Annotated in this window: 99 protein-coding genes, 2 tRNA genes, 1 other RNA gene and 1 pseudogene (2 of these 103 only partly in view); 54 read left to right on the top strand and 49 right to left on the bottom strand. The window is 38.3% G+C overall.

Annotation, left to right across the window (positions count from 1 at the left end; genetic code table 11):
* Positions 1-2: a 2-nt sliver of an ABC transporter permease gene (locus IPO46_01770; protein QQS64290.1), read on the top strand. Its footprint begins 1,111 nt before the window's first position; just 2 of its 1,113 coding nucleotides fall inside the window; the start codon falls outside the window, past its left edge; its stop codon straddles the left edge of the window (only 2 of its three bases are visible, at positions 1-2).
* 1 nt (position 3) lies between these two features.
* The gene (locus IPO46_01765) at positions 4-471 is read left to right on the top strand and encodes a hypothetical protein (GenBank protein ID QQS63364.1); all 468 of its coding nucleotides are present in this window, start codon (positions 4-6) and stop codon (positions 469-471) included.
* Here the strand turns inward: IPO46_01765 and IPO46_01760 are convergent.
* From IPO46_01760 to IPO46_01745, 4 genes are all read right to left on the bottom strand, one after another.
* Positions 455-1,645, bottom strand: a complete 1,191-nt coding sequence (locus IPO46_01760; GenBank protein ID QQS63363.1) for an anhydro-N-acetylmuramic acid kinase — start codon at positions 1,643-1,645, stop codon at positions 455-457. The genes IPO46_01765 and IPO46_01760 overlap by 17 nt on opposite strands.
* A complete protein-coding gene (gene queG, locus IPO46_01755) occupies positions 1,642-2,571 on the bottom strand; it encodes a tRNA epoxyqueuosine(34) reductase QueG (GenBank protein QQS63362.1) in 930 nt (309 codons plus the stop codon). The genes IPO46_01760 and queG overlap by 4 nt, the downstream gene beginning before the upstream one ends.
* Before the next feature lie 62 nt (positions 2,572-2,633).
* The gene (locus IPO46_01750; protein QQS63361.1) at positions 2,634-3,431 is read right to left on the bottom strand and encodes a hypothetical protein; all 798 of its coding nucleotides are present in this window, start codon (positions 3,429-3,431) and stop codon (positions 2,634-2,636) included.
* Positions 3,432-3,652: 221 nt separating this feature from the next.
* A complete protein-coding gene (locus tag IPO46_01745; protein QQS63360.1) occupies positions 3,653-4,696 on the bottom strand; it encodes a beta-lactamase family protein in 1,044 nt (347 codons plus the stop codon).
* 124 nt (positions 4,697-4,820) lie between these two features.
* Between IPO46_01745 and clpB the strand changes: the two genes are divergently transcribed.
* The 10 genes from clpB to IPO46_01695 all read left to right on the top strand — a co-directional run bounded on the left by clpB (position 4,821) and on the right by IPO46_01695 (position 14,815).
* Entirely contained in the window at positions 4,821-7,439 is a 2,619-nt protein-coding gene (gene clpB / locus IPO46_01740; protein ID QQS63359.1) for an ATP-dependent chaperone ClpB, read from the top strand.
* A 188-nt stretch (positions 7,440-7,627) separates the two neighbouring features.
* Positions 7,628-8,194 (top strand): thioredoxin domain-containing protein, encoded by a 567-nt coding sequence (locus IPO46_01735; GenBank protein ID QQS63358.1) that lies wholly within the window; start codon positions 7,628-7,630, stop codon positions 8,192-8,194.
* Between the two features lie 119 nt (positions 8,195-8,313).
* Positions 8,314-8,397 (top strand) — tRNA-Leu (locus IPO46_01730).
* 60 nt (positions 8,398-8,457) lie between these two features.
* On the top strand, positions 8,458-9,120 hold the full coding sequence (locus IPO46_01725) for a peptidase M10 (GenBank protein ID QQS63357.1): 663 nt from the start codon (positions 8,458-8,460) through the stop codon (positions 9,118-9,120).
* 62 nt (positions 9,121-9,182) lie between these two features.
* Positions 9,183-10,073: an ABC transporter ATP-binding protein gene (locus IPO46_01720; GenBank protein QQS63356.1), complete on the top strand. Its 891-nt coding sequence runs from the start codon at positions 9,183-9,185 to the stop codon at positions 10,071-10,073.
* Positions 10,074-10,077: 4 nt separating this feature from the next.
* A complete protein-coding gene (locus tag IPO46_01715; protein QQS63355.1) occupies positions 10,078-10,902 on the top strand; it encodes an ABC transporter permease in 825 nt (274 codons plus the stop codon).
* 84 nt (positions 10,903-10,986) lie between these two features.
* Complete coding sequence (locus IPO46_01710; protein ID QQS63354.1) at positions 10,987-12,507, top strand: hypothetical protein; 1,521 nt, start codon at positions 10,987-10,989, stop codon at positions 12,505-12,507.
* A gap of 94 nt (positions 12,508-12,601) precedes the next feature.
* On the top strand, positions 12,602-13,609 hold the full coding sequence (locus tag IPO46_01705; GenBank protein QQS63353.1) for a hypothetical protein: 1,008 nt from the start codon (positions 12,602-12,604) through the stop codon (positions 13,607-13,609).
* A gap of 12 nt (positions 13,610-13,621) precedes the next feature.
* Positions 13,622-14,287: a phosphoribosylformylglycinamidine synthase subunit PurQ gene (gene purQ, locus IPO46_01700; protein QQS63352.1), complete on the top strand. Its 666-nt coding sequence runs from the start codon at positions 13,622-13,624 to the stop codon at positions 14,285-14,287.
* 66 nt (positions 14,288-14,353) lie between these two features.
* Entirely contained in the window at positions 14,354-14,815 is a 462-nt protein-coding gene (locus IPO46_01695; protein ID QQS63351.1) for a hypothetical protein, read from the top strand.
* 47 nt (positions 14,816-14,862) lie between these two features.
* On the opposite strand, the gene IPO46_01690 is transcribed toward IPO46_01695, so the two are convergent.
* The 3 genes from IPO46_01690 to IPO46_01680 form a co-directional block, all read right to left on the bottom strand.
* Positions 14,863-15,672: a thymidylate synthase gene (locus IPO46_01690; GenBank protein QQS63350.1), complete on the bottom strand. Its 810-nt coding sequence runs from the start codon at positions 15,670-15,672 to the stop codon at positions 14,863-14,865.
* A gap of 147 nt (positions 15,673-15,819) precedes the next feature.
* Positions 15,820-16,692 carry a succinate--CoA ligase subunit alpha gene (sucD, locus tag IPO46_01685; protein ID QQS63349.1) on the bottom strand — a complete coding sequence of 291 codons (873 nt, stop codon included), beginning with the start codon at positions 16,690-16,692 and terminating at the stop codon, positions 15,820-15,822.
* A gap of 68 nt (positions 16,693-16,760) precedes the next feature.
* On the bottom strand, positions 16,761-17,954 hold the full coding sequence (locus tag IPO46_01680) for a pyridoxal phosphate-dependent aminotransferase (protein QQS63348.1): 1,194 nt from the start codon (positions 17,952-17,954) through the stop codon (positions 16,761-16,763).
* Positions 17,955-18,184: 230 nt separating this feature from the next.
* On the opposite strand from IPO46_01680, the gene IPO46_01675 reads away from it, so the two are divergent.
* The 3 genes from IPO46_01675 to IPO46_01665 all read left to right on the top strand — a co-directional run bounded on the left by IPO46_01675 (position 18,185) and on the right by IPO46_01665 (position 27,339).
* On the top strand, positions 18,185-19,996 hold the full coding sequence (locus IPO46_01675; protein QQS63347.1) for a DUF4139 domain-containing protein: 1,812 nt from the start codon (positions 18,185-18,187) through the stop codon (positions 19,994-19,996).
* Positions 19,997-20,126: 130 nt separating this feature from the next.
* Positions 20,127-20,786, top strand: a complete 660-nt coding sequence (locus IPO46_01670) for an HAD family phosphatase (protein ID QQS63346.1) — start codon at positions 20,127-20,129, stop codon at positions 20,784-20,786.
* Positions 20,787-20,970: 184 nt separating this feature from the next.
* On the top strand, positions 20,971-27,339 hold the full coding sequence (locus tag IPO46_01665; GenBank protein ID QQS63345.1) for a hypothetical protein: 6,369 nt from the start codon (positions 20,971-20,973) through the stop codon (positions 27,337-27,339).
* 41 nt (positions 27,340-27,380) lie between these two features.
* On the opposite strand, the gene panB is transcribed toward IPO46_01665, so the two are convergent.
* The 6 genes from panB to IPO46_01635 all read right to left on the bottom strand — a co-directional run bounded on the left by panB (position 27,381) and on the right by IPO46_01635 (position 33,741).
* A complete protein-coding gene (gene panB / locus IPO46_01660) occupies positions 27,381-28,196 on the bottom strand; it encodes a 3-methyl-2-oxobutanoate hydroxymethyltransferase (GenBank protein QQS63344.1) in 816 nt (271 codons plus the stop codon).
* Positions 28,197-28,310: 114 nt separating this feature from the next.
* Positions 28,311-29,201, bottom strand: a complete 891-nt coding sequence (locus IPO46_01655) for an exopolyphosphatase (protein ID QQS64289.1) — start codon at positions 29,199-29,201, stop codon at positions 28,311-28,313.
* A 42-nt stretch (positions 29,202-29,243) separates the two neighbouring features.
* The gene (ppk1, locus tag IPO46_01650; protein QQS63343.1) at positions 29,244-31,331 is read right to left on the bottom strand and encodes a polyphosphate kinase 1; all 2,088 of its coding nucleotides are present in this window, start codon (positions 31,329-31,331) and stop codon (positions 29,244-29,246) included.
* A 67-nt stretch (positions 31,332-31,398) separates the two neighbouring features.
* A complete protein-coding gene (rfaE2, locus tag IPO46_01645) occupies positions 31,399-31,893 on the bottom strand; it encodes a D-glycero-beta-D-manno-heptose 1-phosphate adenylyltransferase (protein QQS63342.1) in 495 nt (164 codons plus the stop codon).
* Positions 31,847-32,887 carry a flippase-like domain-containing protein gene (locus IPO46_01640; protein ID QQS63341.1) on the bottom strand — a complete coding sequence of 347 codons (1,041 nt, stop codon included), beginning with the start codon at positions 32,885-32,887 and terminating at the stop codon, positions 31,847-31,849. Before IPO46_01640 ends, rfaE2 begins: the two co-directional genes overlap by 47 nt.
* An 11-nt stretch (positions 32,888-32,898) precedes the next feature.
* Positions 32,899-33,741: a pantoate--beta-alanine ligase gene (locus tag IPO46_01635; GenBank protein QQS63340.1), complete on the bottom strand. Its 843-nt coding sequence runs from the start codon at positions 33,739-33,741 to the stop codon at positions 32,899-32,901.
* Positions 33,742-33,852: 111 nt separating this feature from the next.
* Here IPO46_01635 and IPO46_01630 point away from each other — a divergent pair, with 111 nt between their 5' ends.
* From IPO46_01630 to IPO46_01610, 5 genes are all read left to right on the top strand, one after another.
* Entirely contained in the window at positions 33,853-34,665 is an 813-nt protein-coding gene (locus IPO46_01630) for a glycogen/starch synthase (protein QQS63339.1), read from the top strand.
* Between the two features lie 34 nt (positions 34,666-34,699).
* Positions 34,700-36,211, top strand: a complete 1,512-nt coding sequence (locus IPO46_01625) for a DUF4270 family protein (GenBank protein ID QQS63338.1) — start codon at positions 34,700-34,702, stop codon at positions 36,209-36,211.
* A 75-nt stretch (positions 36,212-36,286) separates the two neighbouring features.
* Positions 36,287-37,549, top strand: coding sequence for a methionine adenosyltransferase (locus IPO46_01620; protein QQS63337.1), 1,263 nt, complete (start codon positions 36,287-36,289; stop codon positions 37,547-37,549).
* 70 nt (positions 37,550-37,619) lie between these two features.
* On the top strand, positions 37,620-38,390 hold the full coding sequence (rlmB, locus tag IPO46_01615; GenBank protein QQS63336.1) for a 23S rRNA (guanosine(2251)-2'-O)-methyltransferase RlmB: 771 nt from the start codon (positions 37,620-37,622) through the stop codon (positions 38,388-38,390).
* Positions 38,391-38,452: 62 nt separating this feature from the next.
* Complete coding sequence (locus IPO46_01610; GenBank protein QQS63335.1) at positions 38,453-39,379, top strand: alpha/beta hydrolase; 927 nt, start codon at positions 38,453-38,455, stop codon at positions 39,377-39,379.
* Between the two features lie 8 nt (positions 39,380-39,387).
* Here the strand turns inward: IPO46_01610 and IPO46_01605 are convergent, their stop codons facing one another.
* On the bottom strand, positions 39,388-40,107 hold the full coding sequence (locus IPO46_01605; protein ID QQS63334.1) for a hypothetical protein: 720 nt from the start codon (positions 40,105-40,107) through the stop codon (positions 39,388-39,390).
* A gap of 131 nt (positions 40,108-40,238) precedes the next feature.
* Between IPO46_01605 and IPO46_01600 the strand changes: the two genes are divergently transcribed.
* Genes IPO46_01600 through IPO46_01590 form a run of 3 tightly spaced genes read left to right on the top strand, consistent with a single transcriptional unit; the run spans position 40,239 to position 42,793 of the window.
* Entirely contained in the window at positions 40,239-41,102 is an 864-nt protein-coding gene (locus tag IPO46_01600) for a hydroxymethylglutaryl-CoA lyase (GenBank protein QQS63333.1), read from the top strand.
* 11 nt (positions 41,103-41,113) lie between these two features.
* Positions 41,114-42,094, top strand: coding sequence for a GSCFA domain-containing protein (locus IPO46_01595; protein ID QQS63332.1), 981 nt, complete (start codon positions 41,114-41,116; stop codon positions 42,092-42,094).
* Between the two features lie 60 nt (positions 42,095-42,154).
* Positions 42,155-42,793, top strand: coding sequence for a hypothetical protein (locus IPO46_01590; protein QQS63331.1), 639 nt, complete (start codon positions 42,155-42,157; stop codon positions 42,791-42,793).
* Between the two features lie 75 nt (positions 42,794-42,868).
* Here IPO46_01590 and IPO46_01585 read toward each other — a convergent pair whose 3' ends face one another.
* A complete protein-coding gene (locus IPO46_01585; protein ID QQS63330.1) occupies positions 42,869-45,238 on the bottom strand; it encodes a M1 family metallopeptidase in 2,370 nt (789 codons plus the stop codon).
* 53 nt (positions 45,239-45,291) lie between these two features.
* Positions 45,292-45,879: a HupE/UreJ family protein gene (locus IPO46_01580; GenBank protein QQS63329.1), complete on the bottom strand. Its 588-nt coding sequence runs from the start codon at positions 45,877-45,879 to the stop codon at positions 45,292-45,294.
* Between the two features lie 79 nt (positions 45,880-45,958).
* Here IPO46_01580 and IPO46_01575 point away from each other — a divergent pair, with 79 nt between their 5' ends.
* Positions 45,959-46,465, top strand: a complete 507-nt coding sequence (locus IPO46_01575) for a hypothetical protein (GenBank protein QQS63328.1) — start codon at positions 45,959-45,961, stop codon at positions 46,463-46,465.
* 16 nt (positions 46,466-46,481) lie between these two features.
* Here the strand turns inward: IPO46_01575 and IPO46_01570 are convergent, their stop codons facing one another.
* Positions 46,482-47,783 (bottom strand): HlyC/CorC family transporter, encoded by a 1,302-nt coding sequence (locus tag IPO46_01570; GenBank protein QQS63327.1) that lies wholly within the window; start codon positions 47,781-47,783, stop codon positions 46,482-46,484.
* Between the two features lie 105 nt (positions 47,784-47,888).
* Entirely contained in the window at positions 47,889-48,467 is a 579-nt protein-coding gene (locus tag IPO46_01565) for a phosphatase PAP2 family protein (GenBank protein ID QQS63326.1), read from the bottom strand.
* An 83-nt stretch (positions 48,468-48,550) separates the two neighbouring features.
* Between IPO46_01565 and IPO46_01560 the strand changes: the two genes are divergently transcribed.
* The 3 genes from IPO46_01560 to IPO46_01550 all read left to right on the top strand — a co-directional run bounded on the left by IPO46_01560 (position 48,551) and on the right by IPO46_01550 (position 53,154).
* Positions 48,551-50,524, top strand: coding sequence for a sulfatase-like hydrolase/transferase (locus IPO46_01560; GenBank protein QQS63325.1), 1,974 nt, complete (start codon positions 48,551-48,553; stop codon positions 50,522-50,524).
* Positions 50,525-50,604: 80 nt separating this feature from the next.
* Positions 50,605-51,993: a phosphoglucosamine mutase gene (gene glmM, locus IPO46_01555; GenBank protein QQS63324.1), complete on the top strand. Its 1,389-nt coding sequence runs from the start codon at positions 50,605-50,607 to the stop codon at positions 51,991-51,993.
* A gap of 33 nt (positions 51,994-52,026) precedes the next feature.
* Positions 52,027-53,154, top strand: coding sequence for a cysteine desulfurase (locus IPO46_01550; protein QQS63323.1), 1,128 nt, complete (start codon positions 52,027-52,029; stop codon positions 53,152-53,154).
* A gap of 45 nt (positions 53,155-53,199) precedes the next feature.
* Here IPO46_01550 and IPO46_01545 read toward each other — a convergent pair whose 3' ends face one another.
* The 4 genes from IPO46_01545 to IPO46_01530 form a co-directional block, all read right to left on the bottom strand.
* Positions 53,200-54,222 (bottom strand): tryptophan 2,3-dioxygenase, encoded by a 1,023-nt coding sequence (locus tag IPO46_01545; GenBank protein ID QQS64288.1) that lies wholly within the window; start codon positions 54,220-54,222, stop codon positions 53,200-53,202.
* Positions 54,223-54,300: 78 nt separating this feature from the next.
* Positions 54,301-56,337, bottom strand: coding sequence for a gliding motility-associated C-terminal domain-containing protein (locus IPO46_01540; GenBank protein QQS63322.1), 2,037 nt, complete (start codon positions 56,335-56,337; stop codon positions 54,301-54,303).
* A gap of 90 nt (positions 56,338-56,427) precedes the next feature.
* Positions 56,428-59,025 (bottom strand): DNA mismatch repair protein MutS, encoded by a 2,598-nt coding sequence (mutS, locus tag IPO46_01535; GenBank protein ID QQS63321.1) that lies wholly within the window; start codon positions 59,023-59,025, stop codon positions 56,428-56,430.
* A 172-nt stretch (positions 59,026-59,197) separates the two neighbouring features.
* Positions 59,198-61,390, bottom strand: a complete 2,193-nt coding sequence (locus IPO46_01530; GenBank protein ID QQS63320.1) for a T9SS type A sorting domain-containing protein — start codon at positions 61,388-61,390, stop codon at positions 59,198-59,200.
* Positions 61,391-61,759: 369 nt separating this feature from the next.
* Between IPO46_01530 and IPO46_01525 the strand changes: the two genes are divergently transcribed.
* The 3 genes from IPO46_01525 (at position 61,760) to IPO46_01515 (ending at position 63,930) form a co-directional block, all read left to right on the top strand.
* Positions 61,760-62,017: a type B 50S ribosomal protein L31 gene (locus IPO46_01525; GenBank protein QQS63319.1), complete on the top strand. Its 258-nt coding sequence runs from the start codon at positions 61,760-61,762 to the stop codon at positions 62,015-62,017.
* Positions 62,018-62,140: 123 nt separating this feature from the next.
* Entirely contained in the window at positions 62,141-63,157 is a 1,017-nt protein-coding gene (locus IPO46_01520; GenBank protein ID QQS63318.1) for a glucose-1-phosphate thymidylyltransferase, read from the top strand.
* A gap of 8 nt (positions 63,158-63,165) precedes the next feature.
* Complete coding sequence (locus IPO46_01515) at positions 63,166-63,930, top strand: triose-phosphate isomerase (GenBank protein QQS63317.1); 765 nt, start codon at positions 63,166-63,168, stop codon at positions 63,928-63,930.
* On the opposite strand, the gene IPO46_01510 is transcribed toward IPO46_01515, so the two are convergent.
* From IPO46_01510 to IPO46_01500, 3 genes are all read right to left on the bottom strand, one after another.
* The gene (locus IPO46_01510; GenBank protein ID QQS63316.1) at positions 63,908-65,347 is read right to left on the bottom strand and encodes a polysaccharide biosynthesis C-terminal domain-containing protein; all 1,440 of its coding nucleotides are present in this window, start codon (positions 65,345-65,347) and stop codon (positions 63,908-63,910) included. The genes IPO46_01515 and IPO46_01510 overlap by 23 nt on opposite strands.
* The gene (locus IPO46_01505) at positions 65,316-65,798 is read right to left on the bottom strand and encodes an acyltransferase (protein ID QQS64287.1); all 483 of its coding nucleotides are present in this window, start codon (positions 65,796-65,798) and stop codon (positions 65,316-65,318) included. The genes IPO46_01510 and IPO46_01505 overlap by 32 nt, the downstream gene beginning before the upstream one ends.
* A gap of 161 nt (positions 65,799-65,959) precedes the next feature.
* The gene (locus IPO46_01500; protein ID QQS63315.1) at positions 65,960-67,372 is read right to left on the bottom strand and encodes a T9SS type A sorting domain-containing protein; all 1,413 of its coding nucleotides are present in this window, start codon (positions 67,370-67,372) and stop codon (positions 65,960-65,962) included.
* Between the two features lie 234 nt (positions 67,373-67,606).
* Here IPO46_01500 and IPO46_01495 point away from each other — a divergent pair, with 234 nt between their 5' ends.
* Both IPO46_01495 and IPO46_01490 read left to right on the top strand, forming a co-directional pair.
* Positions 67,607-68,767, top strand: a complete 1,161-nt coding sequence (locus tag IPO46_01495) for a hypothetical protein (protein ID QQS63314.1) — start codon at positions 67,607-67,609, stop codon at positions 68,765-68,767.
* 3 nt (positions 68,768-68,770) lie between these two features.
* Positions 68,771-69,784: a hypothetical protein gene (locus IPO46_01490; GenBank protein ID QQS63313.1), complete on the top strand. Its 1,014-nt coding sequence runs from the start codon at positions 68,771-68,773 to the stop codon at positions 69,782-69,784.
* 23 nt (positions 69,785-69,807) lie between these two features.
* Here the strand turns inward: IPO46_01490 and plsX are convergent, their stop codons facing one another.
* The 3 genes from plsX to IPO46_01475 form a co-directional block, all read right to left on the bottom strand.
* Entirely contained in the window at positions 69,808-70,764 is a 957-nt protein-coding gene (plsX, locus tag IPO46_01485) for a phosphate acyltransferase PlsX (GenBank protein ID QQS63312.1), read from the bottom strand.
* Positions 70,765-70,881: 117 nt separating this feature from the next.
* Positions 70,882-71,076, bottom strand: a complete 195-nt coding sequence (rpmF, locus tag IPO46_01480) for a 50S ribosomal protein L32 (protein ID QQS63311.1) — start codon at positions 71,074-71,076, stop codon at positions 70,882-70,884.
* A gap of 44 nt (positions 71,077-71,120) precedes the next feature.
* Positions 71,121-71,663, bottom strand: coding sequence for a DUF177 domain-containing protein (locus IPO46_01475; protein QQS63310.1), 543 nt, complete (start codon positions 71,661-71,663; stop codon positions 71,121-71,123).
* Positions 71,664-71,787: 124 nt separating this feature from the next.
* On the opposite strand from IPO46_01475, the gene IPO46_01470 reads away from it, so the two are divergent.
* Positions 71,788-72,864, top strand: a complete 1,077-nt coding sequence (locus tag IPO46_01470) for a DUF3810 domain-containing protein (GenBank protein QQS63309.1) — start codon at positions 71,788-71,790, stop codon at positions 72,862-72,864.
* 43 nt (positions 72,865-72,907) lie between these two features.
* On the opposite strand, the gene IPO46_01465 is transcribed toward IPO46_01470, so the two are convergent.
* Entirely contained in the window at positions 72,908-73,444 is a 537-nt protein-coding gene (locus tag IPO46_01465) for a dCTP deaminase (GenBank protein ID QQS63308.1), read from the bottom strand.
* A 63-nt stretch (positions 73,445-73,507) separates the two neighbouring features.
* On the opposite strand from IPO46_01465, the gene IPO46_01460 reads away from it, so the two are divergent.
* The gene (locus tag IPO46_01460) at positions 73,508-74,140 is read left to right on the top strand and encodes a 4'-phosphopantetheinyl transferase superfamily protein (GenBank protein QQS63307.1); all 633 of its coding nucleotides are present in this window, start codon (positions 73,508-73,510) and stop codon (positions 74,138-74,140) included.
* A gap of 157 nt (positions 74,141-74,297) precedes the next feature.
* Here IPO46_01460 and IPO46_01455 read toward each other — a convergent pair whose 3' ends face one another.
* A complete protein-coding gene (locus IPO46_01455; GenBank protein ID QQS63306.1) occupies positions 74,298-75,011 on the bottom strand; it encodes a copper homeostasis protein CutC in 714 nt (237 codons plus the stop codon).
* 48 nt (positions 75,012-75,059) lie between these two features.
* Positions 75,060-75,824 (bottom strand): sterol desaturase family protein, encoded by a 765-nt coding sequence (locus IPO46_01450; GenBank protein QQS64286.1) that lies wholly within the window; start codon positions 75,822-75,824, stop codon positions 75,060-75,062.
* 221 nt (positions 75,825-76,045) lie between these two features.
* On the opposite strand from IPO46_01450, the gene IPO46_01445 reads away from it, so the two are divergent.
* The 6 genes from IPO46_01445 (at position 76,046) to IPO46_01420 (ending at position 83,703) form a co-directional block, all read left to right on the top strand.
* Positions 76,046-77,098 (top strand): hypothetical protein, encoded by a 1,053-nt coding sequence (locus IPO46_01445; protein QQS63305.1) that lies wholly within the window; start codon positions 76,046-76,048, stop codon positions 77,096-77,098.
* A gap of 114 nt (positions 77,099-77,212) precedes the next feature.
* The gene (locus IPO46_01440) at positions 77,213-77,713 is read left to right on the top strand and encodes a sigma-70 family RNA polymerase sigma factor (GenBank protein QQS64285.1); all 501 of its coding nucleotides are present in this window, start codon (positions 77,213-77,215) and stop codon (positions 77,711-77,713) included.
* The gene (locus IPO46_01435) at positions 77,713-79,200 is read left to right on the top strand and encodes a carboxypeptidase-like regulatory domain-containing protein (GenBank protein ID QQS63304.1); all 1,488 of its coding nucleotides are present in this window, start codon (positions 77,713-77,715) and stop codon (positions 79,198-79,200) included. The genes IPO46_01440 and IPO46_01435 overlap by 1 nt, the downstream gene beginning before the upstream one ends.
* 621 nt (positions 79,201-79,821) lie before the next feature.
* Positions 79,822-80,982 carry a sigma-54-dependent Fis family transcriptional regulator gene (locus IPO46_01430; GenBank protein ID QQS63303.1) on the top strand — a complete coding sequence of 387 codons (1,161 nt, stop codon included), beginning with the start codon at positions 79,822-79,824 and terminating at the stop codon, positions 80,980-80,982.
* A gap of 152 nt (positions 80,983-81,134) precedes the next feature.
* Positions 81,135-82,631 carry a signal peptidase I gene (gene lepB / locus IPO46_01425; GenBank protein ID QQS63302.1) on the top strand — a complete coding sequence of 499 codons (1,497 nt, stop codon included), beginning with the start codon at positions 81,135-81,137 and terminating at the stop codon, positions 82,629-82,631.
* 157 nt (positions 82,632-82,788) lie between these two features.
* Positions 82,789-83,703 carry a DUF4349 domain-containing protein gene (locus IPO46_01420; GenBank protein ID QQS63301.1) on the top strand — a complete coding sequence of 305 codons (915 nt, stop codon included), beginning with the start codon at positions 82,789-82,791 and terminating at the stop codon, positions 83,701-83,703.
* Between the two features lie 81 nt (positions 83,704-83,784).
* Here IPO46_01420 and IPO46_01415 read toward each other — a convergent pair whose 3' ends face one another.
* Positions 83,785-86,007, bottom strand: a complete 2,223-nt coding sequence (locus IPO46_01415) for a sodium-translocating pyrophosphatase (GenBank protein ID QQS63300.1) — start codon at positions 86,005-86,007, stop codon at positions 83,785-83,787.
* A gap of 504 nt (positions 86,008-86,511) precedes the next feature.
* Positions 86,512-88,341: an AAA family ATPase gene (locus tag IPO46_01410; protein QQS63299.1), complete on the bottom strand. Its 1,830-nt coding sequence runs from the start codon at positions 88,339-88,341 to the stop codon at positions 86,512-86,514.
* Between the two features lie 53 nt (positions 88,342-88,394).
* Between IPO46_01410 and IPO46_01405 the strand changes: the two genes are divergently transcribed.
* Both IPO46_01405 and IPO46_01400 read left to right on the top strand, forming a co-directional pair.
* A complete protein-coding gene (locus tag IPO46_01405) occupies positions 88,395-90,005 on the top strand; it encodes a L,D-transpeptidase family protein (protein ID QQS63298.1) in 1,611 nt (536 codons plus the stop codon).
* A 16-nt stretch (positions 90,006-90,021) separates the two neighbouring features.
* Positions 90,022-90,699, top strand: a complete 678-nt coding sequence (locus IPO46_01400) for an NAD-dependent deacylase (GenBank protein ID QQS63297.1) — start codon at positions 90,022-90,024, stop codon at positions 90,697-90,699.
* Between the two features lie 152 nt (positions 90,700-90,851).
* Here the strand turns inward: IPO46_01400 and IPO46_01395 are convergent, their stop codons facing one another.
* Complete coding sequence (locus IPO46_01395) at positions 90,852-92,123, bottom strand: saccharopine dehydrogenase NADP-binding domain-containing protein (protein QQS63296.1); 1,272 nt, start codon at positions 92,121-92,123, stop codon at positions 90,852-90,854.
* A 201-nt stretch (positions 92,124-92,324) separates the two neighbouring features.
* Here IPO46_01395 and gyrA point away from each other — a divergent pair, with 201 nt between their 5' ends.
* The gene (gene gyrA / locus IPO46_01390) at positions 92,325-94,907 is read left to right on the top strand and encodes a DNA gyrase subunit A (protein QQS63295.1); all 2,583 of its coding nucleotides are present in this window, start codon (positions 92,325-92,327) and stop codon (positions 94,905-94,907) included.
* Between the two features lie 43 nt (positions 94,908-94,950).
* On the opposite strand, the gene IPO46_01385 is transcribed toward gyrA, so the two are convergent.
* From IPO46_01385 to IPO46_01330, 12 genes and pseudogenes are all read right to left on the bottom strand, one after another.
* The gene (locus IPO46_01385; protein QQS63294.1) at positions 94,951-95,133 is read right to left on the bottom strand and encodes a hypothetical protein; all 183 of its coding nucleotides are present in this window, start codon (positions 95,131-95,133) and stop codon (positions 94,951-94,953) included.
* A gap of 23 nt (positions 95,134-95,156) precedes the next feature.
* Positions 95,157-96,020, bottom strand: coding sequence for an SPFH domain-containing protein (locus IPO46_01380; GenBank protein QQS63293.1), 864 nt, complete (start codon positions 96,018-96,020; stop codon positions 95,157-95,159).
* 121 nt (positions 96,021-96,141) lie between these two features.
* Positions 96,142-97,062 carry a hypothetical protein gene (locus IPO46_01375; GenBank protein QQS63292.1) on the bottom strand — a complete coding sequence of 307 codons (921 nt, stop codon included), beginning with the start codon at positions 97,060-97,062 and terminating at the stop codon, positions 96,142-96,144.
* Positions 97,063-97,149: 87 nt separating this feature from the next.
* Complete coding sequence (locus IPO46_01370) at positions 97,150-97,725, bottom strand: HAD-IIIA family hydrolase (GenBank protein ID QQS64284.1); 576 nt, start codon at positions 97,723-97,725, stop codon at positions 97,150-97,152.
* Positions 97,726-98,409, bottom strand: a pseudogene (locus tag IPO46_01365) (nucleotidyltransferase family protein).
* Complete coding sequence (gene gmhA, locus IPO46_01360) at positions 98,406-98,981, bottom strand: D-sedoheptulose 7-phosphate isomerase (protein QQS63291.1); 576 nt, start codon at positions 98,979-98,981, stop codon at positions 98,406-98,408. The pseudogene IPO46_01365 and the gene gmhA overlap by 4 nt, the downstream one beginning before the upstream one ends.
* Before the next feature lie 15 nt (positions 98,982-98,996).
* Positions 98,997-100,022: a dehydrogenase gene (locus IPO46_01355; GenBank protein ID QQS63290.1), complete on the bottom strand. Its 1,026-nt coding sequence runs from the start codon at positions 100,020-100,022 to the stop codon at positions 98,997-98,999.
* Positions 100,023-100,049: 27 nt separating this feature from the next.
* On the bottom strand, positions 100,050-101,171 hold the full coding sequence (locus tag IPO46_01350; GenBank protein ID QQS63289.1) for a glycosyltransferase: 1,122 nt from the start codon (positions 101,169-101,171) through the stop codon (positions 100,050-100,052).
* Between the two features lie 36 nt (positions 101,172-101,207).
* Positions 101,208-102,149 (bottom strand): glycosyltransferase family 2 protein, encoded by a 942-nt coding sequence (locus tag IPO46_01345; protein QQS63288.1) that lies wholly within the window; start codon positions 102,147-102,149, stop codon positions 101,208-101,210.
* Positions 102,131-102,646, bottom strand: coding sequence for a DUF4199 domain-containing protein (locus tag IPO46_01340; protein ID QQS63287.1), 516 nt, complete (start codon positions 102,644-102,646; stop codon positions 102,131-102,133). The genes IPO46_01345 and IPO46_01340 overlap by 19 nt, the downstream gene beginning before the upstream one ends.
* Positions 102,630-103,901 carry a dihydroorotase gene (locus IPO46_01335; GenBank protein QQS64283.1) on the bottom strand — a complete coding sequence of 424 codons (1,272 nt, stop codon included), beginning with the start codon at positions 103,899-103,901 and terminating at the stop codon, positions 102,630-102,632. Before IPO46_01335 ends, IPO46_01340 begins: the two co-directional genes overlap by 17 nt.
* 112 nt (positions 103,902-104,013) lie before the next feature.
* Positions 104,014-104,087 (bottom strand) — tRNA-Pro (locus IPO46_01330).
* Positions 104,088-104,204: 117 nt separating this feature from the next.
* Here IPO46_01330 and IPO46_01325 point away from each other — a divergent pair.
* Positions 104,205-104,783, top strand: a complete 579-nt coding sequence (locus IPO46_01325) for an RNA methyltransferase (protein ID QQS63286.1) — start codon at positions 104,205-104,207, stop codon at positions 104,781-104,783.
* 90 nt (positions 104,784-104,873) lie between these two features.
* On the opposite strand, the gene IPO46_01320 is transcribed toward IPO46_01325, so the two are convergent.
* On the bottom strand, positions 104,874-107,783 hold the full coding sequence (locus tag IPO46_01320) for a T9SS type A sorting domain-containing protein (GenBank protein QQS63285.1): 2,910 nt from the start codon (positions 107,781-107,783) through the stop codon (positions 104,874-104,876).
* Positions 107,784-107,911: 128 nt separating this feature from the next.
* Here IPO46_01320 and rnpB point away from each other — a divergent pair.
* Positions 107,912-108,295: RNase P RNA component class A (rnpB, locus tag IPO46_01315), an RNA gene on the top strand.
* A gap of 55 nt (positions 108,296-108,350) precedes the next feature.
* Here the strand turns inward: rnpB and IPO46_01310 are convergent.
* Positions 108,351-109,019 carry a hypothetical protein gene (locus IPO46_01310; GenBank protein QQS63284.1) on the bottom strand — a complete coding sequence of 223 codons (669 nt, stop codon included), beginning with the start codon at positions 109,017-109,019 and terminating at the stop codon, positions 108,351-108,353.
* Between the two features lie 83 nt (positions 109,020-109,102).
* Here IPO46_01310 and infA point away from each other — a divergent pair, with 83 nt between their 5' ends.
* The 9 genes from infA to aroQ all read left to right on the top strand — a co-directional run bounded on the left by infA (position 109,103) and on the right by aroQ (position 114,752).
* Entirely contained in the window at positions 109,103-109,321 is a 219-nt protein-coding gene (gene infA, locus IPO46_01305; protein ID QQS63283.1) for a translation initiation factor IF-1, read from the top strand.
* Between the two features lie 60 nt (positions 109,322-109,381).
* Positions 109,382-109,498, top strand: a complete 117-nt coding sequence (rpmJ, locus tag IPO46_01300) for a 50S ribosomal protein L36 (protein ID QQS63282.1) — start codon at positions 109,382-109,384, stop codon at positions 109,496-109,498.
* Positions 109,499-109,593: 95 nt separating this feature from the next.
* Entirely contained in the window at positions 109,594-109,974 is a 381-nt protein-coding gene (rpsM, locus tag IPO46_01295; protein QQS63281.1) for a 30S ribosomal protein S13, read from the top strand.
* 158 nt (positions 109,975-110,132) lie between these two features.
* A complete protein-coding gene (rpsK, locus tag IPO46_01290; GenBank protein ID QQS63280.1) occupies positions 110,133-110,549 on the top strand; it encodes a 30S ribosomal protein S11 in 417 nt (138 codons plus the stop codon).
* A gap of 134 nt (positions 110,550-110,683) precedes the next feature.
* Positions 110,684-111,289, top strand: a complete 606-nt coding sequence (gene rpsD / locus IPO46_01285) for a 30S ribosomal protein S4 (GenBank protein QQS63279.1) — start codon at positions 110,684-110,686, stop codon at positions 111,287-111,289.
* A gap of 59 nt (positions 111,290-111,348) precedes the next feature.
* Positions 111,349-112,344, top strand: a complete 996-nt coding sequence (locus IPO46_01280) for a DNA-directed RNA polymerase subunit alpha (GenBank protein QQS63278.1) — start codon at positions 111,349-111,351, stop codon at positions 112,342-112,344.
* 124 nt (positions 112,345-112,468) lie between these two features.
* Positions 112,469-113,017, top strand: a complete 549-nt coding sequence (gene rplQ, locus IPO46_01275) for a 50S ribosomal protein L17 (GenBank protein QQS63277.1) — start codon at positions 112,469-112,471, stop codon at positions 113,015-113,017.
* A gap of 122 nt (positions 113,018-113,139) precedes the next feature.
* On the top strand, positions 113,140-114,231 hold the full coding sequence (gene carA / locus IPO46_01270) for a glutamine-hydrolyzing carbamoyl-phosphate synthase small subunit (protein ID QQS63276.1): 1,092 nt from the start codon (positions 113,140-113,142) through the stop codon (positions 114,229-114,231).
* Between the two features lie 92 nt (positions 114,232-114,323).
* Positions 114,324-114,752, top strand: a complete 429-nt coding sequence (gene aroQ / locus IPO46_01265; GenBank protein QQS63275.1) for a type II 3-dehydroquinate dehydratase — start codon at positions 114,324-114,326, stop codon at positions 114,750-114,752.
* Between the two features lie 165 nt (positions 114,753-114,917).
* On the opposite strand, the gene IPO46_01260 is transcribed toward aroQ, so the two are convergent.
* Positions 114,918-115,343, bottom strand: partial view of a DUF2130 domain-containing protein gene (locus IPO46_01260; GenBank protein QQS63274.1) — the final stretch only. The gene runs 771 nt beyond the window's last position; only the last 426 of its 1,197 coding nucleotides appear in the window; its start codon lies beyond the right edge, outside the window; it ends in the stop codon at positions 114,918-114,920.

Below are 115,343 nucleotides of genomic sequence, written 5' to 3'. Positions count from 1 at the left end.
AATATGATACAAAAAATTAAAGGGATTTTATTTGTTGTGGCAATGCTTTTTTTGTTCATTACCATCATCTCGTTGTTTATACCTTCAAAAATAAGTAATGCTTCTGCAGTAGTGATTAATGCGCCGCAGGAAGAAATTTTTGCAGCCATCAATACCATAAAAGGATGGGAGGCCTGGAACCCGGCAGTCGCAAAATCACCAATAAAAATTACTCAGGTAATAAAATACAGCGTTTCATTTACCTCTTTCACATTTAAAAATGATGATACCGAAAACCAGTTGAGCATTATGCCCTTAGTAGAAAACCAGTTTGGGCACCAGGTGCAATGGCGATCTTTTACAAAACTTAAATGGTATCCCTGGGAAAAATTTCGTGGTTTGTTTCTCGAAAAAATGATTGGCGAATCTTATAAAGCAGCCTTAAATGCCCTTAAAACGAAATTAGAAAACCCAACTAAGCCGGCAAGCTGATTTTACCCATATTTATTGCCGGCAAGTTTTTCCCGGCTTTTTTAAATACTGAGGTATTGCCGCAAAGTGTTTCATTGGCCAGCAGGGCAAACAATACCGCTTCTTTGGCATCGGGAAGTATATTTTTTTCGGTAGTAGCACGAAAATCCATTATTGGATTGAGTATTTTAAGGTTTTGCATCAGCAAAGGATTATGCAGGCCACCGCCACTCACATACAATTTTGTTTTGGAACTAAGGTTAAGTTTATTGAGGGCAGCGGTTATCGTTTCGGCAGTAAAGCGGTTTAAAGTGGCTAAAATATCATGTAAATTTTCTTCAGGTACTTTTGCTTTTTGTATAGCTGTTTTTATAAAATCTGTATTAAAAATTTCCGGGCCGGTAGTTTTGGAAAAGGGCAATTTAAAATAGGGGTGCTGCATTAACTGCTTTAGCAAAGCAGGAAGGATTTTACCTTTTAATGCTAATGCGGCGTTTTTATCAAAGGATTGGATTTTTATTTTTTCATTCACCCAGCTATCCATCAAAATATTTCCCGGGCCGGTATCGGAACTAATAATTTTTCCATTGGCATATAAACAGGTAAAATTGGCAATGCCGCCAATATTAAGCAACACAATGTTTTTCCCGTTTTCTGAAAACAATAAATAATCGCCGTATGCAGCCAGGGGAGCGCCTTCACCACCGGCAGCAATATGTTTTTGTCTGAAATCGCTAAGGGTAATAATGCCGGTTTTTACTGCAAGCTGGTCGCCATCGCCAATTTGCAACGTTGCATTTCCAAAATTTTTTTTCTTGTGCTGATTTTTAGGTGCATGAAAAACCGTTTGGCCATGGCTGGCAATCAGGTCAATAGTTTTGGGTTTTATTTTCCATTGCTTCAGCGCTTTTTTTACCATGGCTGCATGTACCTGGGCAATATGGGCATGGAGCAGGCATAATTGCTCAAATGGTATTTGGGGCTTTGCAAATATTTCTTTTACCTGTTTTTTAAAAAATGTATTGTATGGTACAGTAATAAAATGCTCCAGGTTAACTTTTGCTTTTTTTCCACTACCTTCTATTGTACAATGTGCAATATCCAACCCGTCTAATGAAGTGCCGCTCATAAGCCCAATGATATGCCGTTTTTTTTTGCCGGCAATAATTTGTAGTTTAATTATGTATGGGTTCATGGCTTGCTTAAAAATTGCAGGTTGCGTTTTATGCCCGAAAATTTACTTCTTTTTAATGGCGAGTTTTTAAAAACGGTTTTAAAATTTTCTTCTGTCAGTTCTTCCCAATCTTTTGTACTGTAGTTTAAAATTTCATTTATTGGTTTAATTGCTGCATGTTGGGTAATAGTGCTGAACCTGTTCCAGGGACAAACATCCTGGCACACATCGCAGCCAAACATCCAGTTGTCAAATTTACCTTTCATGTTTTCGGGCAGTAGCGCATCTTTAAGTTCAATAGTAAAATAAGAAATGCATTTACTGCCGTCAATTACTTTGCCCGGCAATATGGCTTTGGTAGGGCAATGGTCAATGCATTGGGTGCAGGTACCGCAATAGTCTTTGTAAAATTCATCATCATATTCCAGTTCCAAATCTATAATTAAAGTAGCAATAAAAAAGAAAGATCCTTTTTTGTTGCTGATAAGGTTTCCGTTTTTACCTATCCAGCCCAGCCCGCTTTTTGTAGCCCAGGTACGTTCCAGTACCGGTGCGCTATCAATAAATCCACGGCCATTTATTTCACCCAATTCTTTTTTAATGCATAGAAAAAATTCGTTGAGCTTTTTTTTGATTATTTCATGGTAGTCGTTTCCGTATGCATATTTTGAAATTTTAGGGGAATGCTTTTTTTGTTTTTCCCCCGGAAAATAATTATACACTAAAGTAATAACCGATTTTGCACCAGGCACTAATTTAGATGGGTCAACTCTTAATTCAAAATAATTTTCCATGTACTGCATTTTGCCATGCATCCCGTTTTGCAGCCATTTTTCCAGCCTTTTGGCATCGTCTTCCAAAAAAACGGCTTTTGCAATACCACAGGCATCAAAGCCATGTGCTAATGCCGTTTGTTTAATAAAAGTTGTGTTTTTTTGATGGCCCATGGTTTGTAAAAATACAAAAGCCCCGGCAATGCAGGGCTCCCGGTGGTTTTATATATTTTTTTTTAAAAATGGATATCGTAACCTACAGTTGCAATTAATTCAAAATAACCAAAGCTGTGTTTTACCCTGTTGCCACTTGTTTGTGTGGTATTGGCCAGTGCGTTTACATATTTTACAAAACCGCTTTTGCCCGTAAACTCAATAAATAAGCGGCTGCTTGCATACAGCCTTGCACCGGCTTCTGCACTTATGTTGTACCCGGCCACATGAAATTTATTGTTTAGCCTGTCGCCCTTCCAGGTAAAATCGGTACGGGGAATATTGATGCCAGCACCGGCTTTCCAAAGCAGGGTTACCAATTGCCTTTTGCCAGAACGTGTTTTAAACAAAGTATTTTGCTGTACATAGTTTATATGTAGCAGGTTGCCTCCATCGGTATGTTCAAGGTGCAAAAAATTTTCAGCGGTTAAAATACTGTCGCCATCGGCAGTAACGCCATTTATTGTTCCGGTTACCCGTACTTTTTGGCCATCGGTTACCACATATTTAATATGGTCGAAATTTATTTCTATGGATTGGGTTCTTTTGCTGTTGGTATAAAAACCAATGCGATAATTATATTGTGGTACGGAAACCTGTGCCGGCTCTTTTATAATGGCATCATAGTCGGGTTTATCGTGGGCTTTTGCAGCATGTAAAATAAACCTGTCGCCATTTGCCATTTTAAAATGAATGCTGCTGTTGCTGTACCATTCTTTATTGTAACCCCATTGTAAATACATGCCATGAAAAATTTTTCTTTTATTTTGGGCAAGTGCCAAGGTTGGGAATAGTAAAAGTAGCGTTGTTAAGCGTTTCATAAACAGAGTTGGGTAGGTCAAAATTACGGTAAATAGTTAAAGATTTTGTATAAATCTGCTCTGCCTTGTTTAGTTGCATACAAAACAAAGACTGTTAATCCTATCCGTAAAACTTTAAGGAAGAATCGAAAAGAACAAAAGAGGCCGGGTAAATATATTATTGTCAACTTAAAATTATAAGTTACTATCCTCTTTTGGAAATAAACCCGACAGAAAAAAATCTATTTTCCCATTATTGCTTCATCTACTATTTCTTTTAATGCAGTATAACTTTTTATCCTGTCTTTTCTATTAAAGTTAAAAGTAAACAGTAAAGCTGCATATCCTTTTTCATTATCTACCCATGGGTAACTGCCAAATAATCCCGGGCTGCTTACCGATGGGTTTTCATTTGGGGAGGAAGCCATTATCCATTCGCCTAAGCCGTAACCCCATTTTAATGATCCGGCAGGTGAATCTTTTACAATTTTCCCTTCGGTATAATTTTGTTGCATTAGCTGCACAGAGTTGCTGCTCAACACCTGAACCCCCGAAAAATTTCCTTTATGCAATATCATCACCAAAAAATTCATATAGTCGTTTGCCGTACTTCTTGCGCCACCGGCAGGCAAAGCAATTTTTTTATTGCCCCAGTCGGTATTTTTCATGTTACATTTTTGGGCAATCCTTTCGGCAAATAAATTTTGAAAAGTATTACCCGTAATTTTTTCAATTACTGCTGCTGCAATTTGCAGACCTATGCTGCTGTAATGAAATAGGGTTCCATGTTCTGCTTCCATGGGCATTTGGGCAATAAAACCCATTACTTCACCTGTACTATTTGCCGATGCAAATTCTTTATTCCGGCTAAATCCACCTGCTGCTATTCCTGTAGTGTGGCTCAGGCATTCAGCTATGGTAATATTCCCTTTTCCGTTTTGCGTCATTACTGGTAAAAATTTTCCTATGCTATCCGTTAATTTTAATTTGCCTTCATCTATAAATGTCATTACTAATGCAGCGCTTAGCCATTTGCTGCAACTGGCAATCAGTATTTTTGAGTTGGCATCATGCTCTTTTCCCGTACGCAACGATTTTCTTAATCTTTTTCTTTTGCCTTTTTGAGCAGCGTTATTTTGATTAGATGCAGCATATTCATAAACAATTTTACCGTTATTATAAATTAGCATCACAGCATTGCCACCAAGATGTTGCAGGTTTTCATCTACCCAATTACCTACTTTAACAAATTTTTCCTGGCTAAAAGCCGGCTGATAATTTAGCATGAAACCTGCTATGAGTATGCAATAGAGACAGTTTGTAAAGGTTTTATACGACATAATTTCCTATATTTTGGCTTTGGATACCAATTTGTTGAATAAGTTTAAAAAAGCACCAATAAATTAAACGATGAATTTAAATAATTTTACCATAAAAGCTGCCGAAGCCATTCAACAGGCGCAGCAACTGGCATTTAACGCCCAAAACCCTTCTATTGAAACAGAGCATATTTTAAAAGCCCTGCTGGATATGGAAGAATCTCCAATTGAATATCTCTTAAAAAAGAACAACGTAACTGTAAACTTACTGGAAAATAAGTTAGATGAACTGTTGCTGAAACTACCCAAAATTGCTGGGGAGCCAGCACAGCAAATTGGGCGTGAAGCCAATACTGCAATGATGCGTGCTACAGCCGTATTGAGCAGTTTTGGAGATGAATTTGTAACAGCAGAGCATATTTTACTTGCCCTGGTTCAAGGAAACGATGCAGTAGCAAAAATTTTAAAAAATGCCGGGCTTACCGATAAGGGCCTTATTGCGGCAATTAAAGAATTGAGAAAAGGTGATAAAGTTTCTTCCCAAACCCAGGAAACACAATTTAATGCGTTAAATAAATATGCCAAAAACCTTAATGAACTGGCAAGGACAGGCAAGCTGGATCCGGTAATTGGCCGTGATGAAGAAATAAGAAGAACGCTGCATATCCTTAGCCGCAGGAGTAAAAATAACCCAATATTGGTTGGCGAGCCTGGCGTTGGTAAAACGGCCATAGCCGAAGGTATTGCCATGCGTATTGTAAATGGCGATGTACCGGAAAACTTAAAATCAAAAATTATTTATGCGCTGGATATGGGGCAACTGATTGCCGGTGCCAAATATAAAGGCGAGTTTGAAGAAAGGTTAAAAGGAGTTGTGAAAGAAGTGAGTGGCAGCGATGGGGAAATAATTTTGTTTATTGATGAAATACACACTTTGGTTGGTGCAGGTGGTGGCGATGGCGCAATGGATGCAGCCAATATTTTAAAACCGGCCCTGGCCCGTGGCGAGTTGCGTGCTGTAGGTGCAACTACACTTAACGAATACCAAAAGTTTTTTGAAAAAGATAAAGCGTTGGAACGCCGTTTTCAAAAAGTAATGATAAATGAGCCAAATGTGGATGATGCAATTTCAATATTGCGTGGATTAAAAGACCGCTACGAAACCTACCACCATGTACGCATAAAAGATGAAGCAATTATTGCAGCAGTTGAACTCTCTCACCGCTATATTACCGATAGGTTTTTGCCCGATAAAGCTATTGACCTTATAGACGAAAGCGCAGCAAAACTAAGGCTCGAAATGAATTCTATGCCCGAAGAACTGGATAAGCTGGAACGGCAGATACGCCAATTGGAAATTGAACGGGAAGCTATAAAAAGAGAAAATGACGAAGCCAAACTTAAAGAACTTAATACCGAAATTGCCAACCTTGCAGTAGAAAGAGATACCTATAAAAGCAAATGGAAAGAAGAAAAAGAAATTGTAGATAAAATACAAAATAGTAAGGCAAATATTGAATCATTAAAGCTGGAGGCCGAGCAGGCAGAACGTAACGGTGAGTATGGTAAGGTAGCAGAAATACGCTATGGCAAAGTAAAAGAACAGGAATCAGTTATTGATGCTTTGACAAAACAACTGGAAGAAACTTCAGAAAAAAGGCTGCTTAAAGAAGAAGTAGATGCAGAAGATATTGCCGAAAGCATTGCAAAAGCAACTGGCATACCTGTAAATAAAATGCTGCAAACCGAAAGAGAAAAATTGCTAAACCTTGAAGATGAATTGCACAAAAGGGTAGTAGGGCAGGAGGAAGCTATAGAAGCGGTAAGCAATGCCATACGCCGCAGCCGTGCCGGTTTGCAAGATGCAAAAAAACCAATTGGCTCTTTTATATTTTTGGGAACTACAGGTGTTGGTAAAACCGAACTGGCAAAAGCGCTTGCCGAATATTTATTTGACGATGAAAATATGATGACAAGGATTGACATGAGCGAATACCAGGAAAAACATTCTGTAAGCAGGCTGGTAGGTGCGCCTCCCGGCTATGTAGGTTACGATGAAGGCGGGCAGCTTACCGAAACAGTAAGGCGCAAACCCTATTCCGTAGTATTACTCGACGAAATTGAAAAAGCGCACCCCGATGTATTTAATGTTCTTTTACAGGTACTGGACGATGGCCGCCTTACCGATAATAAAGGCAGGGTGGTAAATTTTAAAAATACCATTATCATCATGACGAGTAATATGGGCAGCCATATAATACAGGAAAACTTTGAAAAACTGAATGAAAAAAACAAAGAAGAAGTGGTAGAAAGCACAAAAGCGGAGGTGATGGAACTGCTCAGGCAATCCTTAAGGCCCGAGTTGCTCAACCGAATAGATGAAATCATCATGTTTCAACCGTTGATGCGCAATGAAATTAAAGGAATTATTCTTATACAACTGGAAGCACTCAAAAATCTGGTTGCCAAAAATGGCATCAACCTGCAATTCAGTGATTATGCACTCGATTACCTTGCTGAATTTGGCTACGATCCGCAATTTGGAGCAAGGCCTTTAAAAAGGTTGATTCAAAAAGAAATAGTTAACCCTTTAAGTAAAAAGATTTTAGGTGGAGATATAGATAAAACAAGGCCCGTGTTGGTAGATGCTTTTGATGGAAATGTAGTTTTTAGAAATGAGCAGGTTCAGGCAAGTCCAATAAAAGGGTAAAAAATGTTAATTTCTATTAATATGTTGATATACAGTTAATTAATAGTAGAATTTGGGAATTTTTTTTAACTGGTTTTTAAAACGGGAAAAAAAACAGTATCTTCACCCATTAACAAGGCTTAAAGCATTGATAAATAGGAAAATAGACAGGTTGTCTGTAAATAATAAAACACGAAAAGTAGATCATTATGGCATTCAAGAAAGAGGTACTGGAAATTATTGAACCCCGGGATGTATTTGTTGGTAACCCAAAGGCAGCAGTTACACTGGAAGAATTTGGAGAATATGAAAGTGAAGCCTGTGCAAAGGCAAATGAAATTGTAAAAAAATTACTTCATGATTACGACGGAAAAATCCGGTTTAATTTCAGGCATTTTCCGCTTACGAAAGTGCACCAGCGTGCCTTAAAAGCCGGTGAAGCTGCAGTAGCAACTGCACAGGAAGGTAAGTTTTGGGAAATGCATAATATTTTATTTGCCAACAGGAAGAACTTAGGCACAACAAGCCTTAAATTACATTCAAAAGAAGCGGGTGTCAGCAGCAAACGTTTTTTAGACGATTTGGTAAATGCTACATTTGGGTGGCAGGTTCAGGGAGATTTAAAAGAAGGCATTGACCGTGGTGTTAAAGACGTTCCCACATTTTTTGTAAACGGCGAAAGGGTAAACAAACCCACTTATGATGAGCTCAAAAAAGCCATTGATTCCGCTTTAAGAAAAACAAAGAAAAAATCACCAGTTAAGCAAAGGGCTTAGTTTTCATTACCAAATAATTTTTTAACCACAGCTGTTCAGGTTGTGGTTTTTTATTTTTAAAAAAAATATCTTTCTGCAAGGCAGGTATTTTTTACCTTTGCATGGCTTTAAAAAAAGTTGCGGCGATGGCGAAATTGGTAGACGCACTACTTTGAGGTGGTAGCGCCCGAAAGGGTGTGGGAGTTCGAATCTCCTTTGCCGCACATAAAAAAAGCCTTCTTTTTAAAGAAGGTTTTTTTATTTTAATACAATTAATTTAAACTATGGGAGTTGCAGAATTACACTTAGACCAGCAATTGCTTACCATTTATGCCCGTTTATTTTTTTATGGCGATGCAGCTTTTCCTTTGTTGTGCGAAGATGTTGCCCGGGAAATCCAAAACACCTGGAATGAACCCCGGGCAAGCGTTATGATGCAACAGATGAGTTGTACGGTACAGTTTAAAATGGAAGCAATATATGCACCGGCGCTGCAACCAGAGGATGTGATGGCCAACACAAACCCCGAGAATAATTATTTTAGAATTGAAGAATACAGCGCAAATGATATTTCATTTGTAGATGGCTTAAATAGCAATACGGGTTATTTTAAGTTAGCCAACCTGCTGAATAATTCTACCACTGCTGCTCATGAATTTGGGCATACACTTGGGCTTGACCATCCTGAAATTTTAGATATACGGGGAAGCGGAGTGCCCGGCATTATGTATCCTCGGGGTTCTTTAGTAGATCCCCGGTTTCAATACGATCCCAATATTGCTGCTGGCCAAAAAGGCGGTACCATCAATCCATTTCACCGTAAAGTTCTGCAGCAGGATATAGATAACCTGCAGCTGCATAAACTTAATTTCTCAAAAAACGGTAAAGCTGTAGTAGGCGCTTTTACTTCAGTATGGCACCAAAAGCATTTGCCAGTTCATGATTAAATACTAATATTTTACTTCTGTAATAATTATTTAGCTAAATTGTAACCCACTATAAAAAAGAAATGACAATACTTTCCGTAAACAACCTCACCAAATATTATGGCAATATTTGTGCACTTTCCAACGTAAGTTTTTCTGTTCCCGAAGGATGTGTTTTTGGCATACTTGGCCCCAATGGTAGTGGAAAAACAACACTGCTCAGCATTGTTACTAGTATTTTAAAACCGAGTTCTGGCAATTATTCTTTATTTGATACGGAACCTACCGATGAACACCGGAGAAATATGGGTACACTATTGGAAACCCCCAATTTTTATCATTATTTATCTGCGGTTAAAAATTTAGCAATTGCCGCTGCAATAAAAGGTAACGGAGAAAATAATATTGATGGCGCCATTGAAACCGTTGGTCTGAGCCATCGGAAAAATTCTGCATTCAGCACTTATTCTCTGGGTATGAAACAGCGGCTTGCCATCGGCGCTGCCTTGCTTGCCAACCCCGATGTGCTGATTTTTGATGAACCTACAAATGGGCTCGACCCTGAAGGTATTGCCGACATCCGCTCGCTAATTAAAGAGCTTGCCAAAAAAGGCAAAACCATTATTATGGCCAGCCATCTTTTAGATGAAGTAGAAAAAGTTTGTACCCATGTTGCCATCCTAAAACAGGGAAAGCTCATTGCTTCAGGCAATGTAGATGAAATTTTTATTACCGATGATATTGTTATGGTAAATGCAGAAAACTTATCCCAGCTAAAAAATGCGGCAACAGGCTTACCCGGTTGCCAGGATGCAAAAGAAACAAACGAAGGACTGCAGTTATATTTTCAATCGGGTACCGTGCAGTTGGCGGCTATCAACAGTTATTTTTTTGATAAAGGCGTTACCCTTTCGCAGCTTCAGCTAAAAAGGAGCAGCCTCGAAAACAAATTTTTTCAACTTACCGGAAAATAAACCCATGAAGAAACTTTTATCTATTGAATGGCTGAAACTAAAAGATTATAACCCATTTAAGGTGTTGTCAGTTTTTTTTGTATTTGGCATTGTACTGGTAAATATTATTGTATACCAGGTAAATAAAAAAATTATTGAAGAATCATTGCCCAACGGTAAAATGTTTTCTTTTCACCCTTACGATTTTACCAATACCTGGCAAACCACCAGCTATGCTACGGGGTTTTTATTATTCCTACCGGCAATGCTGCTTATTATTTTAATTACCAACGAGTATGCATATAAAACAAGCCGCCAAAATATTATTGACGGCTGGAGCCGTAAAGAATTTATCTCTGTAAAATTGGCCCTTGCACTCATTTTTGCTTTTGTAACTACGGTAATAGTATTTTTAACTGCACTTAGCTTTGGTTTCATATCCGGCACCGGTTTTTCTACTCATAAAATATCGCATGTATTTTATTTTTTCCTTAAAGCCCTTTCCTATAATGTGCTGGCGGTATTTATTTCGGTTTGGGTACGTAAAACGGGTTTTGCCATTGGCTTGTATTTTATATATATGGGCGCAGAAAATATTATTTCCCAAATGCTTGATTTGTGGAGCATAAAATTAAAATCTGACAATGTGGGTGACTTTGGCCATTTGGGCGATTACCTGCCCATGAATGCTTCGGATGGATTGCTCGCTTTTCCGGATAACCCGGTAAAATCTATGTCTAAAATGATTATGCCGGCAGATAATACCCAACTGGTACTCATTTTAGCGATTGTTTATCTTTTGCTTTTTGTTTATCTCAGTATGAGAAAATTTGTTAAATCTGATTTATAAAACAACATTTTGTCTCATTACATTGTCTGTTTAGTCAATAGGAATAATTTTTGTACTTATATTTATTAAAATGGCCATTAAGCAATGAAAAGAATAATATTTTTTGTTTTTTCACTATTGTTTTCTTTGCAAATTTTTGCACAGGAAATTTTATATTCTCCTACCCACCGGGATGATGACGTAGATATTTATTTCGATATTTTGGGCAAAGTGGGAAACAATTTTATTTTTTACAAGGGTTTGGGTACAAGACATTTTTTGCAGGTAGTGGATAATAAAATGAAAGAGATAAGCAATGAAAGGCTAAAATTTTTAGACGACAGGTTGCTGAATATAGATTTTGTGCTGTATCCGGATTATTTCTATATGATTTATCAAAAGCAAAAGAACCGGGTTATTTATTGCAATGCTGCAAAATTTAATGACAAAGGGCAAATGCTGGGTAATGAATTTACCCTGGATACCACAAAAGTGGGCATGTTTGATAATAATAAAATTTACAGCACGGCCATAAGCGAAGACAAGAAAAAAATATTGATTTATAAAATGCGCTTTACAGGCGATGAATTAACGCTGGTTTCAAAAAGGCTCAATGAAAACCTTGCTACCACCGACAGCCTGCGTTATTTATTTCATTATAATAAATACCGGGATGTATACTCCGACCTGCAAATTGCGAATGATGGAAGTATTGTATTTTCCAAACAAGTTACCAGGGGCAACAGGGAAACCAGCAACAATGCCGAAATTTATACAATACCTGTAAATGCAGATAAATACCAGGTATTGCCGCTCTCGTTGGGCGATAAATATATAGATGAAGTGCGGATAAAGATTGATAATTTAAACAATAATTTCCTGGTAAACTCATTTTATTACATCAAAAAAAATGGGAATATTGAAGGTTTGTTTACGGCATTGCTCAATAAAAATGCAATGCTGGGAAAACAGGCATTCATAGCATTTCCCGATTCATTAAGGGCAAAAATTACCGAAGGAAAATACCGCTCGGCATTTGATGATATGTTTGTACGCAATACTTTTTTAAAGAAAGATGGCAGTTTTATCCTTGTTGCCGAAGATTATTCTTCGCAAACATCGGGCAGCAACTGGAACCGTTGGGATTATTTATATGGCAGCCCTTATTATAATTCCAATTATTACAATTATTATCCTGGCTATTATAATTACTACAGGCCATATAACAACTACAACCGAAACCAGGTTACACGTTACACTTACAATAATATAATGCTCATGTCCATTGACAGTAGTTTAAAACCAGTATGGACCAATATTGTACTCAAAAACCAAACCGACGATAACAACGAGAATTATCTTTCTTACGGCTATGTAAATGTGGGTAAGGAAATATATTTCCTGTTTTTAGAAAAAATCAGGAACCAGCAGGTGGTAAGCAACCAGGCATTAACTGCTGATGGAAGTATTACCCGATATGCTACGTTAAAGAGCCGGGAAAAGGGGTACCATTTTATGCCCAGGTTTACCAGGCAGGTGGGTTTATACGAAGTGATAATACCCGTTGTGTACCGGGGCTTAATTTGTTTTGCAAAAGTGGATTTCTCGAAAAATACGGTGCAATAAGCATTTTTCGCATTTATTTTACATCTTGCTTTAATTGTTGCATTTTTGCAAATGAGTCAATGGTTAAATACAAAATGTATAATTTTTTCCACTTGTGATAGGAACGTTTAAAGCCAATATTCCCTATAATAATTTTTTGTTGTTACTCTATGCAATAGTATTGCGCCTGCCTTCTTTTCTTTTTCCTGAAGTTATTTTACCTACCGATGAGGATGCAACATTATATAAATACCTGCTTACTTTATTAAAACCTGCAGGCAGCAGTTTCCCTTTGATTTATCCGCTCATATGTTTAGTGCTGCTTTATGCACAGGCTGTTTGGATCAATAAAATTATCAACTTACAAAAACTTTTTGCCCGCCCCAATTACCTCACCGGTATGGGCTACCTGCTTGTTACTGCTATGTTTACCGATTGGTACCGGCTTTCGGCGCCCATGCTGGTAAGTACTATTTTTATATGGGTTTGGTCCAAACTCATCAACCTACATGGAGAGAAGTCGCCCAAAACTACAATCTTTAATATTGGCTTTTTTACATCTGTTGCCGCTTTTATTTATACACCCGGCATTGCTTTTATTATTTTAATCATGGTTGGCCTTACCATTGCAAGGCCCTTTCAACTTACCGAATGGCTAATTGGTTTAATAGGATTAATTACCCCTTATTATTTTTTTGCATCCTGGCTTTATTTAACCTACCGATGGGGAACAATGAAGAATATTTTCTTTAGCCCGCACCTGCCCAAAATGGATGAACCACTATGGACCTTTGTAGGAATTATTGCTATTTTCTTTACGGTGGTATTGGGTATATTTTTTATTCAGCAAAATATGATGAGGCAAATTGTAAAAGCCAGGAAAAGCTGGCAATTGTTGTACCTATATTTTGCAGTGGCGGTATTGGTTCCGTTTATTAATACTGTTACCGGTTTCGATTTTTGGATTTTGGCGGCTGCACCGTCCTCTGTGTTTATAGCAGGCGCCTTTTATTACCCCGATAAAAAGTTATTTCCCCAAATTATTCACTGGTGTATGGTAGGAATTTGTATTGCAGCATTTGTAGCGTTGTTAAATGAAAAGGGTATTGTATTTTTGCCCTGAAATTTTTAAAAAATGAAATTTGGCGTGGTGATTTTTCCCGGCTCAAATTGCGACAGGGACATGATGGAAACCCTTTCTGTAAACCTGCAGCAGCAGGTTATACCACTTTGGCATAAGGATAAAGATTTAAGCGATTTTACCAGCAGTGATTGTATTGTGTTACCCGGGGGCTTTAGTTATGGTGATTATTTGCGCTGTGGAGCTATTGCCCGTTTTAGCCCAATGATGCAAAGTGTTAAAGATTTTGCAAACAGGGGCGGCAGGGTATTGGGCGTGTGTAACGGTTTCCAGATTTTGTGCGAAAGTGGTTTGTTGCCCGGTGTATTATTACGCAATGCCGGCCAAAAATTTATTTGTAAAAATGTGTTCATTAAAAATGATGCTCAAAATATCGTGTTGAAAATTCCGGTGGCACATGGTGAAGGGCGTTATTATGCTGATGATGATACCTTGTTAAAACTAAATAGTAATAACCAGGTAATATACCGTTACTGTAATGAAAATGGAGCAATAACCGAAAGCGCCAACCCCAATGGTGCTTTTAATAATATTGCAGGAATTTGCAATGCGTCCCGTAATGTTTTTGGTATGATGCCCCACCCGGAAAGGGCAAGTAGCCCACTTTTGGGTAATGAAGATGGAAAACAGGTTTTTCAAATGCTTTTTAACTTGTCTTAAGAACAATTTAACAGCCTTCTTCAGCCATAAAATTTAAATTTGCAACATTCAATTTATCAAAGAACCATGAAAAAAATATTACTATCGCTGGCAATAGCAACAGGATTTATTAGTGTTGCTTTTTCTCAAATTGAAAACCCGGTAACCTGGTCGTACAACGCCAAAAAAGTGGCCGATAAGGTTTACGATTTGCAAATTACCGCAACACTTTCTCCCGGCTGGCACCTTTACTCTCAAAATGCCGGGGAAGCGCTATCTGACCCTACCAGTTTTGTATTTGCCAATAACCCGCTTTTTAAACTGGAGAATAAGGTAAAAGAAACTGGTAAACTTATTGCAGAATACGACCCTACTATGAAAGGCGTATTGAAATTCTACAAAAATAATGTAACTTTTACCCAAAGGGTGAAAATGAAAACTACTGCACCTACAGTAGCAAAAGGAACGGTAACTTATATTGTTTGTAACGACAGGAAATGTTTGCCGCCAAAAGATGTTGCCTTTTCCATAAAACTGGGAGGAAAATAAAAAACCGAACCTGCTTTTTGCAGGTTTTTTAATGTTTTTTTTAAAATCTAAACAGCAACACTTGCCTTTATTGCAGGGTGAGCGGTATAATCCTGTAATTCAAAATCCTCAAACTTAAAATCAAAAATATCTTTTACTAAGGGATTTATTTTCATTGAGGGAAGAGGGAAGGGCTTTCTGGAAAGTTGCAATGTAGCCTGTTCAAAATGGTTGTTGTATAAATGTGCATCACCAAAACTGTGTATAAATTCACCTGGCTCCATTTCACAAACCTGGGCAATCATTAAAGTAAGCAAAGCATAAGAAGCTATATTAAAAGGAACCCCAAGGAATACATCTGCGCTGCGCTGGTAAAGCTGGCAACTCAATTTTCTTTTTCCATTTTTTTGTAAAGTTGTATAAAATTGAAACAGGCAATGGCAGGGCATTAAGTGCATTTTGGGAAGGTCGGCAACATTCCAGGCGCTTATAATAAGCCTTCTGCTGTCAGGGTTTGTTTTAAGTTGTTGTATCAACTCTTGTACCTGGTCGGTAACTTTTCCATTGGCACCTTCCCAACTGCGCCATTGCTTTCCGTAAACCGGGCCAAGGTTTCCATTTTCATCTGCCCACTCATCCCATATACGTACATTATTTTCTTTAAGCCAACCGGTATTGGTATCACCTTTTAAAAACCAAAGCAGTTCGTAAATAATACTTTTAAGGTGTGTTTTTTTTGTAGTAACCAAGGGAAAGCCTACATTTAAATCAAAGCGCATTTGATAGCCAAAAATACTACGAGTTCCAGTTCCAGTACGGTCTTCTTTATCGGTCCCGTGTTTTAAAATATGGTCAAGTAAAGAAAGATATTGTTGCATAGGCGCAAGTTAATTGCTTTTAAAAGCCATTGTGTAAAATATTATAAACACTGTGTATAAAGATTTTTGCCGTAACAATATTTCATTAGTAATAAAAAAATCCGGCTGAACATCAACCGGACAAATATTAAAAATGTAAAAAATGTTTTAGCGAATTACTTCAGCCATTGTTTTGCCAATGTCTGCAGGGCTGGCTGCAACATGGATACCACATTCGGCCATAATTTTCATTTTTGCTGCTGCGGTATCATCTGCTCCGCCTACAATAGCGCCTGCATGGCCCATCCTGCGGCCCGGAGGTGCGGTTTGCCCTGCAATAAAACCTACAACCGGTTTTTTATTTCCCGTACTTTTAATATAATGTGCCGCTTCGGCTTCCATTCCGCCGCCAATTTCTCCAATCATTACTATGGCATCTGTTTCAGGATCGTTCATAAATAATTCTACAGCTTGCTGTGTAGTGGTTCCAATTATAGGGTCGCCTCCAATACCAATTGCAGTTGAAATACCTAAGCCTACCTTAGCCACCTGATCTGCCGCTTCGTAAGTAAGCGTTCCGCTTTTAGAAACAATTCCTATTTTACCTTTTTTAAAAATAAAACCTGGCATAATGCCCACTTTACATTCATCGGCTGTAATTATTCCGGGGCAGTTTGGCCCAATAAGCCTTGTATTGCTGTTTTGTAAATAATTTTTCACCTTCACCATATCTTGTACAGGAATGCCTTCGGTAATACAAACCACCAATGCAATGCCGGCTTCGGCTGCTTCCAGTATTGCATCTGCTGCAAAGGCTGGTGGTACAAAAATGATGCTTACATCTGCGCCGGTACTTTTTACGGCATCGGTAACGGTATTGAACACAGGTTTATCTAAATGAGTTGTGCCACCTTTGCCAGGTGTAACACCACCCACTACATTTGTACCATACTCAAGCATTTGCGTAGCATGAAATGTGCCTTCGGTGCCGGTAAACCCCTGAACAATTATTTTACTGTTTTTATTTACTAAAACTGCCATATGAACCTTTCTGTTTTTTTAAAATTTGCGCAAAGATAAGATAATGCTTATTAATAGAATTGGTACCGCTACTTACGGCCGGGATAGGATTTTAATGCTTGCTCCAGACAATCCATAGCCAGGTTAATGGCTTCAACATTTAATACATAAGCAAGCCGCACTTCGTTTTTGCCTAAACCTTCAGTGCTGTAAAAGCCGGTGGCGGGCGCCAGCATTACTGTAGCGCCGTTGTGGCTAAAACTTTCCAAAAGCCATTGGCAAAATAAATCGCAATCATCTATGGGCAGCCTTGCCATAGCATAAAAAGCACCGCCGGGCCTGGGGCAAAACACAGCATCCATAGCACTTAACCTGCTTACAATTACCTCTCTCCTGCGTAAGTATTCTGCTTTGGTACTTTCAAAATAATTATCGGGCAGGTCAACTGCTGCTTCGCCCAAAATTTGAGCAAATGAAGGAGGGCTCAACCTTGCCTGTGCAAATTTCATGGCCGCATTTAAAACTTCTTTGTTTTTTGTAATTAATGCCCCTATTCTTCCGCCGCAGGCGCTGTATCTTTTACTTATGGTATCCATTAAAATTACATGCTGCTCTGCACCTTTTAAATGCATGGCGCTGGTATGTGTGCCTTCGTAACAAAATTCCCGGTAAGCCTCGTCGGCAAATAAATACAGGTCGTATTTAATTACAATTTCTTTGAGCGTTTCCATTTCGGCAGCGCTGTACAAATAACCGGTAGGGTTATTGGGATTGCATACTACAATGGCCTTGGTTTTTGGCGTAATGGCCTTTTCAAATTCCTCAATGGGCGGCAAGGCAAACCCATTTTCAATACTGCTTTTTATAGGTACTACTTTTACATCGGCCTGTATGGCAAAGCCGTTATAATTGGCATAAAAAGGCTCGGGAATAATTATTTCGTCACCGGCATCCAGGCAGGCCATACATCCAAAAAGTATGGCTTCACTACCGCCAGTGGTAATAATAATATCGTTATGCGTTACCTCAATATTATTTTTTGCATAATAAGAAACCAGTTTTTTACGGTAGCTTTCGTTGCCGGCGCTATGGCTGTATTCCAAAACGGTAAATTGGCTGTTTTTTACAGCATCCAGGCAAGCTTTTGGGGTTTCAATATCGGGCTGGCCAATGTTTAAATGATAAACATGGATACCTTTTTTCTTTGCCGCTTCTGCAAAAGGCACAAGCTTGCGAATGGGTGATGCAGGCATTTCATGCCCACGCTGGCTTATTTCTAACATGCAGCAAATTTAGGCTTTTCCTTTTCTCAACAGTTTTTTTAGGCTTAACTATTACAATGAAATTAGTAATACGGGATTTATTGCATTTTCGGATAGCCTGTTCCTTATTGCCTGAATGCTTAAATAAAAATTCCTGAATTTATGTAATAGCTGTAATTATATCATCCATTCAACAATGAATACGAAACCAGGGAGACTTGCTTCCTTTTTTTAATTGTTAAAATTATATTATGAAAAAATTATTTCTGCTTTTTACTTTTATTGTACTTGTGGATTTATCATTTGCCGGGCCACTGGAAGGGCCAGTTACCAGCAATGCGGTGTTAAATAATGTAACAGTATTTCGCAGTGGAGCCGAATTGAACCATTCGGCAAATGCCAGCTTAAAAACCGGCAGTAATGAGTTGCTTATAGAAGGCTTGAGCAGTTATTTAAACGTAAATAGCATACAGGTAAACTGCCCTTCGGCAGTAACTATTTTGGGCGTGGAATTCAGCAATAATTATTTGGGGGAAGAAGCAATGAGCCCGGTAGTAAAAAAATTAAAAGATTCTGCAGAATCTATTTCAAAAGAAATTGCCCGCAATAATGTGTTCATTTTAACCACAAACGATTTATTGGGCATTTTAAGCAACAATAAAGAAATAAAAGGTGCCAATGTCAATCTTTCGGTGGCAGAACTTGATAGGCTGGTAAAATTTTATGAAGTCAAATCTGTAGAATTACAAAATAAACTATTGCTGTATAATGAGAAGAAAATAAAACTACAACTTAATCTTAATAAGATAAATTCGCAAATACAGGAAGAGCAAAAGAAAAATACTAAATCGGGTGGCAGGCTTATTTTACAGCTATTTGCAGCTATGCCGGGCAATTTTGGTTTTAAAATATCTTACGTTACACAAAATGCTTATTGGGTTCCTTATTACGATATTAAGGCCGAGAATATTAAAAGCCCGCTAAAATTTATTTATAAAGCTAAAATTTCTCAAACCACCGGTATTGACTGGGAAAAAGTAAAAATGTCTATATCCACAGCTGCTCCTTCTGCTTTTGGTAATGCGCCTGTTTTAAATACCTGGTTCCTGGGTTTTATAGATCCTATTCATACCATGAACATGAATTTAAAAAAGCAAAATTCCATTCAAAGTTTTTATGCAGATGATACAAAAAGCCTGAGCGAAGTGGTGGTAACCAGTGCAGTAAAAGTTAGGGGCGTTTCATCAGTTTCTGGTTCGAGCGAACCGCTGTATATTGTAAACGGGAGCTTTGTAAGCAAAGAAGATTTTTCAAAAATTTCACCACAGGCTATAAAAAGTACAGAAGTGTTAAAGAGAGAAAATGCTACTGCCATTTACGGTTCTGTGGCTACAAATGGTGCAGTGGTAGTTACATTAAAAGAAGGGCTTGAAGATTTTATCACTGTTTCAGAATCGGAACTGGATTTAAGCTACGATATTGATATACCCTTTGATGTGCCTACAAATGGTAAAGAACAAATTGCCAGCCTTAAAGAAATGGAAGTACCGGCATCTTATAAATATTATGCTGTGCCAAAGCTCTCAAGAGATGCATTTCTATTGGCAGAGGTTGCCAACTGGCAAACTTTAAACCTGCTGCCAGGCGAAGCAAATATTATTTTTGAAGGAACCTATATTGGCAAATCTTTTATTGACCCCTCGAGCACAAGCGATACGCTAAACCTCACACTGGGAGTAGATAAACGTGTGGTTATAAAAAAAGAAAAACTGGTTGACTTTAGCAGTGTTAAATTTATTGGCACCAATAAAGTACAAACAATGTTGTATGAAATTTCGGTGAAGAACAACAAAAAAGAAACCATACAACTCATATTGAAAGATCAGTTTCCCATTAGTACCAATAAAGATATTGAAGTGCAGCAAACTGAAAGCAGTGGGGGAGATATCAACAAAGAAACTGCTGTGGTTACCTGGAAATTATCCATTGCTTCAGGCCAAAGTGAAAAGAAAAGAATTGGGTACAGTGTTAAATTCCCCAAAGGCAAAAGGGTAAACCTTTAAATAAAATCTTTAGTTTATGTAAAAGCAACCGGTTTTAAACGGTTGCTTTTTTTATGGAGCTCAATGGTAAAAAAAGTTGATCAATCACTTGCCGCTATTTGCCGATATTTGTAACCTTAAACAAAAAATTATGGAAGAAAAGGCTTTTATTTTTGATATGAACGGCACCATGATTAACGATATGATTTACCATGAGGAAGCCTGGCATAAAATACTTACCGAAAAACTTGGGGCAAGAATTTCCCGTGCACAAACAAGGGAGCAGATGTATGGTAAAAATGAAGAGTTACTCATAAGGGTTTTTGGAAAAAATAAATTTACCCTTGCAGAAATGCAGGCTTTGTCCATGGAAAAAGAACAAATATACCAGGCCAATTATTTTCCGCACCTTAAATTAATCAAAGGGCTCGGCAATTTTTTTGATCAGGCTTTTATCAAAAAATTCCCAATGGCTATTGGCACTGCGGCAATACCTTTTAATGTAAATTTTGTTTTGGATAACCTAAAACTTCGTAAATATTTTAAGGCCATTGTTACTGCAAATGATGTAGCCGTAAGTAAGCCCAACCCAGATGTGTTTTTGAAATGTGCAGAATTGTTGAAAATAAAAAATGAAAATTGTATCGTTTTTGAAGACTCACCAAAGGGGGTAGAAGCAGCAAATAATGCAGGTATGAAATCTGTTGCAATTACCACCTATCACTGCAAAGAAGAATTTGAACATTTTGAAAATGTATTGTTTTGTATAGACGATTATAACAACAGTAATTTGCAGGGCTTGTTAATATAATGATTTAAATCATAATTATTGCATTTAATTAATATGTAACAAATTGATTTGTACAAAAAAAAATCTACTTTTAAATATCATTTTTTTTTCGTATTATTGAGGTTTACTACCTGTGATAAACGTATATCCCGACCTTAGTTTTATTATTTTTCAAAATGAAAAATTCAGCTTTTTAAACTGATTAATGAGGATACGTTTATTCATTACTATAATATTTTGTGCTTCATTGCGTATGGGTTTTTCGCAGGTGGCAACTTCCTATCAATTTATTGATACCTTACTTTCTTATAATCCTCTTATTGCAGTACCCGGCACAACTCCTGCTGCAATTTTTGATACCGGGTGGGATGATAAAAATACCATGGTATTAACCCTGCCTTTTCCTTTTTTTTATAATGGTACTACTTATCCTACAGGTACAATAGTAGGCCTGGATACCGATGGATGGATAACTTTTGCACCGGCATTTATGACGGGTGTGGGTGTAGGCGGTTCCTGGGTTTCGGCAGTAAACTCATCGGGCGCATATTTATATGGCAGTGGTAATAACAATGGCTTTGCAGGTTTTGATATTGATATTAAATTTCAAAAATATGCTCCGGTAATAGGCAATTTAACCAATGCAAGCAGGTATGTAACCGGAATTACAGGAACCGAATGGGATAGTTTAAAAATAGGTACAAGGCTTGTAGGTAACGGCATTCCAAATGGTACGGTAATACGATCCATAAGTGTTGCAACCAATACATTTGAAATGAGTACGGCAGCAACGGCAACTATTGCTAATGCCAGCATTATACCTTGTACAGGGTTATATAGTGGTGTAAGAGGTTCTGCACCCAACCGGGAATTTGTAATACAATGGGTAAGCGCCAAAAAATATAAGTATGCTACATTCCCCGATTCGGAAGAAGATATTAATTTTCAAATGATATTAACAGAAAGTAACGGGGATATTTCACAACAAAGTCTTATTGTTTCGTATGGAAGGATGTATACTTCTTCTACCTTAAATAATGTGTTTGCACAAGTAGGCTTAAGAGGAGCAAATAATACCGATTTTAATGCCCGAAAATCTACTGCATCAACTGTGCCACCCGATAATTGGGATATTACAGTGCCGGCTACGGGTAATCATGACGGGGTACATTATAAGCGAAATTTAATACCACAGGTTGGTTTGCAATTTATTTGGAAACCAAAATGTATTACACTGGCATCTCCTAGTGTTATCAATGGTCCATCGCCGGCTTGCCGGGGAACGTCACAGGTATATTCTATTGATAGTATCCCGGGGGCTTCTTTTTATCAATGGAGCTATAGCGGTACAAATGTTACTTATAGTGCAGTAACAACTACCTATTCAAATACCTTAACATTTGCAGTTAATGCAACAGGAGGGATATTAACGGTAAGGCCAGGCAATGCCTGCGGCTTAGGTATTATAAGAACAAAAACTATTACTGTTCCTGCATTGATTCCTCCAAGTATCGGCTACCCTGGCACCTCAATTTATTGCAAAAGCGATGTACCCAAAAATCCTGTAATAATGAGCCCCGGCGGAGGAACATTTTCTTCATTTCCCCCTGGGTTAAACATTAACTTCACTACAGGCCGTGTAACGCCAGCAACAAGTTTGGAAGGTGTTTATAGCGTGGTGTATGCTGTTGCCACAGGCGGTTGCGAAGCACAGGATACTACTACAGTTACTATAAAAGATATTGTTTATGCAAGGGCTTATGGAACTCCGGCAAGTTCCTGTAACGCTGCCAATGTACAGTTAAATGCTTTTACCAATGCGGTATATGATGTAATGCAAACAACTTATGCATTGAATTCGCCGGTTGCATCACCACCTGCTGTAAATGTATGGAGCACACAAACAGACGATGCCTTAAGCGGCCCCATAACTATTCCTTTTGCATTTACTTTTTATGGGCAATCTTATAGCCAGTTTTACATTAGCAGCAATGGTTATATTCAGTTTGGTGCTACACCCTTTTCATCTAATACGCCACAATTAATACCGGATGCATCTGCTGCTAATAATATTATTGCGCTTGCCTGGGCAAATCTTGTTGTAGATCCATTTACTAATTCTGTAAGCAGGGTACGATATTTTGAGTTGGGTACTTCTCCAAACCGCAGAATGGTAATTGAATTTAATAACCTCAGGTTTTTGGGCGGAGATGGTTCGCAAAATGTAACCGGCCAAATAAAATTATTTGAATTTGACAGGCATATTGAAATACATATAAAATCAATTAATGATAATGGATTGGGAGTTTTGAAAACTATGGGTATTGAAAATAGTAATGGATCTGTTGCCAATGCTGTTCCCAACAGAAATATTGGTACATGGAATGAGTTTACTCCTGTGGCATGGTCTTTTGTTCCATCAACGGTTACTTATGCCTGGAGCCCTTCTTTCAATTTAAACAGCCCGGTTATTGCCAACCCGGTTGTAAGTGGTCTTTCTGCTTCTACCAACTATGCTGTTTTAATTACGGATGTTAGTACAGGATGTACTGGTACGGCATCTGTACCTGTAAGTGTTCTTACTGCTGCATCACCTACTACTACTGGCAATTCCCGTTGTGGCCCCGGTACAGTAGTGTTAACGGCAAATGGCGGTGCATTGCCTGTTACATGGTACGATGCTGCAGTAAATGGCAATGTGCTGGGTATGGGCGGAAGCTTTACCACTCCTGCAATTCCAGTAACTACAAATTTTTATGCTACTACAGAAAATTTAGTTACAGGTAAAGTTGAACTGGGTAATGGTTCGTTAATAGCTACTTCTTACGAAGGTGTTTTTCACCATGCAAGGGGTGGTGTGCAACTACAATATTTAATTAGGGCTTCTGAATTAAGGACAGCCGGGTTAAGAGCAGGATCAATTAGTAATGTTGCTATTAAAATACCTATTTTAGATACACAGGTTTATAACGGTTTTACAATTGCTATTGCATCTACTGCATTAAGCAATATGGATAGTGGCCTTTACAAGGGAATCTTTACTACAATTTATAACCCGGTTAATTATACACCTGCACAGGGCCTCAATACATTTACTTTTTCCGTACCTTATAACTGGAATGGCAACAGTAATTTTATTTTAAAAATTTGCTGGAGCAATAATAATGCAGGTGGCATAGGAAATTATGCCGTTGCAGACCCTACCGATTATGCATCGGGAGCATATAGGTTTACAGATAGCGTATTAACAGCTGTGGTATGTGCAGATACACTTACCTCGGGTTTATTATTTAAGCGGCCACAATTTACTTTTGGCGGTAGAATAATTGGTTGCCGTTCCAATGCCGCCGCTGTACAGGCTTTAATTAACCCTAGGCCCGATACATTTTCTATTGATCCGCCAGACAGCATTTATGTTTGCGGTACTCCTAGGGAATTAAAAATTATCGGTGGTAAATACGTTACTGGTGCCAAGCAGGTTTTATTGAGTGAAAATTTTGAAACTTTTCCATCACCGTTATTTGCTATTTCGGGTGGTTCTGTTTCTGCAACTTCAAGTAATTATGCAATTCCGGGTTCTACAAGATCGGTAAGAGTTGGTTACCTCGGTAATTCGCCCACTCAATTAACTTCAACAACGAATAGTTACCAGCTTAGCTCTAACCTGAATTTAAGCGCATACGGCTCTGCACAATTAAGTTTTTCGCATATTTGTGCTCTTGAAGATAGCAATGCAGCTTTTGATGCAGGATTTATTCAATATTCTTCCGATGGCGGAACTACGTGGCAAACCTTACCTGCAACCGGATATAAAGGAGAAGGTAAACTGATGAATTTTGTAAATGGCTTCCCTGCAAATGGCGTGGTATTTTCAACAAAAAGTTATTCCGATTGGAAGAATCAATTTACATCTGTAGTTTCAACACCTGGCATTGGCCCAATTGTTCCTTTATGGAAAAATGAATTAATAGACATTCCATTTAATGCTTTAACCAACCAGTTTCGCCTTAGGTTTATTATTACCTGCGATGTTTCAAATGCCTACTATGGCTGGCTTATAGACGATTTAAAAATTACTGGTTACAATGCCACACAAGCACCAACAGTATGGTCGCCAACAACAGGATTGTTTAATGATGCAGCCGGTACTATTAATTATACCGGAACAAATTCCACTTCGGTTTATACTCTTCCATTAGTTAATACCTCTTACATAGCTACAGGAACGGGTCCAACAGGTTGTACCATTAAAGATACTGTAGTGGTACAACCCAAGCCTTTTAATTCCTGGCTGGGTTTTAATATTGATTGGAATGACCCAATAAACTGGTGTCCGGCCCTACCTACATCTATTTCTGATATTGTAATTCCTAATGGGGTTACTTACTATCCTTATATTTATGACAGCCTTCCGGTAGCAAGAAATATAATTATTGAAAGCAATGCTTTTATTACCATTGATACTTTAGCAAGGTTAAGGGTTTATGGAAGTTTACAAAATTCAGGTACATTAAACAATAGGGGAAATCTAACCCTTTGCAGTATTGGAATGACGCAAACCTACCCAGGCCCTGCTTCTACAATACCTTTTATGGATATTTTAGAAATTGCCACTACGGGAACAGGAAAGGTTTTACTCGATAAAAATACCTATGTAAATACTGAATTAAAACCCACATCGGGCCACATGGATTTAGGTAATTTTAATTTTACTATTTCATCTACTGATACTTTAACGGCAAGAGTTTCAAAATTAGCAAGTGCAACTTCTGGTTTTGATTATAGCGGTACCGGAAGGTTTTTTGTAGAACGTTATATTAAGCAAGGCCGTAAATGGAGGTTGCTGGCAGCCCCGGTAACGCCGGAGCTTTCTGTAAACCATTCCTGGCAGGAAGGCGCAACCAGCCAGGCTCAAAATCCTGTACCGGGTTATGGTATTCAAATTAATGGGCATCTGTCGCCTTTGTCGCCTTATTTTGATGCGTTTTCACCTGGCGGGCCAAGTGTAAAGGTTTGGAACACAATTACCCAATCATATCGTGGAATAGACAGTACTACTATACCTGTAGCCAATGATAGCGGATATATGGTATTTGTGAGAGGAGACCGCCTTAGCCTTTCCTCTAATGCGCTTGTAAGTAACACTACATTACGTACAAAAGGAAAATTAATAACCGGCAATAAAACATTAAACTTTACGGGAATGCTGGCTGGCCAGTTTATTTGCGCTGCCAATCCTTATGCATCTGCAATTGAACTGCGTTCCATTACCAGAACCAATGTTTCACCCATGTTTTATGTTTGGGATCCTTTCTTAAGTAACCCTGTAAATGGCGGTCAGTACGGCCTTGGCGCTTTTCAGCTATTAACTTTTAATAGTGGAACGGGGGATTACGAAATTTTCCCGGGTACCGGAAGCTATGGAGCAGCAAATTCTGTATGTAACAATTTAGAATCGGGTTCTGCATTTTTTGTAAAGGCTGAGAATAATGGTAATAGTACCCTTTTATTTACCGAAAATGGTAAAGCAGCCGGAAGCAATGCTGTTTTCCGTATGGGTGGAAACAACATGCAGCGCTTTATGATGTTGCTGGAGAAAAAACATACCGACAGCAGCTATTTTACCCTTGATGGTTCTATGTTGCATTTTGGTGAATTATACAGTAATAATGTAGATGCTGAAGATGCCAATAAATTGAGAAACACAGGTGAAAATATTTCAATTGCAAAAGGCAATATTGAACTCATGCTGGAACGTCATGCATTAGTTAATTCCGAAGACACTATTTTTCTTAATATTAGAAATATGAAAGTGGCCAAGTACAGGATAAAATTTATTACAGAAGACTTACAACTTTATGGTCTTTCGGCTTATTTAATAGATAATTTCCTCAACACTTCCACGCTGTTAAGTACACAGGGCGAAGATTTATATGATTTTAGTATAACCAATAATGAAAGTGCAGCAGTAAACAGGTTTATGATTGTATTTAAACAGCAAATTGCCTTGCCCGTTACTTTTATTAATGTAGATGCGGTGCGAACAAATGAAAAAACTGTATTGGTTCATTGGGATGTGGCCAACCAGCAAAATATAGTACGGTATGAAGTTTTAAGGAGCCTCGACGGAGAAAATTTTACCGAAAAGGGAATGATAAATAATATTCAAAACAGCCAGGTAAATTATTTGCGTTTTCAGCGTGCAGATAATAATGCTCCGGCACAAACGCTTTATTACAGGATTAAAGCAATAGAAACATCCGGAAGAACCATTTTAAGCAATATTGTAAAACTGGCAGAAGTAAAACAGAAATCTTCTATTGCGGTAATACCAAACCCGGTAACCGGAAAATTGCTTAAAGTATATTTTAAAAACCAGCCAAAAGGGAACTATTCTTTAAAATTACTGGCATCAAATGGGCAAGAAGTTATTGCCGGAAAGATTTTTACTATAACAAGTAATAATGAAGTACATAAAATTAAATTACCGGCAAATACGGCATTTGGCGCATACAAACTCATCGTTAACCATCCGCATCAGGGCACTATCACATTAGATTTGATAGTGGAATAATTTTTCTTTTATTAAGATAGAAGAGGAGAGTTTCAAGCCAATCAATACTGCTCATTGGTATTGGGGAAATCGCCACATTTTACATCTTTAATATAATGCTGCACAGCCCCGGAAATTTGGTCATTCAAATTTAAATACTGTCGCAAAAAACGGGGTTTAAATTCGGTATTGATACCCAGCATGTCATGCATCACCAGCACCTGGCCATCGCAATTGCCACCGGCGCCAATACCAATTGTTGGTATTTGCAGGCTGCTGCTCACTTCGGCAGCTAATGTTGCCGGTATTTTTTCCAGCACTATACCAAAGCAACCCGATTGCTGCAGGAGCAAAGCATCTGTTTTTAATTTATCGGCTTCGGTTTCTTCTTTTGCCCTTACTGCATAAGTGCCAAATTTGTAAATACTTTGTGGTGTGAGCCCAAGGTGGCCCATTACGGGAATTCCGGTATCTACAATGCGTTTTATGGAGTCTGCAACTTCCGAGCCGCCTTCCATTTTAATGCTGTGGCCGCCGGTTTCTTTCATGATGCGAATAGCGCTGCTCAACGCTTCTTTACTGTTTCCCTGGTAAGAGCCAAAGGGCAGGTCAACAACAACCAGGCAGCGTTCTACACCTCTTACTACCGACGATGCATGGTAAATCATTTGGTCTAATGTAATTGGCAGCGTAGTTTCGTGGCCGGCCATTACATTGCTTGCGCTATCACCCACAAGAATAATATCTATACCTGCTGCATCAAATATTTTGGCAAATGAAAAATCATAAGCCGTTATCATAGAAATTTTTTCTCCAGCAGCTTTCATCTTTTGCAAGGTGTTGGTAGTTATTCTTTTTACTTCTTTATTTACAGACATGTAATGAGTTTTTAAATAACAGAGAACGGTTAAACAAATACATTTTCCCCAACCAATTCCGGTATAAATATATCATTAATTTAATAATAATATCTTAGTTGCTTAAGCCCCGGCTTATAAATTTTTATTTTTTACTTCGTTCCACAAATGCTTTATTAAGCCGTCTGCAAGGCCAATTTTGGGCACATAAATTTCTTTTGCATTGGCCCAGCGCATGGCCTGTGTATAAATTTGCAAAGCTGGTACTATTACATCGGCCCTGTCTTCCCTAAGGTTAAATTTTTCTATCCTTTCAGTAACGGATAATGCAGAGAGGTCTTTATAATAATCCAGAAGCAATTCAATGGATAATGGCCTCCCTTCTTTGCGTTTACTCAGCGAAAACACTTTATTGATGTTGCCACCACTACCAATGGCCACAACCTCTTTTTGGTCTTTAGTAATTTGCTTAATGCAAGTTTTAAAAATATCCCATTCATCATCGCCTACTTTATTTTTTAAAAGCCTTATGGTGCCAATATTAAAAGATTGTTTGTACTGCAGCACATTGCTGCTGAAATAAGATAACTCGGTGCTGCCGCCGCCAACATCAATATACAGGTAGCTTTTGTCAATGTCCAGGTTTTCGGCAAAGTGATTTTCGTAAACAAGGTTGGCCTCAAAATCTCCGGTAATTACTTTTATGCCGATGCCGCATTCTTTTTCAATAAACTTGATGATTTCCCCGGCATTTTGCGCATCTCTCATTGCACTGGTAGCACATGCAAAATGCGCTTCTACTTTATAAGCATTCATTAAGTGCCGGTATGCTTTCATGCATTCGGCAAACATATTTATTTTTTCCTGGCTGATGCTGTTGTTTTCAAACACATCAAAACCCAGGCGCAAAGGAACTCTTACAAGGTTGAGCTTATTGAAAGAAGCCCCGCCATTTTTGTTTTGAATAACTTCACTTATAAGCAATCTTGCTGCATTACTGCCTATGTCAATTGCGGCTAATACCAAATGGATAAATTTTTGTTGAATGGTAAATTTCGGCAAAAAAATTTACTGCGGCATCACATGGCCTGTTTTATTGTGTAATTTTGAAAAAAGATATTCATAGGTTTTCAACTGTGAGCGTACCGGCTTTAATGAATTGGTTACATATTTATTTTGTAAGGCGTTATTTAAAACCCTTGCCTTGCAATTATCTGAAAGCTGTATATTGATGATGTCTAAAATTTCATTTTTTATTTCGGTATTAGTTATGGAGCAGCATACTTCCAGCCGGTAATCGAGGTTCCTTGACATCCAGTCTGCCGATGAAATAAATACTTTTTGTTGCCCGCCATTTTTAAAAATAATTACCCTTGCATGTTCAAGGTATTCATCAATAATACTAATGGCCTTAATAGGTTTTTTAAATTTAATGTTTTCTGTAAACATGCTGCATATACCCCTTATGATGAGGTTTACTTCCACGCCTGCCCGGGCAGCTTCGGCTAATTTATTGATTAAGGTTACATCGCTCAATGAATTGAGTTTTACCGTGATGGCAGCTGGTTTATTTTTACGGGCATTTTTAATTTCTTTTTCAATATGCTTTACCCAAAAGCTCCTCATTAAATAGGGTGATACGCTTACTTTTTTGCATGCTTTGAGTAAATGATTGTTGGATTTTGGGTTTTCGAGGTATTGAAAAATCCTGTTTATATCGGCAAGTAGTAATGGATTGGCTGTAAGCAGGCAATGGTCACCGTAAACCAATGCGGTTTTTTCATTGAGATTCCCTGTATTTATAAAGCCATAATGCTTAATGGAGTTGCCATCTTTTCTGCGGATAGAACAAATTTTTGCATGTACTTTTCTATGGGGATGGCCAATTAAAACAGTAACGCCTGCTTCTTCCAATTCATTTTTCCAGGCAAGGTTATCCGCTTCTTCAAACCTTGCCCTTAACTCGAGCATTACGGTAACCTGCTTACCGTTTTTTACTGCATTAATGAGCGCATTAATAATTTTTGATTTTGGCGCCAGCCGGTAAAATGAAATACTGATATTGGTTACACAGGGGTCGATAGCGGCTTCACGGAGCAAATCTATAACACTTTCAAATGAATGATAGGGAAAATGCAGCATCACATCTTGCTCCAAAATTTTGGCAGTTACACTTTGTGCATTTTTGAGAACCGGGTGGGTAAAAGGCTTTTTCCGGATATTTTTTTTATCAAAAACCTCCTGTGGAAAGTCCATAAAATCTTTAAAATTATGGATGCGGCCCCCGGCTATCATGTTTTCTTTTTTGGAGAGGCCAAGCCTCTTTACGAGATAAGTGAGTAAAAATATATTTATGTTTTTATCGTAAATAAACCTTACCGTACGGCCTTTCTTCCTGCTCTTTAAACCCTTTTCAATTTTTTGGATAAAAGTGGTGGAAACATCATTATCAATATCAATTTCTGCATCCCTGGTAACTTTAATTACATGGGCTGTAAATTTATTGTAGCCAAAAAACGAAAATACTTCGGGCAGGCAAAACTTTATAATGTCTTCAAGGAGGATAATATATTTTTTATCATTAAAAGCCGGTAATATCACAAATCTAGGTAATCGGTTTACGGGAATAGATACCAGCGCAAAGCGAATGGGAAGGCTATTGTCGGCTTTGGCAAGGGTACAGGCCAGGTAAAGGGATTTGTCATTGAGCACGGGCATGGCCCTCATGTTTTCTATCATTAACGGTACAATAAAATTTCTTACTTCCTCAAGAAAATAATTGCGAACAAACCCTTTTTGGCGGCGGTGAAGCTGTTCGTCATTTACCAGGTAAATTTTCTCCTGCTTCAGTTCTCTTTTTGTTGCTTCCCAAATTTTTTCAAAACTGTTTTGTTGCCGTAGGAGGACTTCATGTATGGTTTCCAATATTTTTCCCGGGTTTTCGTTAGGGTTCAATTTGCCTTTTTGGCCAAGCTCCTGCATTTTCTTTAATGCTGCCACTCTTACCCTAAAAAATTCATCAAGGTTGTTGGAAACAATTCCTAAAAATTTAATGCGTTCTCTTAAGGGCACAGTTTTATCCGCAGCTTCCTGCAAAACCCGGTTGTTAAATGCCAGCCAGCTAATGTCCCTGGGGATAAAATTGTTTTTTTTCAAATAGCGGATATTATTGTATAGCAACCCTCATCAGTAAAGGATAATTTGTATTCATTTTTGTATTCACTTATGCGCCACCGCATATTTTATTTATGGTTTCGGTTGTAGAAAAACCAGCTACAATCTTAGCAATATGTATTTTACCGCCATGTGCTATTACTTCTTTGGCGCCGGCAATTTGGTCAACAGTATAATCGCCGCCTTTTACCAATACATCCGGGAGTATGGACCTAATAAGGTGTAACGGTGTATCTTCTTCAAAAATTACGATAGCATCCGTTATTACAAGGCTTGCCAAAATTAATGCCCTGGCATTTTCATTTTGTACCGGCCTGCCCGGGCCTTTTAACCTTTTTACAGATGCATCGGAGTTTATGCCTACTATTAAAATATCGGCCTGCTGTGCCGCTTCGGTAAAGCTTGCAATATGGCCTTGGTGCAACATGTCGAAAACTCCATTGGTAAAAACAATTTTTTTATTGAGTAAGCGCCATCTTTTGAGTTGCTTTAATAAATCAGCCGGTGAAAATATTTTCGCTGGAATTGCCTGTATTGATTTCATTACGCTTATTTGTTGAGTAAAGTAAATATAATAAACATAAACCGCCTGCTATTAAAATTATTGTGGTGTTTAATCCCCACATGAGCCATCCAAAAGCCTTGCCAATGCCCATGGATATGCCATAAATACTTAAAGTTTCCATCACAAAAAAAGGGAACGAACCTATTCCGCCTGGTGTGATTATCATGGCAAAAGTTGCCAGAGTAAGTACAGCGCATGCTGCTTTTAACCCTAAATGCACCGTGCCATCAAATGCTGCAAAAGCAAAATAAATTTGCAATAAATACATGCTCCAAATAAAAACAGTGTGTGCAAGGAACTGCCATTTTTTTTTCAGTTTCCTTATGCTCAAAATTCCTGTTAAAAGCCCATGGGTAAATTGTCTGGCCAATTGAACCCATTTATTTCCGGGATATTTTTTGAATAACCATTTTAAAAAAAATGTTACTGCAATGCCTGCTGCAACAAGCAGAAATAGTTTTAACCATAATGGAAAACCCTGGTTGCTTGTAAAATGTTGTAATTCGCCGGAAAAATAATCACCCACAAGGCTCATTTGAATTAATACCGTAAAGGCAATAAACAGCATAAAGCAAAAAAAATCAAATGCCCTTTCTATAATAACGGTGCCTAATAGTTTATCTACTTTTAAATTTTCTTTTTTTGCCAAAAATGTGCATTTCACAATTTCACCAAGCCTGGGAACAAAGGAATTGGCAAAATATCCCAAAATTGTAACGGCAAAGCTATTGGAAAGTTTGGGTGCATAGCCCAGCGGCTCCATCAGTAACATCCAGCGCATGGCACGGCTCAAATGCGATAAAATTATCATTAGGGCAATCAATGGAATCACCCATAAATTGGTTTCTTTTAGTGCTCCAAAAAACTCCTCGCTTTCTTTTTGTGGCATAGCCCCCAATTGCCACCAAACCAAAAACACCCCGAGGCCAATAAAAAAAATGTATTTTAAATATTTATAGGTTTTCCTGTTCATGAAGAACAATATTATGGTATGAGCATATTATCTATTAATCTTACTTCATTTAAATATGCGGCAACAAGGGCTACCAGTTTTTCTTCTCCGTTCCAGTGGGTTACCGTTTCCAAAGTAGCGGCAGATGCAATTACTACATAATCTACTTTAAATCCTTCTTCGTTCAGCCGCTGGGCCATTTGTTGTTGTAGTAATAACAAATTTCCCGGTTTAATATTTTTTTTAATGAAAAATAATTTTTTACTCAATTGTAAGGCCAATTTTTTTTCTGGTTCAGTAAGGCGCATATTGCGGCTGCTTAGTGCAAGGCCGTTATTATCTCTAATTGTAGGGCTTATTTTAAGCACTGTAGGATAGTTTTTTTGTTCAATCAACTTTTTTAAAACCATGCATTGCTGGTAATCTTTTTGGCCAAGATAAAGGCTGCCGGGTTTTGTAATATCAAGCAACCGGTCAACAACCTGGCATACACCCTGAAAATGACCCGGCCTGTATTTTCCTTCAAGTATGGTTTCCAGGTATCCAAGGTTATAATGCGGCGCAATGTAAGCATTGGGATAAATTTCGGTTACCGAAGGTAATAGAAGCAAGTTGCAACCTGCAGCTTCAAGCATAGCTATATCTTTTTCAAGCGTTATGGGGTATTTTTCAAAATCTGATTGATTATTAAATTGGGTTGGATTAATAAAAAGGCTGCTAATGCAAAAATCATTTTCATTCAAGCATGCATTTATTAAAGAAATATGGCCATCATGTAAAGCGCCCATTGTAGGTACGAACCCTGTTGATTTTTGCTTTTTCTTCCAATTTTTTAAAATGGGCTGTATCGCCTTTTCGGTTTTAATGAGTATCATATTAGTAAAAATTCAAATTGCTCTATTACTCCGCCAATATTCAATAAAAAATCGTAATTTTGCACCCAATTTCGGTTAAATCTGCCGAATTAAGCACCACAATAAAGTAAAATGTCAACAAAAAAAAGAATTTTATTTATTGCAAACGAAATGTCTCCGTACCTGGAACTTACAGAGTTTGCTGAAATTGTTAATAAACTTGCTGTGTTGTCCAACGACAATAATATGGAGGTGAGGTGCATCATGCCAAAGTTTGGCGTTATCAATGAAAGGCGCCACAGGCTTCATGAAGTGGTAAGGCTTTCGGGTATTAATGTAACTATTGATAACGATGATTATCCTTTAATGATAAAAGTTGCATCATTGCCCAATGCCCGTTTGCAAGTATATTTTTTGGATAATGAAGATTATTTTAAACGCAAATCTATTTTTGCGGATGAAAACAATAAATGGTTTGATGATAACGGGTTAAGAACCGTATTGTTTTGCAAAGGCGCCCTTGAAACAGTGAAAAAATTTGGCTGGCCGCCGGATATTATCCATTGTAGTGGCTGGATGACAGGGCTCATACCCATGTATATTAAAGCTGCGTATAAAAAAGAGCCTGTATTTAGCCGTAGTAAAATAATTTATACCATTGGCGAAAATACTTTTAAAGAAAAATTAGGCAGCGCTTTTGTAAAGTTATCTGCCATTAGCGATGGCGTTACCAAAAAAGAACAGGATATTTATAAAGATACTACAAACAGTTCCCTTTTCAGGGTAGGGGCAACCTATTCAGATGCTATTAGTTTTGGCGCAGCAAAAATTGATAAAAAACTTACCGAAGAATTCTCAAAAGTGAAAGGTAAGAAAGTGCTGAAATATGATGAAGGGTCTGATTTAACAGACTATTTACAATTATATACCGACCTTGCTAAATAACCAGATTACAACCTTATTTATTAAAAAATCATTTGTGCGTAAAAGAGTTTTACCTGCTGCTTTTGTAACGATATTTTCTGTATTAATTATTGGCTGGGGCTGTACCAAAATAGATGCCACTACATTGGGCACCGACCTTATTCCCGAAGTGGATAATATCCATACTTTCAGAGATACTTTTACCATTGAAACCAGCCAGCATTTTTTTAATGATACCAGTGTTGTTTCTTTATCCAATGCCCATGTTTTGGGTACCATTAATAACGATCCACTTTTTGGCAACACTACAGCTAATTTATTTATGCAGTTAAAACCTGCATTTTTTCCATATTATTTTGGTTCCTCCGGCGATACTGTAAAAAATTATACTGGTGTGGGTGTAGATTCGGTAGTGCTTTGCATGAGCTATGACGGGTTGTGGGGAGATACCAATATTGTACAGCAGTTACAGGTATTTGAAATAAACGACCAGGTTTTTAGCGATTCAGCAAACAAGCAGCACAACCTTAGTTACGAACCGGTTTTGGGAAATGCCGTGTCGGGCATAGTATCCATTAAGCCTGCTGAATTAAACGATAAAGTAAAGTTTAACCAAGGCCGGGATTCTATAACCAACCAAATTCGCATTAAACTAAGCGCCGAATTTGCTACAAGGTTGTTTGGGGAAGACAGTGCTAAAATGGCTGTAGAAAATGGGTTTTATTCCGATTCAGTTTTCAGAAAAACCTATCATGGTTTTGCCCTAAAATCTATTTCGGGAAATGGCATTATGTATGTAAACATTACTGACCCCAGAACAAGGCTCGACATATTTTTTAGAAAATTTAAAAATGGTAAATACGATACCACTTACAACAGTTTTCCTTTACATGCTTTTGAAAGTTTAACTTCAGATATGTCCGCTACAGCAAATTCGGTAATACGGAACAGGGCCGGAAGCCCGGCTGACAGCCCCGACCCGGGGGAATTATATTTGCAGGGAGGCCCGGGATCTTATGTGAACCTCCATTTCCCCGGTTTTCATATAGACAGTACCGTAAATAGAACCAACAAAATTGTAAACCGGGCAGAAATTGTAATAGAGCAAATACCCGATAATCTTTTTTACGACAGTATTTTTTCACCACCTGTTGTATATGTAGATATTATTGATACGGCAAACACTAAGTGGAAGCCTTTGTATTACGACCTCAACCCAATGCAGGGCTACGATCCTGACCTGGGCAGTACAGGTTTTTATTTCCCAACACAAATAGACCAGAATTATTTTGGCGGATATTCTAAATCGAGAATAAATGGAATGGGGCAGCAGGCAAGGTATTATACGATTAATGTTACAAGGTATATGCAAAACCTGATAACTAAAGAGAGAAGAAATTACGATATGCGTTTGTTTGCGCCGTTTAAATTAAAGTATCCACAGTACACTTCTGCATTTATTGAATATGCCAACCCTGTTGCATTTGGACGAATAAAAATTGGTTCTGGCAACAATATCAGCCCTGTTTACAGGATGAAACTGGTAATGACCTGGACAAAAATGTAGTTTACAGTAAAATAAAACCCAAAGGGCTTTTAAGTATAAACCCCGGTTATTATCTTTGCAGCCTAAAAAAAATATATGCCTTATTTATTTACTTCAGAGTCCGTAAGCGAAGGACACCCCGATAAAGTAGCAGACCAGATTAGCGATGCGTTAATTGATAATTTTCTTGCGTTTGACCCTCAAAGTAAAGTGGCTTGTGAAACGCTGGTAACAACCGGCCAGGTGGTTTTGGCAGGCGAAGTAAAAAGTAAAGCATATTTGGATGTACAGGAAATTGCCCGAAATGTAATTCGCAAAATTGGGTATACCAAAAGCGAATATATGTTTGAAGCCAGCTCCTGTGGCGTATTATCTGCAATACATGAGCAAAGCGGCGATATTAACCAGGGCGTGGAACGTAAAAAGAAAGAAGAACAAGGCGCAGGAGACCAGGGAATGATGTTTGGCTATGCAACAAATGAAACCGGTGATTATATGCCCCTGGCCTTAAACCTTGCTCATAAACTTTTAGAAGAATTAGCCGCTTTACGCCGTGAAAATAAACAAATAAAATATCTAAGGCCTGATGCTAAAAGCCAGGTTACACTTGAGTATAACGATAAAAATGAACCAGTAAGGATTGATGCAATAGTAGTTTCTACACAGCATGATGATTTTTCAAAGGATGATAATTCCATGCTGGCAAAAATTAAAAAAGATATCATTAATATTCTTATACCAAGGGTAAAAGCAAAATACCCAAAATATGCCCATCTTTTTACTAATAAAATAAAGTACCATATCAACCCTACAGGAAAGTTTGTAATTGGTGGCCCACACGGCGATACAGGCTTAACCGGCCGTAAAATTATTGTAGATACTTATGGCGGAAAAGGCGCACATGGCGGCGGTGCATTTAGCGGAAAAGATCCCAGCAAAGTAGACCGTTCTGCAGCTTATGCCACAAGGCATATTGCCAAAAACCTTGTAGCAGCAGGCCTTTGCAGCGAAGTACTGGTACAGGTTTCTTACGCTATTGGTGTTGCCGAACCCACCAGTATTAATGTAAATACTTACGGAACTTCCAAAGTAGCCCTTACCGACGGGCAAATTGCAGAAAAAGTCACCAAAATGAAATGCTTTGATATGCGCCCTTATTTTATAGAACAAAGGCTTAAACTGCGTAACCCAATGTACAGCGAAACGGCAGCTTACGGCCACATGGGCCGCAAAAGTGAAACCGTTGAAAAAACTTTTGTTTCCCCGGATGGTAAAAAAATTACTAAAAAAGTAGAGCTTTTTACCTGGGAAAAACTAGATGCCATAAAAGAAGTGAAAAAAGTATTCGGTTTAAAATAAATGGTATACCCTTTTTATACAGAAGCCAGCTTTTTAAAGTTGGCTTCTTTTTTAATGTTATTTTTGAAAAGTGAAAAATTTCAGGCAAAGCAGGAACCATCGGCCCAAAAAAAACAGGCTCATTACCGGAGCCACTGATGTTATCCGTGCCTTAAAGGAAAATATACAGTTAGACAGGATTTTTATTTTGGCTACATTCAATAATGCAGTAACGGACCAATTAAAAAAACTGGCTGCCGAATGCGGTGTGCCGGTAAATAAGGTTCCCATAGAAAAGCTCAATAGTTTTAATACCGGTGAGCACAACGGTTGTGTGGCCATGCTCTCAAAAATAAAATACAGTAACCTGCAGGATCTCATATCATTTAGCTTTGAAAACAGTTTGTTGCCTTTATTTTTAATGCTGGATGGCATTACCGATATACGCAATATTGGTGCTATAGCCCGAAGCGCTTATGCCATGGGCGTTACGGCATTAATTATTCCTGAAAAAGGCGTAGGCGCTTTAAACGAAGATGCTATTTTTACTTCTGCCGGAGCCCTGGAGCATTTGCCCGTATGCCGGGTAAATAGTTTAATGAAAGCAGTAGATGAGTTGCATTTAAACGGTATTAAAGTTTATGCAACAGAAATGACGGCGCAAAAAAATATTTTTGAAGTGGACTTTAAAGATCCATGTGCCATAGTAATGGGTGGTGAAGAGCAGGGAATATATCCGGCGTTATTAAAAATTTGCGATGAGCAGCTCAAAATTCCTATGCCCGGTAATTTTGAATCTTTAAATGTTTCTGTTGCAACAGGTATGGTTTTGTACGAGGCCATTAGGCAAAGGTTTCGGTAATAAGCTTTTTAATAATACCCGTTTGAACCAGCCTATGGGCCTTTTATTTAATTTCATATTCAATGAATAGTAAACTCCGGTTTGTTTTATGGATTGTAAATAATTTTTTTCAATCGGAGTTTGATGGTAAAGTAAATATTGCAAGGGAAAGAAAAAAAGCGGCATTCCGTTCTTACCTGGGACAATTATTTTTTAGCAAAAAATTTGCCGTAAAGTATATTAATGATTTTTTGATTGAGGGTATCCAGGTGCGTCAATACAAAATATCAAAGGAGCCTTTTCAAAAAGCCATTATTTTTTTTCATGGAGGTGGTTTTTCATTTTATAATATCCTATCGCATGATGATGTTGCCCGCAGGTTATGTGCAATGAATAATTGCACGGTAATTTCTGTAGATTACCGCCTGGCGCCGGAATTTACATTTCCTGCAGCGCATCAGGATGCCTATAGAGTAATTGAAAGTATCGCTTTAAATGCCATTGATTTTGGTATTGATCCATCAAAAATTATTGTTGCCGGAGACAGTGCAGGCGCAAATATCTCTGCTTGCGCCTGTCATTATTTTAAAAATAACCAGCAGGTAAAAATTGCTGCCCAAATACTTATTTATCCCTGGGTTGACGGTAAGTTGAAAACGGCATCAATAGAGCAATTTGCAAAAGGATATTTGCTTACAAAGGAATCTATAATTTGGTACCGTAAAACCTATGCACCCAATGCAGTAGATTGGATAAACCCTGGCCTTTCTCCATATTACCATAAGGATTTTTCCCAACTTCCGCCTGCATTTATTTTAACGGCACAATACGACCCGCTTAAAGATGACGGCTTGTTATATAGTGAGAAATTGCTGGCTGCAGGTAATACGGTTTGCTATAAGGAATACAAAAGCGTAGTACACGGCTTTATTAATCTTCCCGGCATTGCAAAAGAAGGGGTGGAGGCCTACCGGGATATACAGGAATTTTGTAAAAAAAATGTACCTTAAAAAACAGCTTAGTTTTTCTTTTCTTCTTTAGCTTCTTTTAATTCGTTTAGCTCTTTTTTACCTTCGGCATTTGCTGCTTCCTGAAGTTTTTTTGGTTCCAAAACATCTTGCTTTGTCCCATTATTTTTTGCAGGTGGTATTGCTGCCGGTGCCGTAGTACCAGTTTGCGTAACGGTAGCAGGCTGTGAATTTAAGGGTGCGCCAACAGCAATTTCGCAACGGTGGCCGGGCTGACCATGCGGAGGGTTCATACCTGGCGCTGTAGTAGTAGGTGCAGTTATATTGGTTGGTGCTTTTATTGAAGTTGGGGCAACTTGTGCTGGTTGTGTAGCTACTTTTGGCGAATTTAAAGGTGCGCCAACTGCAATATCGCACCTATGTCCTGGCTGGCCATGTGCTGGGTTCATACCAGGTGCTGTAGTAGTGGGAGGCGCTTTTTGAATATTTTGAACCTGTGGCATTACAATTTGCGGTTGCCCAGTATTTGGAGAAGGCATTGGCATTACTGTATTGCCTGTACTTGAAGGAGTAACATTATTTGCCGGTGTAACCGTATTGGGTGTAATTACAGTATTTGGTGCATTTGCCTGAATATTTGAGGAAAGGTCTTGTTGCGTGGAATCTTTTGGCGGAGCAATGCTTGCATCTACATCGGGGCCTTTTGCATCATTACAAGATGTAAAAAAGGACAGCATAATCACCAGCAATGGTGTAATATTTTTTTTCATACTTTTTTATTTTTACAGAAAGGCCGAAATTAAGCATAATATGTTATGAAAGGAAGAAAATACGATTAAATCAGGCACTGCATATTTGCTTACCTGGCACATTGAACCCTGTAAACAGCTAAATTTGCCTTATGCCAGCCGTAAACAGTTTAAAACTTATTGAGTGCCCAAGGGATGCAATGCAAGGATGGCCGCATTATATTGCTACGGAAACCAAAGCAGCTTATATTAATGCCTTGTTAAAAGTAGGGTTTGATACTATTGATTTTGGGAGTTTTGTATCTCCAAAAGCAATACCACAAATGGCCGATACCAGGCAGGTTTTGCAAATGCTTGAGCTTGACGATACCAAGTCAAAGTTGCTGGCCATAATAGCCAACCAACGTGGGGCAGAAGAAGCGATACAATTTGAGGAAATAAATTATTTAGGTTTTCCCTTTTCAATTTCAGAAACATTTCAGCTTCGTAATACCAATGCTACCATATTGCAATCGCTGGCAAGGGTGGAAGATATCCAAAACCTATGCATAAAAGCCAATAAAAAATTAGTGCTGTACATTTCCATGGCATTTGGTAACCCTTATGCTGATGCTTATAATGAAGAAATAGTTTTTTCATGGGCAAGTAAGCTGGCATTAATGGATATAAGAATTATTTCACTTGCCGATACTGTTGGGCTTGCTTCTGCAGCACAAGTAAAAAAAATTACGGAATACCTGGTGAATATGCTCCCAAAAACTGAAATTGGCGTTCATCTTCATTCCTCACCATTAAACCGTAAGGAAAAGCTGGAAGCCGCACTAAAGGCCGGCTGCCTCAGATTTGACGGGGCAATGAAAGGAATTGGTGGCTGCCCAATGGCTGATGATGAACTGGTGGGAAATATGGATACTGAATTTATGGTTTCTTACCTTGCTTCGCAAAAAATAAGCATGGGTTTAAATAGTGAAGCATTGAACTATTGCAGTAAAATGGCATCTGAAATATTTATCTAAAAACAGCAAACATGGATTTTAGGTTAGAATTTTTTCCTAAAGCTTTCGAAGAAAAAATCAGGCACCATCAAAAGCTCATGCTTATTGGCTCTTGCTTTACCGAACAAATAGGGGCAAAGCTGGGTGCACATAAATTTCAAACCTACGAAAACCCCAGTGGTATCTTATTTAATCCTGTAAGTATTGCCCGCTCACTCGGTTCCTATATCAGTCATAAAAATTATTCGGCAGGCGACCTTTTTTTGTATAACGAACTTTGGGGAAGCTGGGATCACCATACCCGTTTTTCATCTACCGATAAAAATGAGGCTTTGCAAAAAATAAATGCTGCAACCCAACAGGCTGCTGTTTTTTTAAAAGACGCCGACTGGTTACTGATTACCCTTGGCTCTGCATTTGTTTATGAATTGGAAAACCATCTTGTGGTGGCCAATTGCCATAAGGTTCCTACCGATAAATTTAATAAGCGCATATTGGAAATTGAAGAACTTACAACCGAACTGGAAAACCTGGTAACGCAATTAAAAAAATATAATCCCGGGTTAAAAATAATATTTACGATAAGTCCGGTAAGGCATTTAAGGGATGGATTTATAGAAAATAACCGAAGCAAAAGCGTACTGATAAACGCTACGCAGCAATTGCTGAGCACCCATTCCGCACTTTACTATTTTCCGGCTTATGAATTAGTAATAGATGATTTAAGGGATTATCGTTTTTATGCAGAAGATATGGTGCATCCCAATTATGCTGCTACAAATTATGTGTGGGAAAAATTTGTATCGTGCTGCATTGATGAAGGCGCACAGGAAATAATGAAAGAAATAAACAGTATTAATGCTGCAAGGAACCACAAGGCATTTAACCCTTCATCAGAAGCCCACAAAATTTTTCTGGCAACTAACTTAAATAAAATCCAGCGTATGAAACAACAATACCCATATATTAATTTCAATGCTGATATTCAATACTTTACAGAGAGTGACGCTTAATATTTTGAGCTATTTTTTTATGAAAGCAGCAATTAAAAAATAATTTATTAAAATTGTATTATGAAAAAATTATGGTTTACGTTAATGGCATTATTGGCCGTTTTAACTATTACAGCCCAGGTAAAAAAAACTACCCAGGGTTCAAAGCTGGTTGCAACACCAAATAAAACAGTAGAAATTTACGACCTCATTAAAAAATTATGGATGGATAGTACCGGTTATTCCGAAGTAGGGGATTGGGCTGTAGGCAATCCCAAAAAATTCCCGGTAAAATGGAACGAAGACAGGATTATAATGAGTGAAGATACGAGCATCAATTTTTACCGTTTAGGTTCGGCTAATGTAACTGTTGGCGGTAAATCTTTTTTGCATGATGGTAAACCTGTAGCCTGGAATGTAATGATTAAAGGGCCAAGGATGGGTTATACTTCACTGAGTATTATCAGTTCCCCTTCAAAAGATTTTACCACTTTAACTTTTATTGACAGTTTGTTTGCCGGTAAATCTTTTAAAGCAGAACTGCTGAAAAGCTGCACCAATAAAAAGAACATGGGCTTTTATTATTATAAACTTAAGTTGCCTAAAAAAGATTTTATTTATTTAAAATTAAGCTGGATAACAGTAAATGCTGTAACAGCATTTCGTTTTGACGGATATTTGGATTGGACCAATTATGCAGCCAAGCTGGATTGTAAATAAAGGGTTACTTTTCTTGTAAAATACAATAGTAACTATTTTGGAGATACTATTGTTTATAAATATCTATTTTTTATATTATTTAATATATGGTGCAATTTCTTTTTGCATTGGGTTTGTGCCGTTGCTTGTGCCTCTTGGCCCCCTTGTTCTGTTTTTAAACAATTGAAATTTTGAAGGTTCTGTTTCAACGTTCCAGGTATTGTTATTTTCATCAATATCGGCGGTTTCACGCATGGGATCAAGCTTTATTGAAGCCATTTCTTTATTTTTAACAAAGGTTTTCACCACTTTGCTTTCGTTCTTGCGCCAAATTTGTGCTGCAACCCTGTCTATTTCTTTTGTACCGTCTTTAAATGTCCATTCAACAATTAAGGGCATTACCAAACCGCCTTTGTTGCTAAAAGTAAGTTCGTAAAAATATTTATTTCCGGCAATACTTTGTTTTTCCTCCCTGCTAAGCGTATCGGTATTTGCCGGAATAATAATTTCAGTTGCAGATGTATCCACTTTTGCCAATCCACGGGCATAGTGCCAGTAAAAATCCCGGAGGCTTGTATCGGCATCAGTTGCAAATACAATATTTTTATCTTGACGGTTTCTTTGCTTGGATACATCATCAAAATTATTTAGTATGGGTTTGGCCACAGGAAGTGAAAACTTTCTTTCCTTAGTTCCGAAGCTTTCGCTATCGGTGTTTAATGCAGCCCATCTAACGGTATCTAAAGAAATATCGCAGGGATCGGTATTGTAAAACCATCCACGCCAAAACCAATCCAGGTCTTCGCCGCTTGCATCTTCCATTGTGCGGAACAAATCAGCAGGAGTAGGGTGTTTAAATGCCCAGCGCCTTGCATATTCTTTAAATGCATAATCAAAAAGTTCCCTTCCCATTATGGTTTCTCTCAAAATATTTAAACCGGTTGCAGGTTTTGAATAAGCATTGGGGCCAAATTGAATAATGTTTTCGCTATTGGTCATAATGGGCTCCAGTTGATCTTTAGGAAGTTTCATGTAATCTACTATTTTATAAGCCGGGCCTTTGCTCACTGGAAACTTATTGTCCCATAATTCTTCGGTTAAGTATTCGCAATAGGAATTTAACCCTTCATCCATCCATGTCCATTGGCGTTCGTCGCTGTTAATTATCATGGGAAAAAAGTTGTGGCCCACTTCATGTATTACAACGCCAATCATCCCGTTTTTTGTGGCTTCGCTGTAAGTGCCGTCTTTTTCGGTCCTTCCAAAATTAAAACAAATCATTGGGTATTCCATTCCGTTTGCCGCTTCTAAACTTTGGGCAACAGGGTAAGGATAAGGTATCGTAAATTTTGAATAAGATTTAATGGTATGCGCCACCACTTTTGTGCTGTATTTGAGGTACAAAGGATAAGCTTCTTTACCGTAAGCGCTCATGCACATTACTTTTTTGCCTTCAACATTTACCGGCATGGCATCCCAAATAAATTTACGGCTGCTGCCCCAGGCAAAATCCCTTACCATACTGGCTGTAAAAACCCAGGTTTTCTTTTGTGCCGATTTTGTTTTTTCTTTTGCTTTGGCTTCATCTAGTGTTACAATTTCTACAGGTTCTTTTGCGGTTTGTGCTTTTTGCCAGCGGCCAATTTCTTTAAGAGATAATACCTGTTTATAATTTTGGCATTGGCCGGTTGACATTACCACATGATCAGCAGGAACTGTCATGGACACTTTAAAGTTGCCGAAAGTAAGCGCAAATTCACCACTGCCTACAAACTGGTGGTTTTGCCAGCCTTGGAAATCGCTGTACACACAAAGGCGGGGATACCATTGCGTCATGGTAAAAAGGTCATTACCATCTTCTTCAAAATGCTCAAAACCGCCACGACCTCCATATTTTGTTCTTTCTACAATATTATAATTCCAATCTACTTTAAAAATAAATTGTTGCCCGGGTTTTAAAGCTTGTGGCAGTTCTACCCTCATCATGGTTTTATTAATGGTATATTTTAAAAGGGCGCCGGCTACCGTACTAACTTTGGTAATGTTATTGCCAAAATTATTTCGGGAACGATAATCGGAAAAATCATTTTCAGTAACGTTTTTGGGCAGGTTACCGCCGTTTTGATAGCCTGAATTATTTTTTTCGCTGTGTTGGTTTTCATCCAGCTGTAACCATAAATAGCTGAGTATATTAGGTGAATTATTAAAATAAGTTATGGTTTCTTTGCCGCTGAGTTTATGATTGGCTTCATCCAGTTCGCAGGTAATATCATAATCGCAGCGCTGCTGCCAGTATTTTGGGCCTGGTGCTCCGCTTGCAGTACGGTATTCATTAGGCGTAGGTAAAATACTGCCCAATTGTTCAAAGCGGTTGCCATGGTTGCTCCCGGGGTTATTTCGTATATCCTGCGCTAAAGCAGGGGTAAAGGGGAACGCAAAAATTAATAAGTAAAATAAATTTTTCATTGTTACTTGTATTGATCTTTAAAGAATTAAAAGCTATCGTTAATTTTAAATAGTTATGTACCCGGAACCCTTTGAACACACATTATTGCACCGGCAATAAGGCCAATTACTGATAAACCCATTGACCAGTAATTGCGTTGCAACCGAATTATTTTTACTGCAAAATAACCCAGCAGCAATAAAATACTTACTACAATTATTTGCCCAAGCTCAAGCCCAATATTAAAGCCAAGCAAGGGCAATAGAATTTGCTGGCTTTCTGCCAGCATAAAACGTATATTATTGGCAAAGCCCATGCCATGTACCAACCCAAAAAATAAAGCAATAAAATAATTGAGTTGCAATTTGCCTTGCGGAACAGTTTTTTTTGCAATGGCTAAATTATACAACGCTGTAAGTACAATAGTAAGCGGAATTAAAAATTCTACCCAGCTACTGTTAAAGCGCACCACATCATATACGCTTAATGCAAGGGTAAGCGAATGGCCAATGGTAAATGCCGTAATTAATACCAATAGTTTTTTCCAGTCGGCAATTAGGTAAACAGCGCAAAGCACCATTATAAACAAAATGTGATCTAATGCACCGGTATTTAAAATATGTTCTATACCAATACCGAAAAACAAGTTAAAATCGTTCATATTTAAAAAAAAGTAGAAGCAGCGCTTTATTTTTGTAAATATCCTTTATTAACCGATAATTACATAATATTTTAGCTTAATGGTAAATATTTTATTTAAGTGGGTATTTGTACTGCTTTTAAGCGGGGCAAGCCCTTTTTTAGGCAACCATCCGATATATGTAAGTGTGGTGGAAATTGAGCACAACGCCTTCGCAAAAACTTTAGAAATCAGTTGCAAACTTTTTACCGATGATTTTGAAAAGCAATTAAGAAATTCCTATAAAGTTCATGTTGACCTGCTGGATGCAAAGCAAAAACCGGCAATGGAAAAAATGGTGAATGATTATATCCGGAAGCATTTTAATATTTCAGTAGACGGGAAACCGGTGGTATTGAATTTCCTGGGTTATGAGCAAATAGAAGAAGGCATTGTGAGTTATTATGAAGTGGCCAATATTCTAAAGTTGAAAAAAATTTCCATCAGCAATAATTTGTTGTATGAATATATGGACCAGCAAACCGGCATTATTCATGTAACGGTAAATGGCAAAAGAAAAAGTACAAAACTCGTAAATCCTGATGATAAGGTGGAGATGGGTTTTTAAAACCTGGCCCAATAATTTATTCTTCTTCCAACTCTTCTTTAAGTTCCGGCGAAATAGTTACCAATATTTTATCTATACGCTGTCCATCCATATCTATAATTTCAAATTTAAAATCCCGCCAATCAATGGTTTCGCCTGCTTGAGGTATATGTTCCAGTTCATGAAGCACAAAACCTGCAACGGTGTCAAAATCATGCTCTCCTTCATTCATCCAGTCTGTACGGTCGAAATAGCTGAGAAAATTATAAAAATGAATTTGTGCATCTACTAAAAAACTGCCATCATTACGGCGGGTAATTTCGTATTCTTCCTGGTCGGTTTGCGGAACATCGCCTACAATGGCTTCTAAAATATCATTCAGTGTAATCATGCCTTCCAGGGTGCCATATTCATTTACAATAAAAGAGGTATGGATTTGTGTTTCTTTCATTTTTTCCAGTAACTGGTAGGCTTTATTGTTTTCCGGCACAAATAGGGCAGGTTTAATCAACTGGCTCATTTTTGTAGTAGGTGTTGCTTTGAGCAAATCTTTTATATACACCAGCCCTTTTATATTATCAATACTTTCGTCGCATACAGGGTATGTGCTAAAAATAATATTGTTAAACATATTTTTTACATCTTCAACTGTATGGTTCATTTCTACCCACACAATATCGGTGCGGTGGGTCATTAAGGAAGTAATACTGCGGTCGCCGAGGTGAAAAACTCTTTCAATAATTTCTTTTTCATCTTCTTCAATTTCACCAAATTCGCTGCCTTCTGCCACCATGGCTTTTATTTCTTCTTCGGTAACGGCATTGTTACTTGCTTTTTCAATATTTAATGTTTTAAAAATAAGGGTAGTAGCCCCGGAAAGGAACCAAACAATTGGCATCATAAACCTGGAAAGCACATTCATGGGTCCGGCCACCATACGGGCAATTTTTTCTGCTCGCAGCAAGCCAAATTTTTTGGGGATCAATTCGCCAAAAATTATGGAGAGTATGGTTACCAATATTACCACCAGGCTGGTTGCAATACCACTTGCATAAGGCCGCAGCAATTCTATATTTTCAAAAAAAGGTTTTAGGTTATTGCCAAATTTTTCGCCAGAGTACACACCGGTGAGTATAGAAATTAAGGTAATGCCTATTTGTGCCGTACTTAAAAATCTTTCAGGGTTTTCTGATAATAGTAGCGCTGCCTTTGCTTTTGCATCGCCTTTGTTGGCCATAGTTTCCAGTTTGCTTTTCCTGGAACTCACAAGGGCTATTTCGCTCATTACAAATAAAGCATTCAAGAAAATGAGTAAGCCCAGTATAAATATCTCCGTCATAATGGATTGGAATTATATATGTTTTTTTGAAAACATATATGCAAAGATAATGGCTGGCAGTTACTTACTGTTTTATATGTGGGAAAATGCCAGGTTTTGAGCAAATTAACAGTTAAATAAAGTTAGTGGCCCAAAGTATTTAGTAAAAATTTGGGAAGTAAATTTTCCTACTGTTAAACCTATGATGGTTCCACCCAGTATATCGAGCGGAAAATGAACGCCTACATATATTTGGGCATAGCAAATTACGGCTGCCCATATAAAAAATAACCAGCGGTAACCTACAAACAAGCTGCCTGCAGTAAAAAAAATAAAAGCTGCAATACCAAAATGGTTTGCCGCATGAGAAGAAGTAAAGCTTCCATTAGCGCCACAATAAGCGGCAAGCAGGTTAACTTTTCCCAAAAGTTCCGGGTCGTTGCAGGGTCTAACCCTGCCTACCATGGGTTTTATAATCTGGCTGCTTATTAAATCGGTAAACCCTGCGGTAATAAAAATATAAATAATCCACCAGGTGCCTTTTTTACCGCAATTGAGCCATACCAGCGCAATAATAAAAATATACAGTGGCGCCCATACATAAGGGTTCCTTATAAAAGGCATTATAAAATCAAATAGCTGGTTGCGGTACTCTGCATTAAGTTTTAAAAACAGCCACTTGTCAAAAAGTATTATTTGTTTCATCAATTCAATAAAGCTATTGAAAAATTATACGTTCATGCATTTTTTATCCGCTTTGCAATACCTTTACCTTTCTTTTTTTGTGTATGCTAAAAAAATGGCTGGTTCCCAAAACAATACAATGGCTGGTAAAATTATTTATAATCTACCTGGTCATTTTTACTACTTTTAGGGTAGCTACTGTAATTTTCTTTAAACCAGCGAGCATTAAAATTACAGAATTATTTCCATCATTTTGGTTGGGTTTAAAATACGATTTAAGGTGGATTGCTATTATTTTATTGCCAATTTCCCTGTTATCGCTTTCTGCAAGGTTTACCCCTTTTTATAGCGAAAGAAATAAAAGGATATGGACTTTATACCTAAGTATTATTACCTTACTGGTATTGTTTTTTTATGGTGCAGATTTTGGGCAGTTTGCTTATGTAAATGCAAGGTTAAATGCCGATGCATTGATATTTGCAGAAGACCCTAAGGAAAGTATCAAAATGGTTTGGCAGAGCTACCCGGTTGTTTGGATTTTTTTGGCTATTGGTGGCGCTGTGCTTATGATGGCGTGGATGTTTCGACGCCTGCATGTAAGCGTGGAAGAACGCAATACCCATATCCATAAATTTTCTTTTAAAAGGCGCTGGCATTTTGCTGCTTTGTTGTTACAAGCATGGTTTATATATGGCTTGTTTTCTTTGCAGCCCATAAATATTTTCAGGGCATTTAAATTGAACGATGAATTTAAAAGCAACCTTGCATTAAACCCGTTGCAGAATTTTTTTGCCACTTTGGGGATGCGCAACCCCGACTTTAAAACAGACGCCGTAAAATATTTTCCGGTAATTAAAAATTTTCTTGGCCTTAATGAAGATGCACGCAACTATACCCGTGTTGTACAGCCCGGGAGCAGGGCCCTGGAAAGCCAGCCCAATATTGTGCTGGTAATTTGCGAAAGCTTTAGCATGTACAAAAGCAGCATGAGTGGTAACCCGCTTAACCCAACGCCTTTTTTTAATGAACTTTGTAAAGAAGGTATTTTCTTTAATCGTTGCTTTACGCCCACTTTTGGTACGGCAAGGGGCGTTTTTGCTACCATTACCGGCATCCCCGATGTACAGTTAAGCAAGTTTGCCACCAGAAATGAAGAATCGGTAAACCAGCGTACCATCATTAATAATTTTGACGGCTATAAAAAGTTTTATTTTATTGGCGGCAGAAGCCAGTTTAATAATTTCTCGGGACTTATACGCAATATTGACGATATAAAAATTTACGAAGAAGGCAGCTATAACGCACCCATTGTGAACGTGTGGGGAATAAGCGATAAAAACCTTTTTTTACAGGCCAATGAAGTAATGGCTAAACAACAAGCCCCTTTTTTCAGCATCATACAAACTGCAGATAACCATAGGCCTTATAAAATTCCCGTAGAAGATTCAGGATTTATACAAAAAAACATATCTGGCGATACCTTGAGTAAATATGGGTTTGAATCGTCAAAAGAATTTAATGCCTTTGCCTATACCGATTACTGTTTTCAAAAATTTATAGAAGCTGCACAAAAGGAAAAATATTTCAGTAATACCATTTTTGTATTTATTGGCGATCATGGTGTGGAAGGGGATGCCAGTTTTTTTTATCCAAAAGCCTGGACGGAGCAGCGCCTGAGCGAAGAGCATGTTCCTTTGCTTTTTTATTCCCCGCATTTGATCAATCCGCAGTTAAGAAATGAAACCGTTTCACAAATTGATGTGTTGCCCACTATTGCCGGGATGTTGCAACAACCCTATGTAAATTCAACTTTGGGCAGGAATTTATTAAGCGGTAACAAAAAAGAAAATGCGGCTTTTACCATTTATCATGCATCCGGGTGGATTGGTATTGTAAACGACCATTTTTATTACCGCAAAAACATCCATATGCAAAAAGAGGAATTGGTTCCGTCAACAGCCGATTCGCTCACTTTAACCATAGCCCAAAAAGATTCTGTAAAAAGGCATTTATCCGAACTTTCCACTGCTATTTATGAAACGGCAAGGTGGATGCTGTTTCACAATAAAAGCAAATAAGTGCTTTCTTGAACTTAGGTTTTGTTCAAAAATAGCTTCGTCATTTTCTTTATATATTTGCATTTCAAAATAGAATATTCATGTCGCTTATTAAAAGCATTTCGGGAATAAGGGGAACTATAGGTGGCCGGCCCGGAGAAAACCTTACCCCAATTGATATTGTAAAATTTTCTGCAGCTTACGGAACCTGGATAAAAGAAGGGAACAAATCAAAAAATAAAAATGTTATTGTAATTGGCAGAGATGGTAGGATGAGTGGGAAAATGGTTAAGGAAATAGTAATATCTACCTTAAGTGCTTTGGGTATAGATGTAATTGATACCGATTTTAGTACAACACCCACAGTAGAAATGGCCATAGGTTTTTTAAAGGCAGACGGGGGCATTATTATTACCGCAAGCCACAACTCAAAAGAATGGAATGCCTTAAAATTATTAAATGAAAAAGGAGAATTTATCAGCGCAAAAGATGGAAGCAAGATTTTAGAGCTGGCTGAAAAAGAAGATTTTAGTTTTGCTGAAGTAGGGTCATTAGGCACCATAACCCGTGATGAAACTACATTGGATAAACATATTGAAGCTGTAGTGAATTATACTTTAGTAGATGTAAAAGCAATTAAAGCTGCAGGTTTTACTATTGTGGCAGATGTAGTTAACAGTACCGGGGCAATGGCATTGCCCAAATTGTTTAAAGCGCTTGGGGTAAAAAAATATAGTTTTTTATTTGATGAGATCAACGGAAAATTTGCCCACAACCCAGAGCCATTGCCCGAAAACCTTACGGCATTAAGCAGGGAAGTGCTGGCACAAAATGCACATTTGGGGATTGCCGTAGATCCTGATGTGGACAGGCTTTGCTTTGTATGCGAAGACGGAAGTATGTTTGGGGAAGAATATACTTTAGTTGCAGTAAGTGATTATGTACTTAGCCATCGAAAAGGGAATACCGTAAGCAATATGAGCAGTACCAAGGCTCTTAGAGAAATTACGGTAAAGCATGGAGGCGCTTACAACCCAAGCGCCGTAGGCGAAGTAAATGTGGTTCAAAAAATGAAAGATACTCATGCTGTAATTGGCGGCGAAGGAAATGGAGGGATTATTGTACCCGATTTACATTACGGCCGGGATGCATTAATAGGCATTGCATTGTTTTTAACACACTTGGCAAAAAGTAAAAAAAGCATCAAACAGTTACGCAATACCTATCCTGATTATTTTATCAGCAAAAATAAAATTACCCTCGAAAAAAATATTGATGTAAATGAAGTGTTTGGCAAAATAAAAGAAAAATATAAATCGCATCCCAGTAATACTGAAGATGGCCTAAAGATCGAGTTTGAGAATGACTGGGTGCATTTGCGAACCAGCAATACCGAACCCATTATCAGGATATATTCTGAAAGCAATTTGGAAACCACAGCAAATAATATTGCCAAAAAACTGGTTAAAGATATCCAGGAATTAATTTAAACAGTTATTTTTTATAAGGAAGTTTTATTTATAATGGAAAGAATTTATTTTGACAATGCCGCAACTACACAGCTCGACAGCAGTGTGCTGGAAGCCATGATGCCTTTTTTAACGGGTAAGTTTGGAAACCCTTCTTCAATTTATTCTTATGGAAGGGAATCAAAAATTGGTATTGAAGCAGCCCGTAAATCGGTGGCAAAAATTTTAAATGCACATCCTGCAGAAATATTTTTTACCAGCGGCGGTACAGAAAGTAACAATACCGCAATCCACACATCCATTAGGGATTTAGGGTGCAGGCATATCATCACTTCGCAAATAGAGCACCACGCCGTTACACATACAGTAGAGCATTTGGATGCATTGGATTTGGTAAAGCTGAGCTATGTTAAACTAATGCCCAATGGGCATATTGATTTGGAAGATCTGGAAAAATTACTGGCAGCAGCTGAGGAAAAAACGCTGGTATCGTTAATGCACGCCAATAACGAAATTGGCAATATTATGGAGATACACGCAGTAGGGAGAATTTGCAAATTGTACAATGCCATTTTTCATAGCGATACAGTGCAAACGGTTGGTCATTTTCCCATGGATTTGAGAAATACAGCGGTGCATTTTATTACCGGCGCCGCACATAAATTTCATGGCCCAAAAGGTGTGGGCCTTTTATACATCAACGAAAATATACGCATTAAACCCTTTATACATGGCGGCAGCCAGGAGCGCAATATGCGTGCCGGTACCGAAAACCTTTATGGCATCATTGGATTTGCTAAAGCCCTGGAAAACGCTACGCAAAATTTTGATGAAGAAAGCGCATATATTGGCACGTTAAAATACTATATGTACGACGAACTGAAAAAGCATATTCCCGGAATTGGGTTTAATGGCGATGTGCTCGGTAATAGCTTATATACGGTACTAAGTGTAAGCCTTCCCAAAACCGAAAAATCGGAGATGATTTTATTTAATCTGGATATAAATAATATTTGTGTCAGCGGCGGAAGCGCCTGTACATCGGGTGCAGAACAGGGCAGCCATGTAATAAGGGCAATTAATAATAACCCAAACAGGGTTACCGTAAGGTTTAGCTTTAGCAAATACAATAAAAAAGAAGAAGTGGATTTAGTGGTGCAAAAAATTAAAGAATTAATTTAAAGATGCAACATTTAAAAAATTTCAGGCACTTAATCTTTGCAATAATCAGAATCCATAACCCATATCTTTTGTTAGCGATTCGTTAAGTGCCGGTAGTTTTCTTCTTTCAATTAAAAAGCTGCCAATTTGCGAAATTTCTTTAAAAATATAATGTTTGTTCATGGCGCCCTGCAGGTAGTCTGCTCCTGTACTACCGCCTGTACCTATTCTTGTGCCTATCATGCGGCGTACCATATTAATGTGCCGGTAACGCCAATTACCCAGTTGATGATCAACTTCAAGCAATGTATTCAGTAGTTGAAAAGGCAACTCCAGCATAGGATAGCCACGGTAAAGCATAATAAAAAGTGCAGAGCGGCACGCTTTGGAGCTTAATGATCTTTCTGCATTGTTGTCGTTGGTAAATAAATAGTGTTTAAAAAAAGCCGCATTGTTTTTTTCCGCTTCAGATAAGCTGCCGGTAAATATCTTTTCATATTCTGTCCAGTAATTATGTTCTTCCGGCCAGTATTTTTTATCTTCTGCAAAAGGCATACGTTCCAGCCAGCTGTTCAGCAACTGCACAACTGATTTGCCTTTTTCGGCATTTTTAATAATGTCTATTTCTTTTTGGTTGAGTTGGGATAGATAATATTGCTGCCCGAACCTATTATCGAACTTGAGGCCCAGCCTGGCTTCCAGCACTTTAAATTGCCAGCTTTGAAAACCAGATGCCGGCCTTAGCATATCCCTGAAATCAAGGAAATCCATCGGCGTCATGGTATCCAGGATGTCAATTTTTTGAACCAGCATACGTAAAATCGTTACCACCCTGTTGAGCCTGTGCACTACTGCCTGCATGTCGCCTGAGTTATCATTAACCCTTGGTTTATCCATTATTTCTATTATGGAATTTACTTCAAACAAAACCTGCTTAAACCAAAGTTCATAGGATTGGTGGATGATGATAAAAAGCATTTCATCATGAGCCATTGTTTTTCCGTCTTTACCGCTTTCGGGATCCTGCGCATTGAGTATTTTATCTAGTTGAAGGTATTCGCCGTAATAAACAGGTTTGTGATCCATAATTTGCCTTTTTTTTTGTTGGGCAAATTTAAGTGAAATGTAATTAGAGGGAACCCCGAAAAATAAAAGTTATAAAATTTATTACCGTATTAAGACAACGGTACCTTTTTGTTCTACTTTTTTACCAGTATCGGCATGTGTATAATAGAGCATCCACACATACGTACCTGCATCTGCATCGGCGCCTTTTATTCGTCCATTCCATCGTTGCTGCCAGTTGGTAGTATAAAATACCAATTGGCCAAAGCGGTTGTACACATAAAATTTAAGGTTGTTTGCTTTGTATGCATTTAATGGATAAAAATAATCGTTTAAACCATCGCCGTTGGGAGTAAATGCAGCGGGTACGGCAATAAAGCAATTATTTACCACTTTTACATACTTAATGGCTGTGTCTTTACATCCATAAGAATTGGTTGCAATTAAACGAATGGGTTTTTCAATTACCGTATTGCGAAAATCATTGGTAAATAATATCGGTGGCGGATTGGGTAATGCACTGTTGGTTGTGTTATCAAAAGTCCATTGCCAGTTGGTAATGGCGCTGTTGCTTTGTGTGTTATTTTTAAGCGAAACCAATTCATTTGGGCAAACTAAAGCTGTGGCTTCAAAATCGGCTTTAATGAAATTAGCAAATGCTAAATTAAGCTGGGTCGTATCGGAGCAGGTGCCATTAGATACAATGAGTTGTATATTTCTATTATTAAATTCAAAATAATCTTTCACAGGATTTTGCTGGTTAGAGGTACTTAAGTTATCAAAAATCCATTGCCAGGAGTTTATATTATGGTTGCCGTTATGAAAATAATGAACGGTATTTTTAGCGCAGCCATAGTTAATGTTATAGCTAAAAGCAGCATTTACGGTATCGGCAGCTACAAAATTTGCGCTTTCATTTAATAAAGTTGCAACGCCGCATTCATTAAAAATAGTATTACCATCGCTACCGTTTTGAATGGTTACGGTATATATGCCGCCTGTTTGTATAGGTGCAGATAATTCAAGCAGTATGGTATTGCTCAATCCGTTTATGCAATTACTGCCCATTGCAGAGCTAATGTTTACGGCAGTGGGGCCAGTTACTATAAAATCGGAACCATTGGCCGCAATGCTGCTGCATTGTATGCCTTTTTCAAAAATCAATTGAATAGAAGTAGGGGAGCAGCCGGGTTTTGTAATACTGTCCAATGCAGTAGGTACAAGTGGGAAAACTTCAAATATAACACTGTCACCGGCAGGTATTTCGTGTCCACAAATATCAAGCAGGCTGTTGCCATCTGTACCTTGTTTAATAAAAATTTTATGGATGCCTGGCGGTAAAGGGCCATTTAATGTTACTAAAAATTCGTCAAAATCAAATCCCGGGCTGCATTGTACTGTACTTGCAGCAATTACATTTACGCCGGCAACATTAATGGAAAAATCCGATCCGTTTGAGGCCAGTGAATTACAGCGCAATTTTTTATTGGATTTAATGGTTATTTTACTTCCATCGCAGGGAGCTGTTGCGGTAAGTAACCTGGGTAGTTTAGGATCGGTAATATTTGCCGTACCGCCACCAAAAGAAAGTGAATAACCGCTTTGCGTATTGGTAAAATGGCTGATAAGTAAAATATATTCATGCCCCTGTATTAAATTGGGCATTTGTGCAAATGTAGGCAAATTGTCTGCTGGTATGCTTGCACATTGTATGCCATTCACACCTGTTGATGAGGCGCCTGTTGGACCATAAGTACCGGCCCAATTACCTGCTACAATAATATTATGATTGGAAAAAACGGCATTGGGCGTTAAGCCGGTAATATCATATAATTGCCAGTCGTAATCATCATTGGCATCATTGGGTGTAATTAAAAAACCTAATGTTCCGCTGGCATAGCAGGTAAACTTATACCAATATGGGTTTTTGTTTTCATAATCGGCTCCATCACCACTGCAACCAGGTACAAAAAGGTTATTGGTACTGCAAAACGGAACTGTGGTTTGCTGAAAAACTGTAGTGCCACATACAGGAAATGCTGTAGCCGGGGTTTGGCCAATGGTAGTGCATGGCTGGCCAATAGAAAATTGGTAACAGGTAAACAGTAAAATAAAATTTACAAGTAGTTTTTTTAGCATAACAATTTAAACTGCAAAAATCCTGCCTTTAGTATTTAAAGACTATTGTTTTCCGGAATTTGTTGCACAAAATAATAACTGTTTATGGCCTTACTGAATTTTGTTTTTTATTTCCTGCAGTTTTAACAATGCTTCAACAGGTGTAAGGCGGTTGATATCGGTATTTTCCAATAGTAGCCTTATTTCCTCAAACGTTTGGGAGTGGGCATCAAAAATACTCAGTTGCATTTTAGGTAAGGAAATGTCTTTTATCCTATCCTTAATACTTTCATTTGATGCATTTTTTTCTTCTAATTCTGCAAGTACTTTATTGGCCCTTTCAATTAATGCTGGTGGCATTCCAGCCATACGGGCCACATGTATGCCAAAACTATGAAGGCTGCCACCCGGCGCAAGCTTTCGGAGAAAAATAATTTTATTGCCGGCTTCTTTATTGGTGATATGAAAATTACGTATGCGTTCAAAGCGGTTCTCCAGTTCATTGAGCTCATGATAATGGGTGGCAAAAAGAGTTTTGGGTTTTTGCGGGCATTGATGTATAAATTCTGCAATGCTCCATGCAATGGAAATACCATCGTAAGTAGAAGTTCCCCGGCCTATTTCATCCAGCAGCACAAGGCTTCTGGCAGTAAGGTTATTGATGATGCTTGCGGTTTCGTTCATCTCCACCATAAAGGTACTTTCGCCTCCGCTCAGGTTATCAGATGCGCCAACCCTGGTAAAAATCTTATCGGTTAAAGGTATTTTGGCAGATGTTACCGGTACAAAACTCCCAATATGTGCCAATAAAGTAATGAGCGCTGTTTGCCGTAATATGGCGCTTTTGCCACTCATATTTGGCCCGGTTAAAATAATAATTTGTTGGGTGGTTGCATTGAGCAAAATATCATTGCTGATATAGCTTTCGCCCACTGGCAGGTTGCGTTCAATTACCGGGTGACGGCTATCCTTAAGTTCCAGGTCATCGCCATTATGCAGCAGGGGTTTTTTGTAGTTGTAATGAATGGCATTTGCGGCAAAGCTGCATAAAATATCCAGCACCGCCATTGCATGGCCATTTGCTTGCATAGGAGCAATATAATCCTGCAGTTCGTTTAATAAATCCTGGAAAAGCTGTTGTTCAATTTCCAGTATTTTGTCTTCTGCGCCCAGTATTTTTTCTTCATATTCTTTTAATTCCGGGGTTATGTATCTTTCGGCATTGGTTAAGGTTTGTTTGCGTATCCATGTTTCGGGCACTTTATCTTTATGTACATGGGTTACTTCTAAATAATAACCAAATACATTATTGTAACTAATTTTTAAAGAAGAAATACCGGTTGTTGCCGCTTCTTTTTGCTGCAACTGTAATAAATAATTTTTTCCACCCGAGGCAATTTCCCTTAAATGATCTAATTCTTCAAGAATGCCCTTATTGATGAGGCCGCCTTTGTTAATAGCTGCCGGGGGGTTTTCATTTATTTCTTTAAGTATTTTATCTAAAATAAAATTGCAGCTATTAAAAGCATCACCCAGCCGGTTTAGGTAGGCATCGCTGCTTTGTGTGCATATCTTTTTAATTTTTTCAGTTTGCTGCAATCCTTTGGCAATTTGCAATACTTCCCTCGGGTTAATTTTTTTTAAGGGTATTTTGCCTGCAAGGCGCTCCACATCTCCGGCCTGGCGGATATGCTGTAAAAGCTGGTTCCTGGTTTCTGTTTCTTTAATGAGCAATTCAACGGTATACAGCCTTTCATTTATTTTCTGTATATCATTAAGCGGCATCATCATCCAGCGCTTTAAAAGCCTGGCGCCCATTGGCGAAACCGTATTATTAATAATTTTATAAAGGGTTTGCTGTTCAGGGTTGTGGCTTATGAGTTCCAGGTTGCGTATGGTAAACCTGTCCATCCATAAATGATCCTCTTTATTGATGTGTTGTATTGTAGAAAGGTGTTGTAAGTTTGGATGCTCGGTATCTTTTAAATAATGCAATATGGCGCCGGAAGCAATTATGGCATCTTTCATTTCTTCAATTCCAAAACCTTTGAGGCTATGGGTGCCAAAATGTTTCAATAAGTTTTCGGTAGCATAGGTTTCAGAAAAAATCCATTCATCCAATGCATAGGTGAAGTAATTGCCGCTAAATTGTTCTTTAAAGTTTTTTTGCCTGTTGCGCTGATAAACAATTTCTACCGGTTGCAGGTTTTGCAGTAATTTATCGGCATAATCGGCATCGCCTTCAGCAACAAAAAATTCGCCTGTGCTGATATCAAAAAAAGCAAGCCCGGTTTTTTCTGTACCCAGGTGAATTGCAGCCAAAAAATTATTGCTGCTGTGTTCCAATAATTTATCATTGGTGGCTACGCCTGGTGTTACTAGTTCTGTTACCCCACGCTTTACTATTCCTTTGGCCATTTTAGGGTCTTCGAGTTGGTCGCAAATTGCCACACGGTAGCCTGCTTTTACCAGTTTGTGCAGGTAGGTATCCAAAGCGTGGTGCGGAAAACCAGCAAGTTCCGAAGAAGCGGCACTGCCATTATTTCTTTTTGTGAGGGTTATGCCCAGCACTTTTGAGGAGATGATGGCGTCGGGGCCAAAGGTTTCATAAAAATCGCCAACCCGAAAAAGTAAGATGGCATCAGGGTATTTTGCCTTGATGGCATTGTGTTGCTGCATTAATGGAGTTGCGCCCGATGCTTTGGCCATAGGCGGCAAAAATAATGAATTGCAGGTTGAAAAATGGAGTAGGCGGTTATCCTTTTTAAGTAGGAGATGAGTGAAATATTTTATTTTAATTTCAACCAGGTGCCAGTAAGTAAATTTTAAATAAAAAAAACCGGCTATTACGCCGGCTTTAAGTGAAGTATGTATGAAAAAACTATTTCTTTTTTACAATTTTGGTACTGTATTTGTTTCCTGCGGTATTTATTTCTAAAATATAGGTTCCGATGGCCAGTTGCTGAAGGTCTCTTAAAACTACAATATTATCGCCATTTTCCAATTTTATTTTTCTTCTTAATTGTTCTTTGCCGTTTATTGCAATAATGCGAAAGTCTGCCATTGTTGCTTCTGCTCCAGTTATCATTATTTTAATATCATCCATAAATGGATTGGGATAAATCGTATATGCGCTTATTGCCATTGTTCCGTTGAGCCTTAATGCAATTACCTGAGAATGGGAATTTTTGCCATCTGTATCTACAATTCTCAACCGGTAATAAACTACATTTCCGTTTCTTTGTGCAGCACCAATATTTATATCGGCAAAATTGTAGGTTTGTTTAACGGTGCTGTTTCCTTTGCCTTTAATTTCTCCAACTTTTTCAAATGAAAGGGCATCCCAGCTCCGTTCAATTTCGTAATGGTCGCTGTTAATTTCAAAATCGGTTACCCATAATAAATCTGCATTTACACCCGATAATTTTACAGAAAAGCGGGTGAGTTTTACGGGTGTTGGACCACCAGATGGGCCAATTACAGCCGTACCATCATCGGTAAAAATATCATTTACAATTGTATGGGAATAAGCCGTAGCCGTATTACTTACACTGGCAGGTATGGCCATGCCTTTTACTTTAAATTTTACAGTATAACCTTCACCCGATTCCAATTGGCCGCCGCTGTTATTGGTTGCATTATTTCCTATAAAAAATTTTACAAAATGTTTTCCGTTGTTAATCCCTTTGTAGGACATATCTGTTGCATCGTTGGCATCGGTTTGAGGGCCAAGTACCACACCGGGAGCGGTAATTACTTCCAACGAACCAGGCACATAGCTGGTATTGCCGGGTAAAGAATCCACTACAAACACATTATAGGCCATGCCAGCACCCTGATTGGTTCCGCTAAGTGTATAGGTAAGTACTTCATTGGGCTCAATGGTATTGCTGGCGCTGGCATCGGCCACCGTTTTATCTAAATTTACCAGCGGATCTTTCATGCGTATAGTAAAACCAAAAAAACTGGGAAAGTATTGGTCGGCCTCTGTACCAAATTCTACAGTAACCGAAGTAGCATTGGGCAATATACCATATCCTGTACCTACGTTTACTTCATCAATGTCAATTCCCATTTGGTTGTTATAGCTGGGGTTTTTTGTTGTTACATAAACCCCGTTTTTACTGATGCTCCCATTCCAGTAATTCACAGGCTGGTTTACTGCATTGCTTATTATATTGCCATTTACTTTTACAAAATCGCCGGATGGATTTGTTGCCGTTGCTCCAAGGTTGCCATCTCCTTCCCAGGCCATTGCAGATACTACGGCATCTTCTGATAATAAAGTATTATTGGGAACATTTAAATTGTTCATGGTTACACTAATGGATGCAGGACCGCTGGTGCTGGTATAAACCTGGTAATATCCATCGTAAAGCCTAATGCTGTTTAAAGGCTTTGCAGGGTTTTCATAAACTATCACAATACACCAGCCGGCATATTTTCCACCGCCACTCACCGCTCCAGGAGTAGCCGGTATATTTCCAATGCTGTAAGTTCCCACACCTGCTGCCTGAACGTAGCTGGTAATATCGGCATAACATTGATAGATTGTTTCTGTTGCCGTTACGGCAAACTGATCTACGCTGCTTACCGGTGAAAGTATATTGGAATATACGCTATTGCCTTTGCGAATTTTAATTTTGCGTAAAGTATCAGGCACAGCCGCAATAGCAGTGTTATTGATACGGCCGCCCCAATAAAGGCGTGCAAATTTTATGGTGTTTGTTCCGGCTGGTAATGAAAGGTCGGCTGATGAAGAAGAATAGGTTTCGGCCAAACCGTCAATATCAATAAACTGCATATTGCTGTTGTCGTTACCATATTGTGTAAACCCAACTCCGCCCAGGCCATTTGCAGCATTGCCTATTTCGTTCATTTGGGTAAGGTTTACCGTGCTATTGGTATTTAAAATGTGCATGCCGGTATTACCAATAACCGTGGTGCCGCCTTTAAGGTTATCTGAATAAATTTGCTGGTAGGCCCTTATGGTTGCCTGGCCTTGTAGTGCCATAGATTGAATAGCATACAGTAGCGACAAAATGAGCGCTTTTGTGGTAAATTTTGTAAGCATTTTATAACTGGTTTAATTATTAAAATGGCTCACAGGTAAAATGGAGTTTCTTGTAGTTTTATTTAGGATAAACGATAAGCACAAAACTATTTCTGGGTAAAAGGAGCAATTGGGCGTATATCAATAGGAATCTGGTTTAGAGAGATAAGCGATACAAAGATTTAAAATGTTTTTAAGTTATCAAAGGTTTTTATGATTATTTTTTAAAATATCTTACAATACTTTCATAATCAATACTTCCTGTAAAAATTAAATAGGGCCAAATGAGGAATTATAATAAACAAAAGGCTGTAATATTAGATAATTAACCTTAACTTTGCATCTTTAAAAATTTAGCATACGGCAAAATCCGTATTAAAACAGCATACAATGAAAAAAGGAATTCATCCCACAGCTTACAGGCCGGTAGTATTTAAAGATATGAGCAATGGCTATACATTTTTAAGCCGCTCCACTGCAGCATCAAAAGAAACGATTACTTTCGAAGGAGATGGCCAGGAATACCCTTTAATAAAACTGGAAATTTCCAATACATCTCACCCTTTTTATACCGGCAAAAACGTGTTGGTGGATACCGCAGGCCGTATTGATAAATTCAAAAAACGCTACGAAAAGAAAGCAAAATAATTTGGTAGGGCAGTACCCTAACTTAAGGTTGTTTTTCATGGCTATACTTTAAAAAGTCCCTCGGTTTTGCCGTGGGATTTTTTTTTGTACATAATTCGTACGCTCTTTGTGTATTTTTACAACATGAATATTTTTTTGGATGATACCTTATGCCGGAAAAAACTTTATCCTTTTACTTACACCAGGCATGTATCGGATATACGTGTAGGCATATTTACCATTAAAGAAAAATGGGCATTGCTTACACAGGCTGCAATTTTCACCAATGCAGCAATGGCCCCAAAAGATGCCATTCAAGTTGATGCCAATCTGTTGCCCACAGCAAAAAATTTTTTATCCATACTCCATGGTATTGCAAGTGATGTAAAATGCCTTAATAATCCCTGGGATATTTACCAGTTGAATGATTGGGCAATAAGGGAAGATATGCATTTGATAAACCCCCCAAACCCGGGAGCAGATATGCTTGCAGCAAATCAATTCATCAACCCGCAGCAGGTATTTATTGAGGATAGTGCACAAGTAAATTTTTGTTTGATTAATGCATCTGCAGGTCCGGTTTATATAGGTAAAAATGCAGCGGTAATGGAAGGCTGTATGCTAAGGGGCCCAATTGCCATTTGCGATAATGCTTTAGTGAAAATGGGCGCTAAAATTTATGGCGGCACCACTATTGGCCCCAATTGTGTTGCAGGCGGCGAAATTAAAAATGCTGTTTTTTTTGCCCATAGTAATAAAGCACACGATGGTTACCTGGGCGATAGTGTAATTGGGGAATGTTGTAATTTGGGGGCAGGTACAAGCAACAGTAATGTAAAAAATAATGCATCTGCTGTAAAATATTTCTCAGGTAAAAATGATGCCGGTATAGTGGCAGGTACCAAAGCGGGCCTTTTAATGGGTGATTACAGCCGATGTGCCATTAATACATCTTTTAATACAGGCACAATTGTTGGCGTTTGCTGCAATATTTTTGGTAATGAAATGCCGGCAAAATATTCCGGTAATTTTTTATGGGGCAAAGAACGCTATATCTTTGAAAAAGCAATAGCAGATATTGATAATTGGAAAAAATTAAAAGGAGGGCAAATTACCGAAAATGAAATTTCTTTGCTCAAACAATTATACCATCAACAATAAAATTAATTATGCGTAAACAAATTGCGGCAGCCAATTGGAAAATGAACTTAACGTTTCAACAGGCAGAAAAACTAGTTGAAGAATTAGTGGCAACAAAATATGAACTTAATGAAAACAGGAGGGTAGTATTGGGTGTGCCATTTCCTTATCTCAGCGCAATAAGTGCCAATGTTAAAAACCTGGAAAATATGGAAATTGCGGCACAAAATTGCTCCGATAAAAAATTGGGGGCATACACGGGAGAAACCAGTGTGGAAATGCTTAAAAGCATTGGTGTGCCTTATGTAATTATTGGCCATAGCGAACGCAGGGAATATTTTAAGGAAAGCAATGAAACCCTTGCCACAAAAGTAGATATTGCCTTGGAATATGGATTGCAGCCCATTTTTTGCTGCGGTGAACCATTGGTTATAAGAGAAGCAGGCACACAAAATAGTTTTGTGGAAACACAACTGAGGGAAAGCCTGTTTCATTTAAGTGCAGAACAAATAAGGGGTTTTATTATTGCTTACGAACCAATATGGGCCATTGGTACAGGCAAAACAGCCAGCAGTGACCAGGCCCAGGAAATGCATGCACATATTAGAAAAGTAATAGCAGGAAAATTTGCCGATGAAATTGCAAAAACCGTTTCTATATTATATGGGGGAAGTGTAAAAGCTTCAAACGCTGCTGAATTATTTGGAAAGCCCGATGTAGATGGAGGCCTTGTGGGAGGCGCAAGCCTTGTTGCTACAGAGTTCTCTGTTATTATTCATGCTCTAAAGAAGTAACTGTTTTTTTATTATTTATTTTACTGCCAAAAAAATGGGTGAGCAGGTATATAATTGCTGTAGTAATTATTGCAGCAATGGCAATAATGGCCCAGGTTTGTAAAGGTTGCAGAATATAAAAAAGCAGGGAGTAAAAAAGGGTTAAGGCAACTATTAGTGCCAATATCCAAGTAAGCGGAATGAGATCCGGAATACCAGCATTAATCAATTTTTTTGTTTTAAAAATGTAATACGCAATTTGAAATGCCGTGCCAATAACAAAACCGGCAGGAAAAGCATTTATTCCCCAAAATGGATACAGTAGTAACACGGTGCCAATATTTACCAATAAATCAATGATACTTCCAAAAAGTATCGTATGATTTTTTTTAAATACCTGGAGGATAACGGCAAAATTGGTAACCCTTAAAAAAGCAATAAAAATGGCAATATTAAAAAGGGGTATAGAGTCCATGTATTTGCCATTAAAGAAAAATTGAAAAACCGGCGTAGAAAAAATATAGAAAAAGAAAAATAAGGGAAAAGCCACCGAAGAGCCGGTTACTATACTTTGCTTAAATAAAGCCGCAGCGCTTTTTGCGCCTGTATTGTTGTTGGATAATTGAACAGAAAGGCTATTGCCCAATGCAGATACCAGCATGGCAAAAAAGGGCAGTTCGTATGTGCCATTATAGTAAACAGAAAAACCCGAAATGCTAAGCAGGAAAATGATTGCCAGCTTATCGGCATGTGTTGTAAAACGGTTGAGGATTTCATTAAGGCTTAACAGTTTCCATTGTTTTTCGAAATACAATGTATCGGCAACCTCCAGGTGAACACCCAAATTTAATTTACGGATAAATAGAAAATAAGCGGCTGATTTCAAAAATCCTATAAAAGCAATACCCACAACCAGCCATACCATATCTGTTTCGGCATAAAGCCAGGCATAGTGCAGCGCCAAAAAAAGCAGGCTGTATAAAAAATTTTGTTTTAGGAACAGCAAATCGGCATTAAGCTTTATTACCAGGTTGTCCATCAAAAGCATTACCGATTGAAATAAAGTGCAAATAAAAATGCAAATTAATAAAGCATTTGAAAATTTTTGATGTAGAAAAAAAAGGGTTGTAATAAAAATAAGAACGGCGGTAACATAATAAGGAAAATATTTTTTCAGCAGCCAAAAAAAATGAGAAATGGCGCCATTGCCGGGTAAGGTGAGTAATTGCTGGGGCAGGCCAAGAAAAAGCAAAGGGGCAAATAGATTAATAAAAACCCAGGAGCCCTGGTACAGCCCGTAATTTTCTTTAGATAACCTAAGCGAAAACAAAATAAGGATGCCAAAAACAATGATTACCTGAAGCAGCCTTGCCAGGAAAAAATATTTTGCCTGAAGAAAAACTTTTTTATTGATATTTTGATTTCCTGAATTGTTCACAAGCTTGGCGGTCGGTATTTTTAATGAGAATTGCAGGGTTACCTGCTATTATGCAGTAGCCCTCTTCAAAGGATTTGGTAACAACGGCGCCTGCGGCCACTATGGTAAAATCTCCAAGTGTTACGCCGGGCAACACAACGGCATTCATGCCAATCCAGCAAAAAGCGCCTATGGTAATTGGGTTCCCGGTGTAACGATCATTGTTTACCACATCATGGTTTTTTGTAATGATGCCTGCATTGGGTCCAATATTGGTAAAATCACCAATACTAATGCCATATTCGGCATCAATAAAATTACCGGGAGAATCGCCTGGAAAAACATTTTTTCCCCTTTTAATGTTTTGAGGATAATGCACTGTAGAAGTATGGTGCAGCATCCAGGTAACTTTTACATTTTGGCGCAAAAAATATTTAAAAAAAAATCCGGTAATGTAAAACCCCCAGGGCATTTCCGGCCTGAGTTTTAAAAAACGTTTAATGGAAAATGTTGGGCTCACTATTTACAAATGTATTATTTAAACGCCATAAGCAAACCGCTATTGCCTATAAAAAAGAGCCGCTCCAATGGAACGGCTACAAAAATCCTCAGCCAAAAAATAAAACAATGATTTTATTTTTTAACAAACTTAAGTTTTGAGTTACCAGCGCTGTGCTGTATTTGAAAAAAATAAGTGCCGGGTTTTAACTGGCTTACTGGTATAGAAATGGTTCCCGAACCATTTAACAGTATCGTTGAAACCAACTGGCCCTGGCTATTAAATATCTTTGCTGCAGTTTTATTGAAATTAATATCGGTAATTAAGTAAAGCATATTTACAGCCGGGTTAGGATAAAGGTTTACAAATTCATTTTTTCCAAAATCCACAATACGTATCTCCGATAATTTTTTTGTATTGTTTAAATCAAGCTGGCGTATCCTGTAATAATTTTTTCCCGTTAATGGATTGTTATCGGTAAAATCATATTGGCCATGCCCACCTGTGGAAGCGCTGTTTTCAAAATGTAATACATTCCAGCTATTGCCATCGCTACTCCGTAAAATTTCAAAACCACGGCTGTTAGTTTCATTTGCAGTTGACCAGTTAAGCTGACTTTTATAGTTTAATTTAATAGCATTGAAAGAAGCAAATTGTACCGGTAAAGGATTTAAAAACCTCCTGAATTGCAGGAGCCATTCATATACATTGACTTTGCCATCTAATTGCGTAGCATAGCTGCCATAGAGCGACGGGTTAAGGTCTAAACTCATCCAGGTTGCATCATGCTGGGCAACAGGAGGCGTAAAACCCATAAGTGAAGCTTGTTCAGCACCAACTGGCATAAAAAAATTGACACGGTTTACATATTGCTGAGACCAACTGTACTGTACAACATTATCATTGGTATTATGGCAGGCAATTAACGGTAGCATTGCATTGGCCATAAAAGCGCATTTAGTATCATTGGGTAAAGATGCACCTGCTACATTTACTGCTGCCGCAATTTTAGCAGGGTTCGATGAATTATCACCTAAATAATCCCACAAATATGCGCCTCCATAACTATTGCCAATAATATAAAACCTGTCAATATCTACTTTGTAATGAGATACTACATATTGATAGCAAGCTTCAATTTGTTCTATATTCGTAAATTCTGTAAGGCTAAATTGGGGAGTAATAACAATGAAACGGTAGGTTTGGCCATTTACAATAAATTCCTCCGGAAAACTATGTTCCTTAAGATAACGTGTAGGCCGGTCAAAAGCCACATATTCCAAATAGCCGTAGGCGTTGTTTGGATCTGGAGCCTGTTGGCCGTTTCCACGCTGGCTGTTACCAGCAAGGTATAAAATTACCGGAAATTTTCCCTGTGGGTCATCATTATATCCTTTGGGTAATGATTCATGGAACCCATTGCAATTTGTTCCCGGAATTGGGGTATTATACCTAAAAGTACTGGTGTAGGTAAGGGGATCCTGGCCAAAAAGAGATGTAGTGATAACTAATAATGTGGAAACTAACGCTAATCTCAAGCATTTCATGGGAGTTAATTGTTTAAATGTATAAGAAATACGGATAATGGAAATTACTTGTTTTCAGGGATGGATTTGCAATTTAGCTAAATTATATTAATAAAAATCATTTATTAAATACAAATAGATAAAATTAAAAGGCAAAAAATATTTTCTATAATCAACATTTTGTACACAAGTTAAATAAAGCCTTATCTATAACTTAGTAAAATTACTAATTTTAACCCCAAATAGTTTTCCAAAATGAACAAACGCCCTTTTATTTTACTTACAACTTTATTTATTGTATTTAGTTTAGTTTTCTTTTTACAGGCAAGTGCCCAATCTGGAAGTTCAATTAAGCTCAGGCAGTCAAAAATATATGCAGGTATTGAAGTGGGATCGAAAGGAGTAAAATTGAGTATTTTAGAAGTAGGTAAAACGGCACAAAAAGAACTTCGGTTTAATATTATTCAGGATTCTTCGCTTAATACCGATTTTATTTCGTTTAACGACAGGGTTTTTAATAATACCCTGGCTGCATTTACGGGTCTTTTTAATTATGCATTATCTGTAAAAAATATTCCTTCCTCAAGGATTTACACAGTAATAAGCAGTGGTGTAAAAGTTCAGGCACAAAAAGACAATAATAATTTTTGGATCACAAAGCTTATTGATTCCTTTAGAATAAAAATTAAAGAACCATCACGAAATGTGGAAGTGATAAATGCCATCAACGAAGCAAAGCTCTCTCATTTGGGGATAGTGCCGGAAGAACGCCGCTACACAACATTTTTAATTGATATTGGAAGCGGAAATACCAAGGGTGGATATTTTCCCAATGGAAATACTAATAACTTCCGTTTGTTTGAACTTACCTGGGGCACCAAGAGCACGGCAAATGCAACAGAAAAAAGATTGGGAGATAATAATACCATTGAAAATTTCAGCCGGCAGTTATACAGGGTTTTAGCGGGCAATGCTGCAGATGAAATTGTATATGCCGTAAATGTAAGCAACGCATATAACATGAGCGATTATGTGGCGTTTAGCGGAGGTATTGCCTGGGCAACGGCAGTATTGATGTATCCCGAGTTGATTGATAACCCTGTGGTTCCGGTAACCTATGAGGAAGTGGTAAAATTCCGGGAGCAACTTTTAAAAAATTATTCTTCGCTATCTACCACTTTTTCTGTGCCCGATGCGATAGATGAAGATGATAAGCAATTGGCATTAAAAACGGCAAAAACCGTAAACAAGGTTTTTGATCAGCGCTCAATGCTTGCCGGCACAGGTTTGTTATTGAATATCATGCGCCAGTTTGAAGGCGTTTACGAGAAAAAACAATTTTTCCTTGTTAAGAACGGACAGGTAGGCTGGGTTTCGGCCTATGTTCGGCAAGACCTTGAAAAAGACCAGGAATAAAGTATGACCGAAAACTCCAAAACAACCTTATTGCTCATCCTGTCAGGCCTGCTGATTGTAATGGGGCTTATATTGTTCTGGATGTGGGGTTTTACAACTGCTAACCAACGTGCCGTAGAAAAAATTTCATCGGTACAGGCACAAAAAAAACTGGAAGCTAAAACAATTGCTGCAAGCATTTCTGTTGCGCCCGACTCTGCCTATGTTATCCGGCTTAATGGCCTCGATAAAACCCTTGATTCTTTAGCCAAAAATTCTGATACACTAAAAACAGGTATTTGGCAAAACATCAATGAATTTTATAGCTTAAGGCAGGAAATCAATACCCTGCTGCAGCAGCAACCCAATAAATTGAATATTGCTGCCGCTACAAAAAAAATTGAAGAACTGCAATACCGGTTAAAGCAATTAAGCAGTACCAATTCCGAAATATTAAACGAAAATAAAAGGCTCAATTTATTACTCAACCAACTCAGGAGCCTTCAGGAAATTAATAATGCCAAAAATACCGGGCAGCAAACAGGTGAAACTAATGCCACAAATCTGCCGGTAAACCCAGGCATTGAAAATGAGCAAGTCAATACCACAAAACCAGAAATAATATCCCAAAGTAATTTCTCATCTGTTTTTAGTGCATCTGATTTACAGCTTACTGCTTTCCGGGTAAACAATGGAAAATCGGAAGAAACTGATTTGGCCGATAAAGCATCTAAAATTGTGGGTACATTTAACTTTAAAAACAACAGCTCACAAAGCAATACTACCGAAGTAATTGTAGTGGTAACACAGCCCAATGGTAAAATTTTACAAAAATCATCCTGGGAGTCGGGCTCGTTTCAAACCAAAGATGGTAAAAGGATGATTTATACCTGTAAACTCCGCAACGATTATGAAGCCTGGGAAACCAAGCATTTACTTTTTACATTAGTGGGAGAAAATTACAGTTCGGGCCGGTACAATATGAAAGTGTATCAAAACGGAATTATGCTTGCCAATTATATAAAGCAATTGGGGTGATATTCTTTTTACCAATCAGTAGTTCAGGTAGTCTTATGCAAAGATGCAAAACTCATTTTTATTTTTTCGGTAAGCTGGCTACTAATCATTTTTTGCGCCGTTACAATCATATTTTTAAAAGCAGTTGAATGAGAAATGCCGTGGCCTATAATTACCGGTTTGGCAACGCCTAAAACCGGAACGCCCCCATACATTTCAAAATTAAACCGGTCAAAATGTTCATCTTTAATTTTCCTGCGCCTGGTAATATCATGAATGCTTTCGGCAAGTTTTAAAACTACATTGCCGGTAAATCCATCGCAAATCATTACATCGGCTTTGTGCAGCAAAATATCCCTGCCTTCAATATTGCCAATAAAATTAAGTTGTGTGTTTTTTTTAAGCAGGTTATAAGCTGCCTGAGTAAGTAAATTGCCTTTGCCTTCTTCCTCACCCAAATTTATGAGACCTACTTTTGGGTTTTGTATTTTAAGAATATGCTCGGCAAATAACGATCCCAATAAGGCAAACTGGTCCAGGTTTTCGGGTTTGCAATCGGCATTAAGGCCTACATCGGCCAGCAGGCCAAGGCTGCCATCCTCACGGGGCATATATGCGCCAATTACCGGGCGGCTCACGCCTTCAATATTTTTAATGCTGAACAATGCGCCCACCATCATGGCGCCTGTGTTGCCGGCGCTTATAAATGCATCGGTTTCTCCTGTTGCCAGTAAATGAAAGCCTATGGCTATGGAAGATTGTGTTTTTTCTTTAAGCGCTTTGGTAGGGTGTTCATGCATTTCAATCATTTGCGGTGCATGAACAATTTTCCAGGAGCCTTCGTTTACCGCTTCATCTTTTATGTGTTGTTGCAATAATGCTTCATCACCTACAAGCAGCAGTTGCAACTGCTCTTTATTATCCTGTAAAAATTCTTTAACCCCTTTTACGGCTTCCAGCGGGGCAAAATCGCCGCCCATCATATCCAAAGCAATATTCATTATGGGAAAATTTAGGTATTAAAAATTCCAAAACAAGGTATGAAGTTAAACATCAATACCGGTTTTGGAATAAATAATTTTTATTGCAAAAAATAGTAAAAGCGAAAAAAATTTAGCTTAAGCTTTTAACGGCGCTTTTTCTGCTACCAGTTTTCCTTTGTAGTATAGTTTGCCTTCGCTTACATGTGCACGGTGGCGTACATGGGTTTCGCCGGTAGTTTTGTCTACACTTAAAGTGGTTGCATCAGCTTTATAATGCGTCCTTCTTTTTGCACTGCGTTGTTGACTATGTCGCCTTTTGGGATTTGGCATGATTGTTTATTTTATAATTTTTATTGTTCTAATCTAAATTATTATTAATTCTTTTTAAATTTTTCCAGTCCTTTCCAAAGGGTAGAAGCGTTGTTTTCTTCATTTCTTTCCTCCATTTTTTTCAAGCGATCCAGCACTTCTTTATTGCATTGAGGCCCGCCCATTTCTTCGGGGCTGCACATCCTTTGCATCGGCAGGCTCAATATTGCAAATTCATAAAACCATTCTGCCAGGTGCAGGTGGCTTTCTGTTCGGGAAATATAAAATACATCGGGGTCTTCCTCCTGTGTATTCATTTCATCCGGGTTGTCCACCATTTTCACCAGCATATTGTTCTCATCCCACAAATTCATATTAAGTGGGTTACCACAGCGGTGGCAGGTAACATTTGCATTGCCGCCAATTTCAAATTTTAAAAGCATAAAGCCGGGTTTTTTATCCAGCATTAGTTTTATTTGAACTTTGGCGTTTTTGAAATCCTCTGCGCCGTAATCTAAAAAGAACTTATCATCTAACTCATAGTTAAACTCATGGATACCGGGCTTTAAACCCACAAATGCAATCTCAAACTGCCGTTTCTTAGCCATCGGTAAAGTTTAAAGGACGGCAAAGGTAATATTTTTTGCTTTATTATTGGGCATTTTCTACCAAAAAAGTAGCTAAATTGGGCATTTTTTTTATCTTTTGCTCCTTTTGTATAGTTTTAATGCAATGAAAATTAATAGCAAATGGCTTTTGGGGAGCGTTTTACTGGCTCTTTGCATTGCCATTAGGGCTTATAGCCAAAATGCCAGCCATGTGGAATGGGGATATTCTTCAAGGTTTTTTCCAGGTTTTTCCGGTTTTCAAAGGATGCTATTTGGAAAAATTCCCTTTTGCATTGGTGATATTTTGTACCTGCTATTATTTGGATGGCTTGTTGCCCAACTTATAAAGTGTATTGTTTTTGTGATCCGTAGTAAAAAAATGCCTAATTTTTTACAAAATACAGGCAGTTTTTTTTTGAATTTAATGTTCATTTACATCGTATTTAATGTTTTTTGGGGATTAAATTATAACCGCCAGGGTATTAAATGGCAGCTTGGCCTTCCGGAAAAAGAAGCGTACTCTACCGAAGAACTCCGCAATTTAAATTGTCTCCTGCTCGATAAAATAAACCAGTCGAAACAGGCAGTTTTACGGCAAAAAAAATTTCCTTCAACCCAACAATTGTTTAAGCAGGTATATGAAGCCTATCAATCGGCTACAGTGCAATTTCCTTTTTTAAAATATGAGCCAGTATCAATAAAGCCGGGTATTTGGGGAAATTTACAAAGCTACACAGGCATTTCCGGCTATTATAACCCATTTACCGGCGAAGCCCAAATGAATACGCATTTGCCCGACTTTATTTTGCCCTACACAGCCTGCCATGAAGTTGCGCATCAATTGGGTTATGCTAAAGAAATGGAAGCAAATTTTGTAGGATATATTGCTGCCATTTCATCAAAAGATACGCTCTTGCATTACTCTGTATATTTTGATTTGTTTATGTACGCTAACAATAGCCTTTATTTTTCAGATTCCGCATTTGCCAAAATTTGCCGCAAAGATTTGTTGCCCCAGGTAAAAGAAGATTATTTAAAGTGGCATAATTTTAAGCGGGCACACCAAAGTTATATGAATGCCTTTGTAAACCTGGTGTACGGCAATTTTTTGAAACAAAACCAACAACCACTGGGTATGCAAAGCTATAATGCCGTTACCGGTTTTTTAATTGACTGGTACAAAAAGTATGGAAAGATTTAAAAGCAAAAAAAGTTTTTTATTTTAATGATACAATTTAACAGGCTTAGAAATTATTCTTCCACATCATGCTTTCTACAGGTTTATTTGGCTGGCCGCTATATTTGGCATTTTTCTTTTGGTTGTATTTCACTTCAATTTCGCCATCTACAGGAAAATAAATGAGCTGGCCAATAGGCATGCCTTTATAAACCCTTACCGGTTGTTTCACAGAAATTTCCAGCGTCCAGTTACCGCAAAAACCTACATCGCCTTTGCCTGCGGTTGCATGAATGTCTATACCCAGCCTGCCTGTGGATGATTTACCTTCCAGGAAAGGGACATGAATATGTGTTTCGGTATATTCTTCGGTTACGCCTAAATAAAATTTATGAGGCTGCAAAACCAGCCCTTCACCCGGTATTTCAAAATGGCGTATAGTATTGTGTTTTTTTGCATCCAGTTCGTCATCTTCATAAGTGGCCAGGTTGGCGCCTAAATGTACATCGTAACTGTTGCTTCCCAGGCAGTCCCGGTTGTAGGGCGCTATTTTAATAGTTCCTCTTTCTATTTCTTCTAAAATACGTTTGTCGCTTAATATCATTGTTTCTTAGTTTATTTGTAAAAGTAAAATTTTTCACTTTGCTGATAGCATACAATTTTTAAAATGCCGCTGGTTTATCAACAAAATATTAACGACGATACAAAGCTTGGCCTTTGGCGTATTGAAGAGCCCGAAAACTTTTTTTTGCAATTTGTTCCCCTGCAAAAAAAAATTACGCATCCACATAAGCGTTTACAGCATCTGGCCGGCCGTTTTTTGCTACGGAAATTATTTCCACATTTCCCGCTAAAGCTTATTAAAATTGCCGAAACCAGGAAACCTTTTTTACCTGGGGAGCAATACCATTTTTCCATATCTCATTGCGGTGATTATGCAGCTGTAATTGTAAGCAGTAAATACCGGGTAGGCGTAGATGTGGAATGGCCACAGCAAAAAATTGATATAGTGAAGCATAAGTTTATGGGCACAAAAGAGTTTACTGTTTTAAAAATGATGGATGAAAGAGACGAATTGTTTAAACTTACCATGGCCTGGAGCATAAAAGAAGCCATTTTTAAATGGTATGGCCTGGGGCAGCTTGATTTTAAAAAGCATATGGTAATACAGCAATTGTATAAAGAGGAAGAACTTTTTACCGCAAATTGTACTTTAAATAGATCGATGCCTATGAAACTGGATGTATTTGCCAAAAATATAGAGGGTAATGTGCTGGCATGGTTAGTTACGGAAAAATAATTGCCACTATTTTAATGAACCGTTTTCCACACTGTTTTATGGTTTTTCTCTGCGTACTCCTTGCGTTCCCTTGCTTTTTACTTTTTGGTGCATTTTTATTTTTAAAGCAACATAGGCATAAAAAGAAACTCAAAATATGCGAAGAATTATTTTTCATTTACTTAATTGCCGTAACCAGTTTTTTTACTTCATCTTCATCTACGGTATTATATTCAAGTGTTTCGTTCATATTTTTATTGTAATGCTGCATAAGGCTTGCTGATAAAATTCTTGCCGAACTGTGAAATTCTGATGCGCCTGTTTTTTGAGCAATGATATTAATATTATCCGACCTTACGCCACTACCGGGCATTATTACAATTCGGTTATTAGCGGCCTCCACTAATTTTTGCAGGTTGCCCATTCCCTGTTCTGCTGTGGGAAAAAGCCCCGAAGTGAGTATTCTTCCGCATCCTGCTTCAATTACATCTTCCAAAGCAATATACATATCCTTCACCCTGTCAAATGCCCGGTGAAAAGTTACCTCCAATGGATAAGCCAGCGATACAAGGGCTGCCGTTCTTTTTTTATCAATTGTACCATCGGCATTGAGCAAACCAATAACTACGCCATCGCATCCAAATTCTTTACACAACTTAATTTCCGATTTCATTATTTCAAATTCTTCATTGCTATACAAAAAATCGCCGCCTCGTGGCCTTATTATGGGAAACAACTGGATACCGGTAACTTCCCTTGCGGCTTTAATAAAACCATAAGATGGAGTGGTGCCGCCTTCTGTGGGGTTACCGCATAACTCTATACGTTGGGCGCCGGCATTTTGTATTGTGGCACAACTTTGAATATTAAAAGCAATAATTTCTAATAACATACAATAAAAATTTTCTAAACCTGAAGGATCAATAAAATTAAGTTGGGTTTATTTTTTAGTAAAAGGGGTTTTCAACAGCATCCCCAGGTTTTCATCATTATCATTAAGCGTGGATTGATCAATACCATACTGAATTTGGTGGATATGCAGTTTTTTGAAAGTACCCAGCACACGGTCCCAAATTGAAAAGATAGCACCGTAATTAGAATCGGGATAAGGCAGCTTATGATGATGGTGCACTTTATGCATATTGGGTGAAATAAGAAAATAGCTTAAGGAATTGTCTATATTCCCGGGCAATTTAATATTGGCATGGGTAAATGCTGTTACAAAAACCAATAGGGTTTGAAAAATCATTACTGCATACATTGGCGACCCTGTGGCCAATATTCCCATGAAGAAAAATATGCCACGCAAAACACTTTCAAAAGGATGGTGGCGCAACCCGGTAGTTACATCTACTTTTTTATCGGAATGATGGACAATATGAAAGCTCCAAAGTAAGGGTACTTTATGCTGGATAATATGTACCAGCCAGCCACCAAAAAAATCAAGACCCAAAACGGTAATAATAATGGTAAAGAAAATATTGGCATTCGCCCAGTAAACAAGGCCAAATCCATTTAGCCTGCACCAATCACTCAATACCACAATTAAAAATGCCAGCAGCGAATGTATAGCCAAATGGATGAGGGTAAATACCAGGTTGATGCCGGCATGAGAAAACCGGTTTTTTTCAAATTTCAATTTATATAATGGAATGGCACCTTCCAGTATCCAAAAAAATAACATACCGGCAATTAATAAGGCCATACGTTGGCCGGGATATTGCTCCAGCGTTTCAAAATATTGTAAGAGTTGACGTAGCACAAAAAAAATGTTTCTGCAATGTACAAAAAGAAAAAATATGCAGCCAGGGGCAGCAGAAATATTACAATTGGCATTAAAAGCATTTTCTTAATGGTTTATTAAAGTTTTTCTTACGATAGTTAATTTAATTTATTTAATTGCAACTTTACAGTAAATATTAAAGCATGGCTAATCTATACCGCTCTTGTTTTTTGCTTTTACTGTTTTCTTTTTCTTTTAATGCCTATGCCCAAAAAATTACCGGAAGGTGGGAGGGAAGAATGGGAACAGAACGCCTGCAAATGAATATTACCCAAAAAGGCACAAAAATATGCGGCTATACTTATGATTATGTTACTGCGGAACCATCCAGCTTTTGCAAGGCAAAATTTGAAGGATATTTAGACCCGGAAACCAATACCTGGTATTTGCGTGGTGTAAGTTTTTTTGAAAATAGCGGCGGCCATGTACTGATGCGTCTTGCTGTGTGGAGGGAGAAAACAGATCCACCCAATAAATTGAGGGTTACGGTTTCTACCGGCTCATTTATGGATCAAATTTTTAGCGACAGGGAAGAAGTAATCCTCACCAGGGTTTCAACAAAACCCAATAATTTTCCCGATGGCGAAATACCTTGTTTTACGGTAGTGAATAAACCCAAACAAATTGCACCAAAACCTCCCAGGCCAACAGCCCCCAAACCTGCACCTCAAAAACCTGTAGTTAAGAAACCTGAGGCACCCAAACCTGCTCCCAAACCTATGGTTAAAAAACCAGAACCCAGGCCGTTGCCGCCCATTGTAAAAAAAGACAGCGTTAAAAAGCCTTTACCTAAGCCCATTACACCAGAAATTAAAGAACCATCACTGGTTAAGAAAATGACCGAACGTAAACAATCGGAGCAAAGCCGCATTGCCATTAGCACCAATAAACTTAATATTAAAGTGTACGATAATGGCGAAATTGATAATGATACCGTTTCTATTTTCTATAATAAAAAATTATTGATCAGCCACAAAAGATTAAGCGATAAACCCATAGAGTTAAATATTGAGTTGGACGAAAACACAACGATACACGAAATAACTTTGTATGCCGATAACCTGGGAAGCATACCACCCAATACCGCATTGGTGGTGGTTACAGCCGGAAACAGGCATTATGAACTCCGCAGCAAGGCAAGCCTCGATGAAAATGCAGTGTTGATATTTGAGTATAAACCCGGTGGTAAGGACTAAATGGTGCTTTTATCAATAGTTCCCTAATTTTACACGGTGGCATTCATCAAAAACCATTCATTTAGCCAACGTTCAGATGAGCATTTACTGGCAGGATACAAATCCTCGGCCGATATGGTTGCATTGAGTGAACTATTTCAACGCTATATGGATTTGATTTATGGCGTATGCCTCAAATACCTGGAAGATAAAGAATTGGCCAAAGATGCCGTACTGGATATTTTTGAAGAATTGGTACCCAAACTCCAAAAACATGAAGTAGCCAATTTTAAAGCCTGGGTATATCAATTGTCAAAAAACCATTGCCTTATGAAAATAAGGGCAGCAAAGAAGTTCAGCAAAATTTCCTCCGAACCGGAACTTATGCAAAACCAGGATTTGCTGCATCTGGATAATGACCAAAACAGGGAAGAGAGCTTTAAACAATTGGAATTATGCCTGCAGCAGCTTCAGGAAGAACAAAAAATAACCATTGAACTTTTTTACCTGCAAAAAAAATGTTATAACGAAATTGTGGAACAAACCGGCATAGAATGGAACAAAGTACGCAGCCATATTCAAAACGGCAGGCGAAATTTAAAAATATGTATGGATAAACAAATGGCAGAAAGTTAATGCAGCAATGGGACAACCATAATAAAAATTGGGGCGCATCAGATTTTGAGCGCTATTATTCAGGTAAAATGAATAAGGAAGAAATGTATGCCCTGGAAAATGATGCCTTAAACGATGCTTTTTTGCAGGATGCATTGGAAGGATGTAAACATACACAATCGGCTATTGATGATATTGAAGAAATTAAGAAAAAACTTGCTCAAAAAAAGCAAAGTAAGTTAGTTCCTATTGAATGGTACAGGCAAAAAAAAGCAAAAGATTTTTTAAAAATTGCCGCTACCGTTTTTCTTTTCATAAGCCTTGGCTGGCTTTTTTATAACAATAAAGAAGAAGTACAATCCAAGAGTACTACTGAGCTGGCACAATTAAAAACAGAACCTGGGCAAGAGCAGAATGTACCCGAAACAGAAACCACATCAATTGCTGATTCAACAGTTTCTTTACCAGAAACCAATACCCAAAAAACAAACGGAAAAAGTTCATTAGCAGAAAACAAAGCTGCCGAAAACAATGCAGGTACAACGGTAACAAGAGTAGAAGATGATGCTGCCGATAACTTTTCGCAGAAAATAACTGCCACAATAAACGAAACTGCAAAAAAAGAAACAAAAGTAAATGAACATCTAAAACAAAGCCCAATGCCCGGGCTAAGTGCCGATAAAAATTATTCCGGTGCAGTAAATAATATGCACCAGCATATTTTTTCGGGAAGCGTAAAAGATCAGGCAGGACAGCCTGTACCCAATGCAATTGTATATGATACCAAAACCCGGAACACAGTACAAACAAATGCCTACGGCCAGTTTAATATACAGGCCATTGATACGGCTATGAGTATTGCAGTAAATGCAATGGGTTATGAGCAGGCAACTCAATCTATTAACAGCAATGATATGCTTGCCAATAATATTGTTTTGCAAAAGGCTGACCAGCAATTGAGCGAAGTAGTAGTAACATTGGCAAATGCAAAAGTGAAAAAATCATCCAACTCGTTAAATATTGTAAAAATTCGTGGAGCAAGTTCACTTAAAACAAATGGAGAACCCATGTATGTGGTAAACAACCAGGTATTACCAGCCTCAGATTTTATGCAAATACCATCTGGTTTTATTAAAAGCATGCAAGTAATCAAAGATAAAAATGCAGCAGCAATTTATGGTTCAATGGCAACAAATGGCATAGTAGTAGTTACCTTAAAAGAAAACCTGAGCCTGCACAAGCCAGCTACGGTTACGCTCATAAATGTAGCTATTATTTCCGGCGAAACAGCGTTGCGCCAATTTGCAAAAGACAGCCTTTTTGTTGTGAGCAATAAAAAAACAATTGAACTTAAATTTGACACCGATGATTCCGGCATACCAGTGAGGATTGCGGTAAAAAATTCCATTTGCAGCAGTTGCGATAATAAAGCCATACAAATGCTTAACCTGGCCACATGGCAAAAAGTTAAGAAAGGCAAAAAAGCAGGGGTTAAATTAAATTTCTAAAATAAATTAAAATAAAACCCCTGCAAAAGCAGGGGCAATTTTTTACCAACTTTCATACTCTGGGTTGGTTCTTCAGGATGTTTGATTTCATTAATCTTCCTTGGGGTTTTTAATGAGTTTATCCCGGTTTCAGGCTTTACAGGTTTTTCAAATTTTGCATTGGCAAAATTGAACTTGGATTTTGGTCTTCAGGCTTTCGCCTTTACGATAATGGATTTTAAATTTTCTTTTTCGTAGTTCACAAAAAAGAAAAGAGAAGTTGACTGATACTGGATTTGGTTTTTTAACTGGATATTAGTACAGTTGGCTTTTCCTGGATCTTGGATGGATTGATATTGTCTATCAATCAACTTCTGATGCAAAGATGCGGCAATAATCAAGCCTGTACAAGAGCATTACTGCCCGTTTTTGCCTACTCAGTATTTACGGACAGCATCGTAAATATTCATGTACAACTTTAGAAAGACTACGAAAGCAGACCTCGTAATTTTACGAGGTATTTATTTTTTGCCCAGTTAAAATGCCTGTAACTAAATGATTTCTAAAATTTATCACTTTATTCTTTGCTTTGAATAAAGTTTATAATTTTGGGTATTCAAAGCCCTGAAAGTAAACTCTGATATGACCCAAATTCTCATTATTGACGATGAAAAAGCGATACGCAAAACCTTAAGCGAAATCTTGAGTTTTGAGGGCTATAAAATTGATGAAGCATCAGACGGTGAAGAAGGGCTTGCAAAATTTAGCAAAGGAACATATGATGTAGTGCTTTGCGATATTAAAATGCCGAGGCTGGATGGCATTGAATTTTTGGAGCAAGCCAAAGCAATAAACCCGGATACTTCTATAATTATGATTAGCGGCCACGGTAATATTGAAACTGCTGTGGAAGCAGTTAAAAAAGGCGCTTTTGATTACATAAGCAAGCCACCCGATTTAAACCGGTTGCTCATAACCATAAGAAATGCCACCGAAAAGAAAGAGCTGGTAACCCAAACCAAAGTGCTCAAGCGTAAAGTAAGCAAAGTGCAGGAAATGGTGGGAGAAAGCAAAGCCATTCAAAAAATTAAAGACACCATTGAAAAAGTGGCTGCAACAGATGCAAGGGTTTTAATTACCGGCGATAATGGCGTAGGTAAAGAACTTGTAGCCCGATGGATACACGAAAAAAGCAACCGCAGCGGTTCCTCCATTGTAGAAGTAAATTGCGCTGCCATTCCCGGGGAATTAATAGAAAGCGAATTGTTTGGCCATGAAAAAGGATCTTTTACTTCGGCCATAAAGCAAAGAATAGGAAAATTTGAACAGGCCAATAAAGGCACACTTTTTTTGGATGAAATTGGCGATATGAGTCTTAATGCGCAAGCCAAAGTATTAAGGGCATTGCAGGAAGGAAAAATTACCCGTGTAGGCGCAGAAAAAGATATAAATGTAGATGTAAGGATTATTGCCGCTACTAATAAAGATTTGTTTAAAGAAGTGGAGGAAAAAAAATTTCGGCTGGATTTATACCATCGCCTGGGTGTAATTATCATTAATATCCCTTCATTAAACGAAAGGCGGGAAGATATACCGCACCTTGTAGATTATTTTCTCGATATTATTGCAACAGAATACGGGCAGGCCAAAAAAATAATAGACGAAAATGCCATGCTGGCCCTGCAAAAAAATAACTGGACAGGAAATATAAGGGAACTAAGAAATGTGGTGGAAAGGCTTGTAATCCTCTCTGGCAAAACCATTACCGGGCAGGATGTGGAGCTTTACGTATTGCCCAAATAGAAAATTTGCTTTGGTTATTTACATCAAAAAAGCATTCTTCTTGCTGTTAAATTAATGTTATAGCTCTTGTTTTGCAATAATTGTATCGGGTTATCCATTTATATATAAAGGAGTATTATTATTTTTGCGCACACTAATTTTTACTAATTATTATGGGCTGGATTATTTTTATTTTGGGCACCATTGGCTGGCATGCCGGCATGTACGGAATGTTTAAAAAAGCAAGAATTGAACCATGGAAAGCATTGGTTCCCTTTTACAACACCTGGTGCATTGTAGAAAAAATCCAGCTAAAAAAAATTTGGTTTTGGTTGCAGTTTATTCCCATTGCCGGAGTTTTTATTACCATTTGGATAACCATAAAATTTGTAGAAAATTTTGGCCGCTTTAGTTTAATGCATCATGCAGCAACGGTTTTATTTCCCTTTGCATATTTTCCTTACCTCGGTTTTTCAAAAAATGAAAAATTTGCCGGTAAACTGGTAATGGACAATTATAAAAAATCCGGCGCAAGAGAATGGGTGGATGCTGCCGTATTTGCCGTTGTAGCTGCAACCATCATCCGCACTTTTATTTTTGAAGCCTACACCATACCTACCCAAAGTATGGAAAAAACCTTGCTGGTAAACGATTTTTTATTTGTGAGCAAATTCAGCTACGGCCCAAGGATACCCAATACGCCAATAGCCATGCCTTTTGTTCACCATACAATGCCCATCACGGGCACCAAATCATATTCTGAAATTATTAAGATACCTTATACAAGGTGGTTTGCCAAACCGGTAGAAAGAAATGATGTGGTGGTTTTTAATTTTCCGGTAAATGATACGTTAATTAATGATGAAGAAAATTTTGGGAGCAGGGTAACTTATTACCAGGCAGTAAGAGAAATGGGCAGGGATGCAGTATGGGATAAGTATGGAGATATAATTGTAACCCGTCCGGTTGATAAAAGAGAAAACTTTATTAAGAGATGTGTGGCCATTGGCGGTGATAAATTGCAGGTAATAAACGGAATTGTTTATATTGATGGTAAACCCCAGCAGGGTTTTCCCCACTCCGAACGCTATTATATTTTTGAAGCGCCCAAAGGTACTTATGTAACTAAAGAATTGTTGGAATCATTTGGTATAGAGATTAGGGAAGAACAAGGCGATTTACAAAGCGGTCCGCATGGAGAAGCCATTGTAAATATTACCAATGAAGAAAAAGCAAACCTGCGTTTACCTGCAGGTTATTTCATAAAAAATTACATAGCCGAAGGCTCACCCAGGGATTTATTTCCTTATTATGATACAGCGCATAAATGGTCGGTAGATAATTATGGGCCTATCAGCATACCGCAAAAAGGAACAACCATAGAACTCAATGCAGATAATATTGCCCGCTATGAAAGGTGCATCAGCGTATATGAAGGCAATAAAATTGAACAAAAAAACGGCCAGGCTTTTATAAATAACAAAGCCGAAAAGAATTATACTTTTAAAATGAATTATTACTGGATGATGGGCGACAACCGCCATAATTCCCTGGATAGCCGTTACTGGGGCTTTGTTCCCGAAGATCATATTGTAGGCAAGGCATCGCTTATTTGGTTTAGCTGGGAGGGCGGCCCAAGATGGAAAAGATTTTTTAATCGCATTAAATAAAGATTAAAAATTTTTTGAAGCCCTGCAATTTGCGGGGCTTTTTTATTTAACAAATTTAACCGGGTTACTATTTTATGCAATTGGCTATAAACTATCATCTACTGATGGTATGGCCAGTCAACAGTAAAAATAATAATCAATTTTAAAACTTATTGTCATGAAGTTTCCAATTGTAAAAGCAATGCTATTGCTTGCAGTTGCAGCTATATCCTGCAACCATATTAACAACGGTTTATCGGATGAATCAAAATCTATCGGCACCAAAGAAATGCCCGCAGATATTGTAGTTAACGATGTGGTTGATAACCCCGAACCGCAGCAAATCCAAAACCCTTTGCCCAATCAGCAGCCGCAACAAGTACAACCCAATGTTCCTAAAATACCGGTGCAACCATCGAATCCAAACTGGGATAAAAAACTGGTGAAAACTGCTACCATCAAACTTGAAGTAAAAGATGTAAAATTATTCAACCAATCGCTCCCTGAAATTGTAAAGCGAAACGGCGCCTATGTATCCAATGAGCAAAATAATTTTAATGATGGGTTTACAGAATCTACGGTTACGATAAAAGTGCCGGTGCTGCAATTTGAAAATTTAATAAATGAGCTGAACATAAAAGAAAGTAAACTTATTGAACGCAGCATTAACACAGATGATGTAACTACCGAAGTAGTGGATACCAGGGCAAGGATGGAAGCCCGTAAAGAAATGCGTTTTAAATACCTGGAATTTTTAAAGCAATCTAAAAACATGACCGAAGCACTTCAGGTACAAAATGAAATTAACAATTTGCAGGAAGAAATTGAATCGGCAACTGCAAGGATTGAATCATTAAGCCAGCAGGCTGCTTACAGCACTGTTTTATTAACCTATTACAATGGCGGATACTCCATTTATGAAACAACACCCAATTCGCCATTTTTTTCAAGAGTTTTAGCATCCTTTAAAAATGGCGCCGGCTATTTTGGAGATATCATAATTGGCTTAATTGACCTTTGGCCGATATGGATATTTAGCATTTTAATATTCTTAGTTGTAAGGAAAAGAAAATCAATTTTAAAATTTTTCTAACCCTGTGAAGAATAGCGCAATAAAAAAATCCCGGTTTAAATCCGGGATTTTCTTTTTTTGAACTATTTGCTGGTTTAATTATTATTGAACAGTAACGGTTGTAGTAGCCGTAGTATTGTTTACTGAATTTTTTATAGAAGTGGTATGGCTGTTGTTCACAGCTTTATCTTTTACATGAATTTTTGCAATTGTTGGGGCAATTACAAGGCTCACAATACTCATTAGTTTAATAAGGATATTCATAGATGGGCCGGAAGTATCTTTAAACGGATCGCCAACTGTATCGCCTGTTACTGAGGCTTTGTGCGGCTCCGATTTTTTATAAAAAGTTTCCCCGTTAATTTCTACGCCTTTTTCAAAAGATTTTTTAGCATTGTCCCATGCACCGCCTGCATTGTTTTGGAACATGCCCATCAGTACACCCGAAACGGTAGCGCCCGCAAGAAAACCACCCAGCACTTCTGGGCCAAAAACAAATCCCATCAAAAGCGGGGAAATTAAAGCTATTGCTCCTGGCAGCATCATTTTTTTAATAGATGCATCGGTAGAAATGGCAACGCATTTATCATATTCAGGTTTACCGGTACCTTCCATAATACCCGGAATGGTACGGAACTGCCTTCGCACTTCTTCTACCATACTCATGGCAGCTTCTCCTACGGCACGTATTGCAAGCGAAGAGAAAATAAACGGGATCATAGCACCAATAAATAACCCGGCCAGCACATCGGCATGGTAAATATCAATTCCGGAAATACCGGCAATGCCTACAAAAGCTGCAAATAAAGCAAGCGCTGTTAAAGCGGCAGAAGCTATAGCAAAACCTTTACCGGTTGCTGCAGTGGTGTTACCAACCGCATCAAGGATATCTGTTTTTTCACGAACTTCTTTTGGCAATTCACTCATTTCGGCAATACCACCGGCATTATCGGCAATAGGGCCAAAAGCATCAATTGCAAGTTGCATAGCCGTTGTAGCCATCATGCCTGCAGCAGCAATTGCCACACCATATAAGCCTGCACATTCATAAGAGCCATAAATACCTGCAGCCAGTACAATTATAGGCAGCAAAGTGCTTTCCATGCCAATGGCTAAACCACCAATAATATTTGTAGCATGGCCCGTGCCGCTTTGGCGCACAATACTGTTTACAGGGCGCTTGCCCATTGCAGTATAGTACTCGGTAATAATACTCATTAAAGTACCTACGCCTAGCCCAACCATAATGGCGCCAAAAACACCATTGCTTGTAAACTCATGGCCACGAAGGCTCATATTATCGGGAAGAATATAATTTACCAAAAAGAATGAAGCAATTGCCGTAAGAACAATTGAACCCCAGTTGCCCATATTTAAAGCGTTTTGCACTTTTGCGGTGCTTAATCCTGCACTATCGCTAATGCGCACAAAAAAGGTTCCTATAATGGAAAATAAAATCCCGGTTCCGGCAATTAGCATTGGTAATAAAATAGGGGAGAAACCACCAAAGCCATCGCTTAAAACCTGGCCTGCTGCGTCGGTTACTTCATGGCCCAAAACCATTGTAGCTAATACAGTTGCCACATAAGAGCCAAAAAGATCGGCACCCATACCGGCAACATCACCCACATTATCACCCACATTATCGGCAATAGTTGCCGGGTTACGAGGGTCATCTTCGGGTATGCCTGCTTCTACTTTACCCACAAGGTCGGCTCCAACATCGGCGGCCTTGGTATAAATACCGCCACCCACACGGGCAAATAAAGCTATAGATTCAGCGCCCAGTGAAAAACCGGTTAATACCTCTATTGCCTTTGTAACCATAAGGCTATTGGAAGCTTCACCCGGGGCAAAAAGGCAAATTAAAACTATGAATAAACCGCCAAGGCCAAGAACTGCCAAACCCGCAACACCAAGGCCCATTACAGAACCTCCGGTAAACGAAACGGCAAGGGCTTTGCTTAAACTTGTTCTTGCTGCTTGAGCAGTACGTACATTGGCTTTGGTTGCTACCCTCATACCAATATAACCAGCCAAAGCGCTAAAAAAGGCGCCTGCAACAAAGGCCAGGGCAATGCTCCAGTGGCTATTTTCGTTGCTAAAGCCCATTACGCCCAGCAAAAGCGCAGCAATAATTACAAAATAGGTGAGGATTTTATATTCAGCTTTTAAGAAGGCCATAGCGCCTTCGGCAATATAATTGCTGATTTCCTTCATGCGGTCGTTACCAGCATCTTGCTTTGCCACCCAGTTAAACTTGATAAAAGTGTACAATAGCCCAACAATTCCCAGTGCCGGAACTACATAAAACAGTTTGTCCATTTTTTAGATATAGTTAAAATTAAGGTCGGCAAAAATAGGGCAAATGGAGGAAAAACCATTGAAAATTGAAGAGTTAGCCCAATTATTTATGTACATTCAAATTTCTATGCTTAAAATCATTGTTTTTTAAAAAATACCCTGATGAGGTATTGTTTAAAGTAAGAGGGCAAAATAGCTTTGCAATTGAAATTATCCTCCTATCCATCCAAACTCAAATAAATGAAAATAAAATACTTTCAAAAAATTAGGAACTGGTTTTTGGATTACCTGGTGTTTTCGGTTTATTAATAGCTGAATATAGCTGTTTTTTTTCTGTAAAAATTATAATGGAAAGAAAGAAAAAAAATCTTTTATTGAATATAACCCAGCCTATGCCTTGCTGGATACTATGGCTGCAGAAAGGATTATTGTAAACAAATATGCAAGTGCTGCAACCGGCAAGAGAAAATTTAAAGGGTTTAGAGACATTAAAAATTGATGAACCAGTGAAACCTTTTTTATCATCTATAACTCAAACTCCCAAACTGTTCTATAGCTGCCGTTTTTTTCAACATATTCTAAAAAGGCCCGGTAAAATTTATCTTTACCAATAGTTGCACTATCGCCAATTACAAATAATTGCTCCTTTGCCCGGGTAATGGCCACATTCATTCGGCGGTAATCTTTTAAAAAACCAATTACGGCATCTTCATTACTGCGTACCAGCGATAAAATAATATTTTCTTTTTCCTGCCCCTGGAAGCTGTCAATGGTGCTTATGCGGAGTTTACTTGGAAATTTTTCTTTTGCCGCCGCCACCTGACCGGCATAAGGAGAAATAAATGCTGTCTGTACAATATCCAGGGTTTCTGTTTCCAGCAATTTTAAAGCCAGTTCCAGTTCACCTTTATTTTGTAAACTTGAGCCGTCTGCGCCACTTTCTTCATCACTGCCGGAGCCGGCCATGTCAATAAAACAAAGGTGTATGCCGGTATTAAAAAGCTGTTCGGCAGTTAACAATAAATTATTGTAAAAAAACTGGCTGCTAAAACCTGCAATTGCTTTTCGCATCCTGTACTGGATATTCAAAAGGTTAATATTGCTGCATTTTTCAATTGCTGTTTCTAAAATAGATTTATTAAAACCAAGTTTAGCCGCTTCATTGCTTAAAACCGTTGGTGGCAGTTGCCAGTGATCTCCAGCTAAAACCAGTTTATCAGCCAATGGAAAAATTACCCAGGCAAGCGGCTCAATGCATTGCCCGGCTTCATCCATCACCAAGCTTTGAAAATGCAATTTATGCAAACCAGAATCGTACAACCCAATGGGCGTGCCGGCAATTACTGAAGCTTCTTCAAAAAGTTTTTCCTCCTGGTATTTTTGTAAATCTTTTACCTGCCTGCGTATATCCTTAACTTCTTTAAATAATAAACTACGTTGTTCCCTTTCTGCTTTGCCAAAACTCCGTTTATATTTTAGCGCCATTTTTCTAAACTCCTCCGCCCTTATTTTTAATTTTTTTACTTCTTTCTGGTGCTTGCTGCTGCTCAGTTTGCCTTCGGGTGTATGGGCAAATAAAGCTTCATCTGCTTTGCCACTATTGCCTACTCTTAATAAAGAAATATTTTGTTTCAGCAAACCTTTGGCAATATTATCCACCGCTGTGTTGCTTGGTGCAGCAACCAGTACTTTTTCGCCTTTTTTTATCAACTGCACAATTGCTTCTATTAAAGTGGTGGTTTTGCCCGTACCCGGAGGGCCATGTATTATTGTGATAGATTCATTTTGAACCACTGCTGCCACTGCTTTTTGCTGGCTGGCATTTAAATGTACATTTCTAAAAGTAAGTTGGGTTATATCCTTTGTTTCTGTATTTTCCGCAACTTTATCAACAGTATGCAACTGCTCAAATAATGCAAAAAGCGTTTTGTTGTTTTCTAGTTCCCGGAGAGATTTTTTCATGATCTCTGTTGTTCTGCTATCGGGAACCAGTTTTATTCCTACACCATTATCTTCAATCCATTCCGGAAAATCGGGTGCAAACAGCCTGAATTCGCCAGCTTTACCATCAAAGCCCATCAGCATACCTTTTACATTTTCTTCCCCGTTTTTAAAACATTCAATAGCAACTCCATCTTTAAAAAAATTAAGTTCCGATGGAAAATTAATTTTAAACCTTAGCTCAGGGTAATCTAAATATCCAAAACTTTTCCCGGTTATAATGATAGGGTGCAACGCTGCACCTTCTGCCTTTAATTGTTTTAAGGAATGTTTATCGGTAAGGCCGAAACGTTGTTTTTCTTCGGCTTCTTCAAGCCTGATACAACGGAGCAAAAGTTCTATCTGTGGATGCATCTGCCGGGTTTACTTAATATTCTTTATAAATTTTTGGGCTTATTTTTGCAAATATGAAATTAAAATTTCAAACCCTGGTTTGCCTTTTTGTTTTTGCCGGCATTTTTTCTCATTGTACGCAAAAAGAAAAACGTAAATTACCTGCTATTGCAGGAGATGTTGATCCCAATATCCCACAACAGATAGAACCTGCTTCGATATTGAAGTTCGACAGCTCAAGGGCTAATCAGTTTTTTTCAGCATTTCCCCTGTTGGAAAATATCAAAGCTGATTGGTATGATTTTTACCGCAATCGTAATTACTCTTTTGCATGGTCGGATACATCCGGGTTTACCCAAGCCGCACAAAACCTCCACAACCGCATCAATAACCTCACCGATGACGGCCTGGATGACAGCCTCTACTACCGGACAGAGTTTAACCATATTTACGATGACGCTTCTTCATTGCCCGGAAAAGACAGAAAAGACAGTATTTATATTTTGAATGAGATGATGCTCACGGCACAATATTTTATGTACACCCGCCAAATTTATGGCGCTTTATCGGCAAAACAGTTGAAAGAACTAGGCTGGAACATTACCCCAAAAAAAATATCTTACCCGGAATATTTAAATAGCATACTTTCCGGGGCCGATTCAGGTATTTTTTCAAAAGAGCCTATTTATCCGCAATATGGGTATTTAAAAGATTATTTAAAGAAGTATAAAGCTATAGATTCATCTGGCGGCTGGCCTAAGGTTGATACAGCTATTAAAAAATTATCGCCGGGTGATTCATCAGTGAAAATTGTTGCAATTAAAAAAAGGCTGGCTATGTCTGGCGATTTTAAAAGCGCTGATACTTCTTATATTTATGATAGTACACTGGCCAATGCAGTAAAAGAATTTAGGTTACGGGTTGGCTTGAAACCTGCAAATTATATTGATAGGTATGTAGTGCATGAAATGAATGTGCCCGTTTCTAAAAGAATTGAACAGATAATTGTGAATATGGAACGCTGCCGCTGGATACCCATTTCGCTGGGTGAAAACTATATTGTGGTTAATATTCCCGATTACAAATTATTTGTTTACGAAGATGGGAAATTAAACTTTAGTATTGACGTGGTGGTGGGGCAGGATGCTACCAAAACTGTAATTTTTAACGATACGCTTCGAACTATCGCCTTTAGTCCATATTGGAATGTGCCTTACAGTATTTATAAAAACGAGATGGAAGGAAGGCTTTCGGAAACATACCTTAAAAGAAACAACATGGAAATTGTTGGCAACGGCAGGGTGCGCCAGTTGCCTGGCCCTAATAATTCATTGGGGTTGGTAAAATTTTTATTTCCCAACAGCTATAATATTTATTTTCATGATACACCGGCAAAAGATAAATTTAATTATACCAACAGGGCTTTTAGCCATGGATGTATCAGGCTAAAGGAGCCCAAAAAACTGGCCATGTATTTATTAAGGAATGAACTAAGTTACACGGAAAAAGTGATTGACAGCCTGATGCATTTAACCAAAGAAGTGCAGGTAAAGCTTAAGCAACCCGAGCCGGTGTACATTGGCTACCTTACTGCTTTTGTAAATTCCGAAACTGGTGAGCTTAATTTTAGAAAAGATATTTATAACCGTGATGAAGAAATATTAAAAAGGCTCATCAAAAAATAAGCTGCATAAAAGTCCTATGAAACACATTACTGTACTTTCCGGGGCTGGCATAAGTGCCGAAAGCGGCCTGAAAACTTTTAGAGACAGCAATGGGCTTTGGATGGGCCATAACTTTGAAGATGTGGCAACGCCACAGGCTTTTAAAAAAAATCCCCAACAGGTATTGGAATTTTACAACATGCGCCGGAGAGATGTTGCTGCTGCAAAGCCCAACTATGCACACACCGGCCTGGTAAAGCTTGAGGAAAAATACCAGGTAACCATCATCACCCAAAATATAGATGATCTTCATGAAAGGGCAGGTTCAACTACTGTAATGCACCTGCATGGCGAAATTTTTAAAATGCATAGTGTAGCCAATCCTTCATTGCATTTTGAAATAAAAAATGAAATTAAAGTTGGCGACCTTGCTGAAGATGGCTCCCAACTCAGGCCGCATATTGTATGGTTTGGCGAAGCCGTACCAATGATGGAAAAAGCTATTGAAATTGTAAACGATTGTGATATACTGGTGATTATTGGCACATCGTTGCAGGTGTATCCTGCCGCATCGTTATTACAATATGCTGCACCTTATCTGCCAAAATATATTATTGATAAAAAATTACCATCAGTAAGTGGTTATCATAATTTACATGCTATTGAAAAGCCGGCTACAGAAGGAGTGGAGGAGTTACTTACGATATTGCTTTAAGTAATGTTAACTATAGAGTTGCCAAACATAATAGATTGGTTGCTATTCTCTAAAATGTAAAGCATCAGAATCGTGTGACATTTGTACTCATCACTACCTCCTTTTTTGGTTCAGTACAAACGTACTTTTTATACCTAATACATAAATATTCTTTACATAGTACTTTCAATAAATTTTATACCTTCGATTTCAAGCTGTTGTAATACGGGATTGTAAATTTCTTTTAGCGTAGGAATGTGCAGGCCAGTAAGTTTTAATTTTCCGGTGAGGATAAGTTTAGCTGCAATACCAAGTGGCAGCCCTACGGTTTTTGCCATTGCTGTTTGCAAATTATTTTCTCCTTTTACCAGCAGGCAGCTTTGCAGGTATTTAGTTTTTCCGTTTTCCAAATATTCAAATTCATGCAGCATTACGATCATATCTTTATCCTGCGGTTGCATGGCCAATTTTTTTTCAAGTAAATATTGCAGGGTATCTGCCGAAGATTGTATGTGGCCGGGAATTATATCATTTTCAAATAATCCTAAAAAAGATAATTGGTCTTTATTCTCTTTGGTAATAAAAGGCAATATAGATTTGCTCCATTCTGCAAAAGTTATGTTATGGGCAACTTTATCTTTTTCACTGGTAAGCCCTGCTTGCACAATTGCATCCCACCCATCAAAATACCCTGCATAGCGAAGCGTGGTACGCATAAAAGTTGCCGCTTCCTGCAAATGGTATATTGGGATATAACTTAAAGAATCCCTGTTGGCATAATAAGCCAATGCCCCAATCCCATTGATGTTTACCCTATTATTTTTATCAAATAAATCTTTATAAGCAATAGAAATATTATGACCGTTTTGCTTAAATATTGCGCCTGAATTGCCAGCCAAAACCACATTACGTGGGTTCCAGCTAATTTTGTAATGCCAGGGGTTGTTATCGCTTTCGGGTGCCACCAATCCACCGCAATGGCTTTTGAAAGAAGTAATTTTTCCGCCATTTTCTTTAATTTCATCAATTATTTGCATGGCGCTCATATGGTCAATTCCGGGGTCTAAACCCATTTCACACAAAAACAAAATATTGCTGCTTTCAATTTGATGCTGCAGCGTTTTTATTTTATCATCTAAATAAGAAGCGGTTAAGAGGTGCTTTTTATAGTGCACACAATCTTTGGCAACCAGGTAATGCATGCCTGGCGGCATCATGGAAATAACTACAGCAGCGCTTTCAATTAGCTTGCTCCTTTGTTCGTCATTTACAATATCCAGTTGCATTGCTTCGGCAAATGGGCTGTTACGGATTTTTGCTTTTGCCACTTGTAAATCTGCATCGGCAACAATAATTTTCCATTGCCGTTGTTCGGCTTCTCTTATTAAATAATCAATTAAAACCGTTGAAGATTTTCCTGCACCAAAAATTAAAATAGTATCCATAACGCAAAAATAAAGGCTGGCAATTTACTGGCCTCAAAATTTATGATATTACAGTTTTTGCATCTTTCAAATTGCCATAAAAAACAGCTAAAATACTTCTCCACAAAGGCCGGAATAATTGTGAAGAAATAAGGCCAAAAGCCTTGCTTTAAAAGTCCTGAAATGCATGTTTTTCGGTATCTTTGCCTACTTAAAAAATTTATGGAAAATACAGATTTGAATAAAGAAGAAATGCCCGACAACAGGGGCAAAATCATCCCGGTAAATATTGAAGAACAAATGAAGACCTCGTACATAGACTATTCTATGAGCGTAATAGTGGGCCGTGCTCTGCCGGATGTAAGAGATGGTTTAAAACCAGTGCACCGCCGGGTGCTTTTCGGCATGAACGAGTTAAGCAATGCCAGCAATAAGCCTTATAAAAAATCTGCACGTATAGTAGGTGAGGTTATGGGTAAATACCATCCTCATGGCGATAAAGCAATTTACGATACCATGGTGCGTATGGCGCAGGAATGGGCCATGCGGTATAGAATGATTGACGGCCAGGGAAATTTTGGCAGCCAGGATGGCGATATGCCTGCGGCAATGAGGTACACCGAGGTGCGTATGCAAAAGTTTGCCGAAGCAATGATGGAAGACTTAGATAAAGAAACAGTAGATTTTCAATTGAATTTTGATGATTCTTTACGGGAACCTACGGTAATGCCAACAAGGGTACCGCAATTGCTGGTAAATGGCAGTAGCGGAATTGCTGTAGGTATGGCAACAAATATGATGCCGCACAACCTTTCGGAAGTGGTAGACGGCTGCATTGCCTATATAGGCAACCGAACTATTGATGCTGAAGGATTAATGAAATATGTAAAAGCGCCTGATTTCCCTACCGGTGGCATTATTTATGGTATGGATGGCGTAAAAGCTGCTTTTCTTACCGGCCGTGGCCGGGTAGTAGTACGTGGCAAAACCAGTATTGAAGCAGATTCCAAAGGAAGGGAGAAAATAATTATAACAGAAGTTCCCTACCAGGTAAACCGGGATTCCCTTACCCAACGCATTGGTGAACTCATTACTGAAAAAATATTGGATGGTGCATCTGATGTTAATAACGAAAGTAACAACAAAGAAGGTACACGTATTGTAATTGAACTGCGCCGGGATGCTGTGGCACAGGTAGTGGTAAACCAACTTTACAAACACTCCGATCTTCAAACTTCTTTTGGCATAAACAATGTGGCGCTGGTAAAAGGAAGGCCCAAAATTTTAAACCTTAGGGACCTAATTTCAGAGTTTGTTGACTTCCGCCATGAAGTGGTTGTGCGCCGCACCAAATATGATTTACGCAAAGCCGAAGAAAGGGCGCATATCCTTGAAGGCTACATTATTGCCCTGGATAACCTGGATGCCGTAATAAAATTAATAAGGGAAAGCGCTACACCCGATATTGCAAAAGATGGGTTGGTAACCAATTTCGGTATGAGCGAAATACAGGCAAAAGCGGTACTGGAACTGCGTTTGCAACGGCTTACCGGAATGGAGATTGACAAAATACGAGAAGAACATGCAGCTATATTAAAAGAAATTGAAAGGCTTAAAGAAATTTTAGCAAATGAAAGTTTGCGTTTTGATATTATTAAAACCGAACTTTTGGAAGTAAAAGAAAAATTCGGCGATGTACGCAAATCCGAAATTGAATTTGCTGATGACGAAATAAATATGCTCGACCTTATAGAAGAGGAAGATGTGGTGGTTACCATTTCGCACTTAGGATATATTAAACGTACAGCAGCTACAGAATACAGGCAGCAACGCCGTGGTGGCCGTGGCGCAAAAGGCAGCAGTACAAGGCAGGAAGATTATATAGAGCATTTATTTGTAGCAAGCACTCACCACAGTTTGTTGTTTTTTACAGAAAAAGGCCGTTGCTACTGGCTAAAAGTGTACCAAATTCCCGAAGGTGATAAAACCAGCAAAGGAAGGGCGGTACAAAACCTGGTACAAATACCAGCAGATGATAAAATTCGTGCTATTATTGATGTTAAAAACCTGGAAGACAAAGACTATATTACAAACAATTTTATAGTGTTATGTACCAAGAAAGGGATTATTAAAAAAACAGACTTAGAAGATTTTAGCAGACCAAGGCTAGTGGGCATTAATGCAATAAATATTTTAGATGGCGACCAGCTTATTGCTGCTAAACTTACCGATGGTAATTGCGAAATAATGATGGCGGTAAAAAGCGGAAGGGCCATTCGTTTCCACGAAAGCAAAGTTCGCAGCACGGGCCGTGGCGGTATAGGTGTTGCCGGTATTGAAGTAAATAATTCAAAGGACGAAGTGGTAGGCATGATATGTATCAATAAAGAGAATAAAGACCGCACCATTTTAGTGGTAAGTGAAAAAGGTTATGGAAAACGCACTTTGCTTGATGACCCTGAAACAGGGGAAGCAAATTACCGGATTACCAACCGGGGAGGCAAAGGCGTAAAAACTTTAAATATTACCGATAAAACCGGAAACCTTGTAGGCTTGCTTGATGTAAGCGAAAAAGAAGACTTGATGATTACCTGTGTAAGTGGCATTACCATCAGGATGCCCGTAACGCAAATAAGCGAACAGGGTAGGGCAACACAAGGAGTAAAACTTATTAAGGTAGATGAAGGAGACGAAATAGCAGCTATTACCAATTTGGATGAACAGGAAGAAGCAGATGATGCGCCAGGTGCATCAGAAAATGGCTTTGACGAAGATTCAACAGCTTCAACGAATACAGAAGAATAAAGGCTTTTTATATTTAAAGCCGCCCGGTTTAAGGGCGGCTTTTTTATGTTTTCTTCTTAACTATTTTGGCGGTTCCCTTTTTATTTCTTCCCGATACAAATACCGCTTTGTTCAAAAGATATTCTACCTGCCCGTTTACGCTACGGAATTCATCCGAAGCCCATTTTTCAAGTATCTTATACATCTCCGGATCGAGCCTTAGTATAAAGTTTTTCTTATTGGCCAAAATACATCAGTTAGATGAATGGTTTATTGATACAAGGTACCGGTGTTTAAAATAGGTGTAGCAGCTTTTTCGCCACAAAGCACCACCATAAGGTTACTTACCATGGCTGCTTTTCGTTCATCATCCAGATCCACAATATTTTCCTGGGATAATTTTTTTAAAGCAAGGTCAACCATGCCCACAGCGCCTTCAACAATTTTAAACCTGGCTGCTACTATTGCAGTTGCCTGCTGGCGTTGCAGCATTGCGCCTGCTATTTCCTGGGCATAAGCCAAATGGCTTATTCTGGCTTCTTGTATAATGATACCGGCAGGAGAAAGCCTTTCTGTAAGTTCCTTCTCCAGTATTTGGTTTACTTTATCTCCTCCATCTCTTAAAGTAATTTCTGCTTTTTCATCCTCAAGGTTGTCGTATGCAAAGCTTACGGCCAAATGCCTTACGGCTGCTTCGCTTTGCTTACTTACATAATCCTTATAGTCATCTACTTCGTAAACGGCTTTGTAAGTATCGCCCACTTTCCATACAATTACGGCACCTATTTCAATTGGGTTACCCATTTTATCGTTCACTTTTAGAGATTGGCCCTGCAGGTTTTGCGCCCTTAAACTCACTTTAATGGTTGCGTAAAACGGGTTTACAAAAAACAATCCATTGTTTTTTACTGTACCTACATATTTGCCAAAAAAATTAAGTACCCTGGAATGATTGGGGTTTATAATCATGAGGCCTTTAATAATGAACAATGCAGTAAAAAATACAATAAAACCACTGGCAACCATAAGCGGTTCACTTTTGCCATTTAAAAACAAAAGGATGCTCAATACAATTAAAACTAATGAAACCAGCAGTGCAAGGAACCCTGAAATGGGTTTCAAAATTTTTTCCATGATGTGTAGTTTGATATTATTATGATATCAAAATTATATTATTCATCCCTTATGAGCAAATAAATTTATTTCCGGCAGATGTAACGGGCAATTTGTCTCAATAAAAAAATGAAATTTGAAATTAAGGTTTAGTTTCCCCTGGAAATTTTTCGAGGTCTTTGTTTATAGGTTGTGGTACGGGGAGTTGGGTAGGAGCAGTTACCTGGTGAAAAATTTTATTAATATACACCCATTTGCCATTCATCCATTTAAAACCTTCATAATCGCCATCGGGAATCAAGGTCCATTTTTTTGCAGGGTCGCCGGCATTGGAAACGAGGTGCTCCATTACAATCATATCCATTTCGGGATCGTAGGTAAGCCTTGGGCTGGCATCTTTACTAAACTCCATAATGTAGCGGGCAATACGGCTGTTATATCCTTTTGTATTATCTATTATAAAATTTCTTCCGCCAAACCTTGGTTTACCTTCGGTAAATGTGAGGATATCTATTACTTTTTTTGTACTGCGAATATTATTTTCATCAAACCCAATAAGCGTATAAAATTCTATATCAAAACTTTTTTTAAGAATTATTTTATAGTACACAGCGCCTATCCATCCTTTATTATCTGCAATAGTATCTGCAGGCGAACTGCACACTTCACTTTTATCAATAAGCGGAAATAATTTTAAAGAACCATCAGCAGTACGCATTTGAATGGCACCATGCTGGCGTATGACGTTATCGTTGATTACCATTTGCCAGGTAAAAATTCTAAAGCTGCTATCGGGTGCATATAATTTTGAAATGGTTTGCAGTGAATCAAAGGGATAGTAAAAAGAATTATTTACGGCAAGCGCCCTTACAAATATTTTTGTAAAGAGGCTGTCTGCTTTAAACCTGTCTGCTGCATTTATGCCCCGTACAATTTTATATGCCGGCCCTATTAAACTATCTTCTTTTTGTGCAATTTTGGCAAAAGGCTCTTTAACTGTTTGCCCCAAAGCTGCATGGCAAAAGCTGGATATTAGAAAGATAAATAAAAGCGTTCTTTTCAATGCCTGTGATTTGGGTCAAAAATACATAAACTAAATGCAGAAATAGCTCTTCAAAGTATCGGTCAAAATCTTTTTAACTAAAACTTATCAACTCAAAAATTTTGCATACGCAATCAAATCAGGAAAAAATTGATCAATCAATTGCCTGTTGTTATCTTTTTCCTCTGGCCTTGTAGTTGTGAGAAAAACGGTGTAGGCGCCAATATTCCTTCCAAATTGCATGTCGCTGGCAGTATTGCCCACCATTACCGATTTTTTAAAATCTATTAGATCAAATTCTTTCTTTGCCTGTAAGGCCATACCTGTATTGGGTTTTCGGTTTGGGCTGCTATCCTCAATATCTGTACAATAATATACTTTATCAATATTTCCGCCGGCGCCCATAATTTTTTCAACCATATTCCTGTGTATATGCTTCAGGTCTTCTTCGTTGGTAATTCCCCTGCCAACACCTCTTTGGTTGGTAACTATAAAAATATGGTCAAATTTTGCAGCAAATATTTTAATTGCCTCCAAAACGCCATCATAAAACTTAAATTCGTTCCAATGGTTGATGTACCCATCTTTTTGTTCGTGGTTTATTACACCATCCCTGTCTAAAAAAAGGGTATATCCTGAACTTTTACTGAGTTTTGGGAAATACTTTTTGTAAAAAACAGGCATTTGAATTTGGGCTTTATCATAATCCTCCGGGATGCCTATATCAATAAAAAAATCAGCAAACTGTTTGCCGTAAATTTTATGGGTTACTGTATTTTTCTCCAGGTACATTTTTTCAAAGGAAAATATAGCAGGGAAATCAAATTTCAAAAATGGCTTAACTTTTAATGCGTAAATCCCTGCATTTATGATACCGTTTTGAAGGAATTTTTTTTCATTAAATGCTGTTACGATGTGTTCTTCTGATATTTCAACCGAGCCATACCTGTCGAATTGCTGCATTGTTTTTAATGCAATACTGCATGCAGCATTTTGTGTATGATGAAAAGCTGAGAATGTTTTTAAATTAATATCAAAAAAAGTATCGCCATTAAATATAAGCACATCATCACCGGCAACTTTTTCGCAGGCAAGTCTTATGGCGCCGCCGGTACCTAAGGGTTCTTTTTCTACAACAATTTGCGTATTTAAGTTTGGAAATTCATTGGCAAGGTATTGTAAAATAATTTCGCTTTTATAACCCAAGGAAAATATAAATTTTTCAATTCCCTGGTTTTGCAATGCGTTTATCAAATAAGCCAGAAAAGGCTTGCCACTAACCGGCGCCATACATTTTGGCACATCGGCAACTACACTTCGCAGGCGGGTGCCCAGCCCGCCTGCTAAAATTATGGCTTCGGTAATCATTTAAAATATTGTTCCTCCACTAACTGGCAAATGATGTGACCTATCAGGATATGGCTCTCTTGTATCCTGGGTGTATCGCCTGAAGGTACATTTATAAGGTAATCGGAAACGGCCTTCATTTTACCGCCTGTTTCGCCGGTTAAACCTATGGTAAGCATTTCCTTTTGTTTAGCTACCTCAAATGCATTAAGGATATTTTTACTATTGCCTGAAGTAGATAAGCCCACTAAAACATCACCTTTATTTCCCGTGCCTTTTATAATGCGGCTGTAAACTAAATCATATCCATAGTCGTTGGCCACGGCGGTTAAATAGGAAGTGTTGCAATGCAAAGCTTCTGCAGGCAATGCATCCCTGTCGGTATAAAACCTTCCGCTAAATTCTGCGGCAAGGTGCTGTGCATCAGCAGCGCTGCCGCCATTGCCACAAAACAAAACTTTATTACCGCTTTTAAAAGCGGTAACAATAGCGCCTACGCAGATATCAATAGTGGCAAGCATTGCATCGTTTTGTGCTATTTTGTTTTTTACATCAGCGGATGCTTGAATAATCTCTTTTATTTTTTTATTCATACTACTTGTTTTCTTTTACTTCACCGTCCATGTGGCCAAACCCTGATTGGTGAATGCATATTTCTTAACTTCTCCTCCAAAACTATGCAAAGTTTTTATTACAGCGTATTTGGTATTTCCCGGGCAATAAAAAATCATAAACCCGCCACCGCCGGCGCCACTTATTTTTCCACCTGTTGCACCTGCTTTCTTTGCGGCATCATAAACTTCTTCAATGCTGGTGTTACTGATGTTATGTGCCATCAGCCTTTTTTGCTGAAAGCCATAATCCAGTATCTCGCCTATGTCGTTTAATTTTCCCTTTAGCAATGCTTCTTTCATCATTTTGGCCTGTTCTTTAAGCTGGTGCATTGCTTCAATACTTTTTTCATTTTTCTTATTTACATTGCTCACCTGTTCTTTAATAATTTCCGCACTTTCCCGGGATGTGCTGGTGAAATATAGAACAAGGTTATTTTCTAACTCATTCATATATTCGTCTCTTATACGAAGCGGGTTTACAATTACCTTATCCTCTTTATAAAACTCCATAAAATTTACACCGCCAAATGTAGCCGCATACTGGTCCTGCCTTCCACCGGCAAGTTGCAGGTTGTTTCTTTCAATATCATACGCATAATGTGCCGCATCGTATTGGCTAAAAGGCAGCCGGAGCATTTCTATAAATGCGCCTAAAATAGCCACCACAAGGGTAGAAGAAGTACCCAGGCCCGAACCTGCAGGAGCATCAACAAAAGTAGATAAACGGATGCCGCACTTTTTTATTCCATAATCTTTTTGTATGCGGTTATAAACCCCTTTCAATAAATTCAATTCACCGTCAATAGGCAATATAGTATCCCAACTGAACTCCTGCTTTTCTTTACGGTCTAAAGTTTCAACTATTATTTTGTTAGCGTCTAAAGTTTCAATGGAAGCATATGCGGCATGAGAAATAGTGGTATTTAATATTGCTCCACCATATAAATCACAATACGGGCTTACATCGGTTCCCCCACCTGCTAAACCAATCCGCAAAGGCGCCTTACTTCTAAAAATCATATTTAACTTTTTTATTCCTGCAATTTGCTAAAATTTGGCCAGTTTAAAAATAGTATTCGTTAATATTGTCCAGCTGTATTTTTTCTTTTCGGCCTGGATATTTGCTATAAAATCGGTTTCAGTACTTTGGTAAAAGCAAATAATTTGTTCTGCAATGGAATGGGTGTTGGGCCCTGCAATAAATCCCACTTTGCCATTGGGTACCATTGCAGGCAGACCGCCTACATTGGTTACAATCATGGGCACATCAAAATGGTAAGCCAAAGGGGTAACGCCACTTTGGGTAGCATTGCGGTAAGGTTGCACCACAAGGTTTGCAGCGCAAAAGTAATTTTTCACCTCGCTGTCGGAAATAAAATCGGTATGTAAAATTAGTTTACCGGTAATTGCCGCATCGTTCATTAAACGGGAATATATTTGTTTATCATCGTAAAACTCACCGGCAATCAGCAATTTTGCTTCCGGTATTTTTTCAATAATTAGTGGCATAGCTTCCAGCAGTAAATCCAGTCCTTTATATTTTCTTATAAAGCCAAAAAACAGCAACACAAAATCTGTTTCAGGGATATTTAGCGCTGCCCTTGCGGCTGCCCTTGAAACTTTCTCCCCAAAATTATCATAGAGCGGGTGTGCCACCAGCTCCACAGGTTTTTGTGATAACCGTTTTACATCGGCAAGTACTTTTTCGCTCATGGTTATAAAGGCGTCAGCAGAGGGAAGAAAATATTTGGTAAACAGGTTATCGCCAATGCGTTTTTCATGCGGAATAATATTGTCGGCAACGCAAATTACTTTTGTAAGTTTATTTGATTTTGCAATGCGTAAAATAGAGCCAAGGCATGGCCCCATAAATGGTAACCAATACCTTACTACAATAATATCGGGCTTTTCTTTTTTGAGACGTAATCCGGTTTTTACCCAATTAAGTGGATTTACAGAATTAATAGCCACATTAATATGGATATCTTTTGGCTTAGGTTCGCTGGAATATTGTGTAGTTCCGGGAAAAAGAAAGGAAGGATATTGCAGTGAAAAAGTATAGATAGAAACCTGGTGGCCCTGGTGCTGAAATTCCCTGGCAAGCCTTTCGTTAAAAGATGCTAAACCGCCACGGAGCGGATGTGCCGGGCCTATGATGGTTACTTTCATTTTGTTTTTAAAAAAGTAGTGCAGGCAGGAAAATAGTTACAAGCCCAGTTTTTTCTCAATTAAATAACTATTCCTGTCCGGTGCGTTTCTCGAAATTAATTCGCCTATAAAGCCGGCAAGAAAAAGCTGTGAGCCAATAATCATTACCATAATTGCAAAGAAAAATAAAGGGCGTTGCGTAAGCCCGGTTTCATTAAAGAAATATTTTGAAATGGTAAGCCATAAAAAAATGACGAAGCCCAGCAAAAAAGAAAGCGTACCCCAAAGCCCAAAAAAATGCATTGGCCGTTTTCCAAATTTTCCAACAAACATAATGGAAGCAAGGTCTAAAAAACCATTGATAAACCTTTCCCATCCAAACTTGGTTGTGCCGTATTTACGTGGCCTGTGTTCTACCACTTTTTCCCCAATTTTTCTAAAACCTGACCATTTTGTTAAAATAGGAATATAGCGGTGCATTTCCCCGTACACTTCAATGCTTTTAACTACTTTATTGCGGTAGGATTTTAGCCCGCAGTTAAAATCGTGCAACTTAATGCCCGACTTTTTACGGGCCACTGCATTAAATAATTTTGAAGGGATATTTTTGGTAAAGGTATTATCGTAACGCTTTTTTTTCCATCCGCTCACCATATCATATCCTTCTTCCACAATCATGCGCCTCATTTCTGGTATTTCATCCGGGCTATCCTGCAAATCGGCATCCATGGTTAATACCACATCGCCGGCTGCTGCTTTAAACCCTTCATTGAGCGCTGCACTTTTACCATAGTTGCGCTGAAATTTTATTCCTTTAATATTGGAGTTTTTTACTTTTAAGTTTTCAATTACTTCCCAGGAAGCATCGCTACTGCCATCGTCTATCATTATAATTTCATAGCTCAAATTATGGACATCTACCACACGCTTTATCCATTCCGCAAGTTCGGGCAGCGATTCTTCTTCGTTGTATAAAGGTATTATGATTGTGATGTCCATTGCGTATTCTTTTTCTGCGAAAAAAATGCCGAAGCTATTACCGATACCAAAGCGCCAATAATCAAATATCCAAAAATTGCCATTGAAACCAGCATAGTAACAAAATAATCTTTTGCTTTTATTGCCATGGTTTCTATTTCAGGTGCTGTATAGTTTTTGGATTTTATAAGATCTGCTTTATAATTTATGGCCATTTCTTCTTTAAGCGAAGGGTTTAGTTTTAAGAAAATAAAAGTAAACAATACCATCATTAATGTAACTACAATAAAACATTTAAAGCCTTCGGAAAAATAATTTTTAAAAGATTTATTTTCGGATTCTTTCTTTCTAAAGGAATACAAAGCCCATATTATACCCACAACATACAAAAAGTAAGCAATGTACTGCAGGCCATTTTCAAAATTGCCTTTTAGGTAATAAATAACCAAAGAAGCGGCAATCATCAAAATGCCGGTAATAATGCCTTTTTGTGCCGATGAACTATTGTATAAAATCATTTTGCCAATATATTTTATTATTATTGATTATGCCCAAAACCTCTCCATTGAGTTTTTGGCCTGCAAAGGCAGTATTGGCCGATTTAGAAACAAGCATTTCTTTTTCAAAAATATATTCTTTGGCCGGATTAAAGAGTGTAAAGCAGGCATTGGCCCCAGGTTCGGGCAAAGGTATAGGCAAGCCAAAAATTTTTCTCGGGGCAATGGTTAATTGCCGTATTAAAATTTCGAGGTTTGTATGAAAAGATTGAATAGCTCCAAATACACTTTGCAGACCAATCATGCCGCATTGGGCATTTTCAAATTCACAATCTTTATAATCGCTGTGCAAAGGAAAATGATGTGAAGCGATACAATCCACAATGCCACCGCTAAGGGCATTGCGTATGGCTTCTTTATCTGCGCTTGTACGCAAAGGCGGATCCAGCTTCAGGTTTGTATCATAATTACTTAAATCTTCATCACAAAAATAACCATGGTAAGGCGTTACAGAAAAACTGATGTGGAGCCCCATTTTTTTTGCATCGGTAATTTGCGCTATACCTTTTTGTGTGGAAACACCGGTTAAGTGGAGCTTTGACCCTGTGTATTGTAATAACTGTATGCATTGATGTATCATAAGTTCTTCGGCAACTGCTGGTATACCGGGCAACCCCAGCCTGGTGCTTACAAGCCCTTCGTTCATTAATCCATGGTTGCCTATGCTGTTATTGCAAGGCATTTGAATAATGGTTTTATCAATTGCAGTAACATACTGTAATGCTTTTAAAATAATGCCTGGGTTTTGCAGTGGATGTATGCCATCACTAAAAGCTATGCAACCACTGTTGTGCATATCATACATTTCGGCAAGGTTGCTGCCCTTAGCATTTTGCGTTACGGCGCCAATGGGATAAATGGAAACGGAATGTCCTTCCGCTTTTTTTAGAATATATTCCACCTGGGCTTTTGCCGAAATAACAGGAGACGTATTGGGAACCAGCATTACGTGGGTAAAACCGCCTGCAGCTGCAGATGCTGCACCTGTATCTATAGATTCATTTTGTTCTAATCCCGGGTCGGAGAAATTGGCAAATACATCCATCCAGCCAATGGATACATGTAAATTTTCTGCTTGCAGCACTTTAGTATTTTCTACGGTTATTGTATCTTCTATTTTACGAATAATTCCATCTTCAATAAAAATATCTGCTATCCGGCCATGGTTGCCTGAGTGTGGAGCTACTATACGGGCCTGCTTTATTAAAACATTCATTGGTGAAATGGGTTGTGCAAATATCTGTAAATGCTGCCGAAGCACAAATAAATTTTAGGGTAAAGAGAAAATCAAATCATAAAAAATCCCTGCAAAAAGCAGGGAAATTTAGTCGGGACGACTGGATTCGAACCAGCGACCACACGCCCCCCAGACGTGTGCGCTACCGGGCTGCGCTACGTCCCGAATTAAGGGATGGCAAAGGTAAAGGAATTTAGCTGATGAAACAATGCCGAAACCATTGCATCTTAATGAAATTTACCGGGAACTTCCCGGTATTGACAAATTGTTTATTTTCGACTCATGACAGCAGAAAGAAAAGAAAGGCTTACAAATGTTTTACAAAAACGGCAGCCTGGCCTTTCAGTAGTTTTGGAAAATGTAGAAGATCCGCATAATATTTCTGCGGTAATGCGTACCCTCGATTCTGTGGGGATACAGGACCTGTATGTATTAAACAGTAAAATCCCCAGGCATAAAAAGTGGGGTGCTAAAAGTTCATCAAGTGCTGCAAAATGGCTTACGATACATCAATTTGAAAATACAACGGAATGTTTTGAAGAACTCAGGAAAAAATACGATAAAATTTATACCACCCAACTTGCACAAGGATCTGTAAGTTTATATGAATTGGATTTTACACAAAATGTTGCCCTTGTTTTTGGAAACGAACATAGCGGTGTAAGCGATGAATTAATTAGAAAGGCCGATGGTAATTTTATAATTCCCCAGGTAGGAATCATAAAGTCGCTAAATATTTCTGTTGCCTGTGCTGTATCGGTTTATGAAGCCTTTAGACAAAAATTAGTTGCCGGGCATTATAACCAGCAGCAACTGCCAGAAAGTGAATACCAGTGTTTACTGAAAAGCTGGGGTTTTTAGGAAGATTTGTAACTCCTCTTTTTTCCCTTTCAATTTATCAAAAAAAAACTGCCCGGTAAAGGGCAGCTTTTATTAAAATTCATGTTGTAATTATTGTACAATTACTTTTTGTGTAAATATCTTTCCAGCATTGGCAATTTGAACTATATAAATGCCTTTAGCCAGTTTATTTGTAGCAATACGCAGCACATAGTTTGACGATTGTGTTTGTATTAATTTTTTACCGCTCATGTCGGATATAGTTACCGTATAAACCTCATTGGTATTATTTCCCGAAACATTAATGTTGATAAACTCTGTTGCAGGATTTGGCGTTACCAGCACAAGGTATTGGGAACTAAATAAAACCGACCTTACAATTGACAGTGTTGACCTGTTGTCCTGGTCAATCAATTTAATACGGTAATAGTTCATTCCTTTAAGTGGTTTTTCATCTATAGCATTATAAGTAATAGCTACTGTACTATGGCCTGATGCAGGTATCGCTTTTATTGCAGACCAGTTAATGCCGTCAATAGAACGTTCTATTACAAATTCTCTGCTGTTTACTTCCTGTTGGGTTGTCCATGTAATTTTAATGGTAGCGTTTTGTTTTGCTACGGTAAAGTTGCCCAATGTAACCGGTAATATTGCATAGCATGTTCCGCCATTTAGAGGCGCATCGGCAGCATCAATGGCAAGTGGCGTTACACCATTTGCAGGGTCCGATGTGGGAACCGGGCCTGTAGGCCATGTTCCATCTGCATCGCTGTTACAACCCACAACAGAACCATTGAGTGGGTTTATTTGCTGAATAAGTTTTATGCCATCTTCATTCATATTGGGCATTATGGTATTCCATGCACCAGCATTGTAATTGTAGTTGACAATAACATTGGAACCTATCCATCCTGTAGCACTGCCTGCTATTTCAGCAACGGTCATACTTAAAGGCCTTGTTGCAACAAGGTTACCATCAACACTTCTCCAAAGGGCCACTAAATTTCCTGCAACTGCAGAAGAGTTGCCCTGTATAAATGATCCGGATACCGCATCGGCTGTTGTTGAAAATTCCAAGGCTGTTATACTTTGATTTAATGCAAAGCGATATCTTGGCGAAGTGCTTCCGCCTGCATCATCAACCAATACTATTGTGGGATATAAATTATTTCCTTTAGTAAACCTGGAGTTGGTAGTATGAATAAATCCAAATGTGCCCTGAAAATTACCGCTTGCATCTGAGGTTAAGAACGAATAGTTTGAACCCGTAAAAGACCCTGATGCAACATAAGTATAGGTAACGGGGGTAGTGGTGGTAGTATTGTAATCAATCAATAAGGAACCACCAGCGCCGGTTGCGGTTGTTGCAAAATCAGTTGTATTAGCTGCCTGTGTATAATACTTATAAACCGTATTGGGAGCAAGCCCGCTGATTTTTGCAAAATACATAGTAGGTATCCTGTTTTGTGTACCACCGGTAAAAGAGCCCATAAATTGAGGAACGGCAATACCAGTAAAAAATCCCTGGGTAAGTAAATTGGTAATACCTGTAGTTGAAGCACTGGTAGGGTTGCCGGTTGCAGAAGTGGTGAGATAGTTATCTGTGCCTGCTATAGAAGAATTATATTCATAAACTGTAACAGTGTAATTGGTACCGGGGAACAAATTAGTAACCGTTAATGGCCCTGTACCAGATCCGTTATAAACTACATAATTTCCCGAACCTGTAGTACCACCCGAACCCATAATTGTACTTGCTGCGTAATTAGTGCCATCAGATGGTAATCCAACTGATGCAGAAGTTTGTCTCACTACAGCTATCCTGAAACTTCCGTTTCCGGGAGTCCAGTTAAGATCAAAAGTATTATCAGTAATATTTGTAATAGTTACATTAGTTGCCTGAACTGTAGGTTGCGCTTCTAATACATTTCCGCTTACGCCCACATTTGCTGTGGCAGAACCACCGCTGCAGGTAACATTACCGCTTACCGTTCCTAAGCTTGCAGGAAATGGAATGCGAACATGAACTGTTGTGGAACTTAATGCGCCACCAGTGTATGGTATAAGTAAGGAACCACCACTATAAGGGCCACCAGCGTTTAATGATATTTCAAAATTTGCAGGAGCTGTTACGGTAATATTACCAGAACCGCCTGATAAATTTGTACCCGATAAATCAAATGACTGGCTTGCAGATGGTGAACCAAAAATAGTAGAAAATCCGGTTAGTGAAGTAGGATCTGCTATTAAAGATGGGCTGCTGGCATTGGGTGTTACATCGGCCCATGTAGTACCTACTCTTAATTCATCCATTTGCAATGCGCCTGCAGCAGCAGAGGAACTACCCTGGCGCAATAAAAGCCTTTGAATGCCACTAGATGGATCATTGGCCGTACCGGATAATGAATTATTACTTGTTGCATCAGCCGTTGGCTCAGGACTGCCTACTGTAGGGTTTATCCAAATTTTAGCAATATCATTTTGGGTGCCTGCAACTATTTCAAAAGCCACTACAACCAAATAAGTAGAGCCTTGTGCCAAGGCAGTTGAAGCCCATTGTGTATTTGCAGTATTGCTTCCTGGGTTTATGCCAAGCAGGTAACCACCTGCGCCATCGGACTTCATCCATGTACGGGCAAAATAGTTGGTGGTAGAACCGTTTTCAATATAACTGGTAAAATAATCTCCTGTAGTACTTAAAGGCGCTACAGTAGCCACGTTCAATAAAAAGGAATAATAGATTGTTCCGGCTGTTTGATTGGTAAAACTGGTATAATAATCTGTACCGGAGCCACCAAAGTTTATTCTATTACCTGTAGAAGCAGGAAGCCCGGTATAGCTTAAATTACCGGCTTCTATTAAAATAGAATCACCACTATTAACTTTTTGCCATACTCCATTACTTTGAACCGATAAGCCAAGGGCCACATCGGGAGTATAAGTAAATGGTTCGTGGAGCAATTGTGCATTTAAGCTGACACTCAATAATAGAACAGCCAATAAAGTAAAAATCTTCTTCATGCGTATAAATTTTATTGGTAATAAAGGGACGGCAAATTTAAGCTTTATTGCTTATAGTAAGATAAAAAATTTATTCAAATATATATTGCCCAAATGGTGATTATCAATAAATTCAAATAATTTTGTATCCTGTTAGCTGGTCATCGCTTTTTGAAATATAAAAGAGGAAAGTCCGGACAGTAAAGGGCAGCACAGCGGCTAATTACCGCTTTCCTTTTTTTAATTAGGGGAAAAGATAGTGCCACAGAAAATAACTACCGCCCTTTATGGGCTGGAAAAGGTGAAAATGTGGGGTAAAAGCCCACAGTAATTTTTGGTAACAAATTTTACGGGTAAACCTTGTGTACTGAAATGCCAAATAAACCCCGAATTTCCGCTGGCCCGGCGGAGTTGCATTTATGGATGTCGGGAAGGGTAGGCAGAAAGATTGATGCAGTAATGCATCAGCTAGATAAATGATGGCCGTTCTGCATTGCAGAATTACAAAATCCGGCTTATGGCTAACAGGTTTTATTAAAAAAAGGGAAAATTTATTTTCCCTTTTTTTAATAAAAAAAAAATCATAGCTTAAAAATTGGCGCTCATTAATTTGTTTTGGGTATCTATATTTTCTACAACACCCATATAATTGATACCAATTACATAATGGTTTTCTATTAACCCGTATTTGGGGGCATAATAACTATCAATATCAGATGCAACGGCGCTTGCAGGTATACCTGCTACAGATACAGCAGTTTCTACTTTTATTACATTGCTGTAAGAAATACCATTCACTACTTTGGTTATTCCGGTTTCGGCAATAGAATTTGTTAAGGTTACCACTAATGGTAAAGGCAGGCCGCTTACCGGCACACTAATTTGCTTGTTCCAGTTTGTACCTACCGCTGCATTAATTTTGAGGTAAAGCATTTCTTCATTTGTACCTCCCAAAATATCCGGCAGGGTTGCAAACTGAAAATATTCATTACCTGTAATATTGTAATATTCGTTGGGTCCCATGCTGTTGGTAAATACATGATAAGATTTTCCGTTTACCGCAGAATCCCTGTCGGTAGAGGTAAGTGTATAATTATTACTTGTGCTTGTTGCATTATCGGTTGTCATATAATTTCTTGCCTGCCCGGCAGTAAATGACATATAAGTAACCGGTGGATTCGAATCAGGGGTACCATCTTTTTGGCATGAAATTGCAGTTGTAGCCAGGGAAATACCAGCAAAAATAATTTTTTTCATATTTTTCTTTATGTTTTGTCCTCAATATCAGCTTTTTTTCTGAATAATTGAATAAATACTCTTATCTTTGCGCCTCAAAATTTATGGCTAAGCAAGCACTTATTAAACAAGATGGGGTAATATTAGAGGCATTAAGTAATGCTATGTTTAAGGTAAAGTTGGAGAATGGCCATGAAATTTTAGCCACTATTTCGGGAAAAATGAGGATGCATTACATCAGGATTTTACCGGGAGATAAAGTAGGCGTGGAAATGAGCCCTTATGACCTAACCAGGGGTAGGATTATTTTCCGGTATAAATAAATTTAAAACGGCCTGGGCCGATAAGAAACAGAAAATAAAAACGATTAAAAATTTATAAAAATGAAGGTAAGAGCTTCAATAAAAAAACGCAGCGCAGAATGTAAAATCGTTCGCAGGAAAGGCCGCTTATATGTTATTAACAAAAAAAATCCACGTTTTAAACAAAAGCAAGGATAATTAATTCTTAAAACTCAAAAATTAAATTAAAATCGGATCAGCAATAGTTTCCGGTTTAAGATTTAGGATTTTAATATTAAAAATCAAAAAAGAATATGGCTCGTATAGCTGGTATAGATTTACCCAAAAACAAAAGAGGCGAAATTGGTCTTACTTATATTTATGGTATTGGCCGCTCTACTGCAAGGTACATCCTTGAAAAAGCAAATATTGATGTAAATAAAAAAGTAAATCAATGGAATGATGACGAACAGGCAGCTATTCGTAACATCATAAGTGGCGAAATTAAAACTGAAGGAGCCCTGCGTAGCGAAACCCAAATGAATATTAAGCGTTTGCTGGATATTGCCTGCTACCGCGGCCTTCGTCACCGTAAAGGTTTACCGGTTCGTGGCCAGCGTACACGTACCAACAGCCGCACCCGTAAAGGAAAGCGCAAAACTGTTGCCGGTAAAAAGAAAGTAGCTAAAAAATAATAATTAATTTAAATGTTGGGTAAGCTTACCCGGCATTTTTGTTATATAAAACGGTCACGTTAAAGAACCCAAGCCAGATTGCAAGACCGGCAGGAGGTAAAGGTTCACCCGAAAAATTTTCGGTAAAAAAATAAACAGATTACCTATTTAAAAAAGTTATGGCAAAAGCACAAAAAGCCGCAGGAGGCAAAACAGGAAAAGCAGCCGCCAAAAAAAGGGTTGTAAAAGTAGATGCACTGGGCGAAGCCCATATTGTTGCAAGTTTCAACAATATTATCATTAGCCTTACCAATAAGCAAGGCCAAACCATTTCCTGGTCGAGCGCCGGTAAAATGGGCTTTAAAGGCAGTAAGAAAAACACACCTTATGCAGCGCAAATGGCAGCAGCAGATGCCGCTAAAATTGCATTGGATGCTGGCCTCAAAAGGGTAGATGTGTTTGTAAAAGGTCCAGGAAGCGGAAGGGAAAGCTCCATTCGTTCCTTAAGCCAAAACGGTATTGAGATTTCATCTATAAAAGATGTTACCCCAATGCCCCACAACGGTTGCAGGCCTCCCAAAAAGAGAAGGGTATAAATTTCTAAGTACACTTAGAATAAACATATTGAATCGCCATACGGTTCATTTATATAAAGGGTGAATGATTAATTTTTTACGATTTTTTACAGATCATTTCACCGTTACAAAAAAAATCGAAATGATTAACAATTATGGCACGTTACACTGGTCCAAAAACCAAGATCTCCCGTATTTTCGGGGAACCCATTACCGGAAATGGTAAATGGTTATCAAAAAACAGCAATCCCCCAGGTCAGCACGGTGCAAACCGCAAACGTAAAACCTTGGGAGAATATGCCCTTCAGCTTAAAGAAAAGCAAAAAGCCAAATACACTTACGGTGTTTTGGAAAAACAATTCCGCAAAACTTTTGAAGAAGCCAACCGTCAAAAAGGTGTTACCGGCGAAAACCTCATTAAACTCCTGGAAGCAAGGCTGGACAATACTATTTACAGGATGGGTATTGCCGTTAGCCGCCAGGCCGCACGCCAGTTGGTAAGCCACAAGCATATTACCGTAAACGGTGATGTGCTCAATATCCCTTCTTACACCTGCAAGCCCGGTGATATTATTTGCCTTAAAAATAAAAGCGCAGCCAACACTGCTATTACCAGCAACGTTCGTGGCAAAAATCCAAAATTTAACTGGATTGACTGGAATGAAACCGAACTAAAAGGCACATTCATCGCTTATCCCGAAAGAGAAAGCGTTCCAGAAAATATAAGGGAACAATTGATTGTGGAATTGTACAGTAAATAATTGCTTACAGTTCATTTACAAAATTCTTTTTATAACAGTTTAAAATTTAAAATAAACAAATGGGTATATTAAATTTCGTAAAACCAGATAAGATCGTTCTTCAAAAAGCAACCGATTTTGAAGCTCAATTTGAATTTCGCCCACTGGAACCCGGCTATGGCGTTACCATTGGTAATGCGTTACGCAGGGTATTGCTCAACTCACTGGAAGGTTATGCAATTGTTGGCATTAACTTAACTGGTGCTGACCACGAATTTGCAACGATTAAAGGAGTAACAGAAGACGTTACTGAAATGATATTGAACTTAAAGCAGGTACGCTTTAAGCCTAAAGTTGACCATGATGTAAGCTCAGAAAAAATTACCCTAAACCTGAAAAACAAAACAGAATTTACTGCCGGCATGATTGCCGAAGTTTCTCCTGCTTTCCAGGTTATGAACCCCGAATTACTGATATGCACTTTGGATAACAGCGCAAAATTAGATATTGAAATAACTATTGGTAAAGGCCGTGGCTATGTACCTGCAGAAGAACACAAAGAAAAGAACAGCCACTTTGGTTATATACCAGTGGATGCTATTTTTACCCCTATTAAAAATGTAAAGTACGTAATTGAAAATACCCGTGTGGAACAACGTACCGATTTTGAAAAATTGGTGATGGAAGTTATTACCGATGGCACAATTCATCCGGAAGATGCTGTAAAGCAGGCAAGCCGTATTTTGATTCAGCACCTGATGATTATTACCGACGAAAACATTACGTTCGATACCAAGGAAGATAAAAAAGAAGACATGGTAGATGAACAAACCTTGCAATTACGCAAAATGTTGAAAACACCACTGGAAGACCTCGATTTGTCGGTGCGTGCATTCAACTGCTTAAAAGCCGCTAAAATCAATTCGCTAAGTGAACTGGTTCAATACGAACAGGAAGACCTGATGAAGTTCCGCAATTTTGGTCAAAAATCATTAAGCGAAATTGAACAGGTACTCCAGGAAAGGGGCTTAGGTTTTGGAATGGACTTAAGCAAATTGAAACTGGATGATGAATAATGGTTCAATTTGATAATTTGCTGATGTGCCAATGAGTAAATTTCAAATTAACGAATTTTCAAATTAATAAAACAGTACCTCACAAATCCTGACACGGTGTGAGGGAATTTAAAAACTAAAAGTCATGCGTCACAGAAACAAGCAAAACAAACTAAGCAGAACGGCATCGCACCGTAGCGCCTTATTATCTAATTTAGGTGCACAGTTAATTACGCACAAGCGTATTACCACCACTTTGGCAAAGGCTAAAGCTTTACGCACTTATATTGAGCCGCTAATCACCAAAACCAAGGCCAACGAAAGCAAGGAAGCAATCATGCATAATCATAGGATAGTGTTTAGCTACCTGAATGATAAAGCAGCCGTAAAAGAATTATTTACTGTAGTTGCTCCAAAAGTTTCCGGAAGGCCAGGCGGTTATACCCGTATTATTAAATTAGGCGCCCGTACAGGGGATAATGCAGAAGTTGCAATGATAGAACTGGTAGATTTCAATGAAATCTATGGCAAAGGTATAAGTGCAGAAGTTGCAACGGCCAAAAAAACACGCCGCAGCAGCAGCAGGAAAAAAGCAACCGAAGAAGCAACCGAAGTACAGCCCCAAGCAGAAGCTGCAGCAGAAGTAAAAGAGCCAAAGAAAAAGGTAAAAAAATCCGGCGATAGCGAAGCATAAGATGTTAATTAATTTTTTTATACAAAGCAAACCATTTACCGGTTTGCTTTTTTTTATACCAAAAGTGGATAAACTCCAATAAAAATTTTATTACTTATTCTTTTCTTTGTACTACAAATATTATGGCAGCAAAATCAGCAATACTTCTTTTAGCAGACGGTACAAGCATACAGGGAACAGCATTTGGCAAAACGGGCACTACAACAGGCGAACTTTGCTTTAATACCGGTATGACGGGTTACCAGGAGGTTTTTACCGATCCCAGCTATTACGGTCAGGTACTAATTATGAACAGTGTGCACCAGGGAAACTATGGTGTATTACCTGCAGATGTGGAAAGCAATGGCGTAAAAGTAAAAGGCGTAATTGGCCGCAACCTGGAAGAAAAATTTAGCCGTTTAATGTCGCAAAAATCGTTGCAGCAATATTTTGAAGATGAAAATGTGGTAGCAATAGAAAATGTGGATACCCGTGCATTGGTAGCATATGTGAGAACAAAGGGCGCCATGAATTGCATTATTTCATCCGAGGAAACAGATGTAAAAATATTACAGCAGCAATTGGCCGCTGTTCCTTCTATGAATGGCCTTGAGCTTGCATCTGTAGTAAGCACTGCTGAGCCTTATACAATTGGTGATGTTCAAAGTCCTCTTCGGATTGCCGTATTGGATTTAGGCATCAAAAAAAATATTTTGAATTGCCTGGTAGAAAGGGGTGCTTTTGTAAAAGTTTTTAATGCCAAAACCGGTTTTGAAACCCTGCAGGAGTTCAACCCCAGCGGATATTTTATCAGCAACGGCCCCGGCGACCCTGCTCCAATGGATTATGCAATTAAAACCGTAAAACAAATTTTGGGAGCAAATAAACCCATGTTTGGTATTTGCCTTGGCCACCAGCTTTTGGCTTTGGCCAACGATATCCCAACTTTTAAAATGCACCATGGCCACAGGGGATTAAACCACCCGGTTAAAAACCTGATTACTGGCAAAAGTGAAATTACAACGCAAAACCATGGTTTTGGTGTGCAGCCTGAAGCAGTAATGGCAAACAATAATATTGAGATAACCCATGTAAACCTTAATGACAACAGTATTGAAGGTATTAGGATAAAAAATAAAAAAGCTTTTTCGGTACAATATCACCCCGAAGCAACACCAGGCCCACACGATAGCCGTTATTTGTTTGATGAGTTTATAGATATGATGAAAAATTAATCTTATTATTTTTTAAGGTCAGCAATTTTATTTTTAGAATAAATCCAAAACGGATTTAATTTTTCATACTTGCAAATTGTTACTTTCGCAAAATGAAAATTGCCATTATTAACGGCCCCAACCTTAACCTGCTGGGAAAAAGGGAACCCGAAATTTACGGAAACGAAGCAATTGAAAATTTATTAAACCAGTTGGAAAAACAATTTCCCCGGATAACATTTCATTATTTTCAAACGAATGTAGAGGGCGAACTGGTAAACGAATTACAGCGGGTTGGGTTTAGTTTTGATGGCATTGTATTAAACCCCGCCGCCTACACCCATACCTCGGTAGCTATTGCCGATGCCGTAGCAGCCATAAGTACTCCGGTAATAGAAGTACATATTTCTAATATTTACAGTCGGGAAGATTTTCGTAAAATTTCTTTTGTATCACCCAATGCTATTGGAGTTATTAGTGGGCTGGGTTTAAAAGGCTATGAGTTAGCCGTGGAATATTTGGTAACAAAACTTAGCAAATAAACTTGTTTTCCTCTGCGTTCCCATTGCTTTCTATTTTTATTTACACTCCGGCTTGATTGGTGTTACAAGAAACAAGAGCCTATCAAAAAAAGTTGGTTTATAAGCAATGGGACAAACGCAACGAAGGCAAAGAAATATTATTAAAAAACACAACCTGATGCCCAATTATTCCATACCGGAATTACTTTTACCCTCTTCCAGTTGTAAGTTAATGGCATCATTGCCGGAAATGCCTTCTATACTGCCCGAAATATGCAATGAGTTTTGAATGATCAGCTCTATTTGCTTTTCTTTCCGTTTCCAGTTTTTTTCAAAATCTTCCCTTTCTTTTTGTAGCATACCTTTCAACTGGCCAAAACCTTCTCTCATAGCATTCCAGTTGCCGGTAAACTCCGGGCTGGTGAGGTAATTGTATAAGGCAATCATTTTCTCCCCTTTATTTTCCTGGCTTTTTCGGCTTTCGCTTATTTTAAGTATGGCATTTCTTAAAATAAGGGCAAGGCTTTTTACTTCGCTGAAATTACACAGGTAAACCCCGCTTTTTTCGCCAAATTGCAGCATGTCTTTTGGGAGTGTACGGGTTACCAATAT

Source organism: Chitinophagaceae bacterium (assembly GCA_016699815.1).
Taxonomy (GTDB): Bacteria; Bacteroidota; Bacteroidia; order Chitinophagales; family Chitinophagaceae; genus Ferruginibacter.
Note: the sequence above shows the minus strand (reverse complement) of the source record. Positions and strands in the feature narration are given on the sequence as shown.

Bases quoted from the DNA above. Each gene is read 5' to 3' on its own strand.
- IPO46_01765 (QQS63364.1), top strand. From the start codon at position 4: ATGATACAAAAAATTAAAGGGATTTTATTTGTTGTGGCAATGCTTTTT.
- IPO46_01760 (QQS63363.1), bottom strand. From the start codon at position 1,645: ATGAACCCATACATAATTAAACTACAAATTATTGCCGGCAAAAAAAAA.
- queG (QQS63362.1), bottom strand. From the start codon at position 2,571: ATGGGCCATCAAAAAAACACAACTTTTATTAAACAAACGGCATTAGCA.
- IPO46_01750 (QQS63361.1), bottom strand. From the start codon at position 3,431: ATGAAACGCTTAACAACGCTACTTTTACTATTCCCAACCTTGGCACTT.
- IPO46_01745 (QQS63360.1), bottom strand. From the start codon at position 4,696: ATGCTAAATTATCAGCCGGCTTTTAGCCAGGAAAAATTTGTTAAAGTA.
- clpB (QQS63359.1), top strand. From the start codon at position 4,821: ATGAATTTAAATAATTTTACCATAAAAGCTGCCGAAGCCATTCAACAG.
- IPO46_01735 (QQS63358.1), top strand. From the start codon at position 7,628: ATGGCATTCAAGAAAGAGGTACTGGAAATTATTGAACCCCGGGATGTA.
- IPO46_01725 (QQS63357.1), top strand. From the start codon at position 8,458: ATGGGAGTTGCAGAATTACACTTAGACCAGCAATTGCTTACCATTTAT.
- IPO46_01720 (QQS63356.1), top strand. From the start codon at position 9,183: ATGACAATACTTTCCGTAAACAACCTCACCAAATATTATGGCAATATT.
- IPO46_01715 (QQS63355.1), top strand. From the start codon at position 10,078: ATGAAGAAACTTTTATCTATTGAATGGCTGAAACTAAAAGATTATAAC.
- IPO46_01710 (QQS63354.1), top strand. From the start codon at position 10,987: ATGAAAAGAATAATATTTTTTGTTTTTTCACTATTGTTTTCTTTGCAA.
- purQ (QQS63352.1), top strand. From the start codon at position 13,622: ATGAAATTTGGCGTGGTGATTTTTCCCGGCTCAAATTGCGACAGGGAC.
- IPO46_01695 (QQS63351.1), top strand. From the start codon at position 14,354: ATGAAAAAAATATTACTATCGCTGGCAATAGCAACAGGATTTATTAGT.
- IPO46_01690 (QQS63350.1), bottom strand. From the start codon at position 15,672: ATGCAACAATATCTTTCTTTACTTGACCATATTTTAAAACACGGGACC.
- sucD (QQS63349.1), bottom strand. From the start codon at position 16,692: ATGGCAGTTTTAGTAAATAAAAACAGTAAAATAATTGTTCAGGGGTTT.
- IPO46_01680 (QQS63348.1), bottom strand. From the start codon at position 17,954: ATGTTAGAAATAAGCCAGCGTGGGCATGAAATGCCTGCATCACCCATT.
- IPO46_01675 (QQS63347.1), top strand. From the start codon at position 18,185: ATGAAAAAATTATTTCTGCTTTTTACTTTTATTGTACTTGTGGATTTA.
- IPO46_01670 (QQS63346.1), top strand. From the start codon at position 20,127: ATGGAAGAAAAGGCTTTTATTTTTGATATGAACGGCACCATGATTAAC.
- IPO46_01665 (QQS63345.1), top strand. From the start codon at position 20,971: ATGAGGATACGTTTATTCATTACTATAATATTTTGTGCTTCATTGCGT.
- panB (QQS63344.1), bottom strand. From the start codon at position 28,196: ATGTCTGTAAATAAAGAAGTAAAAAGAATAACTACCAACACCTTGCAA.
- rfaE2 (QQS63342.1), bottom strand. From the start codon at position 31,893: ATGAAATCAATACAGGCAATTCCAGCGAAAATATTTTCACCGGCTGAT.
- IPO46_01640 (QQS63341.1), bottom strand. From the start codon at position 32,887: ATGAACAGGAAAACCTATAAATATTTAAAATACATTTTTTTTATTGGC.
- IPO46_01635 (QQS63340.1), bottom strand. From the start codon at position 33,741: ATGATACTCATTAAAACCGAAAAGGCGATACAGCCCATTTTAAAAAAT.
- IPO46_01630 (QQS63339.1), top strand. From the start codon at position 33,853: ATGTCAACAAAAAAAAGAATTTTATTTATTGCAAACGAAATGTCTCCG.
- IPO46_01620 (QQS63337.1), top strand. From the start codon at position 36,287: ATGCCTTATTTATTTACTTCAGAGTCCGTAAGCGAAGGACACCCCGAT.
- IPO46_01610 (QQS63335.1), top strand. From the start codon at position 38,453: ATGAATAGTAAACTCCGGTTTGTTTTATGGATTGTAAATAATTTTTTT.
- IPO46_01605 (QQS63334.1), bottom strand. From the start codon at position 40,107: ATGAAAAAAAATATTACACCATTGCTGGTGATTATGCTGTCCTTTTTT.
- IPO46_01600 (QQS63333.1), top strand. From the start codon at position 40,239: ATGCCAGCCGTAAACAGTTTAAAACTTATTGAGTGCCCAAGGGATGCA.
- IPO46_01595 (QQS63332.1), top strand. From the start codon at position 41,114: ATGGATTTTAGGTTAGAATTTTTTCCTAAAGCTTTCGAAGAAAAAATC.
- IPO46_01590 (QQS63331.1), top strand. From the start codon at position 42,155: ATGAAAAAATTATGGTTTACGTTAATGGCATTATTGGCCGTTTTAACT.
- IPO46_01585 (QQS63330.1), bottom strand. From the start codon at position 45,238: ATGAAAAATTTATTTTACTTATTAATTTTTGCGTTCCCCTTTACCCCT.
- IPO46_01580 (QQS63329.1), bottom strand. From the start codon at position 45,879: ATGAACGATTTTAACTTGTTTTTCGGTATTGGTATAGAACATATTTTA.
- IPO46_01575 (QQS63328.1), top strand. From the start codon at position 45,959: ATGGTAAATATTTTATTTAAGTGGGTATTTGTACTGCTTTTAAGCGGG.
- IPO46_01570 (QQS63327.1), bottom strand. From the start codon at position 47,783: ATGACGGAGATATTTATACTGGGCTTACTCATTTTCTTGAATGCTTTA.
- IPO46_01565 (QQS63326.1), bottom strand. From the start codon at position 48,467: ATGAAACAAATAATACTTTTTGACAAGTGGCTGTTTTTAAAACTTAAT.
- IPO46_01560 (QQS63325.1), top strand. From the start codon at position 48,551: ATGCTAAAAAAATGGCTGGTTCCCAAAACAATACAATGGCTGGTAAAA.
- glmM (QQS63324.1), top strand. From the start codon at position 50,605: ATGTCGCTTATTAAAAGCATTTCGGGAATAAGGGGAACTATAGGTGGC.
- IPO46_01550 (QQS63323.1), top strand. From the start codon at position 52,027: ATGGAAAGAATTTATTTTGACAATGCCGCAACTACACAGCTCGACAGC.
- IPO46_01540 (QQS63322.1), bottom strand. From the start codon at position 56,337: ATGCTAAAAAAACTACTTGTAAATTTTATTTTACTGTTTACCTGTTAC.
- mutS (QQS63321.1), bottom strand. From the start codon at position 59,025: ATGGCCAAAGCATCGGGCGCAACTCCATTAATGCAGCAACACAATGCC.
- IPO46_01530 (QQS63320.1), bottom strand. From the start codon at position 61,390: ATGCTTACAAAATTTACCACAAAAGCGCTCATTTTGTCGCTACTGTAT.
- IPO46_01525 (QQS63319.1), top strand. From the start codon at position 61,760: ATGAAAAAAGGAATTCATCCCACAGCTTACAGGCCGGTAGTATTTAAA.
- IPO46_01520 (QQS63318.1), top strand. From the start codon at position 62,141: ATGAATATTTTTTTGGATGATACCTTATGCCGGAAAAAACTTTATCCT.
- IPO46_01515 (QQS63317.1), top strand. From the start codon at position 63,166: ATGCGTAAACAAATTGCGGCAGCCAATTGGAAAATGAACTTAACGTTT.
- IPO46_01505 (QQS64287.1), bottom strand. From the start codon at position 65,798: ATGCCCTGGGGGTTTTACATTACCGGATTTTTTTTTAAATATTTTTTG.
- IPO46_01500 (QQS63315.1), bottom strand. From the start codon at position 67,372: ATGAAATGCTTGAGATTAGCGTTAGTTTCCACATTATTAGTTATCACT.
- IPO46_01495 (QQS63314.1), top strand. From the start codon at position 67,607: ATGAACAAACGCCCTTTTATTTTACTTACAACTTTATTTATTGTATTT.
- IPO46_01490 (QQS63313.1), top strand. From the start codon at position 68,771: ATGACCGAAAACTCCAAAACAACCTTATTGCTCATCCTGTCAGGCCTG.
- plsX (QQS63312.1), bottom strand. From the start codon at position 70,764: ATGAATATTGCTTTGGATATGATGGGCGGCGATTTTGCCCCGCTGGAA.
- rpmF (QQS63311.1), bottom strand. From the start codon at position 71,076: ATGCCAAATCCCAAAAGGCGACATAGTCAACAACGCAGTGCAAAAAGA.
- IPO46_01475 (QQS63310.1), bottom strand. From the start codon at position 71,663: ATGGCTAAGAAACGGCAGTTTGAGATTGCATTTGTGGGTTTAAAGCCC.
- IPO46_01470 (QQS63309.1), top strand. From the start codon at position 71,788: ATGAAAATTAATAGCAAATGGCTTTTGGGGAGCGTTTTACTGGCTCTT.
- IPO46_01465 (QQS63308.1), bottom strand. From the start codon at position 73,444: ATGATATTAAGCGACAAACGTATTTTAGAAGAAATAGAAAGAGGAACT.
- IPO46_01460 (QQS63307.1), top strand. From the start codon at position 73,508: ATGCCGCTGGTTTATCAACAAAATATTAACGACGATACAAAGCTTGGC.
- IPO46_01455 (QQS63306.1), bottom strand. From the start codon at position 75,011: ATGTTATTAGAAATTATTGCTTTTAATATTCAAAGTTGTGCCACAATA.
- IPO46_01450 (QQS64286.1), bottom strand. From the start codon at position 75,824: ATGGCCTTATTAATTGCCGGTATGTTATTTTTTTGGATACTGGAAGGT.
- IPO46_01445 (QQS63305.1), top strand. From the start codon at position 76,046: ATGGCTAATCTATACCGCTCTTGTTTTTTGCTTTTACTGTTTTCTTTT.
- IPO46_01440 (QQS64285.1), top strand. From the start codon at position 77,213: ATGGTTGCATTGAGTGAACTATTTCAACGCTATATGGATTTGATTTAT.
- IPO46_01435 (QQS63304.1), top strand. From the start codon at position 77,713: ATGCAGCAATGGGACAACCATAATAAAAATTGGGGCGCATCAGATTTT.
- IPO46_01430 (QQS63303.1), top strand. From the start codon at position 79,822: ATGACCCAAATTCTCATTATTGACGATGAAAAAGCGATACGCAAAACC.
- lepB (QQS63302.1), top strand. From the start codon at position 81,135: ATGGGCTGGATTATTTTTATTTTGGGCACCATTGGCTGGCATGCCGGC.
- IPO46_01420 (QQS63301.1), top strand. From the start codon at position 82,789: ATGAAGTTTCCAATTGTAAAAGCAATGCTATTGCTTGCAGTTGCAGCT.
- IPO46_01415 (QQS63300.1), bottom strand. From the start codon at position 86,007: ATGGACAAACTGTTTTATGTAGTTCCGGCACTGGGAATTGTTGGGCTA.
- IPO46_01410 (QQS63299.1), bottom strand. From the start codon at position 88,341: ATGCATCCACAGATAGAACTTTTGCTCCGTTGTATCAGGCTTGAAGAA.
- IPO46_01405 (QQS63298.1), top strand. From the start codon at position 88,395: ATGAAATTAAAATTTCAAACCCTGGTTTGCCTTTTTGTTTTTGCCGGC.
- IPO46_01400 (QQS63297.1), top strand. From the start codon at position 90,022: ATGAAACACATTACTGTACTTTCCGGGGCTGGCATAAGTGCCGAAAGC.
- IPO46_01395 (QQS63296.1), bottom strand. From the start codon at position 92,123: ATGGATACTATTTTAATTTTTGGTGCAGGAAAATCTTCAACGGTTTTA.
- gyrA (QQS63295.1), top strand. From the start codon at position 92,325: ATGGAAAATACAGATTTGAATAAAGAAGAAATGCCCGACAACAGGGGC.
- IPO46_01380 (QQS63293.1), bottom strand. From the start codon at position 96,020: ATGGAAAAAATTTTGAAACCCATTTCAGGGTTCCTTGCACTGCTGGTT.
- IPO46_01370 (QQS64284.1), bottom strand. From the start codon at position 97,725: ATGCCTGTTTTTTACAAAAAGTATTTCCCAAAACTCAGTAAAAGTTCA.
- gmhA (QQS63291.1), bottom strand. From the start codon at position 98,981: ATGAATAAAAAAATAAAAGAGATTATTCAAGCATCCGCTGATGTAAAA.
- IPO46_01355 (QQS63290.1), bottom strand. From the start codon at position 100,022: ATGATTTTTAGAAGTAAGGCGCCTTTGCGGATTGGTTTAGCAGGTGGG.
- IPO46_01350 (QQS63289.1), bottom strand. From the start codon at position 101,171: ATGAAAGTAACCATCATAGGCCCGGCACATCCGCTCCGTGGCGGTTTA.
- IPO46_01345 (QQS63288.1), bottom strand. From the start codon at position 102,149: ATGGACATCACAATCATAATACCTTTATACAACGAAGAAGAATCGCTG.
- IPO46_01340 (QQS63287.1), bottom strand. From the start codon at position 102,646: ATGATTTTATACAATAGTTCATCGGCACAAAAAGGCATTATTACCGGC.
- IPO46_01335 (QQS64283.1), bottom strand. From the start codon at position 103,901: ATGAATGTTTTAATAAAGCAGGCCCGTATAGTAGCTCCACACTCAGGC.
- IPO46_01325 (QQS63286.1), top strand. From the start codon at position 104,205: ATGACAGCAGAAAGAAAAGAAAGGCTTACAAATGTTTTACAAAAACGG.
- IPO46_01320 (QQS63285.1), bottom strand. From the start codon at position 107,783: ATGAAGAAGATTTTTACTTTATTGGCTGTTCTATTATTGAGTGTCAGC.
- IPO46_01310 (QQS63284.1), bottom strand. From the start codon at position 109,019: ATGAAAAAAATTATTTTTGCTGGTATTTCCCTGGCTACAACTGCAATT.
- infA (QQS63283.1), top strand. From the start codon at position 109,103: ATGGCTAAGCAAGCACTTATTAAACAAGATGGGGTAATATTAGAGGCA.
- rpmJ (QQS63282.1), top strand. From the start codon at position 109,382: ATGAAGGTAAGAGCTTCAATAAAAAAACGCAGCGCAGAATGTAAAATC.
- rpsM (QQS63281.1), top strand. From the start codon at position 109,594: ATGGCTCGTATAGCTGGTATAGATTTACCCAAAAACAAAAGAGGCGAA.
- rpsK (QQS63280.1), top strand. From the start codon at position 110,133: ATGGCAAAAGCACAAAAAGCCGCAGGAGGCAAAACAGGAAAAGCAGCC.
- rpsD (QQS63279.1), top strand. From the start codon at position 110,684: ATGGCACGTTACACTGGTCCAAAAACCAAGATCTCCCGTATTTTCGGG.
- IPO46_01280 (QQS63278.1), top strand. From the start codon at position 111,349: ATGGGTATATTAAATTTCGTAAAACCAGATAAGATCGTTCTTCAAAAA.
- rplQ (QQS63277.1), top strand. From the start codon at position 112,469: ATGCGTCACAGAAACAAGCAAAACAAACTAAGCAGAACGGCATCGCAC.
- carA (QQS63276.1), top strand. From the start codon at position 113,140: ATGGCAGCAAAATCAGCAATACTTCTTTTAGCAGACGGTACAAGCATA.
- aroQ (QQS63275.1), top strand. From the start codon at position 114,324: ATGAAAATTGCCATTATTAACGGCCCCAACCTTAACCTGCTGGGAAAA.